Source organism: Pseudomonas reidholzensis (assembly GCF_900536025.1).
Classification (GTDB): Bacteria; Pseudomonadota; Gammaproteobacteria; order Pseudomonadales; family Pseudomonadaceae; genus Aquipseudomonas; species Aquipseudomonas reidholzensis.
In genome coordinates this window covers 726,155-822,324 of record NZ_UNOZ01000013.1, presented here as the reverse complement: position 1 = coordinate 822,324, position 96,170 = coordinate 726,155, and the positions used below count along the sequence as shown (strand labels likewise).

Genomic DNA, 96,170 nt, shown 5'->3' with positions numbered 1-96,170 from the left:
AGTGGACGTTGTACAACCTCGGTGCGCGGGTGTGCATCAAGCTGTCGGTGGCGCCGCTGGGGGATTCCGAGGGGCCTGGGGGGTTTTGAATGCGGCTTTGGCTTGGGCTTGGGGATTGTGGGCTTATCCATTCCATTTTGTGGCTCTGATGGCCCCTTCCGCCCTTACGGCGGGTCACTTTTTTTCTTGGAAAAAAGTAACCAAAAACCGCTGGCTCCCACATACGGCCCTCCGCTGCGCTGCGGGTTCCCTCACTCCGGTCTTGCTCCCGCGAGGACCGCGCCGCGGGCCAGGAAGGCCCGTCCGGCGCGGTCCTCACGGGAGCAAGACCGGAGTGAGGGGACCCGTAGCGCAGCGAAGGGCCGGATGCAGGAGCAAGCGGTTTTTGGTTACTTTTTTCCAAGAAAAAAAGTGACCCGCCGTAAGGGCGGAAGGGGCCATCAGCGCCACCACACCCACCGGATAAGCTCAACAATCGAAACGCGCCCCCACCGGCAACTATCCCAATACAGGCACATCGTGCCGACGTGCATACACCACCAGCCGCAAGTGCCGGTCTGCATCGATGGTCAGCGTAGTATGCTCGAACGCCTCGGCCCTGCCGTCCACCCGCAGCTGACGCACGCCATTGCACGGCGCCTGCACGTCATGCTGGCGCCACCACTGGTTGAATTCCGGCGAGGCCTTTTGCAGCGCGCCCACCAACGCCTGGATATCGCTTTGCTGGTTGGCCCGGGCAAAGTCGCGCTGAAAACTCGCGAGCATCTGCGCCGCCTGCTCCTCCCAATCAGCGAAGCGCTCGCGCAGTGCCGGGTCGGTGAACAGCATCCACAACAGGTTGCGCCGCTCTGCGGGATGCCCGCTGAAACCAAACAGGCCGTCGGCCGGCGCGTTGAACACCAGTACATCCCAGCGCAGGTTGAGCACATAGGCCGCGTGCGGCGCCAGGTCGTGCATCAGGCGGGTGACCAGCGGCGGCACCACGCACCAGGTCTTGCCCGGCTCCGCCGGTGGGCGGTCATGGGCCAGCAGGAACAGATGCCGACGCTCACCGGCATCCAGCTTCAACACCCGCGCCAGGCTGTCGAGAAAGGCAGCCGATACGCCAATCTCGCGCCCTTGTTCAAGCCAGGTGTACCAGGTCAGGCCCACCCCGGCGAGCGCGGCGACCTCCTCCCGGCGCAGGCCGGGTGTGCGTCGCCGGCCACCGCTGGGCAGGCCGACATCAGCGGGTGACAGGCGCTCACGGCGCGCCAGCAAAAAGGCCGCCAGCTCGGTGCGGGTTCGTTCCATGGTTCGCATCGGTTATCTCATTACTTTGAGTAACAGCATAAAGGGTTAAATTGTAAGTGCTTGGCCAGGGTTTGAGAATGTGCGCTTCCTGGTTCGGAGACTCAAGATGAGCGCTCACTTCTCTGCTTCTGGCCTGCGTGCCAACACCCAGCAAAAGGCCCCTTGGCTCGGTTTGTCGGTGCTGCTGCTGGCCGGCTTCGTGACGATCTTCGACCTGTTCGTGGTCAACGTGGCGATCCCCAGCCTGCAAACCGGGCTGGCGGCCAGCTTCGCCCAGATCGGCTTCATCGTCGCCGGCTACGAGCTGGCGTTCGGGGTGCTGCTGATCACCGGCGGGCGCCTGGGTGACCTGTTCGGCCGGCGGCGCTTGTTCGTGCTCGGCATGGCCGGTTTTACCCTGGCCTCGGCCTTGTGCGGATTGGCGCCCAGTGCGCAATGGCTGATTGGCGCACGGGTGTTGCAGGGGTTGGCGGCCGCGCTGCTGTTCCCGCAGGTGTATGCCTCGATCCGCGTCCATTTCAGCGGTGACGACAGCCGCCGTGCCTTCGGCTTGCTGGGGATGACCTTGGGCCTGGCCGCGATTGCCGGCCAGGTGCTGGGGGGCTGGCTGGTGCATGCCGACCTGCTGGGGCTGGGCTGGCGCAGCATCTTCCTGATCAACGTGCCCATTGGCCTGTTCGCCATCGCGGTCGCGCGCTTTATCCCCGAGTCGCGCGCGGCCCAGCGCCCTGCCCTGGACTGGCCTGGCGTGGCGCTGGTCAGTGCCGGGCTGGGGTTGTTGTTGGTGCCGCTGATCGAGGGGCCGAGCCAAGGCTGGCCAGCCTGGAGCCTGTGCGCGTTGGCCGCGGCACTGGTGCTGCTGGTGCTGTTCCATCGGCAGCAGGAACAACGCCGGCTGGTCGGCGGGTTACCGTTGGTGGACATGCAGTTGCTCGGCCAGCGGCGCTTTGCCTTGGGCACGCTGCTGGTGCTGCTGGTGTACTCGACGTCCAGCTCGTTCTTCCTGTGTTTCAGCTTGCTGATACAGACCGGCATGGGGCTTGACCCGTTCGCGGCGGGCAGCATCTTCGCCCCTTGCAGCGCGGGCTTTGTCCTAGCGTCGCTGGCCGCGCCACGGCTCGTGGCACGCTGGGGCACACGCGGCATCGTCATCGGTGCCCTGGTGTACGCCGTGGCGATCGCCGCGCTGATCGCGCAGGTGGCACTGGCCGGCGCGGACCTGCGACCCGAGCGACTGATCCCCCTGCTGATCGTGGTCGGCGCCGGCCAGGGCCTGATCATGACGCCACTGCTCAACCTGGTGCTGGGCTTCGTCGACGAGGCCAAGGCCGGCATGGCCGCCGGGGTGATCGCCACCGTGCAACAAGTCGGCGCCGCGTTGGGGGTGGCGGTGGTCGGCATGCTGTTCGGCGCCGCACTGGCCAGTGACGGTGCAGCGACAGCACAGATGGGCAACTACGCGTCTGCGTTCGTTGCGGGGATGCTCTACAACCTCGCAGCGTCTGTGCTGGTGTGGCTGTTGTTGCTGATGCTGGCAAACACGCGCCGTAGAGCGTGCGAGGATTGATCGGGGAGGCCTGCCAAAGGTGACACAAGCTGAAAAAATTCATAGAATTCAGCTAGCTAGCAATTAGCCAGCACCGCACGTCCCTCACGCTTCAGGATTCCAGCAATGACCAAGCTCTGCTCTTCAAACCCTTTGCAGCGGACGGCCCTCGCCGTGGCACTGACCCTCGGCGTACTGTCGGTTTCCGGCTGCGGCGATGATAAACAAGCCCCAGCGGTGGATACCCGCACCGCCGCGCAGAAAAAAGCCGACGAGGTCTACAACCCCACCCCTGAGCAAAAAGCCCAGCAAGCGGCCGAACGCCAAGCCAGGATCGACGCCGACAAACCTCACAAGGTCGAATTCACCGATCCGGGTATGGGCAGCGACGCTGACTACACCGATATCGGTCAGACCATGGTTGCCTTCAAGATCTACAACGCGCGCCGCGATTGGCAAGAAAGCGCCGACGACGTTGCCGACAGCAGTGCGGTGATCCTCAACTACAAAGGCGTAGACCCACGCCTGCTGGACCTCGAGAAGAAACGCAAAGGCACTGCCGACGGTTTCGAGAAAGCCGACATTGCCAAGGAAATCACCGGCATCGTCAGTGAAATCTCCGAGCCCTTCAAGAACACCCAGTGGGTCAAGGTGACGCTGGCCAGCGACTTCATCGGCCTCAAGTCGTATGACTTCACGCTCAAGGGCTTCAAGGTCGGCGAAGAGTTCTTCACGGACAAAGTGGGCCTGACCGACCTGGACAAGAGCAACATGGCCTACGGCAACCAGTCCAAGATCGCGCCGCCTAAAGCCACCATCTCCAACCTGCCGTTGCACTACAACTTCGGCTTCGTCAATGCCACCGACGATACCCTGATCAAGGTAGAAGACGAGCAACTGGCGAGGAAGATCGAAGCCGCACGGCCGACCGCAAAAATCGAAATCTACGGTTTCGTGCAAAGCGTCCAACGCACCCGCATCAACGGTGCAGACCAGAAAGACCGCTACGTCTATATCCAGCCACAGCGCATCGATATCCAAGACGGTCAAACGGGTGAAGTGTTGCTGTCCCACACGCTCTAAGCCAACGCTTGTCGGCCAGCCGTATGTTGCGGCCGGTCGACAGCGGCCGCTCGTCAGCGCGCCTCTTCAGGCGCGGATGGCTTCGCCTCGCTCAACCTCAACGCAGTATCCCTCAGTGCCGTCCTCAGGCGCTGTTCAAGGGCGTCATCGACAGAGGTTGCAAGGTCAGCGTAGACCTCGTAACTGATCTGGTTTTCAGGGCTCAGCCAGCGCAGCATGGTCAGACGCGTGCCACCCCGGCTGACCGCGGTCGTCTTTATCAAAGGGTTGAGCTTGTCGGTGTGCCTGGCGAAGTCGTCATCCAGCACACCCACCCGTTGCGTGAGCGCCACCTCGTAGTTGTACTCGTACGTGACGACGTACGCAGCGCCGCAGCTGTACACCGACATGACGCCATTCAGGCCGCCGTCCTTGCGCTCAACACCCGATGGCGCCTCGTTGGCAAGGCTGCAGTCGAGCGTTTCGATCGCTGCCCGAGAAGGTGAGTGGAACTTGATCGACTGCGCCGATAGTCCCACCATCAACTTGGCCTTGTTGAGCGCCGCATTGGTCTGATCAAGTGTCGGGAAGCTGGAGGTTTGCGTCGGTCGCTCGCGCATCGCTGCCTGCATCTTGCTGATTCTTTCAGCTCCCCGCGGGTTATCACTGCTTGACTGGATGTCCAGCTCGGCCTGCGCCGAACCTGCCAACATCAGCAGTACAACAAGACGCTTCATGCGCATCCACAACCCTCCCTGGGACCTATCGATTCATTAGCGGTGCGCACAGGATACACCTCATCTGCAGATGGACGGGCGCCCCGGCGCTGGTTACTGTTTCAGCCGCACACCCGCCTACCCATGCTCAAGGAGAAAGCACATGGACGTCCCCTGCACATCGATCGAAGAAGTCCGTCAGCGCATCGATCTCATCGACCGCGAGGTGGTCGCCCTGCTCGCCCGTCGCGGTCACCTGGTCACCCAGGCGGCGGCCTTCAAGACGACCACGGATGATGTCCGTGCGCCCGCCAGGGTCGAGCAAGTGATCGCCAAGGTGCGTTCGCTGGCCAACGATGCGGGCGCCTCGGCAGACGTCGTCGAGCAGGTCTACAGAGCGATGATTGCCGCGTTCATCGAGCAGGAACTGCACACCCATGCGAAGCTGAGCAACTGAACGTCGGTCGACGACACCCGTCACACCTGTACCCCTCCCCGGCAAGGTGACCTGCATGAGCCTGATCCCCGATCTGCCCGACCCGGCTAATGTCTTGGTCTGCGGCGCCAGCCAGGGCATTGGCCTGGCGTTGTGCGCAGCATTGCTCGCGCGCGATGACGTGCGTCAGGTGTGGGCCGCCTCGCGCCAGGCGACCGGCAGCAGCGGGCTGGCCGCGCTGGCCGAGCAATATGGGGGGCGTCTGCTGCGGGTCGACTGCGATGCGCGTCATGAGCAATCGCTGGCAGGGTTGGCGCGCGAAATCAGCGCCACGTGGCAGCACCTGCACCTGGTGATCAGCACTCTGGGTATCCTCCAGGAAGACGGCGCACAGGCAGAAAAAAGCCTGGCGCAGCTCGACTTGGCGGGGCTGCAGGCGAGCTTCGCCAGCAACACCTTTGCTCCGGTGCTGCTGCTCAAGCACCTGCTACCGCTGCTGCGCAAGCAACCGGCGACCTTCGCCGCACTGTCGGCCAGGGTCGGCTCGATTGGCGACAATCACCTGGGCGGCTGGTACAGCTACCGGGCGAGCAAGGCCGCACTCAACCAATTGCTGCACACCGCGAGCATCGAGCTCAAACGCCTGAACTCCGCCTCGACGGTGTTGCTGCTGCACCCCGGCACCACCGACACCCAGCTGTCGCAACCGTTCCAGGCCAACGTGCCCGCCGAGCGCCTGTTCACCCCAGCATTCGCCGCGCAGTGCATCCTCGAACAAGTGGCCAGGCACGGCCCGGCGCACAGCGGCACGTTCTGGGCGTGGGATGGGCAGCCGGTCGAGTGGTGAGCGCGCGCGCCTAGCGAAGCTGCCTGAGCTTGTGCGCCTTGAACCGCCTGAGCAGGGTCATGACCGGTCGCAGCACGTGCACCCGATCAAGCAACGACAGCTGATGCAGGTCGGTGCGCGAGGGCCGTTGGTAGCCGAGGTTCCAGGTGAAGTAGTAGGCCCGCACCTGATCGTTGCTGTGAATCAGCGTATTGAGCGCCGCGTCATAGTGCATCGGCCCCCCGTCCGGATGCCCCGGCGGTCGTTCGAGGATTTGATAGAGAAAATCCCGCAAGCTGACCAGGAACGTGCCGTTCACGGCGTAAAAATGCGCCAGGTGGATGGGCTGGTCGACCACTTTCCAGGCCGGTGAGCCGGCGTTGCCTTCGAAGGGGTGGCCGAAAAACACGATGTCCCAGTCCATGTTCGCCAGCGAGGCGATGGCGTCTTTGCCGTATTGCGAAATGCGCTTGGAGAACTGGATGTCGTCTTCCAGGATCAGCAGGTTGTCGACGTTCAGGCGGATGGCCTCTTCGATGATCCCCAGATGGCTCAGGAAGCAGCCTCTCACGCCAAGGCTGGGAAACCCGTTGGCCTCGCTGGGGGTGACCGCTTCGAAAAAGCCGACCTTGTCGTTATCGAGGTGAAAGCCGTTACGCGCGAACTCGTCGAGCGTTTCTGAACGGCGGTCCGTGCGTGAGGCGATATTGATGATTCTTGCGCGATCAAAATAGTCGACAACGTCCATCCAGAGTCCTCAACGCGGGCGATCAGGAGAGTTGGACTGCAGTATAGGATGCGTTTGCCGATCAGCAGGCTAGCTGGCCAGGTGATCAAGGGCGATGGACAACCCTGCCGGGTGGCGAAAGCCCGTCTGCCCCGCAGGCGGGTGCTCGGCGCTGGCCGAGGCCAGGCGCGCGCGCGACCGATACACCAGCGGGCTAACCCCCAACTGGCGCTGGAAGCTGCGGCGCATGCGCTCTTCGTTGCCGAAGCCGGTGCTCTCGGCGATGCGCTTGATCGGCTCCTGGCTGGTCTCGAGCAAGCGGCACGCCGCTTCGAGGCGCAAGGTCTCGACGGTCTGAGCCGGGGTGCCGCCAGTGGCCGCGGTGTAGGCGCGGGCGAAGTGGCGCGGGCTCATGCCGAATTTCTCGGCGAGGCGCTCGACCCGCAAGTCGCCGTCGAGGTTTTCCGCGATCCACGCATGCAGCCTCACCAGACGCTGGTCACGGTCGCTGCGCAAGGCATCGCTCTGCGCCTTGAGCGGCGCGCTGAGCTGGGCCTGCTCGGCCGAGCGCCGCAGGAACAAGGTGAAATAGCGGGCCAGCGCCAGCGCCGCGTGCGGGCCGAGGTCCTGTTCCAGCAGCGCCAGGCCGAGGTCGATACCGGCACTGGCGCCGCCACAGGTCCACAGGTTGCCGTCGTGCAGGTACAGCGCCTCGCGCTCGACCTGCAGCGCGGGGTAGCCCTGTTGCAGGGCCTCGGCGAAACTCCAGTGGGTGACCACCCGCCGGCCGTCGAGCAAGCCCGCGGCGGCCAGGGCAAAGGCGCCGGTGCCAATCGAACACAGGCGCCGCGCCGTGGGGGCGCGGCGCTGCAGCCAGGCCTTGACCTGGGCATCGCGCTCCAGGTTCGACACCCCTGGGCCGCCGATGACGATCAGGGTGTCCAGCTGCGCCTCGCTCTCCACCTGCTGCAACGAGCGGGTCATCACGCCGATGCCGGAAATGGTCTCGATCTCGCCGCCCAGGGGCGAGGCCAGCACCACTCGGTAGGGCGGCGTCTGCGCCAGTTCGCCGCCCAACACCCGCGCGGCGGCGGCAAACACCTCCAGCGGGCCTGCGGCATTGAGCAGCAGTGCCCCCGGAAACGCCAGGACCAGCACCGTGCGCGGCGCCGCGATGGCAGAAAACGAGGGGTGTTTGACATGGTGACGGCTAGGCTGCGTGGACATACTGGGCGCACTTTCCGATTGAAGAGCCCAGACGATGCCCACAAACGCTGCCCCTGCCAAGCGCCTTCGTCGCCGACTGACGCCCCTGCTGCTGCTCGGTGCCCTGCTGGGCGCCCTGCCCGCCCACGCCGCGCCTGCCGCGCAGCTGGAAGTCGGCGATCAGAGCGGCCTGATCCAGGCGCTGCTGGTGGCGGCCGGCGAGGACCAGGTGCAGGGCTACACGCTCGACTGGCACCCGTTCGGCACCGGCACGGCGCTGATGGAAGCCCTCAGCGCCGCGGCCGTCGATGTTGGCGTGGTGGGCAATGCGCCGCCGGTGTTCGCCCAGGCCGGTGGCTTCGATGTGCGGGTGGTGGCCAGCGCCGAAGGCGCGCAGAACAACAATGCGCTGCTGGTCCAGGGCGACTCGCCGATCACCCGCGTGGCTGACCTCAAGGGCAAGCGCATCGCCGTCGCCAAAGGCACCAGCGGCCATTACCTGTTGCTCGCCGCGCTCGCCGACGCCGGGCTGCAGGCCCGCGACGTCACGCTGATCTACGCCAGCCCGATCGACGCGCAAAACGCCTTTGCCAGCGGCAAGCTGGATGCCTGGGCGGTGTGGTACCCCTTCGTCGGCCAGGCCACCTCGCGCGGCGCGCGCAAGCTGCTCGACGGCAGCCAGTGGCCGGAAACCGGCCTCAACTTCACCGTCGCCAGCCTCGCGGCCTTGCAGGACCCGCACAAGGCCGAGTGGCTCGGTGACTTCATCCAGCGCCTGGCGCGGGCGCAGGCGTGGGCCACGGCCAACCCTGAAGCGTGGGCCGCACAGCTGAGCCAGGTCACCCGCCTGCCGCTGCCACTGCTGCGCGAAATGCTCGGCCAACAGCAACTGCGCTACGTGCCGCTGGACGCCCGCGTGGCCGGCCTGCAGCAACGCCTGGCCGACCGCTTCGCCGAAGCGCGGCTGATCCCTCGGCCAGTGAACGTCAGTGAGGCCTTCGACGACCGCTACAACGCCCTCCTGCCACAACACCCCTGAATTGCAACCCGCGCGCCATGCCGCACTCGCCGGCAGGGTGGCGCTCACCTGGAGAAAACCCATGCCTGCACTCGACAGCACCACCCTGCGTCGCCATGCCACCGGCCTGATCGCCGTCGACGCCGAGCGTTCGGCGGGCGGCTATACCCTGTTCGCACCGCAGACCGCCGACGGCAACGTGTTCCTGATCAACCTGCGCGGTGAACAGGTGCATCACTGGAAACTGCCCCAGCGCCCCGGCCGCGACGCGGTGATCCTGGCCAACGGCAACCTCGGCTACAACGGCAACCACCCCGACTCGCCAGACCTGTTCGCCGGCTGGGCGGTGTGGCATGGCGGTGCGTTCAGCGAGGTCACGCCCGAGGGTGAGGTGGTCTGGCAACACACCGACCTGGCCCACCATCACGACGCCCAGTGGCTGGCCAACGGCAACCTGCTGTACACCACCGCCGAGCCCCTGCCCGAGGCGATCGCCCGGCGCGTACAGGGCGGCATTCCTGGCAGCGAAGCGCCGGGTGGGGTGATCTACGGCGACGTGGTCAAGGAGGTCGACCGCAGCGGCACACTGGTCTGGCAATGGCGCAGCTGGGAGCACCTGGCGCCGGAAGACTACCCGCTGCACGCCTGCTTCGAGCGTTACCACTGGCCGATGACCAACGCCGTCACCCCCGGCCGCGATGGCAAGGTCATCCTCAGCCTGCGCAGCGTGTCGTCGGTGATCGCCGTGGACAAGGCCAGCGACCGCGTGCTCTGGCGCCTTGGCCACGACCTGGTGGCCCAGCAGCACTGCCCGAGCGAGCTCGACGACGGGCGCATCCTGGTGTTCGACAACGGCATCTCGCGCCCGCACGTGTCGATGCCGCATTCGCGGGTGATCGAGGTCGACCCGCACGCCCAGCGCATCGAGTGGCAATACGCCGACACCCCCGGCTACGCCTTCTTCACCCCGTTCATGGGCGGCGCCCAGCGCCTGCACAACGGCAACACGCTGATCACCGAGGCCAACTTCGGCCGGCTGTTCGAAGTGACCCGCGCCGGCGAGGTGGTGTGGGAGTACATCAACCCGCATTTCGCCGCCTACCCGGACGCCGCCGCGCGCGCCTACCTGCCGGGCGAGAACAACGCGATCTTCCGCGCCCACCGCTACCAGGCCCAGGACATCCCCTGGCTGCGCGACTGAGCCTCAACCCCAACCCCCACCATCCTTCCCATCACGCTTACGCAGACCACGCGCAGCGAGAGGTGCCTCATCAAGGAGTTCATGATGACCCAGCCTTTTCATCGTCCCGCGCGCGCGTGCGCCTGGCCCGGATTACTGCCGGGGCTGCTGGCCCTGGCCTGCGCGCCGGGTTACGCGGCGCCCTCTGCGCAAGCCGCTGAGGCCGACGATGCCACCCTCAAGACGGTGACGGTCAATGCCCGACGCCGCGTCGAGGACGCGCAGACCGTGCCCACGGCGATGTCCGTGCTTTCGGCGCAGACCCTGGAAAACCAGCGCCTGTACCGTGTGCAGGACCTGCAGCAGGCGCTGCCCAGCGTCAACGTCGCCTTCATGCATGCCCGCCAGTCGAGCCTGTCGATCCGTGGCCTGGGCAACAACCCGGCCAGCGACGGCCTCGAAGGCAGCGCCGGGATCTACCTCGACAACGTCTACCTCGGGCGCCCGGGGATGGCCGTGTTCGACCTGCTGGACATCGACCAGCTCGAGCTGCTGCGCGGCCCGCAGGGCACGCTGTTCGGCAAGAACACCACCGCTGGGGTGCTCAACATCAGTACCCGCCGGCCGACCTTCACCCCGGAGGGCAGCGTTGCCACGTCGCTCGGCGAAGACGGCTACGTGCAGACCCACGCCAGCCTCGGCGGGCCACTGAACGACCAACTGGCGGGACGCTTGTCGGCCTACCGTACCCGTGAGAACGGCTATGTCGACAACCAGTTCGATGGCCATACCCTCGGCGGCGGCACGCGCCAGGGCTTTCGCGGGCAACTGCTGTTTGAGCCCAATGACGGCTTCAACCTGCGCTGGATCGCCGACTACAACGAAGAGGACTCCAGTGCCGGCACCCGCTCGCTGTTCAGCAGCGGGCCGACCATCAACGGCGTCAACCGCTATGAACAGCGCGCCGCCGCCGTCGGCGCGACCCTGGCGCAGGGCCGACGGGTCAACCTCGACGCCGAGCAGAGCGTCACGGTGTTCCAGGGCGGTACTTCGCTGGAGGCCAACTGGAGCCTGCCTGGCGACTACACCCTGACCGCGATCAGCGCCTGGCGCTGGTGGGATTTCACCCCGCGCAACGACGACGAGCTGAATGTGCCGGTGATGTACAACGTCGGCCAGTCGGCGCGCGACCAGCAGTACTCGCAGGAGATACGCCTGGCCTCGCCGGCCGGTGAGGTCTTCGACTACGTGCTGGGCGGCTACTACTTCCGCCAGGAAATGCGCAACGAGGTGTTCACTGACTACGGCCCGCTCGCCGACACCTGGAACGGCACCCCGCAGGGCGCCTTGAACAACGTCTCCAGCCTGGGCAAGGGGCGCATCGACACCGACAGCTTTGCCCTGTTCGCCCAGGGCACCTGGCACCTGACCCCGCGCCTCGACCTGACGGCCGGCCTGCGCGGCACCTATGAAGTGAAACAGGCGCGGGTCAGCCGCTATGCGCCCAGCGGCGGTGCCGCAGTGACCGGCGCGGCGGCCAACGTGCGCAACGCGCGGCTGGGCGCCTACGACTCGGGGGACCTCAGCCTGTACAGCTTCAGCCCGTCAGCGCTGGTCAGCCTGGCCTATCGCTTCAACGACCAGGTCATGGGCTATGCCTCGCTGTCGCATGGCGAGAAGTCCGGCGGGGTCAACCTGAGTGTCGCCAGCGCACCGGTGGCGGGCGCAGACTCGTTGCTGATCGGCAGCGAACGGGCCAACGATGCGGAGCTGGGGATCAAGAGCACGCTGCTCGATCAGCGCGTGCAGCTGAACGCCAACCTGTTCTGGACCGAGGTACATGGCTACCAGACCAACGCCTACGACGACGCCAACCTGACCAGCTACCTGACCAACGCAGGCTCGGTGCGCAGCCGCGGCGTCGAGGTCGAGTCGACCCTGTTGCCGGTGCGCGGGCTGAGCGTGAACCTCAACGGCTCCTGGAACGACGTGCGTTATCAGGACTACGCCGACGCCCCGTGCCCGGCCGAAGTGGCCCTGCAGCCTGGTGCACCGGCGTCCTGCGACTTGAGCGGGCACGCCGTGGTCGGCGCTTCGAAGTGGATCTTCAATGCCAACGGCACCTACGAATGGGAGGCTGGCGCGCTGCGCCCATATGTCAACGCCAGCTACGCGTTCCGCTCGCACGCGGTGGGCACGGTGGACGACTCGCAGCATGCGCGGTTGCCCAGCTATGCGCTGGTCAATCTGTCGGCGGGGGTGCGCGGGGATGTCGGCGATGGCCAGTGGGACGTGTCGCTGTGGCTGCGCAATGCGGCGGACAAGACCTATTACACGACGCTGTGGAATTCGCCGAATGGGGCGTATACGGGGGTATTGGGTGCGCCGCGGACCTTGGGGGTGACGGGGCGCTATGACTTCTGATTGATGCCGTCTGCTGGGGACCTTGGCGGTCCCATCGCGGGCAAGCCCGCTCCTACAACAGCCGCGCCACTGTAGGAGCGGGCTTGCCCGCGATGGGCTGCAAAGCAGCCCCAGGATCTTGAGCCGATAACCTCAGAACGCCGGCACCACATCGCCGTGATAACGCTCAAGGATGAACGCCTTCACCTGCGGCGAATTGAGCAACGCCCCAAGCTTCTGCACCGCCGGGTCATTGGCCTTGTCGCGGCGCACATACAGGTAGTTGGCGTACGGCGACTCGGAGCTCTCGATGAACAGCGCATCCTTGTGCGGCTGCAGCTTGGCTTCCAGCGCATAGTTGGCGTTGATCAACGCCAGGTCGACCTGGTTCAGCACGCGCGGCAGCATGGCCGCTTCCAGCTCCTTGAACTTCAGGTGTTTGGGGTTGCTGGTGATATCGGCCGCGGTGGCCATGATGTTGCTCGGGTCCTTGAGGGTGATCAGGCCCTGCTTGGCGATCAGCAACAGCGCACGCCCGGAGTTGGTCGGGTCGTTGGGGATGGCGATGGTGGCGCCATCGGCAAGCTCGGCGACTGACTTGATCTTCTTCGAGTAGGCCCCGAACGGTTCGATGTGCACCGCCACCACCGGCACCTGGTCGCTGCTCGGGCGGTCCTTCTTGTACGCTTCGTAGTAAGGCTTGCTCTGGAAGTAGTTGGCATCCAGGCGGCCTTCGTCGACCTGGCGATCGGGCTGGATGTAGTCGGTGAACACCTTCACGTCCAGGGTCACGCCCTGCTTGGCCAGCTCAGGCTTGAGGAACTCCAGGATCTCCGCGTGGGGCACCGGCACCACGGCGATTTTCAGCGTTTCGGCGCAGGCCGAACCCATGGCAGCGACCAGCAAGGCAACAGAGAGAACAGCGCGTTTCACGATGATTTACCTTCGAAGCGTTTCAGGGAAAAAGACGACAGATCCAGGTCGCTCGCGCCGCGCAGGCACCACTGTGCGAACGCCTCGCCCAACGCGGCGGAATGTTTGAAGCCATGGCCGGAACAGGCCGACACCACCAGGGTGTGCTGCAGCGTGGGGTGGTTGTCGATGATGAAGTGGCGGTCGGGTGTCACGGTGTAGGCACAGACGGCCGATTTGAGGACCTTGCCGGTGACTCCGGCGATGCGCCCGTGCACCTGCTGCTGGTACATGTCCTGTGCCTCCGCCACGGACACGCTGCGCTCGAGGGTGTCGGGCTGCGCGGCGGTGTGGTACTGCGCCGTGGCGATCTTCATGCTGCCCTCGCCGGCCAATGCCGGGAAGCCGTAGTTGATCTTGTCGTCACCGCGACCGTGGGTAAGGATGAAGGTCGGCGAGGCACCGACCAGCTCGGCGTCGGCCTCGAGCTCGAACCAGAACAGCTTTTGCCGGTAGACCTTGAGCAGGCTGTCGAACGGTTCGCCGAGCAGCCCGCCCGCCCAGTTGCCGGTGCTGATCACCAGTTTGTCGGCGCGCAGCGTGCGCTGGTCGGTGGTGACGGTAACGCCCTGCTCATCGGCAAGGATGTCGGTCACCGTCTCGCCTTTGTACAGCGTGGCGCCGTGTTGTTCGGCCAGGCGCAGCTGCACATCGATGCAGCGCTCGGGGCGGACAAAACCGCCGCCTGGCTCGAAGTAGCCGATGGCGCTGTCGAGCACGTGCTTGAACTGCGGAAAGCGCTGGCGGATCTGCGTGGCATCCAGCACTTCGTGCTCGATGCCGTAGGTTTGCGCCAGACCAATGGTGCGCAGGGTGAAGTCGCTCTTGTCGGCCGGGTCGAAGTCGGGGCTCGAAGTCAGCACCAGCAAGCCGGACTGATCGAACAGCGCCTCGCCCGACAGGGCCTCGAGCTCACGCCAGATGCGCTGGGCGTTGCGCACGATCGGCACATACTGCGCGCCCTCGCCCACCGACAAGCGAGTGATGCGCGTATCACCATGGCTGGAGCCGAAGGTGTGCGGCGGGTGATGGCGGTCGATACCGACCACCTTGGCACCCGCCTTCGCCAATTGATAGACGGTCGCGGCGCCCATGGCGCCGAGCCCGATGACCAGTGCTTCGTATCGCTCCACCCGCAACTCTCACTCACGCAAAAAAGCGCTAGTTGAGAGGAAAAACGCGCCTGAAACAAAGAACCAATGAGCATATCCATATGCCAGAATGTTCGGGTCAGTACATTTTTCTCGCCCCCTCACTGTTTGAGGTGAAACGCCGTGTTGCGCCGCCTCAAGCCGTTTGCCGATGCTTGGCCCGGCTCAGCGACCAGCCGAAGTTCATCCCGGCCGCCGCCAGCAGAATCGCCGCAGTGCCGGCCACCTGAACCACCCCGAGCGGATGGCCGAAGGCAATCCAGTCGACCAGGATGGCGACGATCGGGTAGATGAACGACAACGCGCCCACCAGCGCGGTGGGGATTTTCTGAATGGCACTGTAGAGCAAGGTCGACATCAGGCCGGTGTGCACCACGCCGATGATCACCAGGTAGCCCCAGGCCGCGTCAGCCGGACCTGCCCCGCTGACCTCCACGAAGGGCGCCAGCACCAGCACCCCGACCAGCATCTGCACCAGCACGATCAGGTGCGCCGGTACCGCCGCGAGGCGCTTGGTTATGGCCGCTGCCACCGCGTAGAAGAATGCCGAAGCCAGGGCCAGGCCGATGCCCAGCAGGTACTCCGCTCCGGGTGCCGCTGCGTTGCCCTTGGCCGAAACGATCAGCACCAGGCCGGCGAATGCCAGCAGCAGCCACGCGACCTTGGCGCTGCTCAGTCGCTCGCCGAACAGCAGCACACCGAGCCCGACCAGCATGAACGGCTGGACGTGATAGACCACCGTGGCGATGGCGATCGAGGCATGCCGGTAAGCGCTGAACAGCAGCAGCCAGTTGAGCATCAGCGACACCCCGCCGAGCCCCATCAGCGCCCATTGGCCGGGGCTGACCCGTACCCGGCGCAGCACGCCCAATGCCAGGCACGCCACCAGCATGGCCAGGGCGCCGAACAGGCAGCGCCAGAACACCACGGCCTCCGGGGCCTGGCCGGACATCACGACAAACCAGCCGACCGTGCCGGAAATCATCATGGCGGCAATCATTTCAAGCGAGCCACGGGCTTGCGAACGCATCAGTATCGGCTTCCTTGCAGCGGACGTTGGTTCGGTGCCATGCGCAGGGCTATGCACCGACCAAACGGTCTATATAATGAACAATCGGCCGCCATACTGAACACGCCCGGCGAGAGCGTCAAGCCAAAAACGGATCTTTTAACGAACAAATGACCGACATAACGAACGAATCATCAAGCCTGAATCCAAGCCGGATCGACCTGCTGGCACTGGCGATCAAACGCGAACGGCAACTGGCGGGGCTATCCCTGACCGAGCTGGCAAAGCGCGCGGCGGTTGCCAAGTCGACCTTGTCCCAGCTGGAGTCGGGCATCGGCAACCCCAGCATCGAAACCCTCTGGGCGCTGGCCATGGCCATGGGTTTGCAGGTGACGCGGTTCTTTGAACAACCCCGCCAGCAACTGCGGGTGATCCGTGCCGACGAGGGCATGACGGCCTACACCGAGGCCGCCAACTATGCCGCTACGCTGCTCGCCGACTGCCCCGCCGGCGTGCGCCGCGACCTCTACCGGCTCAAGGTACAACCCGGCGAGGTGCGCCTGTCCCAGGCCCACCTGCCCGGCACGGTGGAACACGTGGTGCTGTGCAGCGGCAGTGCCAGGATCGGCCCGGCGGATGAGCCGGTGGTGCTGCACGCGGGCGACTACATCAGTTACCTGGCCACGGTGCCGCACGTGTTCGAAGCGCTCGAAGCGGATACCACGGCGGTGATGGTCATCGAGCACCCCTGAGGCCTCACGCGTGGTGCGCGACCAAGGTTGCCTGCGCCAGCCGCCGATACCCCCACAGCGCCACCAGCATCACCACCACACCTGCGCCGACGGCGACCAGGAACCCAGCCCTGGCGCCCTGTACATCGACCATCTGGCCCGACAGCGCCGCGCCCAGGGCGACCCCCACGTTCAAGCCAGCCAGCAGCCAGGTCATGCCTTCGGTGAGCCGGCTGGCCGGCACGCAGCGCTCGACCAGGGCCATCGCCACGATCATGGTCGGGGCGAAGAACAGCCCGGCAATCAGCACCGCCGCCGACAGGCCCAGCAGGTTGCTGACCATCAGCAGTGGCAGGGTTGTCGCCGCCGTGGCCAACCCACCAAGCAACAGCAGCGTGTGCAGCGCTGTCTTGAGCTTGAGCCCTCCAAACACCAGCCCGGCCCCGCACGAGCCGATGGCATAGCAGGCGAGCACCAGGCTGGCTGCGGCCGGCGTACCCACCTGGCCGGCGAAGGCCACGCTGACGATGTCGACGGTGCCAACGATCACGCCCATGGCAATCATCAGCAGCACCAGCAGCCGCACCTGGGCAAGGCGCAGCACCGAGCCGCCGCTGTCCGCTGATTGACTACCTGCCGTCACGGGCGGCTCGGTGCTTGTCTGGGCAACCAGGGGCCCGGCTTGAGGGAACAGGGTCACGCTGAGCCCGACCGCCAGCGGCGGGCCGGCAATGAACGTGACTTCGTCGAGCACCGTCTCCAACGCATAAGCACTCTGCAGCTCGGCCGTACCACGGTAGAGCACGGTCCAGCGGGCACGCACCATGGCCGACAGGCTCGGCATGCAGCCGGCCAGCGCGGCGCCGACAAACAGCGTCCACAGCGGCGCGCTCCAGTAGCTGCAGGCCAGTGTCGAGAGGATGCCCAGCACACTCAACGCGCCGGCCGCCGGTAGCACGCGACGTTGACCATAACGGTCCACCAGCCGCGAGACCTGCGGTGAGAGCAAGGCATAGGTGAGCACGAAGGTGGCCGAAACCGCCCCGGCCAGGGCATAGCTGCCGTACACCTGGGACAGCAGGATGATAAGACCGATCCCGGTCATTGGCAGCGCCAGCCTGGCCACCAGGCCAGCCAGGGAAAAACCCCAGGCGCCCGGCACTCGAAACAACACGCGGTAGGGATTGGCCATGCTCGACGCTCCTTATCGAAACCGCCCCGGAATACCCGAGGCAAAGATACATACACAACGTATGATTAAAACTCTATTATCATACGCAGTGAATGTAAACCCGTTACCAACAGGACTCCGTCATGGCCAGACGCACCCGCGCCGAAATGGAACAGACCCGCGCCACCCTCCTGCAGACAGCACGGCAGGTGTTCAGCGAACGCGGCTATAGCGAAACCTCGATGGATGACCTGACCGCCCAGGCCAGCCTCACCCGTGGCGCGCTGTACCATCACTTTGGTGACAAGAAGGGTTTGCTCGCGGCGGTAGTGGCACAGATCGACGCGGAAATGGACGCGCGACTGCAAGCCATCTCCGACAGCGCCAGTGACCCCTGGCAGGGGTTCAGCGATCGCTGCCGGGCGTACCTGCAGATGGCCAGCGAGCCGGAGATCCAGCGCATCGTGCTGCGCGACGCGCCTGCGGTGCTCGGGTCCCCTGCCCCGCAGGCGCAGCTGCACTGCGTGGCGTCGTTGACGTCGATGCTGGAAACGTTGATGGCGCAGGGCATCGTTGCCGACGCCGACCCGCAGGCGCTGGCCTCGCTGATCTCAGGGGGCTTGACCGAAACCGCCTTGTGGATTGCCAACGTCGACGGCCAGAGCCCGCGGCTGGAGCAGGCGCTAGCGGCCATGGAGCTGCTGCTCAAGGGGCTTTGTCGCCGCTGACAGGGCACTTTTGAAATTGCGCTTGGCTTGAGCTCGCTGGGGCCGCTCCCACATGGACGGCGCTGTGCAGACTCTTTCGTGTACGGAACACCGCATCCTGTGGGAGCGGCCTTGTGTCGCGAAAGGGCTGCGCAGCAGCCCCAGCGAGCTCGAGCCAAGGATAAATTCAGGAATAATGCGAAGAAAGGATTGCAGCGTGAATTCGATAAAGGACTGGCTCAACCGCCACAAGCGCGAGCAGGCGCCCAGCCTCAGCTGGGCGGATCGACGGCGCAACGAAGCCCTGGAGATACTCGCCCGCGTCAGCAGTGTCCAGACATGGCTGGAGCTCAGCACCCACGAGAACGGCTTCGTTCGGGAAATCGCCGTGCGCGAGCTGTGCAGGCAGCCCTCGCCTGAAGCCCTGGCGGCCTTGCTGGAGCGCCTGAACGACTGGGCGCCACAGGTTCGCGAGGTCGCTGCGGCGGGCTTGGAGCATTACCTGCAAGCCGCACAGGCGCAGGCCTTGTTGTTCGCATTGAAGCCGCTGATGGCATTGGCCGGGCGCCACCGAACCGATCACGGCCCGACCCTGTTGGCCGCGCGGGCGGTGTTGCAGGCGCCCGGGGTGCGTCAGGAGGTGTATGAGCACTTCCTGAACGCGCAAGGGCAAGTCGCCCGCTACCTGTTTGCGCTGTTGCTGGAAGACAATGCCGAGCCCCAGTCGCTGCTACGCAGTGCCCTCGCCCATCGGGAGCTGACGGTACGCTTGCTGGCCGTGGCTGCCTGCCAGGCATGCCCAGCCGAGCAGGCACGCCCGTTGCTGCTCGAAGCGCTATCACGCCCTGGGGCCAAGGTTCGCGTGACCGTGTTGCGGGCACTGCTGCCGATGCTTGCCGATCCGCAGCCGGTAGTGCGGATGGCGCTGCTCGACGCGTCGCCGGCGATCCGCAACCTGGCGCGCTGGGCCGCGACCCGGCACGCCGTCGATGCACTGGCGGTGCTCAGCGAGCGGCTGGCGACGCCGCCACCTACCGGCAAGCGCGAGTGGCTGGGCGTGCTCGGCCTGGCCAGCGAGCTGGATGTCGCACTCGCCCAGCCTTGGCACACCGCCGCCCTGCAATCGCCCTACGCGACCGTCCGCCAAGCGGCCGTGCGGCTGCTGCGCGATGAGCAGACCGCTGAATGCCTGGCAGCACTCGACGACCCTGCGGACCGGGTGTTTTTCGCCGCCATCGGCCAACTGGACAAACATGCTTGGGCATCACTGCGAGGCGCCCTGGACGCCAGACTGGACCGCGACTGGCATACCCTACCGAGCGCTCGCCTGGCTGCGCTGATGCAACTGCGACCCGCCTGGCAGCAGCTGGCGTATCTCCTGCAACGGCTGGCGGCGGAACCGCGGGGGCAAGCCTACTGGCTGGCTCGCCTGGAACAATGGTGCGATCGCCAGTATCAAGTGGTCGACCCCGTTACGCCGAAGGCCGAACGCGCCGAGCTGGTGAACAGCCTGCGCGCGCTCGCCGCCGACCGTTTGATCCGCCTTGAAAGCGTGGCGCGGGTCGCCCACTGACGGCCCGCGCCAAGCGCCCTGGTTCACCCCTTCAGCGCAGCCTCGATGGCGGCGATGTCGATCTTGCCCATCTGCATCATCGCCTCGAACGCCCGCTTGGCTGCCGCCCGGTCCGGGTTGGCGATGGCCTGGGTGAGGATTCGCGGGGTGATCTGCCAGGAGATCCCCCACTTGTCCTTGCACCAGCCACACACGCTCTCTTCGCCGCCGTTGGCGACGATCGCCTGCCACAAGCGATCGGTCTCGGCCTGGTCATCGGTCGCCACCTGGAACGAGAACGCCTCGTTGTGCTTGAACACCGGCCCGCCATTGAGGCCGATGCAGGGGATGCCCATCACGGTGAATTCGACCGTGATCACATCCCCCGCCTTGCCTGACGGGTAATCCGCCGGGGCTTGGTGCACGGCCAGCACCTGGCTGTCGGGGAAGGTGTTGGCGTAGAACTCGGCGGCCTCCTGCGCTGCGCCCTCGTACCACAGGCAGACGGTGTTCTTGGGGGTCATGGCTGCTCTCCGCGATCGGCTAAGAGCGTTGAGTCTAGCCGCTCACTACAGGCTGGCGATGGCCAGGGCCACCTGCTCGTCGCTTGCATCGCTGCCTGGATTGGCCTCACGGTAGGCCCGCAGCGCCTGCTCCAGGCGCGCGCCGCGATGGCGACCGGCGGAGCCGATGAAGGTCAGTGCATCGCCGTGGGCCAGCTCGAATACCTGCAGCGGATGGCTGGTGCTGCCGACCACGGCGGTCAGGACCAGGCTGAAGCCGACCGTGGTGTAATCGATCGGGTTGCCCTTGCCTTCCATGCTCCAGGCCGAGCTGGCACTGGCCAGGAGGGTCGCGATCAACAGTGCGCGCAATACAATCAAGAGGCTTTCCTTAGCAGTCTACAGGGCGGTCAGGGTACTCAGTTATGCGCGGCAGCAGTAGCCATTGAGCTGAGATTCGCCGCTATCATCACGTTAACCGCTGCCCCATCCGCAGCCTGGCCGGGCAACGAACCCGCTGGCGGGCCGGCGGTCCAACCCGTTCCCGTGTGCGAGAGAAGACCCATCGACCATGCATTTCGACCTGATCCAGAGCCTCAGCCTGGCCGGCAAGCCAGAAATCCCCAATGACGACCGCATCGGCAGCGCCGACCAGCATGCCTGGGTCATCGACGGCGCGACCGACCTGGGCCCACCCGGCCTGCTCGGTGCACGCGGCGGTGCGGCTTGGCTGGCGGCTGCCGCGCATAGCGCGTTCGGCGGTGCGTCCGGGGGTTTGCAGGCCGTCTGTGAAACGGTGTTCGACGCGGTGGCCGGCGCCTATGAGCGCGAGCGCCAGCGTGCCCCGGTGGCAGCATGGGAGCTGCCGCGTGCGTCGTTTGCCGCAGTCGCGCTGGAGGGCGATGCACTGACCTGCGCGTACCTGGCCGACTGCGTGGTGCTGCATCGCAGCGCCGAGGGCATTGCCTTTCTCACCCCCGCGCCCGACCGCGAGGCCGAGCGCGCCGAAGCGGCCGCGCTGGGCCCGGGCACCGGTGCTTACGGCGTGCGCACACCGGCCATCGTGGCCGACCGCAGAGCCGCCCGCGCACAGCCAAAGGCGGTGTTGAGCATCGACCCAGCGCAGTGCCGAGGCGATACCCGCTACGTCCGCACAACCGTCGCTCAAGGCGATGATGTGATCCTCATGAGCGACGGTTTCGCCGCGTTGTTCGACACCTACCAGGCCTACGACCCCGCCGGTTTTGTCGACCTGCTGCTAGAACGCGGGCTGGCTGAACTGGCCCTGGCCCTGCGCCGCATCGAGACCGAGGACGCCGCCTGCCTGCGCTACCCGAGGTTCAAGGCCAGTGACGACGCCTCGGCGATCTGGTTGCGCGTTGGCTGAACAGTGGTTGCTTTGTTCATGCCACTGACGGCAACTCAATCCGCTGCCGGGGCGGCCAGGGTCCGGTCGTCCAGGCGGATGCGGTTGCGGCCGGCACGCTTGGACTCATACAGCGCCTGGTCGCCCTGCTCGATCAAGGCCGCCAAGCTCGCCGGTGGGCGGTCGAACAGGTTGGCGCCGATGCTCAAGGTGACCGCCGCTGGCGTGGCATAGGACTGCGCGGCGAGTTGCTGGAACTGATCTCGCAGGCTGCTGCCGAGCTGGTGGACGCGCTCCGGCGAGGCATGGCCGAGCAGGATCACGAACTCGTCACCGCCCAGCCGCGCTGCCAGCGCGCTGGGCGGGAGCAACGCGCGGATCATCTCGCTGAGCGCGACCAGCAGCCGATCACCCGCAGTGTGCCCGTACAGGTCGTTGACCAGCTTGAAGTTGTCGATGTCGATCAACAGCAACGCCCCCGGCCGCGCCGCGCTGACGGCGTTGATCAGCCGTGGCGCCCGCACTTCCAGCGCCCGGCGGTTATACAGCGCGGTCAGTGGATCACGCGCGGCGAGCCGGGCGATCTGCTGCTCGCGGCGGTAGCGCTCGGTGCCGGTCATCGACAAGGCGATCAGCATGATCGCCATCGCCCCTTCGACCAGCGACACCTGGATGATCTCACCGCGAAACGCCGCCAGGTCGATCAGGCTGCCCGGCACCAGCGGCGGGACCATCTTGATCAGGTAGAACAACCCGTGCGCCAGCAGGACGAAGCGCAGTTGCACCGCGCCCACGCTCAACGACATGCCGTGCGGGCGCAGCAGGAAGCTGGCCCGAAGCGTCGGCAGCGCCACCAGCAGCGAGTTGGCGAGAAACATCAGCTTCGACCACTGCGGCCCCTCCGGCAACAACAGCATGGCCAGCCAGACCACGAAGATCAGGTACCAGGCGCGTGACAAGCGGGTTTCGGTAAAGCGCGCGACGCCCAGCAGGAAAAACCAGTGGGCCGTGACCAGCAGGCCGTTGGCGAACCAGATGCCGATCAACAGGTGACCGTTGCCGCGCAGCAAAGCCAGCGTGCAACCGACGGTAATGGTGGCGAATCCGGCGCTCCAGTACAGCAAGGAGGATTCGCGGACGGTGCGCCATTCGATCGCCAGGTACAGCGCCGCCGCGGCGGCAAGGGCGATAGAAATGGTCAACATCGTAGGTGGGTCGAGCGCCATGGAATGACGGGCCTGTAAGCAAAGTGAGGAAAAAACGGCGGATTGTAAACCAGGACATCGATGCCCTGCGCTGACATCTTGACGCACGGTTCAGGTCGCGCCTCAACGCCATGCATCTTCCGCACCAGCGGCGCGCCTGGGCGCTCACTTGATGCGCAGGATCAGCTGCCCAGGGGATGGGCCGCTCGGCGGATCGCTGCGTGCTCACGGGTTTGCAAGGACTGGGAGTGGGAGTGGGATTGGCGGTGGCCACGCGGCCCCTGACGCGGGGCCAGCACGCCCCACGCAAAGGTGCTCACACGCGCCTGCTGCCGGTCAGTCTTCGAGCGGCTTGGGCGGCGCTGAGGACTTGGACGGTTTGGCCGGTTTGCTTTCCTTGGCCTTGGGTTCGGGCGTGGCGGCGGCGACCGGCTCTGGCGCCGTCACGGCTTGCTCGGTGGCCGGTAGCTCATCGACCGCCTTGAAGATCACCTGCGGGTCGAGCTTGCTGCCGCTGTCGTCATCCTTGAGCACGTGACGTTCACCATCCTTGCCCACCAGGATCACCTTGGTGCCTTTGCTGGCGCCAAGCTTGAGCTCGCGGATCAGGGCCATGGTGGTCTGCTGCTCGAGGTTCTTGTCGTCACGCATGCCGACCATCTTGGCAACGCTGTAGACCACCAGCCCGCGGTCCCTGAACTGCTTTTGCGTGTCGGGGTCCTTGAGCGCTTCGTTGATGCCGCGCAAGGTGGGGTCGGCAGAGCTGGGGGCGATGATGACCAATGGCCTGGCCTTGCCCAGCTCCTTGGCCAACGGCGCATCACTGTCGGCCGCGAACAGGGGGCCCGCTACCGCGAGCAAGGTGGCGAGGGTCAGTGACCGGACAAGCATGTGCATCTCCTTAATGTCTCGATAAATCAGTGACTACAGATCATGGAGAAAAATCCGTGCTGGAGGTTAAACCCGCGGACCACGCCTGTGGCCAGGGCAAGGTAACAAACGATGTCCAGCGCCGCTCCAGTACAGGACGTCGACATCTCCGGAAAATGCCGACATCCTCACTGAGCATAGTTCAAACCCGCCGAGGGCAAGGCGCCTGGCCCGAGTCTTCGGCGGCCTTCAGCGCACGTTGATCGGCGAGTCTTCGGCGCCGGTCTCCAGCGCCTTGAGGGTCAGCTCGAGCATCAGGCCGCGCTCTGCGGCGCGCAGTTCTTCCTGGATCGCCTTGGCCTGCTGATCTCTGGCCAGGTCCGACAGGCCCTGATCCTGCAAGACACCATCGACACGCGTGTGAAAGGGCTCCGCCAGCTCGGCGAACAGCGCGCTGTGGCGGCGCTCCAGGTGCCGGCACCAGAAGCTGCGCTCGACCATCGATCGCGCCAGCCGTTCGGTGGTCTCGGCCTGCCGGATCTGCGCCTCGACCCGGGTGATGCGCTGCTCGTCGACACCCGCCAAGGGCCGAAAGCTCATGTCGCCGACTTCGATGGGCAGGTCGAGGCGATCACGCAGGCCCAGCCGGTAGGCCAGCCCGACTTCGCTCTGATCGGGGTTGCCACCGCGCTCGAGGATATCCTGCACGGCGAGACGATCCGCCTCATCCAGCCGCCACAGGCGTCGCCCCAGGTTGAGCAGCTCCTGCTCGGAGTTGCCCCCGGGGTTACTCTGCACGCGCCACACCCGAACGTTCACCTCAAGGTTGCTCAAGCACCAGGTGGCGCCGTCCTGGCAGCCCCACTCATCATTGGCGATGAGCAGCAACTGCTCACGCAATTCGGGCGAGGCCGCCATCTCCTGCAGCAGGCCGAGCACCCGCTGGGCCAGGGCATAGGCGTTGATGTGAAAGTCGGCGGACTGGGTCAGTTGCATGAGCACCCGGTAGAACCGCTCGGAGCGCTCACCTTCATCCACCGCCTCCCACGCCGCGATCAGCATCCCGCGATGGCGGGGGCCGACAGCATCGCCCCAGACCTGCCGGGCGCGGTCGAAGTAGGCTTCGAAGCGCTCGTCGTCCGAGGCTTCCACAGGCCCCATCAGCGCCTGCTGCAGGCGCGAGACCTCGGCGTTGGAGAGCGGATTGCCCGCCAGCCTGATGCGCCGCCTGATTGCCACCGGGAGCTGATAGTAGCGCTCGGGCAACAGCGCGATACGGTTGGAGCGCAGGTCGACGTAGAGCAGGTCCGGGTTATCCAGCACCGCATGGGGAAGGTGGCGAATGTTCGAAGCGCGCAGGTTCAACCAGCGCAACTGCTGCAGGCCACTCAAGGAAAAACCGCGACCCAAGGGGTTGTGCGAGAGGTCGATGTAGCGCAGCGCCTGGCAACTGGCCAAGGTCGCCGCCTGCCCCGAATCCAGCACGATGAGGTTGTTGGTCAGGGTCAGTTCGCGCAACTCGGGCATCTGTAGCAAGGGTTGCGGCAGACGGGTCAAACGGTTGCCGCCAAGGTCGAGTATGCGCAGACGCGAGAACGCCAACAGGAAGCTCTCGGGGATCGACTCCAGGTTCATCCTCAGCAGCGACAGCTCGGACACGTGCGCAAAACTCACCTGCGGCGCAATCTCCGGCAGCGCTTCAGGCCGGGTGTTGTACACCAGCACCCGAAAGTTGTCGGCTGCATCACCCAGCGCCTGCCCATCGACGGTGACCCGTCGCCAGCAGTCGATCAGCGTCGTGGCCAGGCTGACCCGCTCATCCTGCACGCTGCCATCAACCGCCCCGGCCCAGTCGTTCAGCCCCCGCCGCAATGCGGCCAACTCCCCGCGTGAGGCGTTCAGTGCGCTCTCGACCTCGCGCCCTGATTGCAGCACCCGGTGCACCCAGGCGCTCACCTGCTCCGTGGTGAAGGTCGGGTAGAGATCGCGCAGCATGGCCGTCAGCGACTGATCGCGCTGGCAGAAGCGGCTCGCCGAGCATCCCCCCAACGGGTAGCCCAGGCGACCCTCGGCCAAGCGCAGCGGCGGGCGAAAGCTGCCCGCGCGGCGCGTTGCGCTGAGCAACCGCTCGACCTCCGGGCGGCGCTGCACGGCCTGGCGCGTCACCAGCACCCTGAGGTTGTGCGCGAACGGCTCTGCGACCCCCACCGCGTCGCGCTGGGCAGGCCCATAGGCGGCCGCCAGCGTTGCAAACAGCTCGCCCCCCTCGCCCACCGCCTGGCCGAGGGGGTCGTGCAGAAAGAACTGTCCGTTCGCATGGACCAGGCTGCAGGCCTGCGCGCCCTGCGTGGTCGAGAGCAACAGCGGCCCACCGACCTGCCCCTCGAACAACTGCCAACGCACACCCGCGCTGGCCCCTGGAAGGTGGTCGAGCATGCCCAGGGCAACCCGCGCGAGGTCCGCGTTCTGCGGCATATCGAACTGCAACGCCTCATAGACCCTGGCCAGGCGAATTTCCAGCGCGCTGGCCCGGGCCGCCTCGGCCAGGCGCAAGGGTACCCGCCCACTGGCCAGCAGGCGCTGGCGATCGACAGCGCTGGCGGCACGCAACAGCTCATCGGCGGCTCGCCGATGCACGCTCGGAAACACCCGCCGCAGGGCTGCACTGGCACGGCTGTCAGGCGCCTGCAGCGCATCGTACAGGCCCTCCAGCAAGGGTCGGCGCAACGCCCGGCAATGCTCGGCGAGGGCCTGATCGGACAGGCCTGCCGCCCCTGCAAGTCGCTGCGCGTGCGCGAGCACCAAGGCATCGCCGGCCGCCTGGCCCGAGCGCAAACGGCTGACCACCGCGCGAATGCGCTGTTCGAGCACACAGCGCTGCACGCTGTCGAGCAAGCCCGCCTGCGGCGCCCGCGCATAGACATGCAGGGCGCGCAATTGATCTGCGCCCAGGTCATGGCACACCATCACCTCATCGATCTGGTCGTCGTCGAGCTCACGCAACTGACCGCCCAGGCGGCGGAACATGCGGTGGCGGTCCTGCCACTGCGCCGGCTGCTCGCTCCACAGCCGCCAGGCCCCGGCGCCATTGCTGCGCAGGGCGGGGGCGTGGCCGTGCCGGGCGAGCAGGTGCCACTGGCCATCGTCTGGGCGCTGAGCGACCGGGTAATGATGGCCGTCCATCTCGATCCACGCACGGCCCTGCCAATGGTGCACGCCGCCTGCGTCGACCGTCGACTCGGCGGGCGGTAGCGGGCTGCGAAAGCCGGTCAGGTCCTCCTGCCAGAGCTTGCTGCTGCCGTCCTCCAGCTGCGCCGGCATCATCCGGTCGACGACGGCCGAGCGCCGCCACAGCCGGCTGGCGAGCGTAGCGCCCGCGGCGATGGCACCCAGCACGGCCAGGTCCGTGGCAACGTTGACCAGGTGATCGAGTGCTTCGCCTGAATCTTCGTCACGCCAGGCCTGGATGCCCTGGTAGGCCTCGTCGAGCAGCTCCCAGGCGGTCACCGCCAGGAGCGCCAGGCCGATCGCCGGCACGAACAGCCCGGCGAGGTTGAGCAGGGTCCAGCCTTCGGCGGCGAGGCGCTCGTCATGGACCCGCTGGACCTCGCGATCGAGCGCTGCCACCGGCATGGCGATCATCGCCGCGTCGTCCTTGATCTGCGCAATGCGGGCGTCGGCCAGACGGTCGAACAGCGGTTGCGGACAGTCGCGAAGGTGCTCTGCAAGGCTGATATTGGCCCACACAGGGAGGTCTGCGTACGCCGGGATCACGGTGGCAAAGAAGCGCTGGCTGTCACGTCGCCGCACGAAGCGGCTGAAGAACTGCTGATAGGCCTTCACCCTCAGGCGGCGACCGATTTCATTGACCAGGTAACGCATGCTGCTGAACTGGCTCCATGGGCCGTGCGGATCACCCGGGATGTACAGCAGCACTTTGCGCGTGGTGTCGTACACGACGCCTTTCTCGACAACCTCGAACACGACGATCTGCTCGAGCCAACACCCCAGCAGTCGCAGTTGCCTGGGCAACACGAGGTCCCCCGCCAGGCGCCCGAGCGTGCCCTCGAGGCACATCTGCTTGACCAGTCGCAGCTCACTGTCGCTCAGTACATCGGTGTGCCGGGCGCGGTAGGCGTCCACCAGCATGCCGTAGCGGTAGCCACCGGCCAGCAGCGGCGCCACGCCGGCGGCGTCATCGGGCGGTGTGAGGATGCTGTCCAGGTGCCGCTGATAACGCTCACCCAGGTCCAGTTCGCGGCACAGCGCGGCAAACGCGGTGGCAGACGGCACCTGCCCCTGCCCGGGACGATTGACGAGCAAGCGATTGCCTGGAAACTGCCCTCCGACCTGGGCCTGCTCGGCCGTGAAGTTCTGCAGCGCGGCGTCGAGCAAGGTCACTTCGTCGTACACCAGCTCATGCAGGTGGCTCGCCACCGGCAGCAGGTTGATGATCGGGCCAGCACGACGGCCCTGGAGAAACTTCAGCGTGCGTACGTTGTAGCCGGTGCCGAAGCGTTGCGCGAAGGCATCGTCGAGGGCCGCGGCGGCGAACGCCTCTAACCCTGTGAGCCGCGCCAACTGCCCCCTGAGCTGCTGTTGATGGCTCAGGCTCAGGCTCATCGCCTGGGCCAGGTGTGCCCACTCCTCGACCGGGACCTGCTTCAACCAGTCGGGCAGTCGCCGGGCGATGAGTGCGTCCTGAAACGCTCGAGACGTTCTGCCCAGTTGCTCGAGCGCCGCTACAGAAGCGCCCTCGGGCGTCTCCCCCGTGTTCACTGCTGGTGTGTGGCCACCGCTCATGGTCGATGCCTCCGTCCGCTGAAAAACAGCAGCCTAGGGATCGCCAGGCAAGACAAGCGCTAGATAGTTACCACCTCGTCAGAACAGCAGTAACTGGCGGTCGGTCAGTGCGGCGAAGTCATCGCCCACGAACGGCAGGATGGCGTCCGCCACGGGTTGCAGCTGGCGGCTCAGGTAATGGTCGTAGTCGATCGGCGACTGCAGGTTTTCCAGCGGCTCGGGGCCCGCCGTGGTGATGATGTAGCTGATCCAGCCGCCGCGCTGGTATTGCCGCGGACGGCCCAGGCGCAGGTTGTATTCATCGGCCAGGCGCGCGGCGCGCACATGCGGCGGCACGTTGCGCTGGTAGTCGGCGAGCGGTCGGCGCAAGCGCTTGCGGTAGATCAGCAAGTCGTCCTGTTCGCCGGCCAGGGTGCGCCGCACATAGTCGCGCAGGTAGTCGCGGTAAGGCTGGCCACGGAAGATCCGCTCATACAGCGCCTGCTGGAACTGACGCGCCAGCGGCGACCAGTCGGTGCGCACCGACTCGAGGCCCTTGTAGACCATCTGCTCATCACCGTCGGCGCGCCGCACCAGCCCGGCATAGCGTTTCTTGCTGCCCTCCTCGGCACCCCGGATGGTCGGCATCAGGAAGCGCCGGTAATGGGTTTCGAACTGCAATTCCAGCGCGCACGCCAGGCCCATGCTCTGCTGCAGGTGCTCGCGCCACCAGTGGTTGACCTTGGCCACCAGGTCGCGGCCGATACGCGCGGCGGCCTCCTCGTCATGGGCGCTCTTGAGCCAGACGAAGGTCGAGTCGGTGTCGCCGTAGATCACATCGAAGCCCTCGGCTTCGATCAGGGTGCGGGTCTGGCGCATGATCTGGTGGCCGCGCATGGTGATCGACGAGGCCAGGCGCGGGTCGAAGAAGCGACAGCCGCTGGAGCCGAGTACCCCATAGAAGGCGTTCATGATGATCTTCAGGGCCTGCGACAGCGGCGCGTTGTCGGCGCGCTTGGCGGCCTCGCGGCCTTGCCAGACCCGCTCGACGATCGCCGGCAGGCAGTGCCGGCTGCGCGAGAAGCGCCCGCCACGAAAGCCCTCGACCGAGTGCGCGTCGTCTGGCTGGCTGAGCCCTTCGACCAGGCCGACCGGGTCGATCAGAAAGGTACGGATGATCGACGGGTACAGGCTCTTGTAGTCCAGCACCAGCACCGAGTCGTACAGGCCGGGGCGCGAGTCCATGACGAAACCGCCGGGGCTGGCCTCGTCAGGCTGGCTGCCGAGGTTGGGCGCGACATACCCCAGGCGGTGCATGTGCGGGATATACAGGTGGCAGAAGGCGGCGACCGACCCGCCACTGCGGTCCACCGGCAGGCCGGTGACGGTCGAGCGTTCGAGGAGGAATTCGAGCAGCCGGGTGTGGGCGAAGATCCGCGTCACCAGCTCGCAGTCCTTGAGGTTGTAGCGGGCCAGGGCCGGCTTGTCCTCGGCGAACATGCGGTTGATTTCGTCCATGCGCTGGTACGGCGTGTCGATCGCCTTGCCCTCGCCGAGCAGGGTCTGGGCGACGTTTTCCAGGCTGAACGAGGGGAAGCTCCAGGTCGCAGAACGTAACGCCTCGATGCCGTCGATCAGCAACCGGCCGGGTGCATCGACGAACACATGGTTACCGCCGGAATGAGCGCGCAGGGTCATCGGCGCGCCCTTGCGCCCCAGCGCCAGCGGCACCTGCAGGCGCTGGGCGTGCTCGTGGAGCAGGCGCAGGTCGAACTGCACCAGGTTCCAGCCGATGATCGCATCGGGGTCGTGCTCGGCCATCCACTGGTTCAGGCAGTGCAGCAGTTGCGCGCGGTCTTCACAGTAGTGCAGGTCGAAGTCGACCGCGCTGGCGTCGCCGTTGGCCGGGCCGAGCATGTACACCTGGCGCTGGCCGCACCCTTCCAGGGCAATGCTGTAGAGCTCGCCGCGCTCGGTGGTCTCGATGTCCAGCGAGACCAGGCGCAGCGGCGGGCGGTAATCGTTGTGCGGCTTGAGCTGCGCGTCGCAGAGCACGCCGTGGGCGTCCGGGCGGCCGCCGAAGAGCACCGGGGCGGTGATGAAGCGCTCCATCAGGTAGCGCTCCGGAGGGCGGATATCGGCCTCGTAGACCTCGATGCCAGCGGCGCGCAGGCGCTGCTCGAGGTTCATCAGCTGGCGATGCTGGCGGCAGTACAGGCCGAGCACCGGGCGTTGCTCGAAGTCGCGCAGGCGCAACGGCTTGAGCTCGACGCCCTGCTCGTTCTTGAGCAGCGCGCGGGCGTGCGCGGCGAAGCTTTCAGGGATGAACGCCACCGATTCCTGGGCGGCCAGGCGCAACTGGCGAGGGCCATCGTCGGTGGCCAGCCAGAACTCCACGCATGTGCCCTCGGGCGTGTCATGCCAGTGCCGGGTGAGGACGAACCCCTGCTGCAACTCCACCGCGTCGACCTTGTGTGCCTGGATAGAAGGCGATTCTACCCTGTTGTGTCGGCGCCGGCCTCATCGCGGGCAAGCCCGCTCCTACAGGGGTCGCGGTGAAACCTGTAGGAGCGGGCTTGCCCGCGATGAGGCCATACCCGCACTGACGATCATCGCCCTCCCGCGACAAACCCGGCACGCCGCCCGGCCAAGGCCAGCATCCCGGCCAGGGCGATCGCCACCAGCACCACACTGCCAAACGCCGAAACCCCGCTGCCGGTCAGCAACAACCCGCCCGCCACACCGCCCAGGGCGATGGCGCTGTTCCACACGGTCACCAACATCGACTGGGCAACATCCACGCCCTCGCCCGCCGCATCGGCGCAGGCGGTTTGCAACAAGGTCGGCGCGCCGCCGTAGGTCAGCCCCCACAGCGCCACACTCAGGTGCACTGCCCAACTCGACGGGGCGTCCTGGGCCAGTACCAGGGTCGCCACGGCAAACCCCGCCAGGCTCAGCAATACCAGCAAACGCAGGTGACGATCGACCCACAAGCCGACCAGCGCGATCCCCGCCAACGCCGCCAGGCCAAAGGTCAGCAGTACCAGCCCGGTGTCGGCCGCCATGCCCGCGGCCGCGAGCAACGGCACGATGTAGGTGTAGAGGATGTTGTGCCCCAGCACCCAGGCCAGGATCACCAGCAACACCACGGCCACGCCCGGCGTGCGCAGCACCTGCCAGGCGCCCGGCCGCTGCCCCGCGACCTGCCCGGGAAAATCCGGCACCGCACGCAGCACCCAGACCGCCAGCAGCACTGACGCCAGCATCACCAGCACGAAGGTCGCGCGCCAGCCCAGCCACTCACCGAGCCAGGTCCCCAGCGGCACGCCGAGCGACAGCGCAATCGGCGCGCCGACCATCGCCACCGCCATGGCCTTGCCCTGGCGAGCTACCGGCACCATGCGCCGGGCATGCCCGGCAATCAGGCCCCAGGCCAGGCCGGCGGCCGCACCGGTGAGAAACCGCGCAACCAGGGTCAGGCCGTTGGACTGGGAAACGGCAGTGAGGCCGTTGAACAGGATGAACCCGACAATGGCCAGCAGCAGCGTGCGCCGGCGCCACCAGCCCTGGGTCAGGGTCACCAACGGGATCGCCGTAAGCAGCGAGCCGAGCGCGTAGGCGGTGACCCACTGGCCGGCCATGGCCTGGCTGATGTGCATGCCGTCGGCGATCTGGCCGAGCAGCCCGGCCGGCAAGGTCTCGCTGAGAATCGCGATAAACCCGGTCATGGCCAGTGCCAGCAGGCCGCTGAACGGGAGCCGCTGGTCGACGGGGACGGAATCGGCCGGTGCCGCGAGGGCCGATGGGCAAGTCTGGTGCATGGCGAGAAGCCTCCTGATAGATGAATCGACAGGCGAGCATCTTGCGACCCGCAGGCATTGCGGATAAAGACGGGTAGAATGCCGTTCACTACGGACACCGATGTCCGCAATCAGGAGCAGTGGATGGACAGCCTCAGCGGATTTCTGGTGTTCAACCGCGTCGCCGAAAGCCGCAGTTTCGTCGCCGCCGGCCAGTCGCTGGGCATCAGCGCCTCAGCGGTGGGCAAGCGGGTCGCGCGTCTTGAAGCCCGCCTGGGGGTACGGCTGTTCCATCGCAGCACCCGGAGCATCACCCTGACCGCCGAGGGCTCGCTGTTTCTCGAGCGCAGCCGACGCATCCTGGCGGAGATCGAAGCCACCGAGCAGGAGCTGTCCCAGGCCAGCGAAACCCCGCGCGGACGCTTGCGGGTCAGCCTGCCGCAGGTCACCGGCCTGGTGATGCCGGCACTGGCCGAATTCATGGCGCTGTACCCAGAGGTCGAGCTCGACCTGGACTTCAGCGACCGCATGGTGGACATCGTCGGCGAAGGCTTCGACGTGGTGATGCGCGGCGGTCAGCCGCTGGATTCGCGGCTCAATGCCAAGTTTCTCGGGCACTTCCAGCACCGCCTGGTGGCCTCGCCGGAGTACCTGCGCGCCAGCGGCAACCCGGCCCACCCGCGTGAACTGGTCGAGCACACCTGCCTGCATTACCGCTTCCCCAGCAGCGGCAAGCTGGAGGCCTGGCCGCTGCGCCGCGAGCACCCCGAGCAGGCCTATGACATCCCGACTTCGATGATCTGCAACCACGTCGAGACGCGCATCTGCTTTGCCATCAACCACCGCGGCATCACCTGCCTGCCAGACTTCAGCGTGCGCAAGGAACTGGCCAGTGGCAGCCTGGTGAGCGTGCTCGAGGACTTCATGGAGCGGCGTGGCAGCTTCTACCTGCTGTGGCCGTCGGGGCGGCAGATGCCGCCCAAGCTGCGGGTGTTCATCGACTTCATGCTGCAACGGGTGTTCTGCGCCGACCCGCTCAACCGTACAGGTAGTTGATCTCCTTGGAGGCCAGCGGTGGCACCTGGGCCAGGAGGAAATCGCGCAGCTTGTGCATCTGCCGGTCCTTGGGGCTGGCCTTGAGCCAGGTCATGTAATAGCCGTCACCCGTGGCCACGGCATGCTTGAACGGCATGACCAGGCGCCCGGCCGCCACGTCGGCGCTGGCCAGGACCAGGTCGACCACCGAGATGCCCAGGCCCTGCTGCGCCGCCGAGATGCCCTGGTCGAGGGTGTCGAACACCTGGCCCTGATCGATGCTGATGTCCAGTGCGTCCATCCGTGCCAGCCAACGCCGCCAGTCACGCCGGTCGGTCGAGGGGTGGAGGAAATCGCACTGCGCGAGTGCCGACAGCTCCGGTGCGTCATCCGCCAGGTAGTCGGGGTGGCAGACCGGGATCAGCCACTCGTCGAACAGCTTGAAGCTCTCTACATCGGCCGGAAAGCGGCCGTTGGCCAGGAGAATCGCGCAATCGTAGGGCTCGGAGTAGAAATCGACGGTGTCGATGTCCATCCACACGCTCGAGAGCTGCACGCTGCAGCTGTTTTCGGCCTTCTTGAAGCCATCCAGCGCCCGCAGCAACCAGCGCACGGTCAGCGTTGACGGGGCTTTCAGGCGTAGCCCGTAGCGGTCCTGGCGCAACAGCGCGCAAGCGTTCTCGATGATCTTGAAACCCACCTTCAGCTCCTGCGCCAGCAGCCGGCCGTGCTCGGTCAGGCGCAGCTTGGGCCCACGCCGCTCGAACAGGTCGCAGCCAAATAGCGACTCCAGGGTCTTGATGTGATGGCTGACCGCGCCTTGGGTCAGCGCCAGCTCTTGCGCGGCGCGGGTGAACGAGCCGTAGCGCGACGCCACTTCGAAGGCGCGCAGGGCGTGCAGGGCCTGAATCCGTTCTGACATCGAGGGGCTTCCCGAGCATGAGTAAGACTAATAGTAGGTCATAGTTCCAGGCGTTTTACAACTGCGAGTCGTTCTCAGAAAATGCTTGAAAACAATAAAACCATAGAGCGAAACCGCCTATCAGTGTGCGGAAATGATTATTAGAACTCCTGGGGAAACCATGTTTACGGGTTATGGAAATTGCTATCGCCTGGATGCGCTAGAGCTGGCCGACGAACATGTCCAGAACACACACCACTGGACGTACAGGACCCTGCAACACTTTCGCGAAATACTCGCCAACCCCGAATTTCCCTGCCTGTTTGGACGCAAGGCAGTGGCTGCCAAGACCTGCCACATCGTCTTCGCCAGGGCCGAGCACATGGCCGACGACATGGCCAAGGGCCTGGGCGACTATGTGCGCACGATCGAACCGATCGCCCTCAAGCAACGCATCGGCACCCCGCTGCTGGTGTTTCTCGAAGCCGCCACCGACACCACCCTCGAGCAGCAGCAGGCACTGGCCTGGAAGGTGCTCCAGGGCGTGCACGCGCGCGACCCGCAGCCCTGGCCGCAGGACGTCCCAGGCGACCCGCACGACAGCCAGTGGTCGTTCTGCTTCGCCGGCATGCCGTTGTTCATCAACATGAACTTCCCCGGCCATCGGCTCATGAAGAGCCGCAACCTGGGCGACAGCATGGTCTTTGTGATCAACCCGCGGGAGAGCTTCGAGGAAGTGGCCAGCGCCCTGACCGAAAGCGGCCAGCGCATCCGTGGGCGGATTCGCGAGCGGGTGCGCCATTACAACGACGGGGTCGTGCCCGACTCCCTGGGCTATTTCGGCCAGGACGACAACTACGAATGGAAGCAGTACCAGCTGCAGGAGCAGGGCTCACTGAACCCGGCCCGCTGCCCCTTCCACGCCCACGTGGCACCCGACACACTGACCGAGAACTGACTGTGAATACCGCACTGACTGCCACCTACGCCCTGACTGTCCTGCTGCTGATCGCCACGCCTGGCCCGGTGGTGGCGCTGATCGTCAACACCGCTGCGGCTTCCGGCTCGCGAAAGGCCCTGTTCACCGCGATCGGCACCAACTGGGCGTCGCTGGTGCTGATCGGCGCCGCGGCCTGGATCATCATGACCAGCGCGGCCATCGACAAGCTCTGGCTGAACGGCATGAGCCTGCTCGGCTGCCTGTTCATCGGCTACATCGCCGTGGCCACCCTGCGCGAGGCATTGCAGGCGCCCGCCGCCGCCGCGCCCGACGCGCCCCTGGCCGAGCCTGGCAAACCCGGTCGCGGCGGTTTGCTGCAAGGCTTCATGGTGGGGATTTCCAACCCCAAGGACATCATCTTCTTCATCTCCTTCTTCCCGCAGTTCATCCAGATCACCGAGTCGTTCGAGAAGAGCATGGTGGTGCTGTCGCTGCTGTGGATCGCCATCGACTTCGCCGTGCTCAGCCTCTACATCTTCGCCATCGGCCGGATTGCCTCGCAGCGCAGCAGCCGCCTGATCAGCCTGGCCTCCGGCGTCGCCTTGCTGCTGATCGCGGCGGTCGGGCTGCTCTACAACCTCAAGGAACTGGCGGCCTGACCGGCGCAGCCTGCCTCCCGTGCCCGAACAAGGAATGCCCATGAGACCGATCGACAGTGCAGCGCACGGCCAGGGCAACGTCCACCCCCTGCACCAGGACTACCAGCGCTTCCTGCAACTGGGCGAGCGCAGGCACGCGCCTGGCTCGCACCTGCACGAACGCGGCTACCGCTCGGCCACCCTCAATACCGACGCCCTGGGGTTGCGCTACAGCCACTGCGCGGGCAAGCGCCATTCGCCGGCCGAGCGCGGCAGCGCGCCACGGATCAACCTGCTGGTGGGCGGTTCGACGGCATTGGGCATTGGCGCCAGCGGCGATGAACACACGGTGGCCTCGTACTTGTCGATGATCACCGGCGAGGTCTGGCTGAACCTGGCCGGGTGCGGCCTGGATGCCACCCAGGAGCTGCTGCTGTTCCTGACCCACCAGCACCGCTTCGGCAAGATCGGCCACGTGGTGGTGCTGAGCGGCTTGAACACGCTGGCCCGGGAGGCACTGGGTGAAGTGCTCGCGGCGGGCTATGCACCGCCGCAGAACGCGAGCTACCTGGCCTACCTCAACAGCTTCAATGAAGGGGTCCAGGTGGCTGCGCCGGCGCAGCGCGAACCCCTCTGGCAACGGCTTGGCCAGGCGTTGCTGCCGCGCCCTGCCAGCCCGCCCGCCAACTGGTCGCTGGCTGCGCCGGACAAACGCCTGGTGCGCGCCGCCGACAGCATCGCCCGCACCTTGCGGCAGTGGGAGCGGCTGCTGGCCGACAGCCATGCCACCCTCACCTTCATCCTCCAGCCGCTGTTGCCGTGGTGCCGAGACAGCCTGCCGAGCGCCGAGCAGGCCATGCTCACCGCCCTGCAACAGCAACCGAGCAACTTCGACCGGCTGCTGGCGGATGTGGTCGACAGCCAGCAGCACCAGGCGTTCTTCAGGCGGATCAAGAGCGAAGCCGAAACTGTGCCCTGCTATGACATGAACAGCATGCTCAGCAGCTCACCGGTATTTGCCGAGTCGCTGTTTGTTGATCGCTTGCATTTCAATGACTTGGGCAACAATGCGCTGGCCAAGGTGATCACCGCGAAACTGGGCCTGGCGCAGGACAAATACGCCCAGCGCAAGGTGACGCCGATCAAGCTCGTCTGATAAACGCAGGTGTGGTCTTTCGGCATGGGCCTGTGGGTGGCTAGAATACGCTGTCGTCGCTCTGATCTGCCCGAGGCACATGCGTATCCGCAATGAACATCGAAGCCACCCGCCCGCAGGCCGCCTGCGAGGCTCTGCCGTGAGTCGCGCTGCTGCGCTGTCGCCCTTGCTCCTGGCGCTGGCGCCGCTGGCCGCACACGCGCTGGAGATCCAGATCGACCCGCATGCCGACCTGCTCTACCGCCAGGCGCTGCCTTTGCTCGAGCAGGCCGACAGCCTGGACGACAGCAGCAGCCCGCTGCGGCCGGTGGTCGACAGCGACCCTGAACTCAGCCGCCAGGGCAAGGCCATGGCCCACACCCTGCCGACCGCGGTGGCGCTGCTGAAAAAATCGGTGGCCCTCGGTCATCCGGTGGCGCAATACCGGCTGGCCTTGTACTACATGACCTTCTTGCCGGCCGCGCAGATTCCGGAGGCCGCCTGCCCGCTGCTCGAGGCCAGCCTCAAACAGGGCTTTGCGCCACCCGCACCGGCGATTTCCACCTGGTGCCCGCCGTACAACGCCAGCCCCGCCTACCGCGATGACATGGAGGCGATCCCGAGCATGGCCACCCTGTATGCGGCCTACTACCCGCAACCGGCGGTGCGCCTGGCCTGCAACCGCAGCCAGCCGCAGGGGCTGGAAATGCAGTGGGGGCGCCAGCGTGACTACCAGGCCGAGGTGTACCGCTTGCTGGGCGATCTCGACCCGCAGCACCGACGCTCGTTGCTGCAAAAGGCCGTGGAGATCAATGGCTGCGCCGCTGCCCAGCAGCGCTTGACCAGCCAGCGCTGAACACAGCTGCGCTGCCCGCGATGCGGGCAGCGCAGGCGCCAAACCAGCAAGATCGTTCAAGCCAGCCACCCCCCGCCTCTGCCATGCTGCTCTGCCCTGTCGACCCTTGCAGCCACCATGTCCAGCAGCCCGCCCATCGCCCGTACCGCCTTTCTCCACGGCGCTCTCGCCATCCTGCCGTTGTCCCTGGCCGTTGCCCCGTGGGGGCTGCTGGCCGGCTCCATGGCGATCGAAGCCAACCTCAGCCCCTGGCAAGGCCAGGGCCTGTCGGCGATCGTCTTTGCCGGCGCCGCCCAACTGGTGGCGATCGGCATGCTCAAGGGCGGCGCCAGCCTGCTGTCGATCCTCCTCACCACCCTGCTGCTGACCTCGCAGCACCTGCTCTACGGCTTGTCCATGCGCCCCGTGCTGTCTGGCCAGCCACTGCGCTGGCGGTTGGGCCTGGGCTTCCTGCTGACCGACGAGTTCTTTGCCCTGACCAGCCACTACGACCCGCAACAGTTCAACCGCTGGTACGCGCTGGGCGTAGGCCTGACGTTCTATGTCGCCTGGAACCTGTTCACCCTGGCCGGCATCGTGCTCGGCCAGAACATTCCTCACCTCGACCAGCTGGGGCTGGATTTTTCCATCGTCGCGACCTTTGTCGCGCTGATCGCGCCCGTGGTGCGCAACCTGCCGACGGTGGTCTGCGTGGCGGTCTCGCTGGGCTGTTCAGTGCTGTTCAGCTACTGGCAGTGGGAAACCGCCCTGGTCGCCGCCGGCCTGCTGGGCATGGCGGCGGGCTTCGCCTGCCAGAAACTCGCGGGAGCACGCGCATGATCTGGCTGCTGATCGTCGCCATGGGCGTGGTGGTGTTCCTCAACCGCTATGCCTTTCTCGAACCGCGCCTGCCGCTGCGCCTGAGTTCCAACGCGCGGCAGTTTCTCGGCTTTGCCGTGCCCGGCATGCTCACGGCGATCTGCGGGCCGATCATCTTCCTGCCGGGGCACCAGCTCGACCTCAGCCTGGGCAATCCCTACCTGCTCGGCTCGCTGGTGGCCATCGCCCTGGTGCTGTTGACCCGCAGCGTGTTGCTGAGCATGCTGGTGAGCATGTTGATCTTCTTCCTGCTGCGCAGCTGGCTGGCATGAGCACGCCCCTGCGCGAACGCACCCACCTCTGGCAGGCGCCGGCACTTGGCGACGTGGAGATGCTGCACGCGCGCTATTACCAGCAGCGCTTCGCCCCGCATGTGCATGAGGGGTACGTGTTCACCGTGATCGAATCGGGCGCGCAGCGCTTCTGGCATCGCGGCAGCGAACACCTGGCGCCGGTCGGCAGCATGGTCCTGATCAACCCCGACGAGTTGCACACCGGCGCCACCGCGCATGAGGCGGGCTGGGGCTATCGCGGCTTCTACCCGGAACACGCGCGGGTCACCGGCGTGCTCGACGAGCTGGAACTGGGCCGCCATGGCCTGCCGCACTTCCAGCAGAGCGTGATTCACGACCCAGGCCTGGCCGCGGCCTTCAGCCAGCTGCATCAGCTGTCCGAAGCCGGCGCCAGCGCCCTCGAACAGCAGACCGCCTGGCGCCACGCCGTGCTGGCGTTGGTGCAGCGTCACGGCCACGGTGCCGAGGCCCGCGCTCCGGGCAATGAGCCTGTGGCCGTGGCGCGCGCGCGCGAGTTGCTGGAGAGCCAGCTGGCCGACCCACCCTCGCTGGAGGTGCTGGCAGCGGCGGTCAACCTGTCGCCGTTCCATTTTGCCCGGGTGTTCCGCCAGGCCACAGGCCTGCCGCCACACGCCTGGCTCAAGCAACGACGCCTGGCGCGGGCCAGGGAGTTGTTGAAGCGCGGCATGGGCGCCGCCGAGGTGGCGTTTGCCCTGGGCTTTGCTGATCAGAGCCACTTGAACCGGCAGTTCAAGCAGGCCTACGGGGTGACGCCGGGGGCCTATCGCAGTGCCTGCCTGCCCCTCCCGGGCAACCGCCACGTGCGCTAGGCGCTGCTACACTGACAGGGTTGAACGGAGGATCCTGTCATGTCCGCAAAAGAGCTCAACACCCTTCTGACGCTGATGAACCAGCGCCAAACCCGCTTGACCAGTGCGTGCAAGGAAATCGCCGAATGGATCGACCGGCAGGGCGATGTGCCCGCAGCCGGCAAGATTCGCGACAGCCTGAAAGCCATCGAGGCTGAAGAAGCGCAAGTGCGCAAGACCCTGACGTCGCTGACCATCGATCGCCCTCTGCCGCGCTTTCGCGGCTGATTTCACCGGCGCTCGACGGCACAAGGCCGCGTCGGCAGAGGACTGTGCAGTCCCTGCCGACGCGGCCTTGTGCGTACAGCTCAGCGCTGGCTGTCAGTGCATGTGAGCGTGGTCATGCCCTGCACCGGCTTCGGCCGTCAGCGGCTTGACCGGCGCCTGCACCTCGAGGGTCTGCTTGACGCCCTTGGCGTCTTCGATGGTCAGGGTCAGCGGCACCTGGGTGCCCTCCTTGACCTGATCGTGCAGCCCCATGAGCATGACGTGCAGGCCATTCGGATCCAGGCTCACCGGCTTGCCCGCCGGCAACTCGACCGCGTTGACCTCACGCATGCCCATGACGTCGCCGTTCATGGTCATTTCATGCACCTGGACGGTCTTGGCCACCGGCGAGGCAACGCCGACCAGCTTGCTGTCGGTGCTCGCGGTCAGCACCATGAAGGCACCCGTGGCCTGCTGGTGCGGCACGCTGGCGCGCACCCAGGCGTCGCTCACGGTGGTGTCGGCCAGGGCCGGCAGGGCCATGCCCAGCAGGGCCACGGCGGCCAGGCCGCGCTTGAGCGGTTGCAACGAAATTGCCATTAGCAGATCTCCATCAGGGTGAGCAGGTCCTCTGTGCATTCCTTGGCGTTCAAGGAGTGCCCCAGGCTCAGGCGCAGGGTGCTGCGCGAGTCGTAGACGTAACTGGTGGACGAGTGCGAGATGGTGTAGGTATCACCCGCGGGCACCTTCTCGTAGAACACCTTGAACTCCTTGGCCACCGCGGCGATTTCCTCGGGGGTGCCGGTCAGCGCGGTGAACGAGGGGTCGAACGCCTTGACGTAGGCGTCGAGCACTTCGGGGGTGTCGCGCTGGGGGTCCAGGGTGATGAACACCACCTGCAGGAAGCCGGCATCGCGGCCCATCAGCTTCTTGATCTGCGCCGCACGCGCCAGGGTGGTCGGGCAGACCGCCGGGCACTGGGTGAAACCGAAGAAGATCATCGGCATCGTGCCGTAGAAGCTCGACAGGGTACGCACGTTGCCTTGCGTGTCCTTGAGGCGGAAAGAACGCCCGAGGATCTCGTTGCTCATGTTCTTGCCGTACTTGAAATCAAGCCCGCGGGCCGGGTTGCAACCTGCCAGCAAGCCAAGACCGAGTACGCCCATCCCGGCGACAACCGCGCGCCGGGTCAACAGATCATTCATGGAACCATCCTTTACAGGAAAGGTGCCAGCCCCTGGGCAGGGCCGGTCAAAAAATCCGGGGCATTCTGGCACGACACCTGATGGTGTTCTACCCGACGAAGCGGGTGATGGGGCTGCAGGCCTTGAATTCCGCGGCTGCGACCTGTTGTCGCGGGGGTTGAATCAGTAACAGATTGTTGCTAGACGCGGGCCTCATCGCGGGCAAGCCCGCTCCTACAGGTAGGAGCGGGCTTGCCCGCGATGAGGCCGAATCGAACCCTACTCTGTTAGTAGTAGGCGTTCTCTTTCTGGGTATGGTCAGTCACGTCACGCACGCCCTTGAGCTCTGGAATGCGCTCGAGCAAGGTCCGCTCGATGCCGTCCTTCAAGGTCACGTCGGCCTGGCCACAGCCCTGGCAGCCGCCACCGAACTGCAGCACGGCAATGCCGTCTTCGACCACGTCGACCAGGCTCACCTGACCGCCATGGCTAGCCAGTCCGGGGTTGATCTCGGTCTGCAGGTAGTAGTTGATCCGCTCGTTGACCGGGCTGTCTTCGTTGACCATCGGCACTTTGGCGTTCGGCGCCTTGATGGTCAGCTGGCCACCCATGCGGTCGGTGGCGTAGTCGACCAGCGCGTCGTCCAGAAACGGCTCGCTGACCGCATCGATGTACGCGGTAAAGCTCTTCAGACCGAGGGCAGTGTCCTCGGGCTTCTCTTCGCCCGGCTTGCAATAGGCAATGCACGTCTCTGCGTACTGGGTGCCTGGCTGGGTGATGAAAACACGGATGCCGATACCCGGGGTGTTCTGCTTGGAGAGCAGATCGGCCAGGTAATCATGGGCGGCGTCGGTAATGGTTATAGCGCTCATGGAAGTTCCTCACAGACTTGCCGGCAAGTGTACGCCAACCCAGGCCCTGAACAAAGTCCTAGCATTTGACTCGGGAAAGCGCCAGCGGCGCTTCCTGCGCCGAACGTGCGGCGAACCAGGCCTGCATGCGCTGGTACAGGCCGCGTTCCAGCCACTGGTAGCTGAGCCACGACATAAGTCCAATGGACGGCACGCAGAAGGCGAACACCAGGTACGGGTTGAGGTTGAAGCGCTGGCTGACGAACCAGCCGGCATACAGCACCAGCACGTGGATCAGGTACACCGAATACGAGCAGTCGCCGAGCGACTTGAGCAGTTGGTTGCCGCGGAAATACGGCTCCAGCGAAATGAACGCGAGCACCACCAGCGCACTCGGCAGCCCCCAGTGCAGCAGGCGCTGCGAGGCGTCCAGGTGATACAGGGCAAAGCCCGCCAGGCCCAGCAGCGCCAGCGGCAGCCACAGCCCTTCGCGCACCAGGCCGCGGTGGTACAGCACGCCCAGGCCGATGCCCAGCAGGAACTCGTAGATGATGTCGTTGTTGTAGAAGCGGCTGAGCAGCCCGAGCCGGCCCAGCACCTCGCTGACCAGCAGCAATGCGGCGGTCACCAGCAGCAGGTGGTGGCGCTGACGCACCAGGAAGGCCAGGCCGAACAGCAGGTAGAAGAACATCTCGAAGTTGAGTGTCCAGCCGACGTTCAGCGTCGGGTACAGACCATAGCCACCGGGGTTTTCCGCCGGGATGAACAACAACGACAGCAGCAGGTGCTGCCAGTCGAACACCTGGTGCGGCATCCAGCGGCTGGCCGCCAACAGCAGCAGCGCCATCAGCACGGTGTAGAACCAGTACGCGGGGATGATCCGCAGTGCGCGGTTGAGCAGGAACTGGCTGGGGACGATGTCTTTGTCGCGGGTCGACAGGTAGATCACCAGCCCGCTGATGACGAAGAAGATATCCACCCCGACCGCGCCGCGATCGGCGAGCAGTTGGCCGACCGGGCCGGTGGCGTGGAAGTCGAAGAAAATCTGCATGAAGTGGTGGCAGACCACCACCCAGGCGGCGAACGCCCGAAGTGCCTGAAGCGAATACAGCATGCAATGCCCTGCTTGTCCTGGTGCATTCAGGCCCCGGCGACACACCGCGATGGCGATAGCCGGGACCACTCAGTCAGTCGGACCGCAGGATGCCAGGAAAGATCAGGTGATCTTCCCGGCGGTCATCTCAGAGGTTCTCGTAGCGGTTCATGTCGAGCACGCCGGCCTCCAGCGGATCGGTCTCCTGGATAAAGCTCGTCAGGTCATGGAAGTAGCGCCAGAACTCCGGGTGGCTGCGGCGCACGCCCCAGCGCATGACGATGCGCTCGAACTTCGCCGGGTCATCCCGCGCCGCCTCCATGTCCTCGACCCACTCCGGCACATCGCTGGCCGGGATGTTGAAGATGAAGTTGGGGTAACTGCTGAGCACGCCCGGGTACAGGGTCAGGGTGTCCAGCCCCGGCTGGTAGCGGTAGGCCTCGCCGGTGAGGAACGCGACGTTGCTGTGCGCGCGGTTGCGCAGCAGGCTGTAGACCTGACGTTGGCCGCCCTGCCCTTCGATGCGCAGCATCGTCGCCTCGGGCAGCTGGCCGATCACCTTCAAGCCGGCCGCAGGACGCGAGACCAGGCGGCTGAGGCTCTGCTCGACATCGCGGAACTGGGCGCTCATCTGCGGCCGCGAGCAGTAGGCGCCGCGGCAGCGGTTGATCGGGTCGGGCGTGGCATTCAGGCTGGCAGTGCGCTGCAGCAGCTTCAAGCCGAAGTCGCGCTTGGGGTCGCGCTCGTCCAGCGTGAGCCCGCTCGGGGTATCGGTGTCGATGTCTTCGTAGTCGAGCCACATCTTCACCTTGCCGCTGTTCTGGTACCAGTCGCTGAGGATCTCACCGCGCTGGTCGGCGGGCATCAGCCGGAGGAAGTTGACCTCGGCACCATTGCGGATCAGGTCGAAGTACAGGCGCGTCTGCAACTGGTGCGAGACGTTGCCGAACACATCGAAGTTGACCGCCAGCTGGTAGTAGGTGCGCTCCAGCAAGGGGTAGTCGAACAGCCAGGTGGTCAGCGGTACATCGCCGATCAGGCCCTTGCTCACCGTGGCGCTGTCGAAGTGGCGGAAGATGCTCAGCAAGGCATTGTCATTGCCCGCCCACAGGCTCGACCAGCTCGGCGCCGGCATCTCGGCATAGGCCTCGCGGCGCAGCTTCTCGTAGGCGTTGCGCTTGTCGCGGTAGGCGTGCCACAGGCTCAGCACGCTGCCGACGTCGTCGATCTGCCCCGGCATCGCCAGCAACGGCGTGGCCGCGCCGCGGTAGGTGGCGTCGGTGACGTAGCGGTCATGGGCCGGTTCCTGGAACAGCGCCCAGAAGTTGTCGCGGATCACATCGGTGGCGATCTGCCCACGGCACACCGGGCCACGGATGAAGGTGCGCACGAAGTACTCGGCGTTATCCAGCATGAACTGGTAACGGGCCACTGCCGGGATCGCCTCGAAGGTCTCGAACGGGTTGGCCCGGTGGCGTGGGCCGTAGCCGGGCAGCGAGGTGGCATGCCAGTCGCCGCTGTAGAACAGCTGCTTGACCCGCTTGAGCTTCTGCGGCCCCATCGGGTAGGTGATGTGGGTCTTGTGGACGATCACGCCCTGCACCGGCATCAGCCGGTAATAGAAGTCGGTGCCCGGCGGGTCGTTGGGCCGGCGCGTGGCGATCAGGTCGACCGGCTGGCCGCTTGGCGTGCGCGAGCGCACCCACTGGAAGAAGTGCCCCGGCTCACCGCCGACGAAGTGGACATGGGCCAGGAACAGGTGCTCGTACAACCAGCGGCCGATCAGCGCTTCGCTGGAGCCGGGGCGGTTGAGCAGCGCTTCCCATTCGGCGATCTGCTGCGCTTCGGCCGTGCTCGGCTGCAGCGGCTGCACCTCGACCGGGGCACCAGCCGCCAGCCAGCGCTGCAGGGTCTGGTATTCCAGGTCGGTGAGGCCGGTGACCGCCAGCGGCATGCCCTCCTTGGGATGGGCGCCGGCATAGGCGTCGAACTCGTGCGGCAGCGGGCACATGTTGTTGCGGTTGAGCCCCAGCACGATGTCATCCGGCAGCTTGGCATTGGGCGTCAGCGGGGTCTTGTGGCCGAGTTCGAGCATGCGCGCCATCAGGGCCGCCTGGCTGCCCTGGCCGTCGAGCACCGAATAGAAGCCCTGCTTGCGCCAGGCCTGCTCGCTGTGGGCATCGTAGAACAGCCGCGTGGTAGGCACTGCCTTGCTACGGTCGCCCTGGTACACCGGCACCTTGGAGGCGCCGCGCTGGGCGCCCTCGGCGCTGCCCAGGTTGAGCTGGCAGGCCGCGTCGTTGCAGGCGTGGCAGGCCACGCACTTGGCGGTAAAGATCGGCTGGATGTCCCGCGTGTAGGAAATGGCCGGGCTCGATTGCGCGGCTTGCCCCAGTGCCATGCCACTGATCATCAGGGCAAGGGTGCCGGCCATGGCAAGTAAACAGCGATGCAGCATGTGCAGAATGTCCTGGATTGAAGGGTTGCCATCACGGTTGACTACCGGGTCGCGGGGTGCGTGAACATGAGAGAAATTCATGCAAAAGCTGGGCATGCCTAAAATCCGCGCAGCTTTGCTATTATTCCGCACCTTCTGTTATTCGCCCGACCAGGTAGTCCTATGTCCGACCGTAGCGCTCGTCTCCAAGCACTCCAGCACGCACTCAAGGAGCGCATACTGATCCTCGACGGTGGCATGGGCACTATGATCCAAAGTTACCGCCTCGAGGAACACGACTATCGTGGCACGCGCTTTGCCGATTGGCCAAGCGACATCAAAGGCAACAACGACCTGTTGCTGCTGACCCAGCCGGATATCATCGCCGCCATCGAGAAGGCCTACCTGGACGCTGGCGCCGACATCCTCGAGACCAACACCTTCAACGCCACGCAGATTTCCCAGGCCGACTACGGCATGGAGGCACTGGCCTACGAGATGAACCTCGAGGGCGCGCGCGTCGCCCGCCGGGTGGCCGACGCCAAGACCCTGGAGACGCCAGACAAGCCGCGCTTCGTCGCCGGCGTGCTCGGGCCGACCAGCCGCACCTGCTCGATTTCGCCCGACGTCAACGACCCCGGCTACCGCAACGTCACCTTCGACGAGCTGGTGGAAAACTACATCGAGTCGACCCGCGGCCTGATCGCCGGCGGCGCCGACCTGATCCTGATCGAGACGATCTTCGACACCTTGAACGCCAAGGCGGCGATCTTTGCCGTGCAGCAAGTGTTCGAGGACGACGGCGTCGAGTTGCCGATCATGATTTCCGGGACCATCACCGACGCCTCCGGGCGGACGCTGTCCGGGCAGACCACCGAAGCGTTCTGGAACTCGGTGCGCCACGCCAACCCGATCTCCGTCGGCCTCAACTGCGCGCTGGGCGCCAAGGACCTGCGCCCGTACCTCGAAGAGCTGTCGACCAAGGCCGACACGCACGTCTCGGCGCACCCCAACGCCGGCCTGCCGAACGCCTTTGGTGAATACGACGAGACCCCGGCAGAAATGGCCGAAGTGGTCGAAGAGTTCGCCGCCAGCGGCTTCCTCAATATCATCGGCGGTTGCTGTGGCACCACCCCGGGGCACATCCAGGCGATTGCCGAGGCCGTGGCCAAGTACAAACCGCGCGAGATCCCCGAGATCGCCAAGGCCTGTCGCCTGTCGGGCCTGGAACCGTTCACCATCGATCGCCAGTCGCTGTTCGTCAACGTCGGCGAGCGGACCAACATCACCGGCTCCGCCAAGTTCGCCCGGCTGATCCGCGAAGAGAACTACACCGAAGCGCTGGAAGTCGCCCTGCAGCAGGTCGAGGCCGGCGCCCAGGTGATCGACATCAACATGGACGAAGGGATGCTCGACTCCCAGGCCGCCATGGTCCGCTTCCTCAACCTGATCGCTGGCGAGCCGGACATCTCCCGCGTGCCGATCATGATCGACTCCTCCAAGTGGGAAGTGATCGAGGCGGGCCTCAAGTGCATCCAGGGCAAGGGCATCGTCAACTCGATCTCGATGAAGGAAGGCGTCGAAGCCTTCAAGCATCACGCCCGCCTGTGCAAGCGCTATGGCGCCGCGGTGGTGGTGATGGCGTTCGACGAGGTCGGCCAGGCCGACACCGCCGCGCGCAAGCGCGAGATCTGCAAACGCAGCTACGACATCCTGGTCAACGAAGTCGGCTTCCCGGCCGAAGACATCATCTTCGACCCGAACATCTTCGCCGTCGCCACCGGCATCGAAGAGCACAACAACTATGCCGTGGACTTCATCGAAGCCTGCGCCTACATCCGCGATCACCTGCCGCACGCACTGACCTCGGGCGGCGTGTCCAACGTGTCGTTCTCGTTCCGCGGCAACAACCCGGTGCGTGAAGCGATCCACTCGGTGTTCCTGTACCACGCGATCCAGAACGGCCTGACCATGGGTATCGTCAACGCCGGCCAGCTGGAGATCTACGACGAGATCCCGCCGGCCCTGCGTGAGCGGGTCGAGGACGTGGTGCTCAACCGCACCCCGGAAGGCACCGACGCCCTGCTGGCGATCGCCGATGACTACAAGGGTGGCGGCGCCGTCAAGGAAGTGGAAAACGAAGAGTGGCGCTCGCTGCCGGTCGGCAAGCGTCTCGAACATGCGCTGGTCAAAGGCATCACCGCCTTTATCGTCGAAGACACCGAGGAGTGCCGCCAGCAGGCCGCGCGCCCGATCGAGGTCATCGAAGGGCCGCTGATGAGCGGCATGAACGTGGTCGGCGACCTGTTCGGCGCGGGCAAGATGTTCCTGCCCCAGGTGGTCAAGTCGGCCCGCGTGATGAAGCAGGCGGTGGCGCACCTGATCCCGTTCATCGAAGCCGAGAAAGGCGACAAGCCGGAGGCCAAGGGCAAGATCCTCATGGCCACGGTCAAGGGCGACGTGCACGACATCGGCAAGAACATCGTCGGCGTGGTGCTGGGCTGTAACGGCTACGACATCGTCGACATGGGCGTGATGGTGCCGGCCGAGAAGATCCTGCAGACCGCCCGCGAGCAGAAGTGCGACATCATCGGTCTGTCTGGCCTGATCACCCCGTCGCTCGACGAGATGGTCCACGTCGCCCGTGAAATGCAGCGCCAGGGCTTCCACCTGCCGCTGATGATCGGTGGCGCGACCACCTCCAAGGCGCACACCGCGGTCAAGATCGAGCCCAAGTACTCCAACGATGCGGTGATCTACGTGACCGACGCCTCGCGCGCGGTGGGCGTGGCCACCCAGCTGCTGTCCAAGGAGCTGAAGCCCGGCTTCGTCGAGAAGACCCGCCTGGAATACGTCGACGTCCGTGAGCGCACGGCCAACCGCAGCGCCCGCACCGAGCGCCTGAGCTATGCCAAGTCGATTGCCGCCAAGCCGCAATACGACTGGGCCAACTACACCCCGGCGGTGCCCTCCTTCACCGGCGTCAAGGTGCTGGACAACATCGACCTGCGGGTCCTGGCCGAATACATCGACTGGACGCCGTTCTTCATTTCCTGGGACCTGGCCGGCAAGTTCCCGCGCATCCTCACCGACGAAGTGGTCGGCGAGGCGGCCACGGCGTTGTACCAGGATGCCCGCGAGATGCTCGACAAACTGATCGACGAGCAGCTGATCAGCGCCCGTGCGGTGTTCGGCTTCTGGCCGGCCAACCAGGTCGAGGATGACGACATCGAGGTGTATGGCGACGACGGCCAGCCGCTGGCCACCCTGCACCACCTGCGCCAGCAGACGATCAAGCCCGATGGCAAGCCGAACCTGTCGCTGGCCGACTTCGTCGCGCCCAAGGGCAGCGGCGTCACCGACTACGTGGGTGGCTTCATCACCACCGCCGGCATCGGTGCCGAGGAAGTGGCCAAGGCGTACCAGGACAAGGGCGACGACTACAGCTCGATCATGGTCAAGGCGCTGGCCGACCGGTTGGCCGAGGCCTGCGCCGAGTGGCTCCACGCGCAAGTGCGTAAAGAGCACTGGGGCTATGCCCGCGACGAGCAGCTGGACAACGACGCGCTGATCAAGGAGCAGTACAGCGGGATCCGTCCGGCGCCAGGCTACCCGGCCTGCCCGGACCACACCGAGAAGGAAACCCTGTTCCGCCTGCTCGATGGCACGGCGATCGGCGAGACCGGCCAGAGCGGCGTGTTCCTCACCGAGCACTTCGCCATGTTCCCGGCGGCGGCGGTCAGCGGCTGGTACTTCGCCCATCCGCAGGCGCAGTACTTTGCCGTGGGCAAGGTCGACAAGGACCAGGTCGAGCGTTACAGCGCCCGTAAAGGGCAGGACCTGAACGTCACCGAGCGTTGGCTGGCGCCGAACCTCGGCTACGACAACTGAGTGGAATTGGGGCCGCGTTGCGCGGCCCATCGCGGGCAAGTCGGATCGCCGCACCGCCGCTCCTACAGGTTCCGCGCGAACGCGGTAGGAGCTGGCTTGCCTGCGATGGGCTGCAAAGCAGCCCCAAAACCTGAAGGTCTACACTGTCCCTGATTGCCTCTGAACCTTTTCAGGAGCCCCTCATGGACGACCCCAGCGAAGGCAAACCGCCGACCTTCTGGCAAATGCTGCACAGCATCCTCGCCGCGGCCTTGGGCGTGCAGAGCGGCAAGAACCGCGCGCGCGACTTCAACCATGGCAAGGCCAGCCACTTCATCGCCCTGGGCGCGCTGTTCACCCTGATCTTCATCTTCGTGCTGATCGGCCTGGTGCAGCTGGCCGTGCACCTCACTGCCCGCTGAAACGCACGCCGCCCATGGAAGTCCCCTTCCACGGGCGGCTCAGGTTTCATTCACGGTCTGAATTTTTTAATGCGTTACTGGTGGCTGACCCAATACACGGCGGTGACTACGACCAGCACGATCAGGCACAGGATCGCCCAGGCATCGACACTGCTGTCAGGCTTGCGGAGCTTGGTGGAATTACCCATTGCATTGCCTCTTGTAGTGATTATGGGAATGCACTTCACCACCAGCAGTTAAGTCCAGCAATGCCCTTCCCTCAAGCAGGGTCTTTCAATAGTCGACCGGTGACGTCAGAAACGGGTATCGGTAATCGGCTGCGCGCCCCTCGGCACTGTAACGCTTGAAGTCGATGCCATAGCCGCCCTTCGGCTGCAGCTTGAGCCAGCGCCGTGCCATGGCCGGGTCGACCGACTTCAGCACCGGCAGGCTGTACTCGCTGCGACCGTCCGGGTTGATCGGCAAGCCCCGGGCATCGTCGCGGAGCATCACCATGGCCCACCCCGCAACCGTGAAGTGACCGCCCATCAACACCCCCAGGCGCCCCTCGATGCGCGCACGCAGCGCCTCGGGTGAGCTGTTGACCGCGCTGAAAATGGCATCGACACCGGGCTTGCGCCCGGCCTCCTCGAACGCCTGCATGGCGCCAAAGGCCATTTCGTCGTTGGCCGACCAGACCAGCTGCACCTGCGGGTAGCGCTCCAGCAGCAGCTGCGCCTGCTCATACGCGCGCTCGCGACTCCAGCCGCCGTACACCACCTGGCGCAAACGCACCTGCGGCAGATCGGCAAGCGCGCGGCGCATGCCGTTTTCGCGCAGCTGCGAGGACGGCGTGATCCTGACCCCGGCAAACGCCACCAGGTCGACCGGCTCGTTCGAGCGTGGCAGCAAGGCGGCCATCTCGCGCAGCATGCGGTAACCGGCCTCCTCGTCGTTGGCGGTCAGGGTGCCCAGCACGGGCGCGTACTTGCCGGGTTGCGCCTGGATACTGCTGGTCTGCGCCGGAGTCAGGCCGTTGTTGACCATGAACAGCTTGACCCCCTTGCCCCGCGACAGGCGGATGATCTCGGGGGCCACGTACTGCTCGTTGACCAGCACCAGGTAGTCTGGCCGCTGCGGGCCGTCGAGCACCGCACGCGCCTGACGCAGGGCGCGTTCGGCGCTGCGCTCGCTGTACTCGACGCGCAAGTCCAGGCCCAGGTCCGTTGCCGCCGCCTGCATGACCCGCGAATAGTTGGCCCAGAAGTTTTCGCTGGCCGAGCCCGGGTTGAGAAACACCACCGACGCCGCCTGCGCACCGGCAACCAGCGACAGGCTCAGGCACAAGCCCTGGCCCAGGGTTCGCAACAGCACGTTGAGCATCGAGTCGATCTCGCCAAGGCAAACCACCGAGTATAACCGCACGCCCCATAAGGCGAATAAATGCCAGTCAGTCTCACTTAGTCCATTTGGTTCTTTTCATATGCAAAAACATCACTTTAGCGCATAAATACAACCTGATATCGTTCCCCGGCTCCGAACGGGAGTGCGCGGCCGTGCGCGCGATTAGCTGCATGCAGCCTGAGACAGGACTTTTATGTACGTATACGACGAGTACGATCAGCGGATCATCGAGGACCGCGTCAAGCAGTTCCGTGATCAGACCCGCCGCTACCTGGCCGGTGAGCTGAGCGAAGAAGAATTCCGCCCTCTGCGCCTGCAGAACGGCCTTTATATCCAACGTTTCGCACCGATGCTGCGCGTCGCCGTGCCTTACGGCCAGCTCAACTCGACTCAGGTCCGCCTGCTGGCGAAGATCGCCCGCGACTACGACAAGGGTTACGCGCACATCAGTACCCGCCAGAACGTGCAGTACAACTGGCCGGCGCTGGAAGACATCCCAGAGATTCTGGCTGAACTGGCCACCGTGCAGATGCACGCGATCCAGACCAGCGGCAACTGCCTGCGCAACACCACCACCGACCAGTTCGCCGGCGTCGCCGCCGATGAGCTGATCGACCCGCGCCCGTGGTGCGAGATCGTCCGCCAGTGGACCACCTTCCACCCGGAATTCGCCTACCTGCCGCGCAAGTTCAAGATCGCCATCAACGGCTCCGAGCAAGACCGCGCCGCCATCGAAGTGCACGATATCGGCCTCGAGCCGGTGCGCAACGAAGCCGGCGAACTGGGCTTCCGGGTGCTGGTCGGTGGTGGCCTGGGGCGTACCCCGGTGGTCGGCGCGTTCATCAACGAGTTCCTGCCGTGGCAGGACCTGATCAGCTACCTCGACGCCATCCTGCGCGTGTACAACCGTTACGGTCGCCGTGACAACAAGTACAAGGCGCGGATCAAGATCCTGGTCAAGGCCCTGACCCCGCAAGTGTTCGCCGAGAAGGTCGAGGCCGAGATGGCCCACCTGCGTGGCGGCAACACGACCCTGACCGAAGCGGAAATCGAGCGTGTCTCGCGCCACTTCGTCGACCCGGCCTACCTGGCCCTGGACAACGTCGACTACACCGAGCTGGACCAGGAATTCCCCGGTTTCGCCCGCTGGCGTTCGCGCAACACCCGCGCCCACAAGCGCCCTGGGTATGTGGCCGTGACCCTGTCGCTGAAGCCCACCGGTGTCGCCCCTGGCGACCTCACCGACAAGCAGCTGGACGCCGTCGCCGACCTCGCCGACCGCTACAGCTTCGGCTTCCTGCGGACCTCGCACGAGCAGAACATCATCCTCGCCGACATCGAGCAGCGTCAGTTGCACGCGCTGTGGCAGGAACTGCGCGACCAAGGCTTCGCCACGCCGAACATCGGCCTGCTGACCGACATCATCTGCTGCCCGGGTGGCGATTACTGCTCGCTGGCCAACGCCAAGTCGATCCCGATCGCCGAGTCCATCCAGCGCCGCTTCGATGACCTCGACTACCTGTTCGACATCGGCGAGCTGGACCTGAACATCTCCGGCTGCATGAACGCCTGTGGTCACCACCACGTCGGCCACATCGGCATCCTGGGTGTCGACAAGAAGGGTGAGGAGTTCTACCAGGTCTCGTTGGGCGGCAACGCCGCGCGCGACGCCAGCCTGGGCAAGATCCTCGGCCCGTCGTTCGCCTATGAGCAAATGGCCGATGTGATCGAGAAGCTGATCAACGTCTACGTTGAAAAACGTACCGAGGACGAGCGGTTCATCGACACCTACCAGCGTATCGGCATCGACCCCTTCAAGGAGCGCGTCTATGCAGCGAATCATTAAGAACAACCAGCTCGTCGACGAAACCTGGCACCTGCTGCCCAAGGAAGTCACCCTTGACGAGCTGAGCAACTGCGACGACTACATCGTGCCGCTGCACCTGTGGCGCGAGCACGCCCACGCCCTCAAGGCCCGCGACGGCGGCCTCGGGGTGTGGCTGGACAGCGACGAAGAAGCCGAAGAAATCGGTGACGACGTCGGCCACTTCCAGGTCATCGCCCTGAACTTCCCGGCCTTCACCGACGGGCGCAACTACTCCAATGCGCGCCTGCTGCGTGACCGCTACCAGTTCAAGGGTGAACTGCGCGCGATCGGCGACATCCTCCGCGACCAGCTGTTCTACCTGGCCCGTTGCGGTTTCGATGCCTTCGCCATCCGCGCCGACAAAGACCCGGCCGACGCCCTCGAAGGCCTCAAGGACTTCTCGGTGACCTACCAGGCCGCCACTGACGAACCGCTGCCGCTGTTCCGTCGTCGCTGACCCCAGGTTGCACCGGGCCGCCCTGCGGCTCGGTGCAATACTGTCCAACACCCTCCAGCAAAATCCCCCGCCCTAGCCTTGCCTGCTCAAGGTGTCCCACTGCGCCTGCACCGCCTGCAAGCGTGCCAGGGAGTCGGCATCCAGCGGATTGTTCCGCAGCTCGACCCGCCTCGGGTGCTGGCGGATCCACAGCAGCGCCTCCTCGCTCAATTGGCCGATCGCATTGTCGGCAAGGTCGACGTACAACTCGGGATGACGCTGCAGAAACGCCAGCGGCAGCACATCAAGCCCGGTCGCGCGCAACGTCAGGTGGCGCAACTGGTCGAGGTTGCGCAAGGGCGGCAACATACCGATCGGGTTACCGTTCAGGCTCAGCGTCTGCAGGTGGCTGAAGGCCTCCAGGCGCTGGCCGCCCAGCACATCCACCACGATCTGGTTGTTGCCCAGGTACAGCTCGGTGAGGTTGCGCAGGCGTTCCAGGCCTGGCGGAATCGCGCTCAACTGATTGGCACTGAGGTTGAGGATGCGCAGTTCGGTAAGGCTGCCGAGCAGCGTCGGCAGGGTAGTGAACCGGTTGTCCGCCAGGTGCAGGTGCACCAGCCCCGTCAGGTTCGCCAGGGCGTCCGGTAACGCACCAAGCCGGTTACCGCGCAGGTTGAGCTGAGTCAGCTGGGCCAGCTGGCCGATCTCGGCCGGGACGGCGGTCAGCGCGTTGCCGTTCAGGCCCAGGTACTGCAACCTGATCAAGCGCTCGAGCCCCGCCGGCACCGTGGCAAACCGATTGCCTGCAAGATCAAGCTCGGTCAACAAGGTCAGCTGGCCTAACCCGGGCAGCGCGGCAAGCCTGTTGTCCTCCAGTGCCAATACCGTCAACTGGGGCAACTGGCCGAGCCCTGGCAGTTCACTGAGGCGGTTGCCATTGAGCCTGAGCTGGGTCAACAGCGGCAACTGCGCCAGGCCGGCAACGGTGGCCAGGCGATTGTTCTCCAGGTTCAGCCGGGTCAACCCGGTAAACCGCTCAAGGCCGGTCAAGGCCGTGAGCTGATTGCCACCCAGCTGAAGGGTGCGCAGATTGGCGAAACGCTGCAGGAACGTGTCCGCCACGGCGGTCAAGCCCAGGTCGCGCAGGATCAGGTGGCGAATATGGCCGAAACCCAGCCCGGGCGGCAGATCGGGCAGGCTGCCGATCCGCTCGCCGCTGAGGGCCAGGGTGATGTTGGCCGTTGCGCCATAGGTCGGCTGCCAGGCCTGACGGATCACCAAGCCAGCGCGCAGCCGGCGGGTATAGCCTGGGGCTGTCGGCTCGCCGCGCCAGAGGCGCAGGCTCAACCTGAGGCTGCGCACTTGGCGGGCCAGCTCACTGTAGGCCGTCCACAGGGTCCGGCCGGGCCTGCGGGTCAGCTCATAAGCGAGCCAGGCCAGGTCTTCTTCGTCCCAATGCGGAAACAACTGCCGCACGCCGGCGCGCACCGACTGGCGCGCCCGACGATCATCGGCACTGAGTACCTGGCCGTTGATCACCCGCTCAGGCTCGCCGCCGCTCAGCCGATAGCCCAGCCGCCCATCAGCGAACCGCACCGGTGGGCGCACGCTGCCTGGCTGCGGCGCCATGCCGAGCAACCCCTCGGCACCCTCGCGCTGGCCAGCGGCGCGCCGGCCCAAGGCTTCGGCCAGTGCTTGGGCGGCGTCACCGTCGCCGAGCATCAGGCGCTTCTGCGCGGTGCCCAGGTGCAGCCACAGGGCCTGGAACAGGCTGTCATCTCCCGCCGCCAGCGGCAGTGCCTGGCCTGACGCCGCCAGTGCCTGGTAGCCGGTGGCGCCCTTGACGATGCTCACCACCTCGGTGGCATCGGCTGGGCCAGCCTGGGCGAGCAGCTCACCGCTACCGACCTGGTCACGCAGTTCGACGCGCACGGTCGCAGGCCATGGCGCCCAGCCGTCGATCAAGCCCAGGGCGAGCCGTTCAGTGTCAGGATTGACTGCGCTCGGCTGATAGAAACCGGCACAGGCGCGGTCCACACGGCTGTCGCGGATGAACCAGCGCGCGTCAGTGGCCAGCGCCAGCGGTACCCGCTGGGTTGCGATCATCTGTTCGACCTGCGCGGGCGCGGCATGCTCCACGATCTCCCGCGCGCCACCTGCCGAAAGGCTCTGGAAATCGCGCCGGAGCACCTGCTCGGCGGCCCCGTCCGTTGCCTGCAGCGCAGCGAGCTGCTGCTCGAAGGCCGTGCCGCTCAGGGCTGGCTGCTGCCCATGCAAGCCATAGCGTTGCGCCGCATCGCGCAAGCGTGCCGGCGCCGGCGCCTGCTCCAGGTGCAGGCGGCGCAGGCGATCTTCGTCAAAGCCGATACTCTGCATCACGCGCTCGGCGCCTTGATCATCGAGGCCGGCCAGGTCGCTGGCCAGGCGGCGGATCAACACACCAGGCCCCTGCCAGTGCCGCGGCGTCTCGAACTCATGCCGCCAGCCCCCCTCGCCGTTGTCCTCGAGCAGCGGCGCATAGGCTTCGGCACGCCGTGGATGGTGCATACGCAGCTCGCCACTGGCGGCGTCTTCGCTCACCCGGTAGGTCGCCTGATGCGTGCGCAGGTACATGCCGTCCGCCCCGCTGACCCGCTCGCCGATCGCCAGCGCGCGGTCAGGCAGGGCATAGCCTGGCAGCTCGGCACTGATCAGCTTCAGCTGGTCGTCGTCCTTGAGCACCGGCACCAGCCCGTCGACGAACGACGAACGTGCGACCAAGCGGCCCGCAACCACCCCGACCGCCGCCACCGCGGCCGTCAGACCGAGGTTTTCGGCGACGCCGAACAGATGATCCAGCGCGCCCTGGCGATCGCCCAGTTGCCAATCGGCATAGCCTTCGTAGACCTCCTCGGCGATCTGCGCGGCAGCGATGCCCATCAGCGGCAAGCCCAACCCGGGCACGAACACGCTGGCGAGTGCCAACAGGTTCAGGCCCAGGCGCTGGTAGCCAGCCAGGCGTTGTTCACGCGCCTGGCGGTCTGCATCGGCAGTGGGCGTGGCCAGCACCCGAGCATCGTCGCGCAGGGTGTCGAGGCGGGTCGTGCGCAGCTGGGTAAACAGCGCCGCGGTAAAGGCCTGCTGACGGCCGTCGAGTTCGATCGGGGCAACGCCGCTGGCGCTATTCAACAGGCCCGCCAGCGCCTCACTGAACGCGTTACGGTCACGCTCACTGATAAAACGCTGGAAATACGCCGCATAGCCGGGCACCTGAAAACGCCGGCCAAGCGCCTGGAACACCGCCGCCCAGGAATCGTGACGGCTGAGCGCAGCCTGCGGGTCGTCGGGCATCCACAGGATCACGCCTTCGAGGGTGGTACCACGGCGCACTTCGAAGCCGACCGCGCCACGCACCTGCTTGCCCAGCAGGCGAAAGCCGCAGGGCCGCAGGGCCGCGGAATCCGAGGGCACCACAGGCGCTGTCGCCAGCAGAGGCAGAAACTGGAAGTAACTGGCTTCATCCAGCTCGCCCTTCAGCGTGGCCACGCGTACCGCCGCTTCCAGGCCGGTGCGCGCACTCCGCTCAAGCACTACCTCGACCGCCCTGCCCGCCTCGCCAGGCGGCGACAACACGCCTTGCAGGTGCTCCTGGTACAACCTGCCAATGTCCAGGGCGCGGCAGGTCGTGATGAACGCCTGCGCCGACAGCGGTTGCACCTCACCCCGCGCATTGACCAGCACGGCACTGCTCAGGGCAGTGCTCGGCGCCAGCTCGCTGCCTGTGAAGTTGTGCAGTGCGGCGGCCAACAGCGTGACCTCGTCATGCTCCTCCAGCGTGTTACCCAGCCCTCCGGGCACCACCGGTGCACTGGCAATGACCGTGGTCCGACGCAGCCTGACCTGGCGCACGTCGAGGGTCAGTTGGTGCCGCTCGAGCAAAGCCCGGTTCAGCAACGCCGCGGCGAAGCTGTGCAGCGGGGTGATTCGCGCAAACACCTGCGCCAGCTCATGCTGGCTGTGTTGTTGCCGCTGCAGGCTCTGCTGCAGCTTGCCCAGGCGCTCGGTGGACGCGCCGGTCAGCCAGGCCGGCAAGCGACTGGCGATCAGCGCATCGACGCTATCGGGGTGGAACAGGTCTGCGTTCATGGCGCGTGGATCCTTGCTGGAAAAACCTCAGCAGACCAGCAAGCAGCCCGGGGCGGGCAGTACTTATGTCAATGCCTGGACAATCACCGCTCAGGTTTTCTGATGGCAGGCCGATATCAAGGGTTACAGTCCAGGATCTGCACGGAAGCCGACAATGAACGCGATCACAGCTGCCCAATCCCTGCCACCGGTTTACACCCCTGCGGTGTCGGTCCAGGTGAAGGCCATCGAGCAGGCGGTCAGCACCACCCAGACCTCGCCGAGCACCTCAGTCACCCTGGGCGAGGCCGTCACGGCGCCGCCGCCGATCTACACCGCCAACGGCACCCTGGGTGGCGCGCAGGTCCGCTACGCCTTTGAACACGAAAGCACCGACAAGCTGAGCTCGACCCTGCTCGACAACATCCAGGCATCGGCCAGCGCCGGCGGGCGCTTCAAAGGCCTCGGCGCAGCCTTGCTCGCCCAGTTGGCGGCCAACGGCGGGAAATCGATCTCGCAATCGGTGCTGACCGTGGGCACCGAGCAAGCCGACGCCGGGGTGCTCAAGCTGCAACTGGAGCACCTGCGCGCGCACCCGGCCAGCAGCCTCTCGTTCAACCTCACCACGGCCTCCGGTGCCACCATCAGCTTGTCCCTGGCGAGCGGCGAGAAGGGGCTGTCGGTCATCGCCGACGTGCACAATGGCGAGCTGAGCAGCGAAGAACTCGAGGGCCTGGCGGCCATGGCCGACGACTTCCAGTCGGCCATCGACGGCCTGACCCAGGTACCACCGCGCCTGCAGCTGGGCAACCTGGTCAAGCTCGACTCGTCGCTGTTCAGCTCGCTGCAACTGAACGCCAGCCTGGTGGTCAGCGGCGAACTGCAGACCTTTGACCTGAGCCTCGACGACAGCGCCCGCAAGCTGGCCCTGAATGGCCCGTCCGGCCGTGTAGAGATGAACCTCGACACGCCGAGTGCGGCCTTGCTCGGCAGCACCGCGCAGCGCCAGGCGGCGATCGACAGCTACCTGAGCCAGTTCGACGCCGCGCTGAAACGCGGCAAGGGCGACGCCAACCTGATGGGCCTGTTCAAGGACGCCTTCACCCAGCTCAATGCCGTCGATGAGCGCAAGCAGGCGGTCAGCGAGCGCGTCTCGCTGCTCAGCGCCACCGACCGCGCCCTGCTCAGCGGCCTGGCCGACTTCAATGCGTCGATCAGCCAGCCGACCCAGCACAGCAACCCGATGCGCCTGGAGGAGTCGGACCGCTTCGAGTACCAGGCCTCGCAGTCGACCACGATCAAGAACGCTGGCGGCGTGAACCGCTCGGTGCAGCAGGAGCAACAGGCAGGGCTGAAAGCGGCTTACCACCAAGGCCTCAACCCGTTGACCAACATGCAGTTGGGCCTCGACAAAGAGTCGCAAAATTACCGTTATCACGAGATCAACGATCAATCGAGCAGCAGCACCCGTCTGGCCTATGAGAACAACCGCCTGGTCCAGGCCAGTGCCACCCAGCAGGCCAGCCAGAGCGAGCGCGTGCGCACCTACGTCAATGCCGACCTCGTCGATGACGTGACCACGCCGACCTCGGCGACCGAGACCCATGACCTGCTCAACCTGCTCACCGATGCCTTCCGCGACGAGCGCCTGGCCCGCCAGGCAAACGATGCCTCGATCCTCGATGAAACCCTGCAGGGGCTGCGCAGCCGCTGGCAGTTGCAGTCCAACCCGGCGGACATCGCCCGCTGAGGCCACGCTGCACTGAGTCACCACCGGGCAAAGGTCGCACGCTGTACTTCTCAGCGTGCGCTTTACCCAACCGTTGGTGATCCCAGAACTGGCTCCGCCGATAACCTGCAATTTGCGCTTGGTTTTCAGTAAAGCTGGGGCCGCTGCGCGCCCCTTTCGCGACACAAGGCCGCTCCCACACGGTTGCGAGCCCTGCTCAGTAACTGTGGGAGCGGCCTTGTGTCGCGAAAGGGCTGCGCAGCAGCCCCAGCGATCTCAAGCCAAGTGCAATGTCAAAACACCCTGAAAGCCTGCTACTCAAACTTCAATGCGCAGCGCCTGGTCCAGATCCCGTTGCAACGCACGCACATCCTCCAACCCCACATGCAAGCGCACCAAGGCACCTGCGTGCTGGGGCGCAAAGGTGCGCTCGCGGACATCGGCGAGGGTCACCAGGCTTTCGTAACCGCCCCACGACGCGCCAATGCCGAACAGGCGCAAGGCATTGACGAAGGCCTCCGCCCGCGCGGCGCCCGGCGCTGCGAACTCGAAGCTGAGCAGGCCGTTGCTGCCGCTGAAATCCCGCCGCCAGAGGTCATGCCCGGGGTGCCCCGGCAAGGCCGGATGGAACACCCGCGCCACCTCTTCACGGCGCTGCAGCCACTGGGCGATTTCCAGCCCCTGACGCTCATGCACAGCCATCCGGCTAGCCAGCGTGCGCGCGCCGCGCAACACCAGCCAGGCGTCATCGGCACTGACGGTACAACCAAAGGTGTCGCTCATCCGCGACAACGCCGGGAACACCTCGCGGGTGGTGCAGACGCTGCCCATCATCACGTCGCTGTGCCCGCCGAGGTACTTGGTCAGTGCCATCACCGAGATGTCCGCGCCCAGCGCCAGCGGCTGGTACAGGTAACCCGAACCCCAGGTATTGTCGACCGCGAGCAACACGCCCCGCGCTTTGCACAAGGCCGCCATGGCGGGCAGGTCGTTGAGTTCGTAGAGCAAAGAGCTTGGGCTTTCGCTGTAGACCATGCGGGTGTTGGGCTTGAAGGCTTGCGCCAGGCCTTGGCCATCCGCGGCAAAGTACTCGACCTGCACGCCAAACGGCTGCAACAGGTCTCGCGCCAGGCGCCGCACCGGGCCATACACGCCATCACTGACCAGCAGGTGATCGCCGGGGCGCAGGTAGGCCAGGAAGGTCTGGGCAATGGCCTGCAGGCCGGTGGCGTACAGCTTGCTGCGGTAGCCACCTTCGAGTTCGCTGACCAGGTCTTCGAGGGCGAACGCGGTGGGGTTGCCCCGCGCGCCATAGCTCAGCACCCGCTCGTGGTCGCGGCGGCTGCGGGCGTCGCGCATCTGCTCGACACTGTCGAACAGCACCGTGCTCAGGCGGCTGACCGGCACATTGACGCCCTGGGCGCCCTGCCCCGCTGGATTGCGGCCGGCATGCAGCAGCCGCGTGGCCAGGCCTTGGTCGGCGCTCAGGGGGCTGAAGCTGTTGATCTCGGCGTCGCTCATCTGGGCGATCAGGCCGGTCTCCCAGGCGAGGTACTGGCGGGCGGCGTCCTTGTTGCCCGCATGACGGTCGTGGACGAAGAACAGGAAGTCGATGCAGTCGGCATCGGCCAGGCTGAAATCGTTGTCGACCTGCGGCCAGTCGCCGAGCGCGGCCTGTGGGAACAGCCGGGCTGACTCACGCTGCTGGCTTGGCAGTTCGCTGACCGCCAGCTCAGCGACCTGGGGATCATCGGCGATGAACACCAGGCGCTGCCGGCTGCCGCTGACCTGCTCGGCCAGCCGCACCCGGCTCGACCACTTCGCGCCGCGCAGGTGGCGCTTGCGGTACGCGCTGCTCGCGCGCAGGTCGATCAGCTGGGCGCCGTCGAGTTCGCTCGACTGTGCCTCGGCGAGGGTCACCGCTACCGGTTGCGGCGGCGCCAGGCCCACGCCGCTGGCCAGCGCATCCTTGAGCACGTAAGCCTGGTGGCCCATCTGCCGCAGCCAGCTGGCCACGACCGGGGCGCGCACGCCATCGTTGTCGAACAGGACCACACGGGCATGCCGCACGCCAATGTACAGGTCGGTACCCTGGACCAATTGGCCGCCGGGGCAGTGCTGGGCGCCCGCGAGGCTACCACTGGCGAATTCTTCGGGGGTGCGCACGTCGCAGAGGTAGAGGCTGCGCGGCTGACCCTCCGTGGCGTTGTTCCAATCGATGACCTGCTGGGCGTCGACCCACTGCACGCCGGCTTGCCGGGCGAGGCGCTCGGCGCGGTTGCGCTGCTGGTCGAGCGCGCGCCCGCTGTGTGCGGGGTAACCCTGCAGGCTGCCGTGGTCGAGCGGCAGGTCGACCAGGTACCAGCCCTGGGTACCGTTTTCCAACGCATAGACCGGGTTTTCAACCCCCAGGTTGATCAGCGTCTGCGCGCCGATGATGCTGCGGGTGCGGCCCGCGCAGTTGATCACCACCGGTGTCTGCGGATCGGCGACCAGGTCTTCGAAGCGGTAGCCGAGCTCGCCATTGGGGCAACAGGTGGCACCGGGGATGCTCATCTTGGCGAACTCGTCCAGCGGCCGCCCATCGAGTACCACCAGCGGCTTGCCCTGGCGTTGCCAGATGGCCAGCTGCTCGGCGCTCACGCGCGGAGTGTGGCAGGCATGCTCGACCAGCTCGCCGAACGCCTTGGATGGCAGGTGCACGCCGGCGAACAGCTCATGGCCCGCAGCCTGCCAGCCGCGCGCACCGCCTTCGAGCCAATGCACGGCGCTGTAGCCCAGCGCCTGCAAACGCTGCAGCGCACGCACGGCGAGCGCACCGCCGTCCTCGTCGTAGACCACCACGCGCACCGCGCGATTGGGCGCCAGGCGCGGGGCGTCGATTTCCAGCCGGCTGTACGGCAGGTTGACGCCATGGAACAGGTGGGCTTCGCCGTACTGACCGTGCTCGCGCACGTCGAACAGGGCGATCTCCTGGCCGTCGAACAGCCAGTCATGCAGGTGCGCGGGGGTGATGCGTGGGCTCATGGGACGCGGTCCGTGGTCGTGGTCGATCAGAGGCCATAGGCCTCGATGGAAGGGGTCATCTGGGATTTGTTGTAGTTCACCACGCTGCCGTCGTCCTTGACCCCGTAGCGGTGTTCGAGCGATTCCAGCGGGCGGCCGTACAGGTGGAAGTGCAGCGTCGGCGAATCGCCTTCGACGCGGATGCCGTGCAGGTCGTCGCCGAGAAACGCCACCGAGGTGCCAGGCTGGACCACCACTTCGCGCTCGAGCACCAGCTCGGCGCGGGCCGGGTCGCTGCCATCGTCGGCGCGGCGGTACACGCGGTTGAGCTCCTGGCCTTCGACGGCGACGATGATCGCCCAGGTCTCGTGGTTGTGCGGCAGGGTCGCCTTGCCGGGCAGCAGCGAGTTGACATACAGGGTCGGCGACTCGCCGTCGTCGTTCAGGCGATAGCGGAACTGGGTTTCGCCGCTGTCGGCGGCAGGCGCGGGGAAGCGCGCAAAGTTGAACAGCTCGCGCTGCGCGGTCAGCGCTTCGAGCAGGCTGACGATCTCCTGCAAGGCGGCGCGGTCGACACCGCGGGCATGGATGGCGCGTACGTGCTGGAGGAACGGCTGGATCACGGATTGACTGGACATGGCGTCTCTCTTTCTGGGCAGGTCAGGTCTATACGCTGAGGCTGTAGCGCCCCAGGTTGCTCAACAGGTCGGGGCCTGGGCGACTGGGGCGCTGGCCGCCCTCGCCCAAGGCGTGTTGCAGGAACGCCTGGGTGCGTTCGTGGCGCGGCGCGCGGAACAGCTGCTCGGCGCTGCCGTGCTCGACGATGCGACCGTTTTCGGTGAAGTACACCTGGTCGCTGATCTCCTCGGCGAAGCGCATTTCATGGGTCACCAGCACGCAGGTCATGCCCTCCTCGGTCAGCGCGCGGATCACCGCCAGCACCTCACCGACGGTCTCCGGGTCGAGCGCCGAGGTCACTTCATCGAAGAGGATCAGGCGCGGGCGCATGGCCAATGCGCGAGCAATTGCCACGCGCTGCTGCTGGCCACCGGAGAGCTGACCGGGAAACGCCTCGGCCTTGTGCCCCAGGCGCACTTTGTCGAGCAGCGCCAGGGCGTCCTGGCGGGCTTCGGCGCGCGAGCGGCCAAGCACCTGGATCGGCGCGATCATCAGGTTGTCGAGCACGCTCAGGTGCGGGAACAGGTTGTACTGCTGGAACACGAAGCCGACCTGCTTGCGCAAGGCAATCAGCTCGGCCTCGCGCTGCAGCGCATGCACCTGGGTGTCGCCGATGCGGATCTGCCCACGTTGCGGACGCAGCAAACCGGTGATGCAGCGCAGGATGGTCGACTTGCCCGAGCCCGAGGGGCCGATGATCGACACCGCCTGGCCGGCCTGCACGGTAAGGTCGATGCCCTGCAGCACCGGCGTGTCGCCGAACGCCAGGTGCACGTCGCTGAGCTGGATCAGGGGTTCAGAAGGCATAGCGGCGCTCCAGGCGTTGGGTCAGGCACGAAATCGGGTAGCAATAGAGGAAGAACAGCGCCAGCACGCTGAAGTACACCAGCACGGTAAAGCTGCTGCTGTTGACCGTGTTGGCGGCGATCTGCGCGCTGTCGAGCAGGTCGTGCACGCCCACCAGCGAGGCCAGCGCGGTGCCCATGGTGACCACCGCATAGAGGTTCATCCACGGCGGCAACATGCGCTTGAGGCACTGCGGGAGGATGATCGAGCGGAAGATCTGCGCCCGGCTGAACGCCAGCGAACGGGCGGCCTCCCACTGCGTGACCGGGATCGAGCCGACCGCGCCACGGAAGATCTCGGCGACGTTGGCGCTGGCCGGCAGGGCCAGGCCGACGGTGACCTTGAGCCAGTCGGGGAACGCCAGCCAGGTGCTGCCGACCTGGATCTCGAAGGGGAACACATAGGAAGTGAAGTAGATCAGCACCAGCCACGGCGCATTGCGAAACACCTGCACCCACAGCCGCGCCAGGGTGCGTACCGGCGCCAGGGGGGACAGCGCGAGTACGCCGATCAGCAGCCCGAGCAGCGTGCCGAGGCCGATGGCAACCAGGCTGATCTGGATGTTCTGCCACAGCCCGGCGGCCAGCGACGGCGACCATTGCCACAGGGTACTCAAGGTATCAGTGGCCATAGCCGGGCATCCTCAGGCGCGCTTCGAGGGCGCGGCCGATACAGTTGACAGCAAAGCTGAGCAGGCCGAAGAAGGCCAGGATCAGGATCATCAGTTCGATCACGCTGTCGCTCTGGGTCCAGATCATGATCGAGGCGTAGGTCAGGTCATTGACGGCGATGGCCGAGGCGACCGCGGTCATCTTCACCAGGTCGATCAGGTTGTTGACCAGGGCCGGCAAGGCAAAGCGCAGGGCCAGCGGCAACTGCACCTGCAACAATTGCTGGCGGCGGCTGAAGGCCAGCGAGCTGGCGGCCTCGAGGGTCACCGCCGGCACGCTTTCGATGCCGGCGCGCAGGGCTTCGGCATGAAACACGCCTTTGTGCAGGGCGATCACGATCACCACCCAGGCGAACGGGGTCATCGGGTTGGCGCCGCCCAGGCTCTGGTTGAGCAGCATGTTCAGCACCAGGAAGGCGCAGTACAGCTGGACCAGGGTCGGGGTGTTGCGGGTGACTTCGACAAACGCCCGCGCCGGCCAGGCCAGCCAGCGCCGGCCGCTGGTCAGCGCCCCGGCGAGCAGCACGCCGACCAACAGGCTGCCGACGCCGCTGAGCAGGCACAGCCACAGCGTGGTAACGGCGCCCTCGAGCAGGTTGCCACGGCTGTAGGCGTCCAGCAGGAAGTGGTAATCCAGCCCGAGCCGTGCGGCCTGCTCGACCAGCCAGTGCAAGAAGGCGCTCATTTCAGGCGCCATCGCCCTGCAGTTTCTGCCGCAGTTCGACCAGCGCCGGCGAGGCCGGGGTGATGTGGTTGGCCTGCTCGCGCTCGATCAGCCAGCCGCTGCGGTGCCACTGTTTGACGAACGGGTCGAGGCGCGCCTGAATGTCGCCCTCGCCCAGCCGGGTCCAGATCACCGAAGGCGCCGGGTTGAGCTCCGGGCTCAGCGCGCGGTAGCCGCTCCACTCGCCGCCCTTGGCCAGCAGCGGGTTGATCAGGGTGGCGTCGTGCACGGCGGCCACGCAATTGTTGCCGCGCAGCGCCAGCAGCGATTCGGCGGAGGTCTTGAAGGCCTTGAGCTCGGCACCGAGGCCGATCAGCGCCTGGGTGTAGCTGCTGCCCTGGGAGGTGCACACCGGCTGGCCCTTGAGCTCGGCCCACGTGTGCACTGGGCTGTCCTTGGCCAGCGCGGCGCTGCCGCCGACCCGGTAGAACGGGGTTGGCACGTGGCCGAGCAGCTTGTCGCGCTCGGGAGTCCACTCCATGTTGGCGATCAACAGGTCGACCTTGCCCTGCTGCAGGAACTGCACGCGGTTGGCCGGCTGCACCGCGACCAGCTCGAGCTTGACGTTGAGCTGGCGAGCCAGGTCGCGGGCAAGGTCGACGCTGAAGCCGATCGGCTCGCGGGTGGCCGGGTCGATGGCGCCGAACGGGCCGCCGGAGAGCACCACGCCGACCGACAGGCGCTGGCGTTGTTCGATCTTGTCCAGGGTGGCATCCGCCTGTGCGGCAACGCTGCCGGCCAGGGTGGCGCTGGCAATCAGCGCGGCGAGCAGGCCGCGGCGAGCGGTGGTGAAGGTCAGCGACATGGTGGGCTCCTCATCCCGGCAGCCGGAATACCCGGCCAATGAGCGCGCATGCTAGGGAGTCACCGGCGGCAACGGAAATGCAAATATCGCCTATTGTTATAACTCTGCGTGTCGCAACTTCAGGGCAAAAAGGAATAAGCCCGTAATCATTGGCTTTCGCCGATAAAGCCCATATGGGGTATCGACCAATCGATAAAGCTTCGTTATCTTTTTCGACGCTTTAGTGATGTGATCTTGCCGATCCCGGGGCCGCTTCGCAGCCCATCGCGGGCAAGCCCGCTCCTACAGCCCTTGTAGGAGCGGGCTTGCCCGCGATGGGCTGCGAAGCGGCCCCAACCCCGATAATTGCCAACCCAACGGCGGCCCGAATGCCCACCCTCGACCTTGACCTGCTGCGCACCTTCGTCGCGATTGCCGACCACGCCAGCTATGCCGAAGCCGGTCGTCACCTGGCCCGCACCCAGGCCTCGGTCACCCAGCACATGCAACGCCTGGAACAACTGGTCGGCGTGCCGCTGCTGCGCAAGCAGGGCCGCCACAAGGCGCTCACCGATGGCGGCCGGCAACTGCTCCGCCACGCCCGGCAAATGCTCGCACTGAACGACGAGGCCCTCGCCGGCCTGCGCGACGAGGGCCTCAGTGGCGTCCTGCGGATCGGCTCGCCGCACGACATCGCCGACACCATCCTGCCGCCGATCCTCGGCCATATCGCCCGCTCCGCGCCCAACCTGCGCCTGGAGATCGACGTCGGCCGCAGCCCCTTCCTGATGGAGGACCTGCAGCGCGGCAAGGTCGACATGGTGATTTCCACCCGCACCGCGCCCGGGCTCGAGGGCTTCGCCCTGCGCACCTCGCCGGTGTGGTGGATATGCGCCGCGCAGTACCAGCATGTGCCCGGCGAGCCATTGCCGCTGGTGCTGGTGGACGAACCGAGCCTGTACCGCAGGGTGGCCATCGAGGCCCTGGAACAGGCCGGCATCGCCTGGCGCCAGGCGTACCTGGCGTCCAACCTGATCGGGATCAAGGCCGCGGTGCGCGCGGGGTTGGGGATTACCGCGCGCAGCCAGGAGATGGTCGCGCCGGACATGCGCGTGCTCGGCCAGAGCGACGGCCTGCCGCCGCTGCCGGACGTCACCTACTACCTGTGGGTGCGGGCCAACACGGTCAACCCGCTGATCCGCCAGGCCTACGCGATGGTGCGAGCCAGCGTCGGGCTGTGACGCCGGCGCCCGCCCTCACTGGGGAGTGGCGGGGGCATACAGGGTGACTGCGCGCGCATCCACTGGCTTGGGCAGCAGCCCTTCGCGCAGGAATGCATCGGCGATGCGCTGCTGCTCGCCCAGGTCATCGACGCTGACCGGCTGTACGTCGTAGCTGCGACGGGCGTTGGCCTGCTGCACCGTGGCGCTGTCCAGGTTGCCCCACAGCGGGCCGAGTACACGCGCGGCCGCTTGCGGGTTGGCCTTGGTCCATTGGCCGATCTCGCGCAACGCCAGGTATACCTGCTGGAGTACCTTCGGATGGGCCTTGGCGTAGTCGCTGCCAGCCAGGTAATAGCGCTGGTAACTGGCAAGGCCGCTGCCATCGGCGAGGATCCGCGCATTCTGCTGACGTTGAGCGCTGGCCACGTACGGGTCCCAGGTGACCCACGCATCGACCTTGCGGTTCTCGAAGGCCGCGCGCCCATCGGCGGGGATCAGGTAGGCGGGGTTGATGTCCTTGAAGCTCAAGCCCGCCTTGGCCAGCGCCTGGATCAGCAGGTAATGGCTGCCGGCGGCCTTAGTCACCGCGACCCGCTTGCCCTTCAGGTCAGCGAGGGTCTTGAGCGGCGAGTCGGCCGGCACCAGGATCGCCTGCGCGGTCGGCGAAGGCGTCTCACGGGCGAAGTAGGTCAACTGCGCGCCCGCCGCCTGGGTGAACACCGGTACCGTGTCGGCGACGTCGGCCGAGAGATCGACGTTGCCCAGGTTGAGGGCTTCGAGCAGCGGCAAACCGCTCGGAAACTCATGCCAGCTGACGCGAATGCCTTCGGCCTGCAAGCGTTGCTCGAGGGTGCCGCGGGCCTTGAGCAAGGTCAGCAGGGTTGAGGATTTCTGATAGCCGATACGCAAGGTCTGCTCGGCGCTGGCCAACCCTGGCAGCAGGCCACCGATGAGCAGGCCGACGGCCAGATGGCGCAGGCGTTTGAAGTGCAGCATGGGCAGTGCTCCCGATCAGTTTTGGGCGGCGACAGTGGCAGGGCCAGGCACGCTGAACCCCTTGGCGAAGGTAGGGGCGACATCCAGGCGCTCACTCATCAAACCGTGAGCGTGGTAGAAATCGGCGGTTTCCTGCTGCTCGCTGATGGTCTTGGCATCGATGCCCTGCCAGCGCAGCTGACGGCGCTCGAACTGCAAGCGGGCGGCCTCCTTGGGGAAACCGATGATTTTCGCCAAGGTGGTGGAGTAGCTGTCCAGGTGCTGGTTGGCCCAGACCTGCGCACCGGCCAGGCGCTTGAGGTAATCCTCGAGCGCCGCCTTGCGGGCTGGGTCCTCCAGGGCTTTTTCAGTCGCCGCGAGGAAGCTGTTGCCGCTGGACAGGCCGCGACCGTTGACCAGCACCCGACCCTCCCCGCTCAACTCCGCCAGGGCGGTGTAGGGCTCCCAGGTCGACCACGCATCCACCGAGCCATTGGCCAGGGCAATCTTCGCGTCGACCGGGCCAAGGAAACGGAACTCCACGTCCTTTTCGCTCAAGCCAACCTGGTCCAGCGCCTTGAGGGCCAGGTGATGGCCGATCGAGCCACGGCCGGTGGCGATACGCTTGCCTTTGAGATCGGCGGCGCTGTGCAACGCGGCGTCCGGACGCACCAGCAGCGCCGTGCCATACGGGTCGGACTTGTCCACGGCAACCGCCTTGACCGGCGCGCCCGAGGCCAGCACGAACAGCAGCGGTGCATCGCCGATGATCCCCGCATCGATGGCACCGGCATTGAGCGCTTCGGCCAACGGCGCCGCAGCGGGGAATTCGGCCCAGTGGATGTCGTAGGGCACATCGCGCAGGGCGTCGGCAGCTTCGAGCTGGGCGCGCATGTTGCCCTTCTGGTCACCGATGCGCAGGGTCAGGCGGTCGGCGGCGAGCGCCTGGGTGGCCGCGAGCAGGGCGGCAGCTAAAAGCAGTAAACGCGAACGCATGTGCAGGGTGCTCCTTGAGAGTGTCACTGGGCCGATCCAGGCCGTGGTGAAGAAGACTCTACAGAGCAATTCGTGATTAATTAAATTGATTTTATGAATATCCTAATATGCAAAATAACAAACATAGCCCGCCTGTTGAGCCTGTCTACCGCCGAAGCTCGACCTCGCCAGCAACCGCCAGCCGAACAGCCTTGGCACAGCTTTTCGCAACATTTCGATGCATTACACTGGAGCATTGGCACAAATAGTCGGTAGAATCGCCGCTCGGCGTGTGCTGCGTGCGCCCGGGGTTGCCCCGAATACGGAGAACATTCATTTGTTTTCCGAGAGTCCGTCCATGTTGCATGCAGCTGCCCACCTTCTGTCTCTGGCGTTTTCCGTTCCGGCTCCTCGCAGCCGGTCTTCGTACGTCGCTTCCCTTCGCCCCTCCCATCGCCGCAGTGGCCCGGTTCGTCCGTTGCCAGTGCTTTGCCGTGCCCGTGATTTGGCGCACGCTAGCGGTTTCGAGGGCGAATCCATGAACGAGGACCTTTTTGCATGACTGTTTCCCTCCCTACCACGGCGCGGCGCCCGCTGCTGCAGCGCCTGCTGGCCAACGAAGCCACCAGTGGCGTGCTGCTGATGATCGCCGCCGCACTGGCCATCGTCATTGCCAACAGCCCCTGGGCCAGCACCTATCAGCACCTGCTGCACATGCCCATCGGCCCGACCTTTACCGACAAGCTCGGTGAGATGACCGTGCACCAGTGGATCAACGACGGCCTGATGGCGGTGTTCTTCCTCATGGTCGGCCTGGAGATCAAGCGCGAGATGGTCGACGGCCGCCTCGCCACGTGGGAGCAACGCCGCCTGCCCGCCCTGCCGGCGTTGATGGGCATGGCCGTGCCCGCGCTGATCTACCTCAAGGTGTCCAGTGTCGAGCCCGGCCTGGCCCACGGCTGGGCGATCCCCGCCGCCACCGACATCGCCTTTGCCGTCGGCGCCCTGGCCCTGCTCGGGCGGCACGCGCCGCTGTCGCTGAAGGTGATGCTGGTCTCGGTGGCGATCATCGATGACATGGGCGCGGTGGCGATCATCGCGCTGTTCTACACCTCCTCGATCAACCTCATCGCCCTCGGCGCCGCCGGCGCGATCGTCGCCTTGATGCTGGGCATGAACCGCCTGCGCGTGGTGACCTTGTGGCCGTACCTGATTGCTGCGGCCGCGCTGTGGTACTTCACCCTGCTGTCCGGGGTGCATGCGACCATTGCCGGTGTCGTGGCCGCGCTGCTGATCCCCTACACCGCCGGGGATAGAAAAAGCCCGCTGCTGACCCTCGAGCACGCGATCGCACCGTGGGTCGGGTTCCTCATCGTGCCGGTGTTCGGCTTCGCCAATGCCGGGGTGTCGTTCGCCAACCTGAGCTTGAGCGATGCGCTGGCACCGCTGCCGCTGGCGATTGCCCTGGGGTTGCTGCTGGGCAAGCAAGTCGGGGTGTTCGCGGGGGTTTTGCTGGCGGTGAAGACTGGCCTGGCATCCAAGCCTCAAGGGGCTAGCTGGTTGCAGATCTATGGCGTGGCGATGCTCTGCGGGATCGGCTTCACCATGAGCTTGTTCATTGCTGAACTGGCGTTTCCTGGGCAGGCGGAACTGATTGATCAGGCCAAGATCGGGATCTTGCTGGGGTCGCTGGTTTCGGCGGTGATTGCTTGTGTGATCTTGCGGTTTGCGCCGAAGCAGCAGGGTTGAAGATCAAGGGCGGGGCCTAGCGGTTCCGCCCTTTTGGGTTGCCCGCAGCGCGAATGCCGCGGAAAATGGAAATCCTCAGTTCAATTTTGGCTTCGCGCCCTTCAACAGCTTGCTCGGCGGCATCCCGACAAGCTGGGTAACCATGAATGAAAAGGAGCTCAGGCTGCTGTAGCCCAATGCCGAGGCAATCTGACTCATGGAGCAGCCCTTGGCCGCAAGCGCCAGCGTTTCAGCCAACAGGGCTTGTTTTCTCCAATCTGAAAAAGCGCAGCCCATTTCCGATTTGAACAGCCGGTTGATGGTACTGACGCTCGCCCCAACATCCCGAGAAAGCTCACTCAAGCTTCTATCGACTCTGGGATCCTCCAAAAACGCGTCGCACAGCGCACTCAACCGCCTCTCGGACGGAACGGCAATCCCTAATGAGAGAACAGCGGCCTTACGAATTTCGAGAAGCGCCAACTCAAGCAGCGTTCCATAGCGCTCCGAGGGTAAACCGCCAAGGTCTTCTTCTGCCAGCGCAACGACCAACTCGCGCAAGAGCGGCTGAACCTCTAGGACTCGACACTCCGCCCAACCCAGGGCATGCGCCGCCAAACAGCGAGCACCGGTATCAACGTCGAGGTAAAGGGAATGGAGTCGCGCATCCTCGATGATGGTGGCCGTATGCGAGGTTCCAGAAGGAATCCACACAGCCCGCCACGGAGGCACGGTGAACACCTTCCGTCCGGTGTGCACGCGAATCACACCCCTGCTGGAAAACACCATCTGCGCCCACGGATGCTGGTGAAGCTCCACCTCTGTATTTGCAACATGAGTGCGCAGCGTACAGCGCAGCGGGCAGTCACTGCTTGGCGCGTAAGCGGCACAAGGCAGTGGCGGTAGGCGATGTCGGGTAGACCTTGAATTTGACATGATTTCGAAAGTTCATGATCGGTCTTCGATAGCCGAAACTAGCACACATTCATATGCTTCAGCGGCGTCCGATTACTCTCGCAGCTCGCGGCCTTGTGAGCGATTCATGAGGATCAGCGCACAAGGAGAAATGAATGCCGCAGGTCACCCTGAGCGCGCACGACCGGACCATCATCGGCGTCCTGGTCCTGGGCATCGCCCTTCCCTTGTTGGACACCACATTGGTCAACCTCTCGCTGCACAACATAGGGGATCAACTTGGCGCGCCCCTTTCCATGATGCAGTGGGTTGTTACCGCGTACACCTTGGCCGCGGCGGCTGCGGTCCCGTTGTCTGCCTGGTTGGCAGCCCGCATGGGCGCCAAGAAACTCTGGATAATCAGCCTGTGGTTATTTTTAATCGGTACGGCCCTGGCCGCACTTGCGCCAAACGTGGAATACCTGATTTTTTCAAGAGTGTTGCAAGGCATAGCAACGGGACTACTGCTTCCGACCATGCAAACCCTTGTGGTGATTGGCATGGGGCAAAACAAAACACGCGCAGCACTGTCCGCCATGTCGGTGCCTTCTGTGCTGGCCCCGATACTTGGGCCGCTAGTAGGGGGATTGGTGCTGCAGTTTTTTGACTGGCGGTTGATCTTCTGGCTGCACATCCCCATCTGCATCCTCGCAATAGTTTTTGCTTCAAGAGTCATTCCCCACGCCGACCCCATCCCCGCTCATCCGTTCGATGGCACGGGATTCTTACTGCTGTGCCTTGGATTAGTCGCTGTGTTTTACGGCTTATCGCTGCTCAGCACGCAGGCTAATCCTGCATGGCTGCCATCGTTGCTCGCAGGGATCTGTTTGATGATGGCTTTCACGTGGCACGCCTATCGCAAGAAACAAAGCGCACTCATCGATATCAGAATCTTTAGGGAAGGGAAATTCGGCGCCTGCTGCACACTGTTGTTTCTCTCAAGTATCGCCCACTACGGCGGCATCCTGCTCTATCCCCTCTATCTCATCCAAGCAGGGATTTACCCAGTGCAAGTGGTCGGCCTTCTGGTGGCACTGCACGGTGTTGGAATCCTTCTGGCGCGGCAAAGACTTACAAAAACCTGCCTGCGATGGGGCGATCGTAACGTCGCGCAAGGCGCCATCGCGCTCGCGCTGGTGGGCTCAACCGCTTTGCTCCTCCCGCCTGCTGCTTACAGCGTCTATTTCACCGCCTTCGGCATGTTCACACGGGGTTCTGGACTCGGCATTCTTACACTTTTGGCCATGTCGGGGGCCTATCAGGGGCTTACTGTGGCACAGGTTGCCCACGGCAGCTCTCTCTCCCGCCTTGTTACTCACTTAGGCGCAGCGACCGGCACAACACTCATTGTCGTCACTGCCGTTTCTGTCGGGGGCTTGGGTACGGAACACGCATTGGACTATTTTTACGGACATATCGCGCTGATCGCGGCATTGGCGTTGTGTGCCTTTGCGTCATCGCGACTGGAGTAGCGCTGGGATGCTCACCATGCCTGCACGGGCGGTTGCAAACGCGTCATGGCCACTAGGTGCATGCCACCGACTTCTCCAGCGCCCTTGAGATCGAGCGCCGCCCGCGCGGCGCATCGCGGGCAAGCCCGCTCCTACATTTGTTGCAACGTACCATGGCCTGGCAGACCGACGTCTTAGCCTTTGTCGTAGGACGATGATGGTGAGTCGACCTCGATAACCTCCTACCAGCCTGTCGCCCTGCGCGAAGGCTGGCATCTGCGCGCTCGCAGCGCCATCCAACACTGCAACAAATATGGGAGCGAGCCTGCGCCCGAACTAAAAACTCCGACTCACAACACAATCCGTATACGCCAAGCAATCTGACACTCGGATAAATTGAACCCGGGTGAGCTCACCCAGCGCAAAAAACTTCCAAGCCGTGTGCTCTTCGCTGAGGGTTATCTTCGAAAGGTCTGAAATAACGCCGCGAAAAATGAAAGCATGCGAATTATAGTGCGCATGAAAATACACACCCGTCAGCGTTGCTGACTCAAGGGCCAGCCCCATCTCCTCCCGGCACTCCCTGACCAAAGCCTCGTGTATCGTCTCACCCGGCTCTAGCGAACCACCCGGCAACCCCCAGGAGCAATCTCCGTAATTGGCTTTGAGCAAGAGAACCTCATCATGCTCATTGAAAATCACTGCGTGAGAACTCAAACGAAAGGTGTCGTCGAAAGCCATCTGGCAACCTACCTGGAGGAATAGCACACTCCAATCCTAGGAAGATTTCGGGCTGCGTCAATAAACGCAGTGTGGATTGATGCCTAGCTTTCAGCCGTCAACCGAAGTGGATATCGCCCGCTCACGCGTGCTCTGCAACCTGTGCAAGGTGATCTGTCGCACCTGTGCCTTGCTCTCCTCGACATGCGCACGCAGCAAGCGCTGCGCCTCCTCGCTGTGCCGGCCGATGATCGCCGCGAGGATCTGCCCATGCTCCTCATAGGTTACCGAGACCTGCCGGCCCACGCTGAGGTCCAGTCGGCGAATGATGCGGATGCGCTCACTGACCTGGGCATGCAGCCGGGCCATCTCTGCGTTGCCTGCGGCTTCGAGCAATTGGCAATGGAAGCGCTCGTCCAGCCGCAGCAGCTCTCGCTCGTCGCGCACGCGCTCTGCGGCCGATACGCCCCAGATCCGCTGCAAGGCCTGCAGCGCTGCGGGTACCGGGCCCTCGTCGCGCGCGCACAAGCGCCGCACGGCTTCGAGCTCGAAGACCACGCGTACGTCGAACAGCTCTTCAAAATGAGCGGTGTCGAACGCCCGTACCTGCCAGCCACTGCGAAACAGTACCTGCAGGTAACCTTCGCGCTCCAGGCGGTGCAGGGCCTGGCGCACCGGCGTGCGGCTGACCTGCATGCGGGCGGCCAGGTCGCCTTCGCTGAAACGGTCGCCGGGTATCAGCCGGAACTCGAAGATATCGTCCTTGAGCTGGCCGTAGATCTGCTCGACCAGGTTCTCCGGCCGCGCCCTCTCGTCTCGCTTACCGCCGAGCCACTGCATTGACCGCCCCCACTGTCTGTGTTCCATCTGGTATCCAAGCAGAAGGAATACAAACAAGGACCATGCCAGCTCGGGGGTCAGCCTGGGAACCCGTGGAGCGGCGGGCATCCCGGGCAGATCAACTGGGTCTGCTGCGCCTTTATCGAGCCGACAAGCTTCGCGCTGGTGCGTGCCTCAGGGCTGGCGGACCTGCTCCAGGGCCGCTTTGAGTGCAGCGGGGTCGGTGTATTGCTGCTGGGCCACGAGGTTGCCGTTGTCCAGCTGCAACCAGAGCACCGAGCCCTCGGCGGCGGGGTAGCGGCTGGCGACTTGGCCGTCGCGGTCGAGCAGGACGCGGTAGCTGTAGTCGCGCATGGCGGGCACGGCGAACAGTTTGCTGATGATCGCGGGCATGCGCTGGATGTCGGCGACGAACAGCGCGTGACGGGCTTCGAGGTAGCCCTTGGGCTGCTCGGCGATGGCCGCCTTGAGCAACTTGGCGCCGTCCATGTCGCGGGCGACCAGCAGGATGCGCGCGTCGGCGTCGAGGCTGGCGGGCTGGTCGTGCTGATCGAGCAAGGTCCAGGGGGCGAGCTTGTCGCCGGTTTCGAGGGCGTTGGCGATCAGCGGCAAGAGCGCCATGAGCAGTGCGGCGGCGTATTTCATCTGGGTTCTCGAAGGGGGTGATGTGGGCAGCATAAAGCATGTTGCCTGTGCCGACCTCTTCGCGGGTAAACCCGCTCCCACAGGTACAGCGCTACTCTGGAGATTTGCTCGGTCCCTGCGGGGGCTTGCCCCGCAAAGCGGTCGGGAGACTTGCCTGCACACGACCTGAAATGCGCCCTCTCCACCCCATCTGTTGTCTTTCCCGGGCACCACGAGCACACTCACCTCCGCCAGCCAGGAAGCGGAGTCAGCAGTGCCCACACCACGTCATTTCAGCAAGAAGACCAGCACCAGCAACATGCTTCGGCTCAAGTCCGCGGCGGGTGACGCGCAAGCGCCATACCGGGTCGATTTCGTCTTGCTCGAACACTTCTCGATGGCCAGCTTCACCGTGGCCATGGACGTGCTGGTGACCGCCAACCTGCTGCGCGCCGACAGTTTCAGCTTCACCCCGCTGTCGCTGGACGGCGAGCGGGTGGTCAGCGACCTGGGGTTGGAGCTGATCGCCAGCGACCTCGAACCGGCTGCGCTGAAGGGGCTGGACCTGCTGGTGGTCTGCGGGGGCCTGCGTACCCCGCTGAAATACCCCGAACTCGACCGCCTGCTGGCCGACTGCAGCGCACACGGGATGGCCATGGGCGGCCTGTGGAACGGTGCCTGGTTCCTCGGCCGCGCCGGGGTGCTGGCCGACTACGGCTGCAGCATTCACCCCGAGCAACGCGCCAGCCTGTCCGAGCGCAGCCCGCAGACGCGGATCACCCCGGCCAGCTTCACCCTGGACCGCGACCGGCTGACTGCGGCCAGCCCTAACGGCGCCATGGAACTGATGCTCGGGCTGGTGCGCCGCCTGTATGGCGATGGCCTGGCCGAAGGGGTCGAGGAGATTCTCTCGTTCTCGGGTGCACGCTACCGCCAGGTCGGCCCAGGGGCCAAGAAGTCCATGAGCCTGCACCTGCGGACCATCGTCGAACTGATGGAAAACAACCTCGAAGAAACCCTCAGCCTCGATCAGCTGGCCGCCTACAGCGGCCGCTCGCGACGCCAGATCGACCGCCTGTTCCAGGCGCAGCTGGGGACGTCGCCGCGGCGCTACTACATGGAATTGCGCATCACCAAGAGCCGCCGCCTGCTGCAGTACTCCGACCTGTCGGTGATGGAGGTGGCCGTGGCCTGCGGTTTCGTCTCGGTGTCGCACTTCAGCAAGTGCTATGCGGCGTACTTCGGCTACCCACCGTCACGCGAGCAACGGCTGGGCGAGTGACGCGCACTCAGGCGCGGATGAAGTTCATCACCGCGTCGCCGATCATCTGCTTGTGACGCAACTTGATCTGCTCGTCGGCCAGGTCGATCTGGAAGATCTCGCTGAAGGTGTGGCGGTTGGAGACTCGGTAGAAGCAGAACGAGCTCATCAGCATGTGCACGTCGATGACCTCGATACCGGGGCGGAACACCCCTTCTTCGATGCCGCGCTCGAGCGTCCTGCCGAGGGTGTCCATGACCACGCTGCTCATCTCGCGGATCACCGGCGACTGCTTGACGTACTCGCCGTAGTGGATGTTCTCGGTAGAGACGATGCGCACGAAATCGACGTTGCGGTCATGGTGGTCGAAGGTGAACTCGACCAGCCGGCGGACCGCCTGCTCGGCCGGCAGGGCGTCGAGGTCGAGGCCGCGTTCGGTCTTGCGGATGTCGCCGTACAGCTTGACCAGGCACTCGACGTAGAGCTGCTCCTTGCTGCCGAAGTAGTAGTAGATCATGCGCTTGGAGGTGGCGGTGCGCTCGGCGATGGCGTCCACACGGGCGCCTGCCAGGCCCTGCTGGACGAACTCGCTGATGGCCGCCTGGAGGATGTCCTCGCGGGTCTTCTCAGGGTTGTTCTTGCGCGCCTTGCGCCCCGCTTCGATGGCGGGCTCGCCGAGGCTGACTACGGAATCACTCATACCCACTCACAGGCTATTTATTGGAATAAGGGGGGGATTATCCGTGAGGCGCGCTGCACAGGGAAGCGCGCTGTTGGTCGACTGGTCAGCTTTGCGGTGTCTGTTGTGGCCCTATCGCGGGCAAGCCCGCTCCTACAAGGCTTGTAGGAGCGGGCTTGCCCGCGATGGGGCCGCACGCTCTGTCAGAGTACTGGCTTGCGCGCTGCGCCGCTGCGCGCCTTGGCCATCGCTGCCAGGCGCACTGGCACGTTGGCCGCGCCGTAACCGGCATAGCCACCCTTGCGCTGGATGATCTCGAAGAAGAAGCGGTCCTCGAAGGCCTCGGTGTACACGTGGAACAGCTCGCCACCCTGGGCATCACGGTCGTACAGCACGTTGTAGTAGGCCAGCTCGCTGAGGAACTCATCGTCGAAGTCAAAGCGCGCCGCGAGGTCATCGTAGTAGTTCAGCGGAATCTCCAGCAACGGCACGCCCGCCTCTTTGGCACGCGCGACTTCCCGGAAGATATCCGCACAATCGAAGGCGATGTGGTGCACACCCGAGCCACGATAACTGGACAGCGCATGGGCGATCGCGGTGTTGCGGTTCTCCGAGATGTTCAACGGCAGGCGCAGGCTGCCGCACTGGCTGCGCAAGGCGCGGCTCTTGACCAGGCCGTACGGGTCCGGCAGCACGACTTCGTCGTCGGCGGCAAAGTCGAACAGGGTCTTGTAGAACAGCACCCAGTTGTCCAGCGAGTCGGCCGGCAAGGCCAGGGCCATGTGGTCGATACGCTGCAGGCCACCGGTGGGCGCGTTGGCCGCATCGAGGCGGAAGTCGCTCTCGTAGATGGTCTGGCCGGCATCGGCTTGCTCGACCAGGTAGATCAGGCTGCCATCCGGCGCACGCACCGCCGGGATTTCGCGCTCGTTAGGCCCGACCAGGCCACGGAACGGCTGGCCACGGTAGTCGGTGGCGCGCTGCAGGGCGGCCTGGCCATCCTTGACGCGCAAGGCGGTGGCGCACAGCGAGGGGCCGTGGGCCTCGAAGAAGTTGTGGGCGAACGAATAGGGTTCAGCGTTCAGGACGATATTGATATCGCCCTGACGCAGCAGGCGTACGCCCTTGCTGCGGTGCGACCCGGCCTCGGCAAAGCCCAGGCGCTTGAGCCAGCCGCTCAGACGGGCACCGACCGACTCGTCGACGGCGAATTCGAGAAACTCAACGCCGTCATAGGCACTCGCCGCAGGCGGGGCGAACAGCACACCGGGCTCTACCGCGCGGTCTTCGCGCTCCAGCTGGAGGCGGGTTTTTTCTTCCAGGTAGAGCAGCGAGCGCAGGCCGTCGGCGGCGTTCTGGCGGGTCGGCGCGGCGCGGAAGCCGTCGTTGAAGATCTCTAGCGACAGCGGGCCGCGATAGCCCGTTTCGAGGATGGGCGCGAGGAAGCCTGGCAGGTCCATTTCGCCCTGCCCCGGGAAGCAACGGAAATGCCGGCTCCACTCCAGCACGTCCATGGCCAGGATCGGCGCGTCGGCCATCTGCACGAAGAAGATCTTGTCGCCGGGAATATCGCGGATCGCGCTCGGGTCGCCCTTGAGCGACAGGGTGTGGAAGCTGTCGAGAATCACCCCCAACGCCGAATGGTCGGCCTGGCGCACCAGGTTCCACACTTGCTGGTAGGTGTTGACGTGACGGCCCCAGGCCAGGGCCTCGTAGCCAATGCGCAGGCCGCGGGCGCCGGCGTGCTCGGCGAGCAGGCGGAGGTCGTCGACCAGCAGTTGCTCGTCGCCCAGGGCATCGGCCTGGACGTTGCTGCAGACCAGCACCAGGTCGGTGCCCAGCTCCTGCATCAGGTCGAACTTGCGCTCGGCGCGGTCGATGTTTTTCTGCAGCCGGTCGCGGCGGCAGCCTTCAAAGTCGCGGAACGGCTGGAACAAGGTGATGGCAATGCCGAGATCGGCGCACATCTGGCGGATCTCGCGCGGGCTGCCGGCGTAGTAAAGCAGATCGTTTTCGAAGATCTCAACGCCGTCGAAGCCGGCGGCGGCGATGGCTTCGAGCTTTTCCGGCAGAGTGCCGCTCAAGGACACGGTGGCTATCGAACGCTGCATGCTGGAGTTCCTTGTTATTGGAGCGCAGCACCTGAAGGCTGCGCGAAAAACGACAAAGCCGAAAAACCGGAGGGGTTTCTGGCACGATCAATTATTCGCAGGTAGAGTCTGCCCAGCAATTGGTTTTGTACGGAACAGTTAGTTTTTGTGCGATTACCGAACAAAAGCGGATTTCGCGAATTGCTTCAGCGCTCGGCACTGAGCAACCATGATTCCAGTTACAGGCTAGCCGAACGCCCCTCACTGCCCTGCGAACGTTCGTCACATCCTGTACCGCCAAGCCCAGCGTCACGACATAATAAGTTCAATAACAAGAACAACGGAGACAACGATGGCTCACTCCAGCTCTCAAGCCAAGAAAGCGACCGCCAGTGGGTGGATAGGCTCGGCTCTCGAGTACTACGACTTCTTCATCTACGCCCAAGCCGCAGCCCTGATCTTCCCGCAGATCTTCTTCCCCTCGATGGACCCGAAAATGGCCATCATCGCCTCGCTGGCGACGTATGGTGTCGGTTACCTGGCCCGCCCGGTGGGCGCCTTTGTGCTTGGCCACTGGGGTGATACCCGCGGCCGCAAAAACGTATTGCTGCTGTGCATGTTCCTCATGGGCATCTCGACCATGGCCGTAGGCCTGCTGCCGACCTACCACGACATCGGCATTCTTGCGCCGGTGCTGCTGGTGCTGCTGCGCCTGGTACAAGGCTTCGCGGTGGCGGGGGAAATCTCCGGTGCCAGTTCGATGATCATGGAGCATGCGCCGTTCGGACGGCGAGGCTACTACGCCAGCTTTACCTTGCAGGGCGTTCAGGCCGGCCAGGTAATGGCGGCGGCGGTGTTCCTGCCACTGGCGTACTTCATGCCGAGCGAAGCCTTCAATGACTGGGGCTGGCGGATTCCGTTCCTGCTGAGCGCACTGGTGCTGGTGGCGGGCTTCATCATCCGTAAGGAAGTCCACGAGACCCCTGCCTTCGTCAAGGAAGAGAAACAGGACAAGATCGCCAAGTCGCCTATCAAGGAAGCCTTCCAACACAGCTGGAAGCACATGGTGCTGGTCATGTTCATGGCCCTGATGAACGTGATCCCGGTGGTTGCGACCGTGTTCGGTGCGGCCTACGCGGTGCAGCCGGCCTATGGCATCGGCTTCGACAAGAGCGTGTACCTGTGGATCCCGGTGATCGGCAACATCGTTGCGGTGCTGGTGATTCCGTTCGTGGGCAACCTGTCTGACAAGATCGGCCGTCGTCCGACCATGATCGCCGGCTGCCTGGGCTCGGGCCTGCTGGCCTTCGGTTACCTGTATGCGATCAGCATCCAGAGCGTACCGCTGGCCTTCGCCGCATCGATCCTGATGTGGGGCATGGTCTACCAGGGTTACAACGCGGTGTTCCCAAGCTTCTACCCAGAGCTGTTCAACACCCGCTACCGCGTCTCGGCCATGGCCATCGCACAGAACGTCGGCACCATGCTCACCGCCATGCTGCCTGCGCTGTTCGCCGCTATCGCGCCACCGGGCTCGGAAAACATCTGGCTGGTGGTCGGCGGTTCGGCCTTCTTCATCACCTGCATCTGCGCCCTGGCTGCCTACGTGGCACCTGAAACGCATCGCCTGGCGATGGAAGACCTCGGCAACCCGAATGCCAAACCGATGGAAAAAGACGTGTACGAAGCGACCCGCAAGGGCGCAGTGGGCAACGTAGCTACCCACTAAAAGACCGCATGGGGGCGCTTTGCGCCCCTTTCGCGACACAAGGCCGCTCCCACAGATACCGCGCTTACCCTGAAGGTGACGCGGTAATTGTGGGAGCGGTCTTGTGTCGCGAATGGGGCGCACAGCGCCCCCAGCGATCTCAGCCCCGCACCACCTCCTGCAACCTCGCCCACAAGCGCTCGACGTGTTCGCGCTCGGTCGGCAAAGCCCCCACCGACACCCGCACCATCCACTGCCCCTCGAGCGTTGCCGGCGTCACATAGGCATCCCCGGAGGCATTGAGCCGCTCCGCCCACCCCCGCGTATACGCATCCAGCGCCTCCCCCGCCAGCCCGTCCGGGCAATGGCGAATGCACAACGTCTGCAACTGCACCGGCGCCAATACCTGCCAACCGGGTGCCGCCTCGACCTGCGCGGCCAGCCAGCGTGCGTTGTCCAGGTCGCGGCGCAGGCGCTGCTGCAAGGCCTCGACGCCTTCGCTACGCAACATGAACCACAGCTTCAATGCACGGAAGCGCCGCCCCAGCGGGATACCCCAGTCGCGCAGGTTCTTCACCTCGCCATCCACGGCGGATTGCAGATAGCTGGGGTTGGTGCTCATCACCCGGATCAGGTGCTGCGGATCGCGCACGTAGTAGATCGAACAATCGAACGCGACCCCCAGCCACTTGTGCGCGTTGACCACCACCGAGTCGGCCAGCTCGATGCCGTCCCACATCCAGCAGCATTCGGGGAGGATCATCGCCGAGCCGGCCATGGCCGAGTCGACATGCAGCCAGAGGCCGTGGGCCTGGCTAATGGTGCCGATCGGGCGCAGCGGGTCGAGCGCAGTGGTCGTGGTGGTACCGGTGGTCGCGACCACGGCGCACGGCTGGTTGCCGGCGGCCAGGTCGGCGTCGATGGCCGCCTGCAGGGCCTCAGGGCGCATGGCGAACTGCTCATCGGTGGGGATCAGGCGGATGTTCTCGCGGCCAAACCCGGCCAGCAGCGCGGCCTTGTCCACCGAGCTGTGGGCGTGCGCGCTGACATAGATGATCAGCGGCTTGGGCTGGGCCTGCAGGCCGCCACGGGTCAGGGCGAAATCGCTGGCGCGCTCACGGGCGCAGATCAGCGCCACCAAGGTGCTGGTCGAGGCGGTGTCCTGGATCACCCCGCTCCACTGCGACGACAGGCCGAGCAGTTGGCGCAGCCAGTCAAGGGTGGTTTCTTCGAGCTCGCTCAGGGCCGGGCTGGATTGCCACGACAGGCCAAGCACGCCCAGGCCGGTGCTGAGGAAGTCGCCGAGCACCGACGACAGGGTGCCGTTGGAGGGGAAATAGCCGTAGAAGTCAGGGTGCTGCCAGTGCGACAGGCCGGGCATTACCAGCGTGTTGACGTCGTCGAGGATGGCCTCGAAGGGTTCGCCTTGCTGGGGCGCGGCGGCAGGGAGGGCGGCTTTGAGGTAGCCGGGCTCGACCTGGGCCATGACCGGGCGCTCGCCGACGGTCTGGCGGTAGTCAGCGATCAGGTCGATCAGTTGGTGGCCGTATTGGCGAAATTGTTCTGGGGTCACGCGCGGTCTCCTTGGCAGGGTGTCAATGCAGCCCTCATCGCGGGCAAGCCCGCTCCTACAGGAGGTTGAGCAGCACCTGTAGGAGCGGGCTTGCCCGCGAAGAGGCCATTGCAGCCAGTCTAGGTGGCACTGCCAGGCAGAAGAACCCCGCTTCGCGCATACCTCCTATGGCAAAGCCGCATGCCCGCCCTGCACGCCGAACTGCGACGCCCGCCACAGCTCGAACACCCGGTTGCGCAGCCAACGGTGTTCCGCCGAGGCCTGCAAACGCTGGTGCCAGACCACCCAGTAGCGCTGGGTGTGCTCGACAAAGCCCAGCGGCCGCCAGGCCAGGTCATGCAACCGGCACAGTTGCCGGGCAATGTGCTCCGGCACCGTGGCCAGCGCCTGGCTGTTGCCGATCACCTGCACGGTGGCGGAAAAGAACGGTACCTCGAGGCTGATCCGCCGCTGCAAACCCTGCCCGCGCAGGTGCCGGTCGATAAAGCTGTCCTTGTCGCCACCGCCGGAAATCCGCACATGCTTAAACGCCAGGTAGTCGTCCTGCCCGAGCACCTGTTGCGCCGCCAGCGGATGGTCCTGGCGCATCAGGCACACCGCGCGGTCCTCGCCCAGCAGGCGGCCGTGCAGGTTGGCCGGGGACTCGTCGAACAAAGTGGTCGCCAGGTCGATCTCGCCACTGGCCAGCAACGCGTACTGGCCGGCCTGCCAGGTGCGGTACTCCAGCGACACCCCCGGCGCCTCGCGCTCCAGCGCCGCCACCAGCAGCGGCAGCATGTGCTCGGCGACGTAGTCCGAGGCAGCCAGGCAGAAGCGCCGCTCACAGCGGGCCGGGTCGAAGACTGCCGGCTGGCGCAGCGCCTGCAGTTCGTCCAGCACCTGGCGCAGCGGCTCTACCAGGGTTTCGGCATGCTCGCTCAGCACATAGCCGCGCCCCTGGCGGACCAGCAACGGATCATCGAAGGCGTCGCGCAGGTTGGCCAGCTGACGGCTCAAGGCCGACTGGCTGCAGCCCAGGCGTTCGGCGGCATGGCTGAGGTTCTTCAACTGCAGCAGGCAGTCGAGGGTGCGCAGATGGGCAAGGCTGAGGGCGGCGAAGGCAGGGTTCATGGCGGGCAGCGATCTACGGGGCAAGGCGCCCCTTGGGCGAGCGGCCTTGCGCCGCGAAAGGGCCGCAAGGCGGCCCTCAGGCACTGATCAGTCAGTCAGGCCAACGTAGACGTTCTGCACGTCGTCGTTGTCGTCGATCGCGGCCAGGAAGGCTTCGACCTCTTCCAGCGCTTCCGGGCTCAGGCTGGCAGCGCTGACCGGGTTTTTCGGGGTGTAGCCGATCTTTGCCGAGGTCACGGTAAAGCCTTGCTCAGGCAGGGCCTTCTGCACGGCGTCGAGGTCGGTCGGATCGGTGATGAACAGGCTCGAACCCTCTTCTTCGCCTGCTTCGACGTCTTGTGCGCCGGCTTCGATGGCGGCCTCGTCCCGATCGGCGTCAGGATTTACCGGGGTCGCTTCGATCAGGCCGACGTGGTTGAAGTCCCAGGCCACCGAACCGCTGGCGCCCAGCTGGCCTTTACGGAACAGCACGCGGACCTGCGCGACGGTACGGTTGACGTTGTCGGTCAGGCACTCGACGATCAGCGGGACCTGGTGCGGCGCGAAGCCTTCGTAGGTCACGGCGGTGTACTGCACGGCATCGCCATCCAGGCCTGCGCCCTTGCGAATCGCCCGTTCCAGGGTTTCGCGGGTCATCGAGGCCTTTTTCGCCTGGTCTATCGCCAGGCGCAGGCGCGAGTTGGAGTCCGGGTCAGCGCCGGACTTGGCGGCGATCTGAATTTCCTTGGCCAGCTTGCCCATGATCTTGCCTTTGGCATTGGCAGCGACTTCTCGATGTTTGGCTTTCCACTGTGCGCCCATGTCGACTCTCTTTGTTTCAGCGGGCCGGTTCAGGAAGCGACCGGCCAAAGTGGGTGCAGTTTATACGCCCTCGCGCGGCGGATCGACAAGAAATCTTGTCGTATCAACCCCTACGCCAGCTTATGCTGCACCCTCCAGCCCTTACGAAGCCTTGCCATGCTCTTTCGCCTCACCGCCGACGCTTTGGTCCTGCTGCACTTGTCGTTCATCCTGCTGGTGCTGTTTGGCGGCCTGCTGGTGCTGAAATGGCGCCCCGCCCTGCTCCTCCACCTGCCCGCCATGGCCTGGGGCATCGCGGTCGAATGGCTGCACCTGGAGTGCCCGCTGACCCGCTGGGAAAACCTCATGCGTGCCGCCGCAGGCGATGCCGGCTACCCGGGCGGCTTCATCGAGCATTATGTGTGGCCGGTGATCTACCCGGCCGGGCTGACCGCGCAGATCCAGCTGCTGCTGGGCCTGGTGGTGGTGCTGCTCAACCTCGGCGTGTATGGCTACGTGGTCTGGCGCTGGCGCCGCTAGCGGGTGGCGACCACGAACAAGCGCGGGAACGGCAGCAGCACCTTGCCATCGGTAGCGGCCGGGTAATCACGCTGCATGGCCTGCAGGTAGACCTGCAGGAAGTCGGCCTGCTCGCCCTCGTCGAGCCGCGCCAGGTACGGCCGCAGCGCAGAGCCCTTGAACCACTCAACGACCGCCTCGGCGCCGCCCATCAACGGGTGGTGGTAGGTCGTGCGCCAGACGTCCACACGGCTGCACAGCGGGCTGAGCAGGTCGTAGTAGAAGCCGGCGTTGTGCCGCGCCGGCAACGCAAAATCGGCGAACTTGTGCGCCCACGGCCCACGGCTGGCGATTTCGCGCAGCTGCCGATGGGCCGGTTCGTCGAGGTTGTCGGGGGTCTGCACCGCCAGGCTGCCGCCTTCATTGAGCTGGCGGATCAGGTGGGGGTACAGCGACGCGTGGTCGGGCAGCCATTGCAGCGAGGCGTTGGCGAGGATCAGGTCTTGCGGCTCGGGGGCCTTCCAGCTGGCGATGTCGGCGATTTCGCAGCGTACCCGCGGCACACACAGCCGGCGGCGCTCGCGGGCTTTGGCGATCATGTCGGGGTCGCTGTCCAGCGCCGTGACCTGGGCGTCGGGGTGACGCTGCAGGAGCACCTCGGTGGAGTTGCCGGGGCCGCAGCCGAGGTCGGTGGCGTGGCGCACCGAGCGTGGCGGCACGGCCGCGAGCAGGTCGCGCACGGCGCGGGTGCGTTCGTCTTCGAACAGCGAATACTGGTTGGCAGACCAAGCCATGGCCGAACTCCTTGGGCGGGCGATCCGGCTAGCATAAGCCATGTTACAGGCAAAAAAACGGCCGGCACTCCTTAGGGAGCCCGGCCGCTGGGTACTGCAATCAGCGCTTACTGCTTCTTGGCGCAGCGGATCTGATGCACGACACCCATCGCCACCACGACACCCGCGGCGATACCGGTCGAGATCACCAGGATCTGGTAGTCAGGCATGAACGCCATGGTCACCAGCGCCGCCACGATGAACGCGATCACCAGGTAGGTGAGCCACGGGAACAGCCACATCTGCAGGCGGATTTCCTTGCCTTCGGCCATCAGCTTGCGGCGCATGCGCAGCTGCGAGCAGGCGATCACCAGGTACACCAGCAAGGCGATCATGCCGGTGGTGTTCATCAGCGTATCGAGCACATCCTTCGGACGCAGGGTCTCGCTGAAGTTGATCAGCGCGCAGACCACCGCCACGGCGCACGAGCCGACGATCGCGAACACCGGTACGCCGGTACCGGCACGGGTGATCTTGAAGAACGACGGCGCGTCGCCACGCTGGGCCAGCGAGAACAGCATGCGCGAGGCCGTGTAGTGGCCGGAGATCAGGCAGCTGCTGACCGAGGTCAGGACCACGAAGTTCATCAGCAGCTCGGCATACGGCACGCCCAGCAGCTCCAGGGTCCGGCGGTAGGCGCCGTAGCCCGACTCACCCAGGTGCGGGTCGTTCCACGGTACCAGGCAGACGATCAGGAAGATCGAGCCGACGTAGAACAGGCACACACGCCACACCACCGAGTTGGTGGCCTTGACGATCTGGCCGGCCGGGTCCTTGGATTCGGAAGCGGCAATGGTCACGATTTCGGCGCCGAGGAAGGCGAACATCACACCCAGCAACGCACCGATCACGGTGGTGATGCCGTTGGGCATGAAGCCTTCGGCCGTGAGGTGGGTGATCCCGCGGACTTCACCGAACTGCCAGATGTTCAGCACCGCCGAGCCACAGACGATCAGGAAGCAGACGATCGCGATCACCTTGATCAAGGCGAACCAGAACTCGAACTCACCGTAGTGCTTGACGTTGAAGAAGTTGACCGTGATCAGCACCAGGGTGGTCGCCAGGACGAACACGTTGACGCTCACGCTCGGGAAGAAGCCGTGCAGGATCTTGCCCGCCACGTAGGCTTCCCAGGCCATCAGGATGACCCAGTACCACCAGTACAGCCAGCCGATGGTGAAGCCGGCCCAGCGGCCAATGGCGCGGTCGGCGTAGGTCGAGAACGAGCCGGTGTCTGGCGAGGAAGTGGCCATTTCGCCGAGCATGCGCATGATCAGCACGACCAGGATGCCGCCGGCCAGATAGGCCAGTACCGCAGCCGGGCCAGCGCTGTGAATCACGCTGCCGGAGCCGACGAACAGTGCGCCGCCGATAACCCCGGCGATCGACATCATCGTCAGGTGGCGCGATTTGAGCGAAGCATTCAGCTTGCTCTCCGGCGCCCCTTTGGCGGATGCGGTGGAGGTGGATGTTGCGTCCATCAGTTGTGTACCCCGTGCTTCTTTTTATCCAAGGAAATGCGTGAAACCCCGATGGCTAGCGGTTTCACCTGTACATCAGTGCTAATGCGCGCAGGAGGTGTGCTGAGGGCACACGCGAGCCTTCCGTGGCGGCCCGCTTTTGCGTCCGAGGCAGGCCCCGAACGAACTGAAACAAAAGGTGTCTGGCGATCTCAGACACCTAATGTAAAAATGTCGGACACAGAGAGCCATGCACAGTGGCATGAAAGTCGCACTGCACTGTACAGGCCCTCCATGCAATACACCTGCTATACCCCGCAGACGGCAAGCGTTCTGCACACCTGAAGGCACCTCCATGTTCGAACTACATCCAGACGCGCCGACCCCGCTGGTCAACCAGATCATCGACGGGTTGCGCGCGCTGATTGACAACCAGACCCTCAAGCCTGGCGCCAAGGTCCCCTCGATTCGGGCCTTTGCCGCGACCTACTCGGTGAGCACCTTTACCGTGGTCGAGGCGTACGACCGCCTGGTCGCCCAGGGCTTGCTGGTCAGCCGCGGCAACGCCGGGTTCTTCGTCAATCGCGCCGCGGGCGAGTTGCTGGAGCCGCACCACCCTGACGCTGACACCAGCCGTCCGTCGTTCAACTCCGAGTGGTACCTGCAACAGATCTTCGAAACCCGCCAGTTGCCGTACAAGCCCGGTTGCGGCTGGCTGCCCAATGAGTGGATGTACGAAGACGGCCTGCGCCGCGGCATGCGCCAGGTCGCCGGCAGCCCGTTGGAGCTGTCCGGCTACGGCGACCCGATGGGCCTGCCCGAGCTGCGCACGCTGACCGCGCAGAACCTCCAGCAAGAGTTGTCGATCGTCGCCAACCCGGCGCAACTGATGCTCACCCACGGCGCCAGCCAGGCGCTGGACCTGGCCGTGCGCACGCTGGTGCGCCCGGGCGACGTGGTGCTGGTGGACGACCCGGGCTACCCCAACCTGATGAGCATCCTGCGCTTTCAGGGCGCGACCCTGATCGGCGTGCCGCGCACCCCGGCCGGGTATGACCTCAACCACCTGGAGCGGCTGCTCGCCCATCACCGCCCGACGGCGTTTTTCACCCAGCCGCACCTGCACAGCCCGACCTGCTCGCGCACCCCGCTGCCGCAGCTGCACCGCCTGTTGCAGCTGGCCAGCCAGCATGGCTTCCGGCTGGTCGAGAACAACCTGTACGCCGACATGGTCGCCGAGCCGCAGCCGTGCCTGGCCAGCCTCGACCACCTGCAGCAGGTGGTGTACGTCGGCAGCTACTCCAAGAGCATCTCGCCGAATGTGCGGGTCGGCTACCTGCTGGCCAACCCCGACCTGATGCAGCAACTGCTGAGCCTGAAGATGCGCTCGGGCCTGACCACCTCGCAGGTGATGGAGCGGGTGGTGTACGCCGCGGTCATCGACGGCCGCTGGCGCAAACACCTCAAGCGCCTGCGCCAGCGCCTGGCCGAGGCGCATCAGCAGGTCGGCCGGCATTTGCACCGGCTGGGCTTCGAGTTGTTCATCGAGTCGGACGAGGGCATGTACGTCTGGACCCGCCACCCGGCCATCCCCGACAGCGCGGCGTTGCTCGATGACGCGCTGGAGAAAGGCATCATGCTCGGCCCTGGGCAATTGTTCATGGTCGATGCCCAGGCCACGGGCTGGATGCGCTTCAACGTGGCGTTCAGTACCGATCCTGCGATGTGGGAGTTGCTCGAGAAGGTGCTGGTGAAGCATGTGCGGCGGTCGACGCTCTAGGGTCAGCCGCCAGGACGCTGGAGATCAGCTGTGACAATCTGCCAGCACCGGATTGTCACAAATGATAATGACTCGTAGTAATATCCCGCCCCACCCTCTCCTGCGCCCAGTTGCCCATGCCCGCTACCCAGCCCCTGCCCGCCCCACGGGTCCTGGTCGTCGACGACCACCGCAAGATCCGCGACCCGCTGGCGACGTATCTGCGCCGCCATGGGTTCGAGGTGCGTACCGCGGCGGATGCCGCCGGGCTGTGGCAGTTGCTCAAGCAGCAGGACTTCGACGTGGCGGTGCTCGACGTGATGCTGCCCGATGGCGATGGCTTCGAGCTGTGCCAGCAACTGCACCGGCGCTGCAACCTGCCGGTGATCCTGCTGACCGCCCGCGACACCACGGCAGACCGGGTGCGCGGGCTCGACCTGGGCGCGGACGACTACCTGACCAAACCCTTCGAGCCCCGGGAACTGGTGGCACGCCTGAACAGCGTGCTGCGCCGCCATCAGGCGACCCAGGCGCGGGCCAAGGCCACGCCCACGGAGCCCGCCGCGAGCCCGCGCCGCTACCGCTTCGCCGGCTGGCAGTTCTGCGCCAGCACCGCCACCCTCAGCCGGGCTGGGCGTGAGCCGGTGCGCCTGAGCACCGCCGAGGGCAAGCTGCTGCAGGTGTTGCTCGAGCATCCGCATGTGAGCCTTTCCCGCCAACGGCTGGTCGACCTGACCGCCGCCCAGGACAGCGACATCAGCGAGCGCGCCATCGACCGCCAGGTCAGCCGCTTGCGGCGCAAGCTCGACCACGACGGGCACGGTGCGGAGCTGCTGCGCACGCTGTGGGGCAGCGGCTACCTGCTGGCCGCCGACGTCGACCTTGAATAGCCTGCGCCGCCTGTGGCCGCAACGCCTGCTGCACCAGTTGCTGCTGTTGCTGTGCGTGGCGCTGCTGGCCTCGCACCTGATCGGCATCCTCTTGCTGCACCGCCACGGCAGCCTGCTCCATCCGCTGTCGCGCAACGCCAGCCTGGAGCGGCTGGCGACGGCGTTTCATGCCGCGCACGACCTGTCTCGGCCGCAGGCAGAGCGCTTGCTCGCGCAGATGGGCAACCCGGAGACGCGCTTCTGGCTTGCCCCGACGGCCGAGGTCAGCCCTTTTTCCGCGCGGCCGGAGGAACAGCGGCTCGCCCGTGACCTGCGCCAGCGTCTGCAACTACCCGCCGAGCACCCCATCACCTTGCAGCTGGAGCGGGTCAATGGCGCCGATGCGCGCGCCTATCCGTTCAGCCCCGGCGGCTGGGCCGCGCTGCGCCTGCGCAGCAGCCTGGCGCTGGGCGACGGGCTGTACCTGAACGCCGTGCAGCACCCGAGCGGCGCCTATCAGTGGGGCACGGTGCTGGCCTACAGCCTGCCGATGACCACGCTGCCCGTGTTGCTGGTGATGATGCTCTGCCTGGGCCGGGTGGTGCGGCCGATCAAGACCTTGGCCAAGGCCACTGAGCGGGTCAGCCGGGGCGAATGGATTGCACCCTTGCCGTTGAGCGGGCCTCAGGAAGCGCGTGAGCTGACCTGCGCCTTCAACACCATGCAGGCCAACCTGGCGCGCCATGTGGAAGGCCGTACGCGGCTGCTGGCGGCGATCAGCCATGACCTCAATACGCCACTGACCGAGCTGCGCCTGCAGGTGGAATTGCTCGAGCCTGGGCCGACCCGTGATGACTTGCTGGAGAGCCTTGCCGAGTTGACCGCGATGGTGCGCGAAACGCTGGAGTTCGTGCGGGGTGATGCGGTGCAGGAAACGACGTGCCGGCTGCGCTTGAATGACCTGCTCGATGACCTGGCCCGGCGTTATCAGCTGATGGGGCTGCCGTTGATTTGGCAGGGCGGCGAGGAGGTCTGGCTCGGTTGCCGGCCTTTGGCGCTGAAGCGGGCGCTGACCAATTTGATCGACAATGCACTGAAGCATGGCGGCGCTACTCGGCTGGAGTTGAGCGCGAGTGGTGGGCAGGTGTGCCTGCAGATCATCGACCAGGGGCCGGGGTTGCCGGAGGCTTGGCTGGAAAAGGTTTTCGAGCCGTTTGTGCAGTTGGGCCGGGGCGGCGCGGATGCCAGCAGCGGTGGCGGGCTTGGCTTGGGATTGGCCATTGCGCGGGCTTGCATCCAGGCGCATGGGGGGGAGTTGGTGCTGGAGAATCGGTTGCCGCAGGGGTTGTGTGCGTGGGTGCGGTTGCCGGTTGGGTAGAAAGACTCTGGGCTGCTTTGCAGCCCATCGCGGGCAAGCCCGCTCCTACAGGTATACGACACTGTAGGACCGGGCTTGCCCGCGATGGGCCGCACATTCGAGAGACGCTTCAGAAGTTATAGGTGGCACCCATCCAGAGGGTGCGGCCGTAGTTGACCGTGCCGTAGGTCTCATCGTCCAGACGCTTGTCTGTGAGGTTGTTCAGCGACGCGTTCAACGTCAGGGCATGGGTCAGGTCATACGAGCCGCCAATGTCCGCCGTGGTATAGCCCGGCGCCGTCTCGGCGGTCAGGGTATTGCCCGTCTCTTCGCCGTAATAGCTGACCGCCGCCCAGGCCTGGGCGCGGTCGTTGACCCGCCACTCGCCACGCAGGTTGGCCTTGCGCTCAGGCGTCAGGGCCAGCGGCGCACCGGCGTTGGCACCGGTCTTCTGCTCGGAGTCGGTGTAGGTGTAGTTACCCTTGACCAGCACGCTGTCGGTGATGTCCCACTGCCCGGTCAGCTCGACGCCACGGATCACCGCCTTGTCGACGTTGACCCTGTCCATGATGATGTAGCCGTTCCAGCGGTTGTCGGTGGTCACCGTCGACAGCTTGTCCTGGAAGTCGTTGTAGAACAGCGTGACCCCGGCCGACAGGTCGGCACGGTTCGACCACAGCGCCGAGACTTCGTAGTTGGTGCTGGTCTCGGGCTTGAGGTCGGGGTTGCCGAACATCACGAAGCGGTTGCGCCGCAGGTAGGCATAGTCGGCGACCACGGCGCGCAGCTCAGGCGCCTTGAAGCCGCGGGCGATGCCGCCCTTGAGGGTCCACTGCTCATTGGCACGCCAGACCCCGTACACCCGCGGACTGAAGTGGTTGCCGTACTCTTCGTGGTCATCCAGGCGCAGGCCGGTGGTCAGCGCGAAGTCATCGGTGACCGACCACTCGTTCTCGGCAAACAGCGCCCGTTGGGTGACCTTGAACTCGCGATTGACCCGGTCGCCCAGGCCCTGGTTCCAGTCGGTGACCTGGTTTTCCTGCCATTGCAGGCCCACCGTGCTGACGTTGTGCGCGGTCGGCACCACCAGCTTGGCGTCCAGCACGCGGTTGCGGATTTCTGGCTTGCGCCCGTAGATGTCGGTCTGGTCCGGGGTGGCCTTGCCTTCGCGGCTGCTGGTCTCCTGGTAAAGGGCGACGTCCGAAGTCGCCCAGCCCCAGCGGCCCTGGTGCGACAGCGACCAGTGATCGCGGTTGTTCTCCTGCTCGCGGGTGGCCCAGTTGGCGCTCAGGCCATCGCCGTTCTTCAGGCGGGTGACGCCGGCCTCGAGGAGGATGTCGTGATCGAGGGTCGGGGTGAACGACAGGCGCGTGGTCAGGTCGCGGTGGTCGGCCTTGCTGTGGCCATTGGTCTGCTCCAGGTCGTCGTCGGCCTGGCGGTCGAGGTAGCGGCCCCAGGCCTGCAAGCCGAGCAGGTCTTCTTTCAGCGGCCCACTCAGGTAGAACGAGGTCTGCCCGGCATTGCCTTCGGCGCTGTGCTGGCGCGCCGAATAGTCGTAGCCGATCGAGCCGCCCCACTCCGGCGCCACTTTGCGGGTGATGACGTTGATCACCCCGCCGATGGCGTCAGAGCCATACAGCGACGACATCGGCCCGCGCACCACTTCGATCCGCTCGATGGCGGCGGCCGGGGGGACGAAGCTCTGCTCGTAGCCGGAGTTGCCGTTGACCCGCGATTCGCGTGCGCTCTGGCGTTTGCCGTCGACCATGATCAAGGTGTAGTCGGCGGGCATGCCGCGGATCGAGATGTCGGTCTCGTTGGCCCCGCCGTTCACCGTCACCCCTTCCACATCGCGTACGGCATCGCCCAGGTCGCGGTACGACTTGCGGCGCAGGTCTTCACCGTCGATCACGGTGATCGACGCGGGAGCGTCCTCGACGCGTTGCTCGAAGCCGGAGGCGGTGACGACCATGTCTTCCAGGACCAGCGCGGCGGGCTCGTTGGTCTGCGCCTGGGCGGCGCCGGCCAGGAGCACGGCCAGGGTGGATGAACGGCTGAGGAGGCGGCGTGTAGCGGGCATGCGGATGACCTTGTGGATTCGTTGTGAAAGCGAATCCTAATCAGCTGCATTTTCAGAGGTGGGACAAAGTGTGACAGCGGGGTAAGGGTCAAGAATGCTGGGGCTGCTGCGCAGCCCATCGCGACACAAGGCCGCTCCCACAGTTACAGCGCATGCCTCAAGGTGGGCGCGGACCACTTTGTGGGAGCGGCCTTGTGTCGCGATGGGCCGCGAAGCGGCCCCCAGGATCCAGAGGTCTATCGCCAGTCGTGTTTGTCGGCAAAGAACGCCCGGGCGTTGTCTTCCAGGCTCTCCAGGTGGTACCCGCCCTCCTGCACGATCAGGCACGGGAAGCGCAGCGCGCGGATCCGCTCACCCAGCTCAGCAAAGCCTTCGCGGGTGACCGCGACCTTGGTCTGCGGGTCCAGCTCGTAGATATCGAAGCCCAGCGACAGCACCAGCACTTCGGCGCCGAAGTCTTTCACCGCGTCCAGGGCGATGTCCAACTGCGTGAGGAAGTCCGCCTCACTCGCCCCATGCGCCATCGGCAGGTTGAGGTTGTAGCCCAACCCTGCCCCTTCCCCGCGCTCGTCCTCAAAGCCCGCCACCCCGGGGTAGAAGTTGGTCGGGTCGCCATGCGTGGACACATAGAGCACGTCATTGCGCGCATAGAAAATCTCCTGGATACCCTGCCCGTGGTGCATGTCGGTATCGAGGATCGCCACCCGGCTGTAGCGGCTGCGCAGTACCTGGGCGGCGACCGCTGCGTTGTTCACGTAGCAAAAGCCCCCCGCCGCGTCATGCCGGGCATGGTGGCCCGGCGGGCGACACAGGGCGTACGCGGCCGGCTCGCCATCGAGCAGCGCCTGGGCGCCGGCGACGGCACTCTGCGCCGACCAGTAGGCCGAATGCCAGGTCTGCTCGCCGACCGGGCAGCTGCCGTCCGCCAGGTAGCGCGCGGCCTGGGCGAGAATCCCGCGCAAGGCATTGGGCTCGCGAACGAAGATGTTCGACATGACTTCATCGCCCCAGTCCTCGGGCACTTCCCGCCAGCGGGCATGGGCTTCTTCGAGAAAGGCCAGGTAGGCCTCGCCGTGCACGGCGGCCAACGGTGCGAGGCCGGCGTCCTGCGGCTGGCGGATGTCGAAGTTCAGGCTTTTGGCAGCCTGCAGCAGGCGCTGGGCGCGCTCGGGGACTTCCTGCGGGGTGCGCATGGCGCCGCGCGAGTAGTAGCTGCGAGGGTGGTGCAGCAGTTGCTCGGGGTGGAAATAGCAACGCATCAGGCTTCTCCTGGTTCGATCTGGCCGGCCCGCGCCAGCACGGCATTGAGCAGCACATCGACACCCTGGCGGGCATCGTCGGGCAACACGTCTTCGGCTTCGTTGTGGCTCAAGCCGCCGACGCAGGGGATGAACACCATGGCGGTCGGGCAGTAGCGCGCCAGCAGGATCGCGTCATGGCCGGCGCCGCTGACGATCGATTGCTGGCTGTAGCCGAGGCCATCCACGGCCTGCTGCACCGCCGCCACACAGTCGGCATCGAACGGCGTGGCCGGGCTGACCCAGTGGCGCTCGACAGTGACCTTCAGGCCACGCGGTTGCGCGAGCGCCTGCAACTGCAGGCCGACGCTGCGCTCCATCGCCTCGATGGCCTCGTCGCGGTGATGACGCAGGTCGACGGTGAAGCGCACCACACCCGGGATGGTGTTGCGCGAGGACTTGGCGATCGACAGTTCGCCCACGGTGGTCAGGCCTTCGGGGGCGAAATCAGCGGCCAGCTGCTCGACCACCTGGATCATCCGCGCGGCGCCATACAGGGCGTCCTTGCGCAGTTGCATCGGGGTGGTACCGGCATGTGCGGCCATGCCCTCGACGGTCACATCGAGCCAGCGAATGGCCTGGCCGCCACTGACCACGCCGATGCTTCTGGCGTTGTCTTCAAGGATCGGCCCCTGCTCGATATGCGCCTCGAAATAGGCATCCACCTTGCCGCCCAGCGGGCGCTGACCGGCGTAACCGGTGCGCTGCAGCTCAGCGGCGACGCTGACGCCGTCGGCATCGCGAATCGCCAGGGCCTGCTCCAGCGCCAAGGTGCCGGTGAACACCGCCGAGCCGAACATGGCCGGGGTGAAACGGGCGCCCTCCTCGTTGGTCCACACGGCAATCTCCAGCGGCTTACGGGTGCGGATGCCGAGGTCATTGAGGCGGCGCACCACCTCGAGGCCGGCCAGCACGCCGTACACCCCGTCAAACCGCCCGCCTTCGGGCTGGGTGTCCAAGTGGCTGCCGATCATCACCGGCGCGGCCTCCGGGTCGCTACCTGGACGGCGGGCGAACAGGTTACCGATGGCGTCCACCGACAGGCTCAGGCCGGCCGCGCGGCACCAGGCCGAGAACAGCTCGCGGCCGGCCTTGTCTTCATCGCTCAAGGCCAGGCGGCAGCTGCCACCACGGGCAGTGGCGCCGACTTCGGCCATGGCCATCAGGCTCGCCCACAGGCGCTCGCCATTGCATTTCAACATGTGCGGGTACTCCAGGATGCAAGTGTCGGTGTCAGGCCAGTTCGAGTTGCT

General features: G+C 65.6%; 80 protein-coding genes (1 of these 80 cut by a window edge). 34 read left to right on the top strand and 46 right to left on the bottom strand.

Annotated elements, in window-relative coordinates:
- Positions 1-498: 498 nt before the first annotated feature.
- Complete coding sequence (locus tag CCOS865_RS12005) at positions 499-1,302, bottom strand: helix-turn-helix transcriptional regulator (RefSeq protein ID WP_119140951.1); 804 nt, start codon at positions 1,300-1,302, stop codon at positions 499-501.
- A 97-nt stretch (positions 1,303-1,399) separates the two neighbouring features.
- Between CCOS865_RS12005 and CCOS865_RS12000 the strand changes: the two genes are divergently transcribed.
- Entirely contained in the window at positions 1,400-2,860 is a 1,461-nt protein-coding gene (locus CCOS865_RS12000) for an MFS transporter (RefSeq protein ID WP_119140950.1), read from the top strand.
- Between the two features lie 105 nt (positions 2,861-2,965).
- On the top strand, positions 2,966-3,922 hold the full coding sequence (locus CCOS865_RS11995; RefSeq protein ID WP_119140948.1) for a hypothetical protein: 957 nt from the start codon (positions 2,966-2,968) through the stop codon (positions 3,920-3,922).
- A 53-nt stretch (positions 3,923-3,975) separates the two neighbouring features.
- Here the strand turns inward: CCOS865_RS11995 and CCOS865_RS11990 are convergent, their stop codons facing one another.
- Positions 3,976-4,644, bottom strand: coding sequence for a hypothetical protein (locus CCOS865_RS11990; RefSeq protein ID WP_119140947.1), 669 nt, complete (start codon positions 4,642-4,644; stop codon positions 3,976-3,978).
- A 136-nt stretch (positions 4,645-4,780) separates the two neighbouring features.
- Here CCOS865_RS11990 and CCOS865_RS11985 point away from each other — a divergent pair, with 136 nt between their 5' ends.
- Both CCOS865_RS11985 and CCOS865_RS11980 read left to right on the top strand, forming a co-directional pair.
- Complete coding sequence (locus CCOS865_RS11985; protein WP_119140945.1) at positions 4,781-5,074, top strand: chorismate mutase; 294 nt, start codon at positions 4,781-4,783, stop codon at positions 5,072-5,074.
- Between the two features lie 55 nt (positions 5,075-5,129).
- The gene (locus tag CCOS865_RS11980; protein WP_119140943.1) at positions 5,130-5,900 is read left to right on the top strand and encodes an SDR family NAD(P)-dependent oxidoreductase; all 771 of its coding nucleotides are present in this window, start codon (positions 5,130-5,132) and stop codon (positions 5,898-5,900) included.
- 10 nt (positions 5,901-5,910) lie between these two features.
- Here CCOS865_RS11980 and CCOS865_RS11975 read toward each other — a convergent pair whose 3' ends face one another.
- Both CCOS865_RS11975 and CCOS865_RS11970 read right to left on the bottom strand, forming a co-directional pair.
- Positions 5,911-6,627 (bottom strand): glycosyltransferase family 25 protein, encoded by a 717-nt coding sequence (locus CCOS865_RS11975; protein WP_119140941.1) that lies wholly within the window; start codon positions 6,625-6,627, stop codon positions 5,911-5,913.
- 69 nt (positions 6,628-6,696) lie between these two features.
- Positions 6,697-7,833, bottom strand: a complete 1,137-nt coding sequence (locus CCOS865_RS11970) for a GlxA family transcriptional regulator (protein ID WP_119140939.1) — start codon at positions 7,831-7,833, stop codon at positions 6,697-6,699.
- 34 nt (positions 7,834-7,867) lie between these two features.
- Between CCOS865_RS11970 and CCOS865_RS11965 the strand changes: the two genes are divergently transcribed.
- The 3 genes from CCOS865_RS11965 to CCOS865_RS11955 all read left to right on the top strand — a co-directional run bounded on the left by CCOS865_RS11965 (position 7,868) and on the right by CCOS865_RS11955 (position 12,434).
- Positions 7,868-8,851, top strand: a complete 984-nt coding sequence (locus CCOS865_RS11965) for an aliphatic sulfonate ABC transporter substrate-binding protein (protein WP_119140937.1) — start codon at positions 7,868-7,870, stop codon at positions 8,849-8,851.
- A 61-nt stretch (positions 8,852-8,912) separates the two neighbouring features.
- Positions 8,913-10,031 (top strand): aryl-sulfate sulfotransferase, encoded by a 1,119-nt coding sequence (locus CCOS865_RS11960; protein ID WP_119140935.1) that lies wholly within the window; start codon positions 8,913-8,915, stop codon positions 10,029-10,031.
- Between the two features lie 84 nt (positions 10,032-10,115).
- Complete coding sequence (locus tag CCOS865_RS11955; protein WP_119140933.1) at positions 10,116-12,434, top strand: TonB-dependent receptor; 2,319 nt, start codon at positions 10,116-10,118, stop codon at positions 12,432-12,434.
- 132 nt (positions 12,435-12,566) lie between these two features.
- On the opposite strand, the gene CCOS865_RS11950 is transcribed toward CCOS865_RS11955, so the two are convergent.
- The 3 genes from CCOS865_RS11950 to CCOS865_RS11940 all read right to left on the bottom strand — a co-directional run bounded on the left by CCOS865_RS11950 (position 12,567) and on the right by CCOS865_RS11940 (position 15,566).
- Positions 12,567-13,346: a MetQ/NlpA family ABC transporter substrate-binding protein gene (locus CCOS865_RS11950; protein ID WP_119140931.1), complete on the bottom strand. Its 780-nt coding sequence runs from the start codon at positions 13,344-13,346 to the stop codon at positions 12,567-12,569.
- Positions 13,343-14,518 carry an N-methyl-L-tryptophan oxidase gene (solA, locus tag CCOS865_RS11945; RefSeq protein ID WP_119140930.1) on the bottom strand — a complete coding sequence of 392 codons (1,176 nt, stop codon included), beginning with the start codon at positions 14,516-14,518 and terminating at the stop codon, positions 13,343-13,345. The genes CCOS865_RS11950 and solA overlap by 4 nt, the downstream gene beginning before the upstream one ends.
- Positions 14,519-14,672: 154 nt before the next feature.
- Positions 14,673-15,566 carry a DMT family transporter gene (locus CCOS865_RS11940; protein WP_119140928.1) on the bottom strand — a complete coding sequence of 298 codons (894 nt, stop codon included), beginning with the start codon at positions 15,564-15,566 and terminating at the stop codon, positions 14,673-14,675.
- A 149-nt stretch (positions 15,567-15,715) separates the two neighbouring features.
- On the opposite strand from CCOS865_RS11940, the gene CCOS865_RS11935 reads away from it, so the two are divergent.
- Complete coding sequence (locus CCOS865_RS11935; RefSeq protein ID WP_119140926.1) at positions 15,716-16,297, top strand: helix-turn-helix domain-containing protein; 582 nt, start codon at positions 15,716-15,718, stop codon at positions 16,295-16,297.
- Positions 16,298-16,301: 4 nt separating this feature from the next.
- Here CCOS865_RS11935 and CCOS865_RS11930 read toward each other — a convergent pair whose 3' ends face one another.
- Positions 16,302-17,468: an MFS transporter gene (locus tag CCOS865_RS11930; protein WP_119140924.1), complete on the bottom strand. Its 1,167-nt coding sequence runs from the start codon at positions 17,466-17,468 to the stop codon at positions 16,302-16,304.
- Positions 17,469-17,590: 122 nt separating this feature from the next.
- Here CCOS865_RS11930 and CCOS865_RS11925 point away from each other — a divergent pair, with 122 nt between their 5' ends.
- Together CCOS865_RS11925 and CCOS865_RS11920 are read left to right on the top strand one after the other, a co-directional pair.
- Positions 17,591-18,175 carry a TetR/AcrR family transcriptional regulator gene (locus CCOS865_RS11925; protein ID WP_119140922.1) on the top strand — a complete coding sequence of 195 codons (585 nt, stop codon included), beginning with the start codon at positions 17,591-17,593 and terminating at the stop codon, positions 18,173-18,175.
- 196 nt (positions 18,176-18,371) lie between these two features.
- Positions 18,372-19,727 carry a PBS lyase gene (locus CCOS865_RS11920; protein ID WP_119140920.1) on the top strand — a complete coding sequence of 452 codons (1,356 nt, stop codon included), beginning with the start codon at positions 18,372-18,374 and terminating at the stop codon, positions 19,725-19,727.
- Between the two features lie 23 nt (positions 19,728-19,750).
- On the opposite strand, the gene CCOS865_RS11915 is transcribed toward CCOS865_RS11920, so the two are convergent.
- Both CCOS865_RS11915 and CCOS865_RS11910 read right to left on the bottom strand, forming a co-directional pair.
- On the bottom strand, positions 19,751-20,230 hold the full coding sequence (locus tag CCOS865_RS11915) for a VOC family protein (RefSeq protein ID WP_119140918.1): 480 nt from the start codon (positions 20,228-20,230) through the stop codon (positions 19,751-19,753).
- 45 nt (positions 20,231-20,275) lie between these two features.
- Positions 20,276-20,590, bottom strand: a complete 315-nt coding sequence (locus tag CCOS865_RS11910; protein WP_244216089.1) for a DUF2388 domain-containing protein — start codon at positions 20,588-20,590, stop codon at positions 20,276-20,278.
- A gap of 190 nt (positions 20,591-20,780) precedes the next feature.
- Here CCOS865_RS11910 and CCOS865_RS11905 point away from each other — a divergent pair, with 190 nt between their 5' ends.
- Positions 20,781-21,596 (top strand): protein phosphatase 2C domain-containing protein, encoded by an 816-nt coding sequence (locus CCOS865_RS11905; RefSeq protein ID WP_119140916.1) that lies wholly within the window; start codon positions 20,781-20,783, stop codon positions 21,594-21,596.
- A gap of 35 nt (positions 21,597-21,631) precedes the next feature.
- On the opposite strand, the gene CCOS865_RS11900 is transcribed toward CCOS865_RS11905, so the two are convergent.
- From CCOS865_RS11900 to CCOS865_RS11875, 5 genes are all read right to left on the bottom strand, one after another.
- On the bottom strand, positions 21,632-22,801 hold the full coding sequence (locus tag CCOS865_RS11900; RefSeq protein ID WP_119140914.1) for a GGDEF domain-containing protein: 1,170 nt from the start codon (positions 22,799-22,801) through the stop codon (positions 21,632-21,634).
- Between the two features lie 315 nt (positions 22,802-23,116).
- The gene (locus tag CCOS865_RS11895; protein WP_119140912.1) at positions 23,117-23,671 is read right to left on the bottom strand and encodes a DUF4174 domain-containing protein; all 555 of its coding nucleotides are present in this window, start codon (positions 23,669-23,671) and stop codon (positions 23,117-23,119) included.
- A 228-nt stretch (positions 23,672-23,899) separates the two neighbouring features.
- Complete coding sequence (locus CCOS865_RS11890) at positions 23,900-28,453, bottom strand: NEL-type E3 ubiquitin ligase domain-containing protein (protein ID WP_119140910.1); 4,554 nt, start codon at positions 28,451-28,453, stop codon at positions 23,900-23,902.
- Between the two features lie 78 nt (positions 28,454-28,531).
- Positions 28,532-30,892 (bottom strand): DNA polymerase II, encoded by a 2,361-nt coding sequence (locus CCOS865_RS11885; protein WP_119140909.1) that lies wholly within the window; start codon positions 30,890-30,892, stop codon positions 28,532-28,534.
- 149 nt (positions 30,893-31,041) lie between these two features.
- Positions 31,042-32,253: an MFS transporter gene (locus CCOS865_RS11875; protein ID WP_119140907.1), complete on the bottom strand. Its 1,212-nt coding sequence runs from the start codon at positions 32,251-32,253 to the stop codon at positions 31,042-31,044.
- Between the two features lie 123 nt (positions 32,254-32,376).
- Here CCOS865_RS11875 and CCOS865_RS11870 point away from each other — a divergent pair, with 123 nt between their 5' ends.
- Positions 32,377-33,288, top strand: coding sequence for a LysR family transcriptional regulator (locus CCOS865_RS11870; protein WP_119140906.1), 912 nt, complete (start codon positions 32,377-32,379; stop codon positions 33,286-33,288).
- Here CCOS865_RS11870 and CCOS865_RS11865 read toward each other — a convergent pair.
- Complete coding sequence (locus tag CCOS865_RS11865) at positions 33,269-34,189, bottom strand: LysR substrate-binding domain-containing protein (RefSeq protein ID WP_119140905.1); 921 nt, start codon at positions 34,187-34,189, stop codon at positions 33,269-33,271. The genes CCOS865_RS11870 and CCOS865_RS11865 overlap by 20 nt on opposite strands.
- Before the next feature lie 160 nt (positions 34,190-34,349).
- Here CCOS865_RS11865 and CCOS865_RS11860 point away from each other — a divergent pair, with 160 nt between their 5' ends.
- From CCOS865_RS11860 to CCOS865_RS11825, 8 genes are all read left to right on the top strand, one after another.
- Complete coding sequence (locus CCOS865_RS11860; RefSeq protein WP_119140904.1) at positions 34,350-35,126, top strand: YqcI/YcgG family protein; 777 nt, start codon at positions 34,350-34,352, stop codon at positions 35,124-35,126.
- Between the two features lie 2 nt (positions 35,127-35,128).
- The gene (locus CCOS865_RS11855; RefSeq protein ID WP_119140903.1) at positions 35,129-35,767 is read left to right on the top strand and encodes a LysE family translocator; all 639 of its coding nucleotides are present in this window, start codon (positions 35,129-35,131) and stop codon (positions 35,765-35,767) included.
- Positions 35,768-35,807: 40 nt separating this feature from the next.
- The gene (locus CCOS865_RS11850; RefSeq protein ID WP_119140902.1) at positions 35,808-36,902 is read left to right on the top strand and encodes a hypothetical protein; all 1,095 of its coding nucleotides are present in this window, start codon (positions 35,808-35,810) and stop codon (positions 36,900-36,902) included.
- Positions 36,903-37,041: 139 nt separating this feature from the next.
- Entirely contained in the window at positions 37,042-37,737 is a 696-nt protein-coding gene (locus tag CCOS865_RS11845) for a sel1 repeat family protein (RefSeq protein ID WP_119140901.1), read from the top strand.
- Between the two features lie 117 nt (positions 37,738-37,854).
- On the top strand, positions 37,855-38,556 hold the full coding sequence (locus CCOS865_RS11840) for an AzlC family ABC transporter permease (protein ID WP_119140900.1): 702 nt from the start codon (positions 37,855-37,857) through the stop codon (positions 38,554-38,556).
- The gene (locus CCOS865_RS11835) at positions 38,553-38,867 is read left to right on the top strand and encodes an AzlD domain-containing protein (RefSeq protein WP_119140899.1); all 315 of its coding nucleotides are present in this window, start codon (positions 38,553-38,555) and stop codon (positions 38,865-38,867) included. Before CCOS865_RS11840 ends, CCOS865_RS11835 begins: the two co-directional genes overlap by 4 nt.
- Positions 38,864-39,718, top strand: coding sequence for an AraC family transcriptional regulator (locus tag CCOS865_RS11830; RefSeq protein WP_119140898.1), 855 nt, complete (start codon positions 38,864-38,866; stop codon positions 39,716-39,718). Before CCOS865_RS11835 ends, CCOS865_RS11830 begins: the two co-directional genes overlap by 4 nt.
- A 39-nt stretch (positions 39,719-39,757) precedes the next feature.
- Positions 39,758-39,985, top strand: a complete 228-nt coding sequence (locus tag CCOS865_RS11825) for a hypothetical protein (RefSeq protein WP_119140897.1) — start codon at positions 39,758-39,760, stop codon at positions 39,983-39,985.
- Positions 39,986-40,078: 93 nt separating this feature from the next.
- Here CCOS865_RS11825 and CCOS865_RS11820 read toward each other — a convergent pair whose 3' ends face one another.
- The 5 genes from CCOS865_RS11820 to CCOS865_RS11800 all read right to left on the bottom strand — a co-directional run bounded on the left by CCOS865_RS11820 (position 40,079) and on the right by CCOS865_RS11800 (position 45,526).
- A complete protein-coding gene (locus tag CCOS865_RS11820; protein WP_119141010.1) occupies positions 40,079-40,558 on the bottom strand; it encodes a copper chaperone PCu(A)C in 480 nt (159 codons plus the stop codon).
- A 5-nt stretch (positions 40,559-40,563) separates the two neighbouring features.
- Positions 40,564-41,169 carry an SCO family protein gene (locus CCOS865_RS11815; protein WP_119140896.1) on the bottom strand — a complete coding sequence of 202 codons (606 nt, stop codon included), beginning with the start codon at positions 41,167-41,169 and terminating at the stop codon, positions 40,564-40,566.
- A 266-nt stretch (positions 41,170-41,435) separates the two neighbouring features.
- The gene (gene nfuA, locus CCOS865_RS11810; protein ID WP_119140895.1) at positions 41,436-42,020 is read right to left on the bottom strand and encodes a Fe-S biogenesis protein NfuA; all 585 of its coding nucleotides are present in this window, start codon (positions 42,018-42,020) and stop codon (positions 41,436-41,438) included.
- A gap of 58 nt (positions 42,021-42,078) precedes the next feature.
- A complete protein-coding gene (locus tag CCOS865_RS11805; protein WP_119140894.1) occupies positions 42,079-43,113 on the bottom strand; it encodes an acyltransferase family protein in 1,035 nt (344 codons plus the stop codon).
- 127 nt (positions 43,114-43,240) lie between these two features.
- On the bottom strand, positions 43,241-45,526 hold the full coding sequence (locus CCOS865_RS11800; RefSeq protein ID WP_415842638.1) for a fatty acid cis/trans isomerase: 2,286 nt from the start codon (positions 45,524-45,526) through the stop codon (positions 43,241-43,243).
- A 186-nt stretch (positions 45,527-45,712) separates the two neighbouring features.
- On the opposite strand from CCOS865_RS11800, the gene metH reads away from it, so the two are divergent.
- Together metH and CCOS865_RS11790 are read left to right on the top strand one after the other, a co-directional pair.
- Positions 45,713-49,420, top strand: coding sequence for a methionine synthase (metH, locus tag CCOS865_RS11795; RefSeq protein WP_119140892.1), 3,708 nt, complete (start codon positions 45,713-45,715; stop codon positions 49,418-49,420).
- A gap of 182 nt (positions 49,421-49,602) precedes the next feature.
- A complete protein-coding gene (locus tag CCOS865_RS11790) occupies positions 49,603-49,821 on the top strand; it encodes a DUF2970 domain-containing protein (protein ID WP_119140891.1) in 219 nt (72 codons plus the stop codon).
- Between the two features lie 273 nt (positions 49,822-50,094).
- Here CCOS865_RS11790 and CCOS865_RS11785 read toward each other — a convergent pair whose 3' ends face one another.
- Positions 50,095-51,171, bottom strand: a complete 1,077-nt coding sequence (locus tag CCOS865_RS11785; RefSeq protein ID WP_119141009.1) for an ABC transporter substrate-binding protein — start codon at positions 51,169-51,171, stop codon at positions 50,095-50,097.
- A gap of 226 nt (positions 51,172-51,397) precedes the next feature.
- On the opposite strand from CCOS865_RS11785, the gene CCOS865_RS11780 reads away from it, so the two are divergent.
- Entirely contained in the window at positions 51,398-53,050 is a 1,653-nt protein-coding gene (locus CCOS865_RS11780; protein WP_119140890.1) for a nitrite/sulfite reductase, read from the top strand.
- Positions 53,034-53,528: a DUF934 domain-containing protein gene (locus CCOS865_RS11775; protein WP_119140889.1), complete on the top strand. Its 495-nt coding sequence runs from the start codon at positions 53,034-53,036 to the stop codon at positions 53,526-53,528. Before CCOS865_RS11780 ends, CCOS865_RS11775 begins: the two co-directional genes overlap by 17 nt.
- 72 nt (positions 53,529-53,600) lie before the next feature.
- On the opposite strand, the gene CCOS865_RS11770 is transcribed toward CCOS865_RS11775, so the two are convergent.
- Complete coding sequence (locus CCOS865_RS11770) at positions 53,601-57,635, bottom strand: leucine-rich repeat domain-containing protein (protein ID WP_119140888.1); 4,035 nt, start codon at positions 57,633-57,635, stop codon at positions 53,601-53,603.
- A 154-nt stretch (positions 57,636-57,789) separates the two neighbouring features.
- On the opposite strand from CCOS865_RS11770, the gene CCOS865_RS11765 reads away from it, so the two are divergent.
- Positions 57,790-59,364 (top strand): hypothetical protein, encoded by a 1,575-nt coding sequence (locus CCOS865_RS11765; RefSeq protein ID WP_119140886.1) that lies wholly within the window; start codon positions 57,790-57,792, stop codon positions 59,362-59,364.
- Positions 59,365-59,661: 297 nt separating this feature from the next.
- On the opposite strand, the gene metC is transcribed toward CCOS865_RS11765, so the two are convergent.
- The 6 genes from metC to CCOS865_RS11735 are packed head-to-tail and all read right to left on the bottom strand — an operon-like array spanning position 59,662 to position 66,072.
- The gene (metC, locus tag CCOS865_RS11760; RefSeq protein WP_119140884.1) at positions 59,662-62,370 is read right to left on the bottom strand and encodes a cystathionine beta-lyase; all 2,709 of its coding nucleotides are present in this window, start codon (positions 62,368-62,370) and stop codon (positions 59,662-59,664) included.
- Between the two features lie 26 nt (positions 62,371-62,396).
- Positions 62,397-62,987 carry a cysteine dioxygenase family protein gene (locus tag CCOS865_RS11755; protein WP_119140882.1) on the bottom strand — a complete coding sequence of 197 codons (591 nt, stop codon included), beginning with the start codon at positions 62,985-62,987 and terminating at the stop codon, positions 62,397-62,399.
- 28 nt (positions 62,988-63,015) lie between these two features.
- On the bottom strand, positions 63,016-63,834 hold the full coding sequence (locus tag CCOS865_RS11750) for an amino acid ABC transporter ATP-binding protein (RefSeq protein ID WP_119140880.1): 819 nt from the start codon (positions 63,832-63,834) through the stop codon (positions 63,016-63,018).
- The gene (locus CCOS865_RS11745; protein ID WP_119140878.1) at positions 63,824-64,504 is read right to left on the bottom strand and encodes an amino acid ABC transporter permease; all 681 of its coding nucleotides are present in this window, start codon (positions 64,502-64,504) and stop codon (positions 63,824-63,826) included. The genes CCOS865_RS11750 and CCOS865_RS11745 overlap by 11 nt, the downstream gene beginning before the upstream one ends.
- Positions 64,494-65,228 carry an amino acid ABC transporter permease gene (locus tag CCOS865_RS11740; RefSeq protein WP_415842637.1) on the bottom strand — a complete coding sequence of 245 codons (735 nt, stop codon included), beginning with the start codon at positions 65,226-65,228 and terminating at the stop codon, positions 64,494-64,496. The genes CCOS865_RS11745 and CCOS865_RS11740 overlap by 11 nt, the downstream gene beginning before the upstream one ends.
- A gap of 1 nt (position 65,229) precedes the next feature.
- Positions 65,230-66,072, bottom strand: coding sequence for a transporter substrate-binding domain-containing protein (locus tag CCOS865_RS11735; protein WP_119140874.1), 843 nt, complete (start codon positions 66,070-66,072; stop codon positions 65,230-65,232).
- Between the two features lie 368 nt (positions 66,073-66,440).
- On the opposite strand from CCOS865_RS11735, the gene CCOS865_RS11730 reads away from it, so the two are divergent.
- Positions 66,441-67,292 (top strand): LysR substrate-binding domain-containing protein, encoded by an 852-nt coding sequence (locus CCOS865_RS11730; RefSeq protein ID WP_119140872.1) that lies wholly within the window; start codon positions 66,441-66,443, stop codon positions 67,290-67,292.
- Between the two features lie 15 nt (positions 67,293-67,307).
- On the opposite strand, the gene CCOS865_RS11725 is transcribed toward CCOS865_RS11730, so the two are convergent.
- Both CCOS865_RS11725 and CCOS865_RS11720 read right to left on the bottom strand, forming a co-directional pair.
- Positions 67,308-68,270, bottom strand: coding sequence for an aliphatic sulfonate ABC transporter substrate-binding protein (locus tag CCOS865_RS11725; protein ID WP_119140870.1), 963 nt, complete (start codon positions 68,268-68,270; stop codon positions 67,308-67,310).
- A 15-nt stretch (positions 68,271-68,285) separates the two neighbouring features.
- On the bottom strand, positions 68,286-69,245 hold the full coding sequence (locus tag CCOS865_RS11720) for an ABC transporter substrate-binding protein (RefSeq protein WP_119140868.1): 960 nt from the start codon (positions 69,243-69,245) through the stop codon (positions 68,286-68,288).
- A 537-nt stretch (positions 69,246-69,782) separates the two neighbouring features.
- Here CCOS865_RS11720 and nhaA point away from each other — a divergent pair.
- A complete protein-coding gene (nhaA, locus tag CCOS865_RS11715; RefSeq protein ID WP_119140866.1) occupies positions 69,783-70,973 on the top strand; it encodes a Na+/H+ antiporter NhaA in 1,191 nt (396 codons plus the stop codon).
- A gap of 75 nt (positions 70,974-71,048) precedes the next feature.
- Here nhaA and CCOS865_RS28555 read toward each other — a convergent pair whose 3' ends face one another.
- Complete coding sequence (locus CCOS865_RS28555) at positions 71,049-71,888, bottom strand: AraC family transcriptional regulator (protein ID WP_119140864.1); 840 nt, start codon at positions 71,886-71,888, stop codon at positions 71,049-71,051.
- Between the two features lie 134 nt (positions 71,889-72,022).
- Here CCOS865_RS28555 and CCOS865_RS11705 point away from each other — a divergent pair, with 134 nt between their 5' ends.
- Entirely contained in the window at positions 72,023-73,378 is a 1,356-nt protein-coding gene (locus CCOS865_RS11705) for an MFS transporter (RefSeq protein ID WP_119140862.1), read from the top strand.
- A 315-nt stretch (positions 73,379-73,693) separates the two neighbouring features.
- Here CCOS865_RS11705 and CCOS865_RS11700 read toward each other — a convergent pair whose 3' ends face one another.
- The 3 genes from CCOS865_RS11700 to CCOS865_RS11690 form a co-directional block, all read right to left on the bottom strand.
- Positions 73,694-74,098, bottom strand: coding sequence for an NUDIX hydrolase (locus CCOS865_RS11700; protein ID WP_119141008.1), 405 nt, complete (start codon positions 74,096-74,098; stop codon positions 73,694-73,696).
- Between the two features lie 90 nt (positions 74,099-74,188).
- Positions 74,189-74,917: a GntR family transcriptional regulator gene (locus CCOS865_RS11695; protein ID WP_119140860.1), complete on the bottom strand. Its 729-nt coding sequence runs from the start codon at positions 74,915-74,917 to the stop codon at positions 74,189-74,191.
- Between the two features lie 174 nt (positions 74,918-75,091).
- Positions 75,092-75,562 carry an FAD/FMN-containing dehydrogenase gene (locus tag CCOS865_RS11690; protein WP_119140858.1) on the bottom strand — a complete coding sequence of 157 codons (471 nt, stop codon included), beginning with the start codon at positions 75,560-75,562 and terminating at the stop codon, positions 75,092-75,094.
- Between the two features lie 253 nt (positions 75,563-75,815).
- On the opposite strand from CCOS865_RS11690, the gene CCOS865_RS11685 reads away from it, so the two are divergent.
- Positions 75,816-76,823, top strand: a complete 1,008-nt coding sequence (locus tag CCOS865_RS11685; RefSeq protein ID WP_119140856.1) for a GlxA family transcriptional regulator — start codon at positions 75,816-75,818, stop codon at positions 76,821-76,823.
- Positions 76,824-76,830: 7 nt separating this feature from the next.
- On the opposite strand, the gene CCOS865_RS11680 is transcribed toward CCOS865_RS11685, so the two are convergent.
- The gene (locus tag CCOS865_RS11680; protein ID WP_119140854.1) at positions 76,831-77,502 is read right to left on the bottom strand and encodes a TetR/AcrR family transcriptional regulator; all 672 of its coding nucleotides are present in this window, start codon (positions 77,500-77,502) and stop codon (positions 76,831-76,833) included.
- Between the two features lie 182 nt (positions 77,503-77,684).
- On the bottom strand, positions 77,685-79,592 hold the full coding sequence (quiC, locus tag CCOS865_RS11675) for a 3-dehydroshikimate dehydratase QuiC (RefSeq protein WP_119140852.1): 1,908 nt from the start codon (positions 79,590-79,592) through the stop codon (positions 77,685-77,687).
- Positions 79,593-79,923: 331 nt separating this feature from the next.
- Between quiC and CCOS865_RS11670 the strand changes: the two genes are divergently transcribed.
- Complete coding sequence (locus CCOS865_RS11670; RefSeq protein WP_119140850.1) at positions 79,924-81,300, top strand: MFS transporter; 1,377 nt, start codon at positions 79,924-79,926, stop codon at positions 81,298-81,300.
- 139 nt (positions 81,301-81,439) lie between these two features.
- On the opposite strand, the gene CCOS865_RS11665 is transcribed toward CCOS865_RS11670, so the two are convergent.
- The 3 genes from CCOS865_RS11665 to CCOS865_RS11655 form a co-directional block, all read right to left on the bottom strand.
- Positions 81,440-82,852, bottom strand: a complete 1,413-nt coding sequence (locus tag CCOS865_RS11665) for a DOPA decarboxylase (protein ID WP_119140848.1) — start codon at positions 82,850-82,852, stop codon at positions 81,440-81,442.
- A 165-nt stretch (positions 82,853-83,017) separates the two neighbouring features.
- Positions 83,018-83,962 (bottom strand): LysR family transcriptional regulator, encoded by a 945-nt coding sequence (locus CCOS865_RS11660; protein WP_119140846.1) that lies wholly within the window; start codon positions 83,960-83,962, stop codon positions 83,018-83,020.
- An 87-nt stretch (positions 83,963-84,049) separates the two neighbouring features.
- The gene (locus CCOS865_RS11655) at positions 84,050-84,763 is read right to left on the bottom strand and encodes a YebC/PmpR family DNA-binding transcriptional regulator (RefSeq protein WP_119140844.1); all 714 of its coding nucleotides are present in this window, start codon (positions 84,761-84,763) and stop codon (positions 84,050-84,052) included.
- Positions 84,764-84,919: 156 nt separating this feature from the next.
- Between CCOS865_RS11655 and CCOS865_RS11650 the strand changes: the two genes are divergently transcribed.
- Positions 84,920-85,282 carry a DUF2784 domain-containing protein gene (locus tag CCOS865_RS11650; RefSeq protein ID WP_119140843.1) on the top strand — a complete coding sequence of 121 codons (363 nt, stop codon included), beginning with the start codon at positions 84,920-84,922 and terminating at the stop codon, positions 85,280-85,282.
- On the opposite strand, the gene tam is transcribed toward CCOS865_RS11650, so the two are convergent.
- A complete protein-coding gene (gene tam, locus CCOS865_RS11645; protein ID WP_119140841.1) occupies positions 85,279-86,055 on the bottom strand; it encodes a trans-aconitate 2-methyltransferase in 777 nt (258 codons plus the stop codon). The two genes, CCOS865_RS11650 and tam, sit on opposite strands and share 4 nt — an antisense overlap.
- A gap of 107 nt (positions 86,056-86,162) precedes the next feature.
- Positions 86,163-87,575, bottom strand: a complete 1,413-nt coding sequence (locus CCOS865_RS11640) for an amino acid permease (protein ID WP_119140839.1) — start codon at positions 87,573-87,575, stop codon at positions 86,163-86,165.
- A 334-nt stretch (positions 87,576-87,909) separates the two neighbouring features.
- Here CCOS865_RS11640 and CCOS865_RS11635 point away from each other — a divergent pair, with 334 nt between their 5' ends.
- The 3 genes from CCOS865_RS11635 to CCOS865_RS11625 all read left to right on the top strand — a co-directional run bounded on the left by CCOS865_RS11635 (position 87,910) and on the right by CCOS865_RS11625 (position 91,560).
- On the top strand, positions 87,910-89,334 hold the full coding sequence (locus tag CCOS865_RS11635) for an aminotransferase-like domain-containing protein (RefSeq protein WP_119140837.1): 1,425 nt from the start codon (positions 87,910-87,912) through the stop codon (positions 89,332-89,334).
- A gap of 116 nt (positions 89,335-89,450) precedes the next feature.
- The gene (locus tag CCOS865_RS11630; protein ID WP_119140835.1) at positions 89,451-90,203 is read left to right on the top strand and encodes a response regulator transcription factor; all 753 of its coding nucleotides are present in this window, start codon (positions 89,451-89,453) and stop codon (positions 90,201-90,203) included.
- A 25-nt stretch (positions 90,204-90,228) separates the two neighbouring features.
- Positions 90,229-91,560 carry an ATP-binding protein gene (locus CCOS865_RS11625; protein WP_119141007.1) on the top strand — a complete coding sequence of 444 codons (1,332 nt, stop codon included), beginning with the start codon at positions 90,229-90,231 and terminating at the stop codon, positions 91,558-91,560.
- Between the two features lie 109 nt (positions 91,561-91,669).
- On the opposite strand, the gene CCOS865_RS11620 is transcribed toward CCOS865_RS11625, so the two are convergent.
- From CCOS865_RS11620 to CCOS865_RS11605, 4 genes are all read right to left on the bottom strand, one after another.
- Entirely contained in the window at positions 91,670-93,619 is a 1,950-nt protein-coding gene (locus CCOS865_RS11620) for a TonB-dependent receptor domain-containing protein (protein ID WP_119140834.1), read from the bottom strand.
- Positions 93,620-93,855: 236 nt separating this feature from the next.
- Positions 93,856-94,878 carry a histone deacetylase family protein gene (locus CCOS865_RS11615; RefSeq protein ID WP_119140832.1) on the bottom strand — a complete coding sequence of 341 codons (1,023 nt, stop codon included), beginning with the start codon at positions 94,876-94,878 and terminating at the stop codon, positions 93,856-93,858.
- Positions 94,878-96,119 carry a Zn-dependent hydrolase gene (locus tag CCOS865_RS11610; protein WP_119140830.1) on the bottom strand — a complete coding sequence of 414 codons (1,242 nt, stop codon included), beginning with the start codon at positions 96,117-96,119 and terminating at the stop codon, positions 94,878-94,880. Before CCOS865_RS11610 ends, CCOS865_RS11615 begins: the two co-directional genes overlap by 1 nt.
- Positions 96,120-96,150: 31 nt before the next feature.
- On the bottom strand, positions 96,151-96,170 hold the final stretch of the coding sequence (locus CCOS865_RS11605) for an MFS transporter (protein WP_119140828.1). The gene runs 1,285 nt beyond the window's last position; 20 of the gene's 1,305 nt are visible here — the last part of the coding sequence; its start codon lies beyond the right edge, outside the window — the gene reads right to left on this strand; the stop codon is at positions 96,151-96,153.

Coding starts and splice junctions, on each gene's coding strand:
- metH (WP_119140892.1), top strand. CDS start 45,713: ATGTCCGACCGTAGCGCTCGTCTCCAAGCACTCCAGCACGCACTCAAG.
- CCOS865_RS11835 (WP_119140899.1), top strand. CDS start 38,553: ATGATCTGGCTGCTGATCGTCGCCATGGGCGTGGTGGTGTTCCTCAAC.
- CCOS865_RS11995 (WP_119140948.1), top strand. CDS start 2,966: ATGACCAAGCTCTGCTCTTCAAACCCTTTGCAGCGGACGGCCCTCGCC.
- CCOS865_RS11915 (WP_119140918.1), bottom strand. CDS start 20,230: ATGACCCCCAAGAACACCGTCTGCCTGTGGTACGAGGGCGCAGCGCAG.
- CCOS865_RS11940 (WP_119140928.1), bottom strand. CDS start 15,566: ATGCGTTCGCAAGCCCGTGGCTCGCTTGAAATGATTGCCGCCATGATG.
- CCOS865_RS11925 (WP_119140922.1), top strand. CDS start 17,591: ATGGCCAGACGCACCCGCGCCGAAATGGAACAGACCCGCGCCACCCTC.
- CCOS865_RS11780 (WP_119140890.1), top strand. CDS start 51,398: ATGTACGTATACGACGAGTACGATCAGCGGATCATCGAGGACCGCGTC.
- CCOS865_RS11610 (WP_119140830.1), bottom strand. CDS start 96,119: ATGTTGAAATGCAATGGCGAGCGCCTGTGGGCGAGCCTGATGGCCATG.
- CCOS865_RS11750 (WP_119140880.1), bottom strand. CDS start 63,834: ATGCCTTCTGAACCCCTGATCCAGCTCAGCGACGTGCACCTGGCGTTC.
- CCOS865_RS11825 (WP_119140897.1), top strand. CDS start 39,758: ATGTCCGCAAAAGAGCTCAACACCCTTCTGACGCTGATGAACCAGCGC.
- CCOS865_RS11865 (WP_119140905.1), bottom strand. CDS start 34,189: ATGTCAGAACGGATTCAGGCCCTGCACGCCCTGCGCGCCTTCGAAGTG.
- CCOS865_RS11815 (WP_119140896.1), bottom strand. CDS start 41,169: ATGAATGATCTGTTGACCCGGCGCGCGGTTGTCGCCGGGATGGGCGTA.
- CCOS865_RS11970 (WP_119140939.1), bottom strand. CDS start 7,833: ATGTCCACGCAGCCTAGCCGTCACCATGTCAAACACCCCTCGTTTTCT.
- CCOS865_RS11955 (WP_119140933.1), top strand. CDS start 10,116: ATGACCCAGCCTTTTCATCGTCCCGCGCGCGCGTGCGCCTGGCCCGGA.
- CCOS865_RS11905 (WP_119140916.1), top strand. CDS start 20,781: ATGCATTTCGACCTGATCCAGAGCCTCAGCCTGGCCGGCAAGCCAGAA.
- CCOS865_RS12000 (WP_119140950.1), top strand. CDS start 1,400: ATGAGCGCTCACTTCTCTGCTTCTGGCCTGCGTGCCAACACCCAGCAA.
- CCOS865_RS11985 (WP_119140945.1), top strand. CDS start 4,781: ATGGACGTCCCCTGCACATCGATCGAAGAAGTCCGTCAGCGCATCGAT.
- CCOS865_RS11695 (WP_119140860.1), bottom strand. CDS start 74,917: ATGCAGTGGCTCGGCGGTAAGCGAGACGAGAGGGCGCGGCCGGAGAAC.
- CCOS865_RS11840 (WP_119140900.1), top strand. CDS start 37,855: ATGTCCAGCAGCCCGCCCATCGCCCGTACCGCCTTTCTCCACGGCGCT.
- CCOS865_RS11705 (WP_119140862.1), top strand. CDS start 72,023: ATGCCGCAGGTCACCCTGAGCGCGCACGACCGGACCATCATCGGCGTC.
- CCOS865_RS11860 (WP_119140904.1), top strand. CDS start 34,350: ATGTTTACGGGTTATGGAAATTGCTATCGCCTGGATGCGCTAGAGCTG.
- CCOS865_RS11690 (WP_119140858.1), bottom strand. CDS start 75,562: ATGAAATACGCCGCCGCACTGCTCATGGCGCTCTTGCCGCTGATCGCC.
- CCOS865_RS11670 (WP_119140850.1), top strand. CDS start 79,924: ATGGCTCACTCCAGCTCTCAAGCCAAGAAAGCGACCGCCAGTGGGTGG.
- CCOS865_RS11890 (WP_119140910.1), bottom strand. CDS start 28,453: ATGAGCGGTGGCCACACACCAGCAGTGAACACGGGGGAGACGCCCGAG.
- CCOS865_RS11615 (WP_119140832.1), bottom strand. CDS start 94,878: ATGCGTTGCTATTTCCACCCCGAGCAACTGCTGCACCACCCTCGCAGC.
- CCOS865_RS11975 (WP_119140941.1), bottom strand. CDS start 6,627: ATGGACGTTGTCGACTATTTTGATCGCGCAAGAATCATCAATATCGCC.
- CCOS865_RS11805 (WP_119140894.1), bottom strand. CDS start 43,113: ATGCTGTATTCGCTTCAGGCACTTCGGGCGTTCGCCGCCTGGGTGGTG.
- CCOS865_RS11730 (WP_119140872.1), top strand. CDS start 66,441: ATGCCCACCCTCGACCTTGACCTGCTGCGCACCTTCGTCGCGATTGCC.
- CCOS865_RS11990 (WP_119140947.1), bottom strand. CDS start 4,644: ATGCGCATGAAGCGTCTTGTTGTACTGCTGATGTTGGCAGGTTCGGCG.
- CCOS865_RS11980 (WP_119140943.1), top strand. CDS start 5,130: ATGAGCCTGATCCCCGATCTGCCCGACCCGGCTAATGTCTTGGTCTGC.
- CCOS865_RS11765 (WP_119140886.1), top strand. CDS start 57,790: ATGAACGCGATCACAGCTGCCCAATCCCTGCCACCGGTTTACACCCCT.
- CCOS865_RS11660 (WP_119140846.1), bottom strand. CDS start 83,962: ATGAACCCTGCCTTCGCCGCCCTCAGCCTTGCCCATCTGCGCACCCTC.
- CCOS865_RS11875 (WP_119140907.1), bottom strand. CDS start 32,253: ATGCACCAGACTTGCCCATCGGCCCTCGCGGCACCGGCCGATTCCGTC.
- CCOS865_RS11895 (WP_119140912.1), bottom strand. CDS start 23,671: ATGCTTGTCCGGTCACTGACCCTCGCCACCTTGCTCGCGGTAGCGGGC.
- CCOS865_RS11935 (WP_119140926.1), top strand. CDS start 15,716: ATGACCGACATAACGAACGAATCATCAAGCCTGAATCCAAGCCGGATC.
- tam (WP_119140841.1), bottom strand. CDS start 86,055: ATGGCTTGGTCTGCCAACCAGTATTCGCTGTTCGAAGACGAACGCACC.
- CCOS865_RS11965 (WP_119140937.1), top strand. CDS start 7,868: ATGCCCACAAACGCTGCCCCTGCCAAGCGCCTTCGTCGCCGACTGACG.
- CCOS865_RS11720 (WP_119140868.1), bottom strand. CDS start 69,245: ATGCGTTCGCGTTTACTGCTTTTAGCTGCCGCCCTGCTCGCGGCCACC.
- CCOS865_RS11775 (WP_119140889.1), top strand. CDS start 53,034: ATGCAGCGAATCATTAAGAACAACCAGCTCGTCGACGAAACCTGGCAC.
- CCOS865_RS11800 (WP_415842638.1), bottom strand. CDS start 45,526: ATGGCCGGCACCCTTGCCCTGATGATCAGTGGCATGGCACTGGGGCAA.
- CCOS865_RS11620 (WP_119140834.1), bottom strand. CDS start 93,619: ATGCCCGCTACACGCCGCCTCCTCAGCCGTTCATCCACCCTGGCCGTG.
- CCOS865_RS11630 (WP_119140835.1), top strand. CDS start 89,451: ATGCCCGCTACCCAGCCCCTGCCCGCCCCACGGGTCCTGGTCGTCGAC.
- CCOS865_RS11960 (WP_119140935.1), top strand. CDS start 8,913: ATGCCTGCACTCGACAGCACCACCCTGCGTCGCCATGCCACCGGCCTG.
- nfuA (WP_119140895.1), bottom strand. CDS start 42,020: ATGAGCGCTATAACCATTACCGACGCCGCCCATGATTACCTGGCCGAT.
- CCOS865_RS11830 (WP_119140898.1), top strand. CDS start 38,864: ATGAGCACGCCCCTGCGCGAACGCACCCACCTCTGGCAGGCGCCGGCA.
- CCOS865_RS11735 (WP_119140874.1), bottom strand. CDS start 66,072: ATGTCGCTGACCTTCACCACCGCTCGCCGCGGCCTGCTCGCCGCGCTG.
- CCOS865_RS11755 (WP_119140882.1), bottom strand. CDS start 62,987: ATGTCCAGTCAATCCGTGATCCAGCCGTTCCTCCAGCACGTACGCGCC.
- CCOS865_RS11930 (WP_119140924.1), bottom strand. CDS start 17,468: ATGGCCAATCCCTACCGCGTGTTGTTTCGAGTGCCGGGCGCCTGGGGT.
- CCOS865_RS11650 (WP_119140843.1), top strand. CDS start 84,920: ATGCTCTTTCGCCTCACCGCCGACGCTTTGGTCCTGCTGCACTTGTCG.
- CCOS865_RS11770 (WP_119140888.1), bottom strand. CDS start 57,635: ATGAACGCAGACCTGTTCCACCCCGATAGCGTCGATGCGCTGATCGCC.
- CCOS865_RS11635 (WP_119140837.1), top strand. CDS start 87,910: ATGTTCGAACTACATCCAGACGCGCCGACCCCGCTGGTCAACCAGATC.
- CCOS865_RS11790 (WP_119140891.1), top strand. CDS start 49,603: ATGGACGACCCCAGCGAAGGCAAACCGCCGACCTTCTGGCAAATGCTG.
- CCOS865_RS12005 (WP_119140951.1), bottom strand. CDS start 1,302: ATGCGAACCATGGAACGAACCCGCACCGAGCTGGCGGCCTTTTTGCTG.
- CCOS865_RS11680 (WP_119140854.1), bottom strand. CDS start 77,502: ATGAGTGATTCCGTAGTCAGCCTCGGCGAGCCCGCCATCGAAGCGGGG.
- CCOS865_RS28555 (WP_119140864.1), bottom strand. CDS start 71,888: ATGTCAAATTCAAGGTCTACCCGACATCGCCTACCGCCACTGCCTTGT.
- metC (WP_119140884.1), bottom strand. CDS start 62,370: ATGAGCCCACGCATCACCCCCGCGCACCTGCATGACTGGCTGTTCGAC.
- CCOS865_RS11850 (WP_119140902.1), top strand. CDS start 35,808: ATGAGACCGATCGACAGTGCAGCGCACGGCCAGGGCAACGTCCACCCC.
- CCOS865_RS11655 (WP_119140844.1), bottom strand. CDS start 84,763: ATGGGCGCACAGTGGAAAGCCAAACATCGAGAAGTCGCTGCCAATGCC.
- CCOS865_RS11900 (WP_119140914.1), bottom strand. CDS start 22,801: ATGGCGCTCGACCCACCTACGATGTTGACCATTTCTATCGCCCTTGCC.
- CCOS865_RS11745 (WP_119140878.1), bottom strand. CDS start 64,504: ATGGCCACTGATACCTTGAGTACCCTGTGGCAATGGTCGCCGTCGCTG.
- CCOS865_RS11870 (WP_119140906.1), top strand. CDS start 32,377: ATGGACAGCCTCAGCGGATTTCTGGTGTTCAACCGCGTCGCCGAAAGC.
- CCOS865_RS11640 (WP_119140839.1), bottom strand. CDS start 87,575: ATGGACGCAACATCCACCTCCACCGCATCCGCCAAAGGGGCGCCGGAG.
- CCOS865_RS11740 (WP_415842637.1), bottom strand. CDS start 65,228: ATGAGCGCCTTCTTGCACTGGCTGGTCGAGCAGGCCGCACGGCTCGGG.
- CCOS865_RS11700 (WP_119141008.1), bottom strand. CDS start 74,098: ATGGCTTTCGACGACACCTTTCGTTTGAGTTCTCACGCAGTGATTTTC.
- CCOS865_RS11725 (WP_119140870.1), bottom strand. CDS start 68,270: ATGCTGCACTTCAAACGCCTGCGCCATCTGGCCGTCGGCCTGCTCATC.
- nhaA (WP_119140866.1), top strand. CDS start 69,783: ATGACTGTTTCCCTCCCTACCACGGCGCGGCGCCCGCTGCTGCAGCGC.
- quiC (WP_119140852.1), bottom strand. CDS start 79,592: ATGCAGCGTTCGATAGCCACCGTGTCCTTGAGCGGCACTCTGCCGGAA.